This window comes from Sorangium sp. So ce381, from assembly GCF_051473845.1.
GTDB classification, from domain to species: Bacteria; Myxococcota_A; Polyangia; order Polyangiales; family Polyangiaceae; genus Sorangium; species Sorangium atrum.
The window spans coordinates 6,735,418-6,850,760 of the sequence record NZ_CP150336.1; the positions used below are offsets into that span (position 1 = coordinate 6,735,418).

At 71.0% G+C, this 115,343-nt stretch carries 93 protein-coding genes and 1 pseudogene (2 of these 94 only partly in view); 55 read left to right on the forward strand and 39 right to left on the reverse strand.

The genetic code is table 11. The features are described 5' to 3' along the window. A protein-coding gene (locus tag WMF29_RS24985; protein ID WP_437322654.1) for a PAS domain-containing protein crosses the window boundary here: on the forward strand, positions 1–574 show its end. It extends 896 nt beyond the left edge of the window; 574 of the gene's 1,470 nt are visible here — the last part of the coding sequence; its start codon lies off the left edge, out of view; it ends in the stop codon at positions 572–574. 549 nt (positions 575–1,123) lie between these two features. Here the strand turns inward: WMF29_RS24985 and WMF29_RS24990 are convergent. The 4 genes from WMF29_RS24990 to WMF29_RS25005 all read right to left on the reverse strand — a co-directional run bounded on the left by WMF29_RS24990 (position 1,124) and on the right by WMF29_RS25005 (position 9,046). Beyond that, positions 1,124–2,467 (reverse strand): DUF1552 domain-containing protein, encoded by a 1,344-nt coding sequence (locus tag WMF29_RS24990; protein ID WP_437331165.1) that lies wholly within the window; start codon positions 2,465–2,467, stop codon positions 1,124–1,126. Between the two features lie 35 nt (positions 2,468–2,502). After that, a complete protein-coding gene (locus WMF29_RS24995; RefSeq protein ID WP_437331166.1) occupies positions 2,503–4,170 on the reverse strand; it encodes a DUF1592 domain-containing protein in 1,668 nt (555 codons plus the stop codon). Positions 4,171–5,132: 962 nt separating this feature from the next. Continuing rightward, positions 5,133–6,257 (reverse strand): serine/threonine-protein kinase, encoded by a 1,125-nt coding sequence (locus tag WMF29_RS25000; protein ID WP_437322655.1) that lies wholly within the window; start codon positions 6,255–6,257, stop codon positions 5,133–5,135. A 44-nt stretch (positions 6,258–6,301) separates the two neighbouring features. Continuing rightward, on the reverse strand, positions 6,302–9,046 hold the full coding sequence (locus tag WMF29_RS25005) for a protein kinase domain-containing protein (RefSeq protein ID WP_437322656.1): 2,745 nt from the start codon (positions 9,044–9,046) through the stop codon (positions 6,302–6,304). Between the two features lie 199 nt (positions 9,047–9,245). On the opposite strand from WMF29_RS25005, the gene WMF29_RS25010 reads away from it, so the two are divergent. Then, positions 9,246–10,745, forward strand: coding sequence for a serine/threonine-protein kinase (locus WMF29_RS25010; protein WP_437322657.1), 1,500 nt, complete (start codon positions 9,246–9,248; stop codon positions 10,743–10,745). A 333-nt stretch (positions 10,746–11,078) separates the two neighbouring features. Further along, positions 11,079–11,561, forward strand: coding sequence for a hypothetical protein (locus tag WMF29_RS25015; protein ID WP_437322658.1), 483 nt, complete (start codon positions 11,079–11,081; stop codon positions 11,559–11,561). Positions 11,562–11,591: 30 nt separating this feature from the next. Here the strand turns inward: WMF29_RS25015 and WMF29_RS25020 are convergent, their stop codons facing one another. After that, entirely contained in the window at positions 11,592–12,755 is a 1,164-nt protein-coding gene (locus WMF29_RS25020; protein ID WP_437322659.1) for a hypothetical protein, read from the reverse strand. A gap of 235 nt (positions 12,756–12,990) precedes the next feature. Between WMF29_RS25020 and WMF29_RS25025 the strand changes: the two genes are divergently transcribed. Both WMF29_RS25025 and WMF29_RS25030 read left to right on the forward strand, forming a co-directional pair. Continuing rightward, complete coding sequence (locus WMF29_RS25025; protein ID WP_437322660.1) at positions 12,991–13,473, forward strand: peroxiredoxin; 483 nt, start codon at positions 12,991–12,993, stop codon at positions 13,471–13,473. Positions 13,474–13,588: 115 nt separating this feature from the next. Continuing rightward, complete coding sequence (locus tag WMF29_RS25030; RefSeq protein ID WP_437322661.1) at positions 13,589–15,595, forward strand: DUF4139 domain-containing protein; 2,007 nt, start codon at positions 13,589–13,591, stop codon at positions 15,593–15,595. 87 nt (positions 15,596–15,682) lie between these two features. Here the strand turns inward: WMF29_RS25030 and WMF29_RS25035 are convergent, their stop codons facing one another. The 3 genes from WMF29_RS25035 to WMF29_RS25045 form a co-directional block, all read right to left on the reverse strand. Next, entirely contained in the window at positions 15,683–16,924 is a 1,242-nt protein-coding gene (locus WMF29_RS25035) for an alpha/beta hydrolase family protein (RefSeq protein ID WP_437322662.1), read from the reverse strand. 314 nt (positions 16,925–17,238) lie between these two features. Then, positions 17,239–18,009 carry a type 1 glutamine amidotransferase domain-containing protein gene (locus WMF29_RS25040; RefSeq protein ID WP_437322663.1) on the reverse strand — a complete coding sequence of 257 codons (771 nt, stop codon included), beginning with the start codon at positions 18,007–18,009 and terminating at the stop codon, positions 17,239–17,241. 246 nt (positions 18,010–18,255) lie between these two features. After that, positions 18,256–18,867, reverse strand: a complete 612-nt coding sequence (locus WMF29_RS25045) for a Crp/Fnr family transcriptional regulator (RefSeq protein WP_437322664.1) — start codon at positions 18,865–18,867, stop codon at positions 18,256–18,258. Positions 18,868–19,099: 232 nt separating this feature from the next. On the opposite strand from WMF29_RS25045, the gene WMF29_RS25050 reads away from it, so the two are divergent. Further along, entirely contained in the window at positions 19,100–19,558 is a 459-nt protein-coding gene (locus WMF29_RS25050) for a hypothetical protein (protein ID WP_437322665.1), read from the forward strand. A 410-nt stretch (positions 19,559–19,968) separates the two neighbouring features. Then, the gene (locus tag WMF29_RS25055; protein ID WP_437322666.1) at positions 19,969–20,832 is read left to right on the forward strand and encodes a mechanosensitive ion channel family protein; all 864 of its coding nucleotides are present in this window, start codon (positions 19,969–19,971) and stop codon (positions 20,830–20,832) included. 179 nt (positions 20,833–21,011) lie between these two features. Here WMF29_RS25055 and prdB read toward each other — a convergent pair whose 3' ends face one another. The 4 genes from prdB to gcvPA all read right to left on the reverse strand — a co-directional run bounded on the left by prdB (position 21,012) and on the right by gcvPA (position 26,326). Beyond that, entirely contained in the window at positions 21,012–21,737 is a 726-nt protein-coding gene (prdB, locus tag WMF29_RS25060) for a D-proline reductase (dithiol) protein PrdB (RefSeq protein ID WP_437322667.1), read from the reverse strand. Beyond that, entirely contained in the window at positions 21,734–23,329 is a 1,596-nt protein-coding gene (locus tag WMF29_RS25065) for a glycine/sarcosine/betaine reductase component B subunit (protein ID WP_437322668.1), read from the reverse strand. The genes prdB and WMF29_RS25065 overlap by 4 nt, the downstream gene beginning before the upstream one ends. Positions 23,330–23,474: 145 nt before the next feature. After that, positions 23,475–24,962, reverse strand: a complete 1,488-nt coding sequence (gcvPB, locus tag WMF29_RS25070; protein ID WP_437322669.1) for an aminomethyl-transferring glycine dehydrogenase subunit GcvPB — start codon at positions 24,960–24,962, stop codon at positions 23,475–23,477. After that, positions 24,959–26,326, reverse strand: coding sequence for an aminomethyl-transferring glycine dehydrogenase subunit GcvPA (gene gcvPA, locus WMF29_RS25075; protein WP_437322670.1), 1,368 nt, complete (start codon positions 26,324–26,326; stop codon positions 24,959–24,961). The genes gcvPB and gcvPA overlap by 4 nt, the downstream gene beginning before the upstream one ends. Before the next feature lie 497 nt (positions 26,327–26,823). On the opposite strand from gcvPA, the gene WMF29_RS25080 reads away from it, so the two are divergent. Beyond that, a complete protein-coding gene (locus tag WMF29_RS25080) occupies positions 26,824–28,083 on the forward strand; it encodes a saccharopine dehydrogenase C-terminal domain-containing protein (RefSeq protein ID WP_437322671.1) in 1,260 nt (419 codons plus the stop codon). Here WMF29_RS25080 and WMF29_RS25085 read toward each other — a convergent pair. After that, positions 27,984–28,409: pseudogene (locus WMF29_RS25085) on the reverse strand (ATP-binding cassette domain-containing protein); the annotation flags it as partial. The gene WMF29_RS25080 and the pseudogene WMF29_RS25085 overlap by 100 nt on opposite strands. A gap of 100 nt (positions 28,410–28,509) precedes the next feature. Here WMF29_RS25085 and WMF29_RS25090 point away from each other — a divergent pair. Continuing rightward, positions 28,510–28,941: a nuclear transport factor 2 family protein gene (locus tag WMF29_RS25090; protein ID WP_437322672.1), complete on the forward strand. Its 432-nt coding sequence runs from the start codon at positions 28,510–28,512 to the stop codon at positions 28,939–28,941. Between the two features lie 75 nt (positions 28,942–29,016). Here the strand turns inward: WMF29_RS25090 and WMF29_RS25095 are convergent, their stop codons facing one another. Together WMF29_RS25095 and WMF29_RS25100 are read right to left on the reverse strand one after the other, a co-directional pair. Further along, positions 29,017–30,372, reverse strand: coding sequence for a phosphatase PAP2 family protein (locus tag WMF29_RS25095; protein WP_437322673.1), 1,356 nt, complete (start codon positions 30,370–30,372; stop codon positions 29,017–29,019). Positions 30,373–30,871: 499 nt separating this feature from the next. Beyond that, positions 30,872–31,609, reverse strand: a complete 738-nt coding sequence (locus WMF29_RS25100) for a helix-turn-helix transcriptional regulator (protein WP_437322674.1) — start codon at positions 31,607–31,609, stop codon at positions 30,872–30,874. Positions 31,610–31,712: 103 nt separating this feature from the next. Here WMF29_RS25100 and WMF29_RS25105 point away from each other — a divergent pair, with 103 nt between their 5' ends. Further along, positions 31,713–32,825, forward strand: a complete 1,113-nt coding sequence (locus WMF29_RS25105) for a DNA alkylation repair protein (protein ID WP_437322675.1) — start codon at positions 31,713–31,715, stop codon at positions 32,823–32,825. A 57-nt stretch (positions 32,826–32,882) separates the two neighbouring features. Next, a complete protein-coding gene (locus WMF29_RS25110; protein ID WP_437322676.1) occupies positions 32,883–33,536 on the forward strand; it encodes an HD domain-containing protein in 654 nt (217 codons plus the stop codon). Between the two features lie 12 nt (positions 33,537–33,548). Here WMF29_RS25110 and WMF29_RS25115 read toward each other — a convergent pair whose 3' ends face one another. Continuing rightward, a complete protein-coding gene (locus WMF29_RS25115) occupies positions 33,549–34,508 on the reverse strand; it encodes a diacylglycerol/polyprenol kinase family protein (protein WP_437322677.1) in 960 nt (319 codons plus the stop codon). 599 nt (positions 34,509–35,107) lie between these two features. On the opposite strand from WMF29_RS25115, the gene WMF29_RS25120 reads away from it, so the two are divergent. Both WMF29_RS25120 and WMF29_RS25125 read left to right on the forward strand, forming a co-directional pair. Further along, the gene (locus WMF29_RS25120) at positions 35,108–39,058 is read left to right on the forward strand and encodes a M36 family metallopeptidase (protein WP_437322678.1); all 3,951 of its coding nucleotides are present in this window, start codon (positions 35,108–35,110) and stop codon (positions 39,056–39,058) included. Between the two features lie 89 nt (positions 39,059–39,147). Continuing rightward, complete coding sequence (locus WMF29_RS25125) at positions 39,148–39,807, forward strand: carbonic anhydrase (protein ID WP_437322679.1); 660 nt, start codon at positions 39,148–39,150, stop codon at positions 39,805–39,807. Between the two features lie 346 nt (positions 39,808–40,153). On the opposite strand, the gene WMF29_RS25130 is transcribed toward WMF29_RS25125, so the two are convergent. Then, positions 40,154–41,371, reverse strand: a complete 1,218-nt coding sequence (locus WMF29_RS25130) for a cytochrome P450 (protein WP_437322680.1) — start codon at positions 41,369–41,371, stop codon at positions 40,154–40,156. 725 nt (positions 41,372–42,096) lie between these two features. Here WMF29_RS25130 and WMF29_RS25135 point away from each other — a divergent pair. The 6 genes from WMF29_RS25135 to WMF29_RS25160 all read left to right on the forward strand — a co-directional run bounded on the left by WMF29_RS25135 (position 42,097) and on the right by WMF29_RS25160 (position 49,025). Continuing rightward, complete coding sequence (locus WMF29_RS25135) at positions 42,097–43,272, forward strand: PAS domain S-box protein (protein WP_437322681.1); 1,176 nt, start codon at positions 42,097–42,099, stop codon at positions 43,270–43,272. 169 nt (positions 43,273–43,441) lie between these two features. After that, positions 43,442–44,770 carry a cytochrome P450 gene (locus WMF29_RS25140; RefSeq protein WP_437322682.1) on the forward strand — a complete coding sequence of 443 codons (1,329 nt, stop codon included), beginning with the start codon at positions 43,442–43,444 and terminating at the stop codon, positions 44,768–44,770. A gap of 223 nt (positions 44,771–44,993) precedes the next feature. Beyond that, complete coding sequence (locus WMF29_RS25145) at positions 44,994–46,427, forward strand: hypothetical protein (protein ID WP_437322683.1); 1,434 nt, start codon at positions 44,994–44,996, stop codon at positions 46,425–46,427. Further along, positions 46,415–47,596 carry a hypothetical protein gene (locus WMF29_RS25150; RefSeq protein ID WP_437322684.1) on the forward strand — a complete coding sequence of 394 codons (1,182 nt, stop codon included), beginning with the start codon at positions 46,415–46,417 and terminating at the stop codon, positions 47,594–47,596. Before WMF29_RS25145 ends, WMF29_RS25150 begins: the two co-directional genes overlap by 13 nt. A gap of 140 nt (positions 47,597–47,736) precedes the next feature. Next, entirely contained in the window at positions 47,737–47,892 is a 156-nt protein-coding gene (locus WMF29_RS25155; RefSeq protein ID WP_437322685.1) for a hypothetical protein, read from the forward strand. 101 nt (positions 47,893–47,993) lie between these two features. After that, complete coding sequence (locus WMF29_RS25160) at positions 47,994–49,025, forward strand: tetratricopeptide repeat protein (protein WP_437322686.1); 1,032 nt, start codon at positions 47,994–47,996, stop codon at positions 49,023–49,025. 81 nt (positions 49,026–49,106) lie between these two features. On the opposite strand, the gene WMF29_RS25165 is transcribed toward WMF29_RS25160, so the two are convergent. The 5 genes from WMF29_RS25165 to cysK all read right to left on the reverse strand — a co-directional run bounded on the left by WMF29_RS25165 (position 49,107) and on the right by cysK (position 53,460). Next, entirely contained in the window at positions 49,107–49,643 is a 537-nt protein-coding gene (locus WMF29_RS25165; protein ID WP_437322687.1) for a hypothetical protein, read from the reverse strand. Positions 49,644–50,103: 460 nt separating this feature from the next. Continuing rightward, positions 50,104–50,808 (reverse strand): HPP family protein, encoded by a 705-nt coding sequence (locus WMF29_RS25170; RefSeq protein ID WP_437322688.1) that lies wholly within the window; start codon positions 50,806–50,808, stop codon positions 50,104–50,106. 146 nt (positions 50,809–50,954) lie between these two features. Continuing rightward, positions 50,955–51,392 (reverse strand): hypothetical protein, encoded by a 438-nt coding sequence (locus tag WMF29_RS25175; protein ID WP_437322689.1) that lies wholly within the window; start codon positions 51,390–51,392, stop codon positions 50,955–50,957. Between the two features lie 107 nt (positions 51,393–51,499). Further along, positions 51,500–52,474, reverse strand: coding sequence for a serine O-acetyltransferase EpsC (gene epsC / locus WMF29_RS25180; RefSeq protein ID WP_437322690.1), 975 nt, complete (start codon positions 52,472–52,474; stop codon positions 51,500–51,502). After that, the gene (gene cysK, locus WMF29_RS25185; RefSeq protein WP_437322691.1) at positions 52,471–53,460 is read right to left on the reverse strand and encodes a cysteine synthase A; all 990 of its coding nucleotides are present in this window, start codon (positions 53,458–53,460) and stop codon (positions 52,471–52,473) included. The genes epsC and cysK overlap by 4 nt, the downstream gene beginning before the upstream one ends. 509 nt (positions 53,461–53,969) lie before the next feature. Here cysK and WMF29_RS25190 point away from each other — a divergent pair. From WMF29_RS25190 to WMF29_RS25210, 5 genes are all read left to right on the forward strand, one after another. Beyond that, positions 53,970–54,878, forward strand: coding sequence for a family 2A encapsulin nanocompartment shell protein (locus WMF29_RS25190; RefSeq protein ID WP_437322692.1), 909 nt, complete (start codon positions 53,970–53,972; stop codon positions 54,876–54,878). Next, positions 54,865–56,835 (forward strand): family 2A encapsulin nanocompartment cargo protein cysteine desulfurase, encoded by a 1,971-nt coding sequence (locus WMF29_RS25195; protein WP_437322693.1) that lies wholly within the window; start codon positions 54,865–54,867, stop codon positions 56,833–56,835. The genes WMF29_RS25190 and WMF29_RS25195 overlap by 14 nt, the downstream gene beginning before the upstream one ends. A gap of 188 nt (positions 56,836–57,023) precedes the next feature. Further along, positions 57,024–57,338, forward strand: a complete 315-nt coding sequence (locus WMF29_RS25200) for a rhodanese-like domain-containing protein (RefSeq protein ID WP_272093559.1) — start codon at positions 57,024–57,026, stop codon at positions 57,336–57,338. A 126-nt stretch (positions 57,339–57,464) separates the two neighbouring features. Next, positions 57,465–59,336, forward strand: coding sequence for a DUF885 domain-containing protein (locus WMF29_RS25205; protein WP_437322694.1), 1,872 nt, complete (start codon positions 57,465–57,467; stop codon positions 59,334–59,336). Between the two features lie 111 nt (positions 59,337–59,447). Further along, positions 59,448–59,681 (forward strand): hypothetical protein, encoded by a 234-nt coding sequence (locus WMF29_RS25210; RefSeq protein ID WP_437322695.1) that lies wholly within the window; start codon positions 59,448–59,450, stop codon positions 59,679–59,681. A gap of 122 nt (positions 59,682–59,803) precedes the next feature. Here WMF29_RS25210 and WMF29_RS25215 read toward each other — a convergent pair whose 3' ends face one another. Then, complete coding sequence (locus WMF29_RS25215) at positions 59,804–60,391, reverse strand: hypothetical protein (protein ID WP_437322696.1); 588 nt, start codon at positions 60,389–60,391, stop codon at positions 59,804–59,806. 124 nt (positions 60,392–60,515) lie between these two features. Beyond that, on the reverse strand, positions 60,516–62,156 hold the full coding sequence (locus WMF29_RS25220) for a di-heme-cytochrome C peroxidase (RefSeq protein ID WP_437322697.1): 1,641 nt from the start codon (positions 62,154–62,156) through the stop codon (positions 60,516–60,518). 432 nt (positions 62,157–62,588) lie between these two features. On the opposite strand from WMF29_RS25220, the gene WMF29_RS25225 reads away from it, so the two are divergent. The 3 genes from WMF29_RS25225 to WMF29_RS25235 all read left to right on the forward strand — a co-directional run bounded on the left by WMF29_RS25225 (position 62,589) and on the right by WMF29_RS25235 (position 65,053). Then, complete coding sequence (locus WMF29_RS25225; RefSeq protein ID WP_437322698.1) at positions 62,589–63,509, forward strand: alpha/beta hydrolase; 921 nt, start codon at positions 62,589–62,591, stop codon at positions 63,507–63,509. Positions 63,510–63,633: 124 nt separating this feature from the next. After that, positions 63,634–64,119, forward strand: a complete 486-nt coding sequence (ybaK, locus tag WMF29_RS25230; RefSeq protein ID WP_437322699.1) for a Cys-tRNA(Pro) deacylase — start codon at positions 63,634–63,636, stop codon at positions 64,117–64,119. A gap of 103 nt (positions 64,120–64,222) precedes the next feature. Continuing rightward, positions 64,223–65,053: a hypothetical protein gene (locus tag WMF29_RS25235; protein WP_437322700.1), complete on the forward strand. Its 831-nt coding sequence runs from the start codon at positions 64,223–64,225 to the stop codon at positions 65,051–65,053. On the opposite strand, the gene WMF29_RS25240 is transcribed toward WMF29_RS25235, so the two are convergent. Next, entirely contained in the window at positions 65,027–65,545 is a 519-nt protein-coding gene (locus WMF29_RS25240; protein WP_437322701.1) for a DUF2243 domain-containing protein, read from the reverse strand. The two genes, WMF29_RS25235 and WMF29_RS25240, sit on opposite strands and share 27 nt — an antisense overlap. A gap of 249 nt (positions 65,546–65,794) precedes the next feature. Here WMF29_RS25240 and WMF29_RS25245 point away from each other — a divergent pair, with 249 nt between their 5' ends. Next, positions 65,795–66,577 (forward strand): hypothetical protein, encoded by a 783-nt coding sequence (locus WMF29_RS25245; protein WP_437322702.1) that lies wholly within the window; start codon positions 65,795–65,797, stop codon positions 66,575–66,577. 81 nt (positions 66,578–66,658) lie between these two features. Here WMF29_RS25245 and WMF29_RS25250 read toward each other — a convergent pair whose 3' ends face one another. The 3 genes from WMF29_RS25250 to WMF29_RS25260 all read right to left on the reverse strand — a co-directional run bounded on the left by WMF29_RS25250 (position 66,659) and on the right by WMF29_RS25260 (position 69,393). Continuing rightward, on the reverse strand, positions 66,659–67,012 hold the full coding sequence (locus tag WMF29_RS25250) for a hypothetical protein (RefSeq protein ID WP_437322703.1): 354 nt from the start codon (positions 67,010–67,012) through the stop codon (positions 66,659–66,661). A 101-nt stretch (positions 67,013–67,113) separates the two neighbouring features. Continuing rightward, positions 67,114–68,496, reverse strand: a complete 1,383-nt coding sequence (locus WMF29_RS25255; RefSeq protein WP_437322704.1) for an MFS transporter — start codon at positions 68,494–68,496, stop codon at positions 67,114–67,116. A gap of 108 nt (positions 68,497–68,604) precedes the next feature. Then, positions 68,605–69,393: an SDR family NAD(P)-dependent oxidoreductase gene (locus WMF29_RS25260; protein WP_437322705.1), complete on the reverse strand. Its 789-nt coding sequence runs from the start codon at positions 69,391–69,393 to the stop codon at positions 68,605–68,607. 359 nt (positions 69,394–69,752) lie between these two features. Here WMF29_RS25260 and WMF29_RS25265 point away from each other — a divergent pair, with 359 nt between their 5' ends. Then, entirely contained in the window at positions 69,753–70,694 is a 942-nt protein-coding gene (locus WMF29_RS25265; protein WP_437322706.1) for a hypothetical protein, read from the forward strand. Between the two features lie 192 nt (positions 70,695–70,886). Here the strand turns inward: WMF29_RS25265 and WMF29_RS25270 are convergent, their stop codons facing one another. Continuing rightward, positions 70,887–74,777, reverse strand: coding sequence for a protein kinase domain-containing protein (locus WMF29_RS25270; RefSeq protein ID WP_437322707.1), 3,891 nt, complete (start codon positions 74,775–74,777; stop codon positions 70,887–70,889). Positions 74,778–75,241: 464 nt separating this feature from the next. Between WMF29_RS25270 and WMF29_RS25275 the strand changes: the two genes are divergently transcribed. The 7 genes from WMF29_RS25275 to WMF29_RS25305 all read left to right on the forward strand — a co-directional run bounded on the left by WMF29_RS25275 (position 75,242) and on the right by WMF29_RS25305 (position 80,192). Next, positions 75,242–75,508 carry a hypothetical protein gene (locus WMF29_RS25275; RefSeq protein ID WP_272093574.1) on the forward strand — a complete coding sequence of 89 codons (267 nt, stop codon included), beginning with the start codon at positions 75,242–75,244 and terminating at the stop codon, positions 75,506–75,508. Then, complete coding sequence (locus WMF29_RS25280) at positions 75,505–75,657, forward strand: hypothetical protein (RefSeq protein ID WP_437322708.1); 153 nt, start codon at positions 75,505–75,507, stop codon at positions 75,655–75,657. The genes WMF29_RS25275 and WMF29_RS25280 overlap by 4 nt, the downstream gene beginning before the upstream one ends. A gap of 68 nt (positions 75,658–75,725) precedes the next feature. Continuing rightward, on the forward strand, positions 75,726–76,550 hold the full coding sequence (locus tag WMF29_RS25285) for an SDR family oxidoreductase (protein WP_272093576.1): 825 nt from the start codon (positions 75,726–75,728) through the stop codon (positions 76,548–76,550). A gap of 215 nt (positions 76,551–76,765) precedes the next feature. Continuing rightward, positions 76,766–77,782, forward strand: coding sequence for a hypothetical protein (locus WMF29_RS25290; protein ID WP_437322709.1), 1,017 nt, complete (start codon positions 76,766–76,768; stop codon positions 77,780–77,782). A gap of 192 nt (positions 77,783–77,974) precedes the next feature. Further along, positions 77,975–79,045 (forward strand): hypothetical protein, encoded by a 1,071-nt coding sequence (locus WMF29_RS25295; protein WP_437322710.1) that lies wholly within the window; start codon positions 77,975–77,977, stop codon positions 79,043–79,045. A gap of 54 nt (positions 79,046–79,099) precedes the next feature. Beyond that, complete coding sequence (locus tag WMF29_RS25300; RefSeq protein WP_437322711.1) at positions 79,100–79,279, forward strand: hypothetical protein; 180 nt, start codon at positions 79,100–79,102, stop codon at positions 79,277–79,279. 694 nt (positions 79,280–79,973) lie between these two features. Further along, positions 79,974–80,192 (forward strand): hypothetical protein, encoded by a 219-nt coding sequence (locus WMF29_RS25305; RefSeq protein ID WP_437322712.1) that lies wholly within the window; start codon positions 79,974–79,976, stop codon positions 80,190–80,192. Positions 80,193–80,203: 11 nt separating this feature from the next. On the opposite strand, the gene WMF29_RS25310 is transcribed toward WMF29_RS25305, so the two are convergent. Then, on the reverse strand, positions 80,204–82,633 hold the full coding sequence (locus tag WMF29_RS25310; RefSeq protein ID WP_437322713.1) for a substrate-binding domain-containing protein: 2,430 nt from the start codon (positions 82,631–82,633) through the stop codon (positions 80,204–80,206). Between the two features lie 116 nt (positions 82,634–82,749). Next, positions 82,750–84,555: an FG-GAP-like repeat-containing protein gene (locus tag WMF29_RS25315; RefSeq protein WP_437322714.1), complete on the reverse strand. Its 1,806-nt coding sequence runs from the start codon at positions 84,553–84,555 to the stop codon at positions 82,750–82,752. A gap of 459 nt (positions 84,556–85,014) precedes the next feature. Between WMF29_RS25315 and WMF29_RS25320 the strand changes: the two genes are divergently transcribed. The 6 genes from WMF29_RS25320 to WMF29_RS25345 all read left to right on the forward strand — a co-directional run bounded on the left by WMF29_RS25320 (position 85,015) and on the right by WMF29_RS25345 (position 91,586). Next, positions 85,015–85,869: a polyphosphate polymerase domain-containing protein gene (locus tag WMF29_RS25320; RefSeq protein ID WP_272093583.1), complete on the forward strand. Its 855-nt coding sequence runs from the start codon at positions 85,015–85,017 to the stop codon at positions 85,867–85,869. Next, positions 85,866–86,558, forward strand: a complete 693-nt coding sequence (locus tag WMF29_RS25325; RefSeq protein WP_437322715.1) for a DUF4956 domain-containing protein — start codon at positions 85,866–85,868, stop codon at positions 86,556–86,558. Before WMF29_RS25320 ends, WMF29_RS25325 begins: the two co-directional genes overlap by 4 nt. Positions 86,559–86,659: 101 nt before the next feature. Beyond that, positions 86,660–87,046, forward strand: coding sequence for a VOC family protein (locus WMF29_RS25330; protein WP_437322716.1), 387 nt, complete (start codon positions 86,660–86,662; stop codon positions 87,044–87,046). A 908-nt stretch (positions 87,047–87,954) separates the two neighbouring features. Next, positions 87,955–88,971 carry an SUMF1/EgtB/PvdO family nonheme iron enzyme gene (locus WMF29_RS25335; protein WP_437322717.1) on the forward strand — a complete coding sequence of 339 codons (1,017 nt, stop codon included), beginning with the start codon at positions 87,955–87,957 and terminating at the stop codon, positions 88,969–88,971. Positions 88,972–89,501: 530 nt separating this feature from the next. Beyond that, the gene (locus WMF29_RS25340) at positions 89,502–90,905 is read left to right on the forward strand and encodes an endo-1,4-beta-xylanase (protein ID WP_437322718.1); all 1,404 of its coding nucleotides are present in this window, start codon (positions 89,502–89,504) and stop codon (positions 90,903–90,905) included. A gap of 48 nt (positions 90,906–90,953) precedes the next feature. Beyond that, on the forward strand, positions 90,954–91,586 hold the full coding sequence (locus WMF29_RS25345; RefSeq protein ID WP_437322719.1) for a DUF6151 family protein: 633 nt from the start codon (positions 90,954–90,956) through the stop codon (positions 91,584–91,586). A 46-nt stretch (positions 91,587–91,632) separates the two neighbouring features. Here the strand turns inward: WMF29_RS25345 and WMF29_RS25350 are convergent, their stop codons facing one another. After that, entirely contained in the window at positions 91,633–92,766 is a 1,134-nt protein-coding gene (locus tag WMF29_RS25350; protein WP_437322720.1) for an endonuclease/exonuclease/phosphatase family protein, read from the reverse strand. Between the two features lie 120 nt (positions 92,767–92,886). Beyond that, positions 92,887–93,582 carry an MmcQ/YjbR family DNA-binding protein gene (locus tag WMF29_RS25355; RefSeq protein ID WP_437322721.1) on the reverse strand — a complete coding sequence of 232 codons (696 nt, stop codon included), beginning with the start codon at positions 93,580–93,582 and terminating at the stop codon, positions 92,887–92,889. A gap of 105 nt (positions 93,583–93,687) precedes the next feature. On the opposite strand from WMF29_RS25355, the gene manA reads away from it, so the two are divergent. Further along, entirely contained in the window at positions 93,688–94,908 is a 1,221-nt protein-coding gene (gene manA / locus WMF29_RS25360) for a mannose-6-phosphate isomerase, class I (RefSeq protein WP_437322722.1), read from the forward strand. Between the two features lie 49 nt (positions 94,909–94,957). Here the strand turns inward: manA and WMF29_RS25365 are convergent, their stop codons facing one another. From WMF29_RS25365 to WMF29_RS25380, 4 genes are read right to left on the reverse strand one after another with little or no spacing between them, the layout of a single operon-like run. Then, complete coding sequence (locus WMF29_RS25365) at positions 94,958–95,314, reverse strand: hypothetical protein (RefSeq protein WP_437322723.1); 357 nt, start codon at positions 95,312–95,314, stop codon at positions 94,958–94,960. Further along, complete coding sequence (locus WMF29_RS25370) at positions 95,311–96,084, reverse strand: nitrate reductase cytochrome c-type subunit (RefSeq protein ID WP_437322724.1); 774 nt, start codon at positions 96,082–96,084, stop codon at positions 95,311–95,313. Before WMF29_RS25370 ends, WMF29_RS25365 begins: the two co-directional genes overlap by 4 nt. Beyond that, on the reverse strand, positions 96,081–98,504 hold the full coding sequence (locus WMF29_RS25375; RefSeq protein ID WP_437322725.1) for a molybdopterin-dependent oxidoreductase: 2,424 nt from the start codon (positions 98,502–98,504) through the stop codon (positions 96,081–96,083). Before WMF29_RS25375 ends, WMF29_RS25370 begins: the two co-directional genes overlap by 4 nt. Next, positions 98,501–98,743 carry a hypothetical protein gene (locus tag WMF29_RS25380; protein WP_437322726.1) on the reverse strand — a complete coding sequence of 81 codons (243 nt, stop codon included), beginning with the start codon at positions 98,741–98,743 and terminating at the stop codon, positions 98,501–98,503. The genes WMF29_RS25375 and WMF29_RS25380 overlap by 4 nt, the downstream gene beginning before the upstream one ends. 299 nt (positions 98,744–99,042) lie before the next feature. Here WMF29_RS25380 and WMF29_RS25385 point away from each other — a divergent pair, with 299 nt between their 5' ends. From WMF29_RS25385 to dsrP, 3 genes are read left to right on the forward strand one after another with little or no spacing between them, the layout of a single operon-like run. Next, positions 99,043–99,630, forward strand: coding sequence for a hypothetical protein (locus WMF29_RS25385; RefSeq protein ID WP_437322727.1), 588 nt, complete (start codon positions 99,043–99,045; stop codon positions 99,628–99,630). Next, on the forward strand, positions 99,627–100,529 hold the full coding sequence (locus WMF29_RS25390; protein WP_437322728.1) for a 4Fe-4S dicluster domain-containing protein: 903 nt from the start codon (positions 99,627–99,629) through the stop codon (positions 100,527–100,529). Before WMF29_RS25385 ends, WMF29_RS25390 begins: the two co-directional genes overlap by 4 nt. 15 nt (positions 100,530–100,544) lie before the next feature. Then, complete coding sequence (gene dsrP, locus WMF29_RS25395; RefSeq protein ID WP_437322729.1) at positions 100,545–101,819, forward strand: sulfate reduction electron transfer complex DsrMKJOP subunit DsrP; 1,275 nt, start codon at positions 100,545–100,547, stop codon at positions 101,817–101,819. A 126-nt stretch (positions 101,820–101,945) separates the two neighbouring features. Here the strand turns inward: dsrP and WMF29_RS25400 are convergent, their stop codons facing one another. After that, positions 101,946–103,679 carry a hypothetical protein gene (locus tag WMF29_RS25400; protein ID WP_437322730.1) on the reverse strand — a complete coding sequence of 578 codons (1,734 nt, stop codon included), beginning with the start codon at positions 103,677–103,679 and terminating at the stop codon, positions 101,946–101,948. A gap of 199 nt (positions 103,680–103,878) precedes the next feature. Between WMF29_RS25400 and WMF29_RS25405 the strand changes: the two genes are divergently transcribed. The 3 genes from WMF29_RS25405 to WMF29_RS25415 all read left to right on the forward strand — a co-directional run bounded on the left by WMF29_RS25405 (position 103,879) and on the right by WMF29_RS25415 (position 106,595). Next, positions 103,879–104,121: a hypothetical protein gene (locus WMF29_RS25405; RefSeq protein ID WP_437322731.1), complete on the forward strand. Its 243-nt coding sequence runs from the start codon at positions 103,879–103,881 to the stop codon at positions 104,119–104,121. An 11-nt stretch (positions 104,122–104,132) separates the two neighbouring features. Continuing rightward, positions 104,133–105,809, forward strand: coding sequence for a carboxylesterase/lipase family protein (locus WMF29_RS25410; RefSeq protein WP_437322732.1), 1,677 nt, complete (start codon positions 104,133–104,135; stop codon positions 105,807–105,809). Between the two features lie 153 nt (positions 105,810–105,962). Then, entirely contained in the window at positions 105,963–106,595 is a 633-nt protein-coding gene (locus WMF29_RS25415; protein WP_272093605.1) for an NUDIX hydrolase, read from the forward strand. Between the two features lie 82 nt (positions 106,596–106,677). On the opposite strand, the gene WMF29_RS25420 is transcribed toward WMF29_RS25415, so the two are convergent. Continuing rightward, entirely contained in the window at positions 106,678–108,750 is a 2,073-nt protein-coding gene (locus WMF29_RS25420) for a TonB-dependent receptor plug domain-containing protein (protein WP_437322733.1), read from the reverse strand. Positions 108,751–109,252: 502 nt separating this feature from the next. Here WMF29_RS25420 and WMF29_RS25425 point away from each other — a divergent pair. The 6 genes from WMF29_RS25425 to WMF29_RS25450 all read left to right on the forward strand — a co-directional run. After that, the gene (locus tag WMF29_RS25425) at positions 109,253–109,735 is read left to right on the forward strand and encodes a MarR family winged helix-turn-helix transcriptional regulator (protein ID WP_437322734.1); all 483 of its coding nucleotides are present in this window, start codon (positions 109,253–109,255) and stop codon (positions 109,733–109,735) included. 16 nt (positions 109,736–109,751) lie between these two features. Next, a complete protein-coding gene (locus tag WMF29_RS25430; protein WP_437322735.1) occupies positions 109,752–110,450 on the forward strand; it encodes a hypothetical protein in 699 nt (232 codons plus the stop codon). Positions 110,451–110,934: 484 nt separating this feature from the next. Beyond that, complete coding sequence (locus tag WMF29_RS25435) at positions 110,935–111,984, forward strand: hypothetical protein (protein ID WP_437322736.1); 1,050 nt, start codon at positions 110,935–110,937, stop codon at positions 111,982–111,984. A gap of 129 nt (positions 111,985–112,113) precedes the next feature. Continuing rightward, entirely contained in the window at positions 112,114–113,103 is a 990-nt protein-coding gene (locus tag WMF29_RS25440) for a hypothetical protein (RefSeq protein ID WP_437322737.1), read from the forward strand. Positions 113,104–113,314: 211 nt separating this feature from the next. Further along, the gene (locus WMF29_RS25445; protein ID WP_437322738.1) at positions 113,315–114,028 is read left to right on the forward strand and encodes a hypothetical protein; all 714 of its coding nucleotides are present in this window, start codon (positions 113,315–113,317) and stop codon (positions 114,026–114,028) included. Positions 114,029–114,221: 193 nt separating this feature from the next. After that, a protein-coding gene (locus tag WMF29_RS25450; protein WP_437322739.1) for an AAA family ATPase crosses the window boundary here: on the forward strand, positions 114,222–115,343 show its 5' portion. Its footprint extends 237 nt past the window's final position; the window shows 1,122 of its 1,359 coding nt (coding positions 1–1,122); it begins with the start codon at positions 114,222–114,224; the stop codon falls past the right edge of the window.

Sequence of the window (115,343 nt, forward strand, 5' to 3'; positions counted from 1 at the left end):
GCGGTACCAGGAGGTCCTGGACTACGGCAGCCAGAATTTCTATTTCTTCACGGTCAAGTTCCCGGTGCGCAACGAGCGCGGTGAGCTGGTAGGCGTCGGCGGCGTCGTGAGAGAGGACACCGACCTGAGGCGCGCGGAGGCGGAGCGGGCCGCGCTGCAGGAGCAGATCATCGCCGCGCAGCAGGAGGCGCTCCGGGAGCTGTCGACACCGCTCATCCCGCTCGCCGACGGCGTCCTGGTCATGCCGCTCGTCGGGACGGTGGACAGCGCGCGCGCGGGGCAGATCATGGAAACGCTGCTCACCGGGATCAGCAGCCAGCGCGCCCACACCGCGATCCTCGACATCACCGGCGTGCGCGCTGTCGACACGCTCGTCGCTGATGCGCTGACGCGGACCGCGCGCGCCGCCCAGATGCTCGGCGCACGCGTGGTGCTCACGGGCATCCGCCCCGAGGTGGCGCGCGCCCTGATCGAGCTCGGCGCGGACCTCACCGGCATCGTCACGATGGGCACCTTGCAGAGCGGCATCGCGTACGCGCTCCGGCCCACGGAGCGCCCACGCGCTGCCCGGTGAAGCGCGCCGCCCGCGCGCTGCCCGGTGAAGCGCGCCCTGGCCTGCACGGCAAAGAGACCGAGGCCACTCCCCTGCGCGCCGACTGGAGCGCGCGATCCGGGGACGAGCTCGCCCATGAGAGGCCGCGCGCGGGTCCATCTTCGTTGACACCCACAATGTGAGCGCTCACAGTCCGTCTCGGGGTCTCCTTTCGCTTTCCCCTGACCAGGCCGTCATGCGCTGGCTCTTCGTCCCTTGGATCGGGCTCGCTCTCTGCGCCGATTCCATTCGCCTGATCGTCGCAGACGCGAGCGACGGCGAGGTCGCAGGGGCGCCGCTCGCGCCGTAGCGCGCTGGGCGCGAGGTCTCGTGTCTCTTCGGAGGCTCTCGATCGATCACTTCGACGGCGCCAGCGGAGCTCGCATCCCCGCGGCCCTCCACTTCGGTGTGCGTGGTACGGAGGCGTGACGGCGCCAGCCTGTACGTCGAGGACCGCCGGCCGGCGTCGTTGAACTTGCGCCGACCGGCGTCGTTGAACTTGCGCCGGCCGGCGCTCTGTCCTTGCGACGGCTACGTCAGGTTCGTGAGCGGCCCGGTGCAGAATTTCGGGTCGCCGAACGTGTTCCGGTTGTCACCGAACAGGTTCAAGATCGAGACGAGCAGGTTGTTGTGCGGGAGGTTGGGGTACCGGACCCAGCGTCCAGTGCGCAGACCGCCGCCGCCGCCGGCCAGCAAGAACGGCATGTTCGACTTGTTGTGGCTCGGCGGATCCGAGAGCTCGGACCCGAAGAAGACGACGCTCTCGTCGAGCAGCGAGTGTCCACCCATGTCGATCTTCGCCATCTCCTGCAGGAGATAGAGGTGCTGCTTCGAATACCAGTTGCAGATGAGCTCGCACTCGGCCGCCCTGAAGCCGCCGTCGTGCTGGTAGAAATGGTGGTGCTCGCTCAGGTTGAGCCAGGGGAAGGTGTGCTTCGCCTCGGTGTCGCTCCACTGCAGCGTGCCGACCGCGGTGATGTCGCAGGCGAGCGACATCACCAGCATGTCCATCATCAGCTTGCCGACCTTCGGGATCGCCGCGTCGGTCGAGGTGTCCTTGACCTTGCCGTCGTTGTCCGCGCTGAGCCCCGTGCGCGGGTTGTAGTCGGACGTGTCGACCTTCGTCGGCGCCTTGCACGCGCTCGTCTCGACCGGCGCCGCGGTGTCGAGGCTCTTCTCGATCTCGCGGATCTTCGTCAGGTGCTGGTCGATCTTCTGCGCGTCGGCGGCGCCGAGCCGCGAGGACAGGGCGGAGTAGCGCCCGTCGAGGAAGTCGAGGATCGACTTCTTTCGCGCGAGCCGGCGGGCGGCGTCGTTGCCGGCGCTGGGATCCAGCGTGCCGAAGAGGTCGGTGAAGATCTCCGTCGGATCGAGGCGCGGCGCGATCGGCCTGAACGGCGCGGTGCTCTCGAAATTCGCGGCGTTCATGGGTGACAGCAGGCCGTGGGACTTCCCCGTCGCCCAGCGCACCGCGATCTCGATGCTCGCCTTCGCCTTTTGACCGGCGGAGATCCGGGAGGCGATCACCTGATCGATGGACGGTCCGCCCCCGTAGCCGCCGTTCGGCGCCTGGGTCGTGCCCGAGAGCCAGGCGATGATCCCGGCCTGGTGCTGCTCACCGACCGCGCTCTTCATGTCGAGGCCGTCGACGACGAGCAGCTTGTCCTGCACCGGCGCGAGCGGCGACAGGATGGGCCCCAGGGTGAAGTTCGTCTCGGTGCCGGTCGGCCGCCAGCGGTTCATCACCGTCCCGCCCGGCGTGTAGACGGAGAGGAAACGCTTGGCGGGGGCGGGTGCCGCGCTCGCCGTGCGTTCGGTGCCCATGATCTCCAGCCAGGGGAGCGCGATGGCGATGGCGCCAGCGCCGCGCAGCACGGCACGTCGGCTCATACGAAAGTTCGACATAACCCTCACTCCTCCTGAGCAGCCATGTAGTGGAAAGCGTCCGTCTGCGTCAGCTCGATCAGGAGCTGCTTCACATTGTATCCGGACGCCTTGAAGGCGTCCGTGACAGCCTTCTTGGTGCAAGCGTCCCCGGCGCGGAGCGTGAGACCATAGCCGTACTCGGCCCAGTGCGTCGCGAAGCAGTTCTGCACGGCCTCGGTCTGGGCGAGCCCCTGCACCAGCTCGATCGGCCCGTTCACCTTGATGTCCGTGCCCGGGACCCCGCCGCTCGCGTCGATCGGGACGTCGTTCTCCGTCGTGCGGTACAGCCCGACCGCGTCGTAGTTCTCGAGCGCGAACCCGACCGGATCCAGGTACTGGTGGCAGGTAGCGCAGACCGGGTCCTTGCTGTGCTGGCTGAAGCGCTCCCGCGCCGTCTTGCCGGTGTACGGCTCCGGCGGCTTCACCCTCGCCAGGATGTCGCCGGTGGGGAGCGGGATCTTCTGGCACATCAGCTTGTCGAGCACGAAGCCGCCGCGGACCACGGGGTTCGTGTTGTTCGAGTGCGTCGTCCCGGCCATCATACCGGCCTGGGTGAGGAGCCCGAGGCGCTGGGTCGTGTCGAGCTGCACCTGCTGGAACTCGTCGCCCGTCACGCCGGAGACGCCGTAGAACGCCGCGAGAGGTCCATTCATGAACGTGTACGGGGCCGTCAAGATGGACGCCCAGGTGCCGTTCTCCTCGAAGATCTCGTGCGCGAGGAATCGCTGCGTCTCTTCGTGCAGGAGCGAGCCGATCGTCCGCGAGAAGGTCGGGAACGTCTCCGCGTTTCGCTCGAGATCCGCGAGGCTGCTGATGGGGAGCAGGTTGTCGAAGAAGTACCGGACGGTGGCCCGGGACCGAGGATCCTCGAGCATGCGCTCGGCATGACGGCGCACGCCTTCCTTGGTCGAGAGCTCACCCGCTTGTGCCGCCATGCGCAGATCGTCGTCGGGCATCGTGCCCCAGAGCAGGTACGATAGGCGCGTCGCCATCTCGTCGCCCGTGGGCCGGCGGAGCTCGGGGCGCTGCGGGTCGGGCGTGCCGAACTCGATGCGGTAGAGAAAATCCGGCGATTGAAGCAGCCCCTCGATCACCGTCGCGACGCCGGCGTCGAACGTGGCGTCCGTCCGGCCGGCGGTGTACAGCCCGAGGAGCTCGTCCGCCTCGCCGGCGGCGAGCGGCCTCCGGTAAGCGAGCGGCGCGAGTCGCTCGATGATCGAGCGCGCGCACGCCTCCTCGCCCTCCGCCCTCACGTTGCTCGCGCAAGGGTGGAGCTTCGCGAGCGCCTCCGGGGTGGCGGTCGCGCGCTTGGCGATGCCCTCCGCGACGGTGCCCAGCTGCTCGGCGAGCAGGCTCGAGACCGACAGCACGTCCGCGTCATTTCCAAAGCCGTTCCCGACCTCCTCGCTCGGCAGTGAATAGGCCGGGTCGGTCGTGTCGCCCAGGAGGTCGCGGACGGTCTTGTTGTACTCGAAGCGCGTCAAGCGCCGCAGCGGTGCTCGCCCGGGGTACACCTCGCCGTCCTCGCAAGCGGCCGGGTCCGTCGGGCCCGTGCCCGTGCCCGTGCCCGTCGAGGCAGACGGCGGGTCGTCGTTCGGCGTGGAATCGTCGGAGCGAAATCCGCCCAGGTCTCCGGTGCAGCCGCTGGCCACGATCAACGCGATCGAGACAGCTGACCGAGAGCCTAGGCGAGGACGCGCCTTCTCATGATCTGAGGGCCTAACCATGGTTCTCTCTCCTCGCCCGCTGTGGGCACGCTAAAGTGGAGCGCAGGCGGGATCTGGTGTCTACCCTCGCCCGTATCGCGACAGCTCGTGGCCAGTTCGGCCTGAATATATTTCTGCTACCTGCCGAGAAAATCCATCAACCACTCCATGGCGGGGCGCGGCTGGCCATCCCTGATGAGGCCGAGTCCCTCACCCACGTCGTGCCATGGACGTAGCCCGAGAGCGCGATGCGTTACGTTCTCGTGGCTCCGGAACATCGTGAACTGCTCCTCCATCACCCGCCACCGCCTCTCGTCATCAACGCCATTGGGCCTCCTGTCGGGACGGTAAGGAAACGACTCACAATGCAGGCATCAGCGACGACGATGACAGGATAGTTGTGGCCTGCGGTGACACGACCATGGAGGTAGCTACGCTCGCGCGGACCACCCCCTGCGCACCGATGCTACTACCGGTGAACAGCATCCATGATTTTTCACGACAATCGTGGAACAACCGAGGTCTGTCGCGCTCTCCGGTGGCTCGCTCCTGGCGAAACGCCGATCGCCATCGTTCGGCAATCCTCTGCGCAACGACCGAACGCGACCGGTACCAGGCTCGACCCGATACCCGACCACGAAGCTCGCAATGCGCATGGCGACCCACCCAGAGCAAAGCGAAAGGATACCTCTGCAATGTGAACGCTCACATGCCGGATGTCAACGCCTATCGACCGTCCCGCGCGCGTCCGCCGACGCGAGGGAGACAAGGCCGGCGGAGCTCCTCGGGAGCGACGCGTCAACACGAGCAGGCGCGGAACCACGGTCGTGCAGCTGAACGAGATTATGGTGTTGAGCGCATACCGACGCTCCGGGCTCCCCGCGGACGCCGGAACCGCAGCAGCGGGCTCAGCCGCGCGAGGGCCGCCGCTGTTCCAGGAGCCCGCCCGATTCCCCCTCGCCCACCGACGCCGCGGCGCGCATCGATTGCAAGGCGGCGATGATCTCCTTCGTGACCCGCGGTCCGCCCGGGGCGTAGGACGGCGCGAGCGGCTTCAGCGGCGCCGGGAGCACCTCGGCGACCCGCGCGCCGATGGCGTCGCGCGACGCCGCGTGCCCCTCCTCCTCGGCCGCGGCGCGGAGCGCCTGCGCGAAGTCGGCCGCCGTCGGCCAGCGCGCGTCCCGATCGCGCTCGATCGCCCGCGCGACGGCGGCCGTGACGGCCTGGCTCACGCCCTCGCGCTCGCTCGAGAGCGGCGGCACCTCGCGCTCCAGGACGGCGTGGAGGGTCGAGACCATGTTGCTGCCGGCGAACAGCCGCCTGCCCGCCAGCACCTCCCAGGCCACGACCCCGAGCGAGAACACGTCCGAGCGCCGATCCAGCGGCCGCGCGTTCGCCTGCTCCGGCGAGAAATAGCTCAGCTTCCCCTTCACCATCCCGGTCTTCGTCCGCGTCGTGCGGCGCAGGGCATACGCGAGCCCGAGATCGCAGATGGACGCCCGGCCATCGACCCCGACAAGGACGTTGGATGGCGAGATGTCCCGGTGGATCACCTGGAGCAGCTCCCCCGAGCTGTCGCGCGCCTCGTGCGCCGCGTGGAGCCCCTCGGCGGCCTGCGCGATGAGCTCGATCGCGTCGCCGACCCCGAGCGCCTCGGGAGCCCGGGTGAGGTGCTTGAGGGTGACCCCCACGACGAGCTCCATGACGATGTACGGCGCCCCGTCGTCGAGACCGTAATCGAGGACGGGCACGAAATGGGGGCTCGCGACGCGCGACGCGATGCCCGCCTCGTCGAAGAGCATGGACGAATAGCTCGACTCGTACCGCAGATCGGCCCGGATCCGCTTCACCGCCACGAGCGACTCGCGCTCCAGACCCGCGCAGCCCGCACCCGCCGCGCCGCCCGCGCCGCCCGCGTCCCCTCGGCCTGCAGCGCAGGCGCGACGCGCGATGAAGACCTCGGCCATGCCGCCCTTGGCCAGCTGCAACAGCAGCTCGTAGGGACCGACGGTGCCCAGATCAGACGAATCCATGCTCACTGCTCTGGGCGGCGGGTTATCACGTCAATGTAACTTCATCAACCTTGGCCCCCTTGCGCTTCGTTCCGTTCACGCTCTGATTTGCGCTCCGGGGGGCGCCCTTGTCCGGCTCCGCCTCCGCTGCCTTCCCGCGCGCGGTCCTGCGCAGGGCCGCGGGCGACGAGGCCCTCGCCGTCCGTGGGGGCGTCACCGCCCCGCTCGGCGTGCTCGGCCAGCACCCGCTCGTCGGTCTCGCCCACCGAGCGCAGCCAGCGCGCCGCAGCCCGGTGGCCGGCGGCGCGATCGCCGTCCGTGAGCATCCCGTAGGCGGCGTCGCGCACCAGGGCGTGACGGAACGTGAGCTCGTCGTGCCCCGGGTAGCGCGACACGCCGCGCCGGGCGACGAGCTCCTCCGAGAGCAGGCTCTTGAGCCAGCGGTCGAGCGACTCGGCCGAGGTGCCGGCGCCGAGCAGCTGCCGCACGCCCTCGGGCCAGAAGCTGCCGCCGAACAGGCTCGCCGCCCGCAGCGTGCGCCGCGCCTCGGCCGGCAGCGCCTCGATGCGCGCGTGCATCAGGGCCACGACCGTGGGCGGCATGTCGCTCCGGCCCTCGGCGCGCGCGCGCATGAGCTCCTCGAGGAAGAAGGGGTGGCCGTCCGCGTGCTCGACGAGCCGCGCCACCTCGGGCAGCGCGAGCTCCTCGCCGAACACGCTGCGGACGAGCCGCTCGGCCGCCCGCTGGCTGAGCGCGCCGAGCTTGATGTGCTGCACCCCGCGCGAGCCCCAGAGGCCGGGGAACGTCTCCATCACGCTGTGGCGCGCGAAGCCGAGCACGAGGAGCGGGCGATCCGAGAGCACCTGGAGCGCCTCGTCCAGCAGCGAGACCGAGGCGTGATCGCTCCAGTGCATGTCCTCGAGCACCACCACGACCGGCCCCTCGCCGCAGCGCGCCGCGAGCCACTCGAGCACGGCGCGGCGGGCCTGCTCGCTCACGGCGACAGCGTCCCCGCGGGCGGCGCGCAGCTCCACGTCGGGGTCGTCGAACGGCGTGCCCGCGATCTCGCCGAGGTACCAGGCGACGCGCGGGGCGTCGTCGGCTGGCGCGGGCAGGGCCCGCGCGACGTGCTCGCGGATCTTGACGCGGCGCGCCTCGAGCGCCTCGCCGGGCAGGCAGCCGGCGGCCGCGAGGACGATCTCGCCCAGCATGCCGAACGGCGCGCCCGCGCCGAGGGGGTCGCCCCGCGCCACGTAGACCGACGCGCGCGCGTCGCGCTCGCGCACGGCGCGGACGAGCTCGCAGCGCAGGCGCGTCTTGCCGATGCCCGCCTCGCCGAGGACCAGCGCGGCGCGCGCCACGGGCTCGTCGGCGCTCTGCTCGAAGAGGCCGCGCAGCGTCGCGAGCTCGCGGTCGCGCCCGACGAACGAGGTGACGCGGCCGAAGAGCGTGCGCTCGGGCTCGGTGCCGTCGCGCTCGCCCTTCAGCAGGAACGAGGGGCCGTCGCCGGTCACCTCGAAGCGCGGCGCCGCGAGCCCGGCCGTGACCTCGTCGATGCGCACGTCGCCCTCGGCCTCGCGGAGGCGGGCGACCGCGCGGTCGATCACGTCGCCCGCGGGCAGGCGCTCGCCCACCTGCGCGCGGCCCGTGGCGAGCGCGACAGGGCGCCCGGGCAGGCGCGCCTTCAGCGCGAGCGCGCACTGCGCGGCGCGCGCCGCGAGGTCGAAGGCGGCCATCGTGCCGGCGCCGCCGCGGCCGGAGAACACCTCGTCGGTCTGCGAGGACAGGAGCACCATGCGCGTGCCGCCCGGGAGCCGCACGCGCTCGCCGCCGAACGCCTCGGCGAGGTCCGCGACGATCCGCTCGACGCCGCGATCGCTCGCCGGCTCGGGGTCCGCGGCGCCCAGATCGACGAGGACGACGCTGACGAGCCGCCGCTCGTCGTCGGTGACCGACGCCGGCGCGCCGTCCGCGCCCGCGCTGGACGCGCGCGCGAGCAGGGCGCGCGCCTCCGCGAGGGCGGCGGCCGCCGCGCGGCCGTCCACGGGGCGCGCCGCCGGGTCCTTCGCCAGGAGGCGCGCGACGAGCTCGTCGAGGAAGGGCGGCACGTCCGGGCGCCGCTCGACGAGGCGCGGCGCCTCCTCGAGGAGGATGCGGCACACCTCGGCGAGCGGGTCGTCGGCCGCGAAGGGGCGCTGGCCGGCGAGGCACTCGAAGAGCACGACGCCGAGCCCGAAGACGTCGGCGCGCGCGTCGACCTCGGCGTCGCCGCGCGCCTGCTCGGGCGCCACGTAGCCGAGCGACCCGACGAGCGAGCTGGCCTCCGTGACGAGCGAGGTCGACGCCGCCGCCCGGGCGACGCCGAAGTCGAGCAGGACGACGCCGTCGACCCTGCCTTCGCGCAGGAGCACGTTGCTCGGCTTGAGATCGCGGTGCGTGATCCCGATGGCGTGGATCGCGGCGAGCGCCTCCGCGATCTGGTGCGCGACGAGCAGCGCGTCGGCCACGGGGAGCGCCCCCTCCTGGAGGCGCGCGTCGAGCGTGACGCCCTCGAGCCACTCCATCGCGAGCCACAGGGCGCCGTCGTCGCCCGTGCCGTGCGCGATGTGCTGCACGATGAGCGGGTGCTGCACGGCCTCGAGCATGCGCGCCTCGCGCCGGAAGCGGGCGGCGAGCTCCGGGGGCGCGACCTTGAGCGCGACGGGGCGCCCGGTCAGCTGGTCGATCGCCCGGTAGACCGTGCCCATCCCGCCGGCGCCGGCAAGGCGGTGCACCTCGAACCGGCCTGCGACCAGCGTGCCCTCGCGCATGGTGCCAGCTTATCCGAGACCTCCCGTCAGGTGCGCGGCGCGAGCGCTCGGTGGTGACGGTCCGGGGTGTTTGTTGTACGCTGTGCGCGCCGACACGCTCCGACACGCGCCAACACGCGCCAACACCCAGAGCGCCGCGCCGCCCGCACAGGACGCCTCCCCAGGGCCGTCGGCTCGGCCGATCGAAGAGGGACCCCCGATGAACCCCGGACAGCAGGTGACGAGCACGCTCAGGCTGGCGCGCGAGCTCGGGAAGGGGGCGATGGGGAGCGTGTGGGTGGCCGATCACCTCGCGCTCGGGACGCAGGTGGCGGTGAAGTTCATGGCGCCGGCCTACGCGGACCAGACCGGCTTCGTGGAGCGCTTCCGGCGGGAGGCGATGGCGGCCGCGCAGATCAAGAGCCCGCACGTCGCGCAGGTCTTCGACCACGGCGTCACGCCGGACGGGGTGCCGTTCATCGTGATGGAGCTGCTCGAGGGTGAGGACCTCAAGAGCCGCATGCAGCGGCTGGGCGCGCTGCCGCCCGTCGAGGTCACGACGATCGTGTCGCAGGCGGCCAAGGCGCTCGGCCGGGCGCACCAGGTCGGGATCGTCCACCGCGACATCAAGCCGGACAACATCTTCCTGCTCGACGTCGAGGGCGAGCTGTTCGTGAAGGTGCTCGACTTCGGGGTGGCCAAGCGGGTCCACGGCGAGCTCGGCATGACGTCGACCGGGAGCGTGCTGGGCACGCCGCTCTACATGAGCCCCGAGCAGCTGCTCAGCGCGAAGCACGTCGACTTCCGCGCGGATCTCTGGGGGCTCGCGGTGGTCGCCTACCACGCGCTCACCGAGCAGGTCCCGTTCCGGGGCGAGACGCTGGGCGCGCTGTCGGTGGTGCTGCACACCGGGATCTTCACGCCGCCGAGCGAGGTGAGGCCGGAGCTCTCTCCGGCGATCGACGCCTGGATGAAGAAGGCGCTGGCGCACGATCCCGCGGCGCGCTTCGCGTCGGCGCGGCAGATGGCGGAGGCGCTGGAGCGCGCGGTCCTCGGGATCGGGCGCACGGCGTTCACGACCGAGCCCTCGTCCGCGGGGGAGCGCTCCCACCGCGGGAGCGCGTCGCAGCCGGTGCTGTTCGGGGAGCCGACGCCGCTGCCGCCGGCGCCGGGCGCGCGGCTCTCGACGACCGGCACGCCGCCGTCGTCGGCGCCGGGCGCCCGGCTCTCGACGGACGGCGCGCCGGGGCGGACGCTCGCCGGCATGGCGACCTCGGGGACGGACGGGGCCCGGAGGTGGGCGCCGGCCATCCTGGCGGCCGCGCTCGCGTTCGGAGCGCTCGTGGCGGCGGTCGTCTTCCTGGCAACGAGACGGTCGCCCACGGCCGAGGTGACCCCCTCGTCGGAGGCTCCGGCCCGGCAGGCCGCGCCCGTCCCGGCGCAGCCGGTGGTGCCGGCGCCAGCGAGCGCCGCCGCGCCGGTGCCGGCAGAGCCCGCGAGCGCGACGCCCGCGGCCGAGACGGCGCAGCCGGCGGCCACGGCGGCGACCGCGCAGCCGGCGGGCGCTGTCCGGACCGGCGCAGCGGGGAGGCCGGGCGCGACGGCGGCGCCGCGCGCCACCTCGGAGGGGCGCGGCCGCGCCACGCCGCGGGAGGCGTCGACGGGCCGCACGACGGGGACGAAGCCGCCCGCGCAGGTCGAGGACACGATCGGCTTCTGACGCGGCCTCCGGCCCTGTCCTGCTCCGGCCGCCCCAGGCGCCCGTGGACACGGCCTTCGGACGACCTGGTCAGACGGAGCCCCCGAAATGGGGCGCTCGCGCCGATCGACTGCAAAATATGGAATCAACCGCGCTGGCACGGGCGAGGTCGACATCGGAAGGTGAGGCCCGGGGGGCGCACTGCGACATCCCGCCTCACTCCTCCAGCGGAAGGGGCACAGAAATCGGCGCAAACGCACCGAGGCGCGAGAATTTCGGATTGGCACAGAGCGTGCGGTATCCGTCGCCGGGGCCCTGAGCGAGGACGCGCTCGACGCGAAGGAGGTCTCTTTCATGGAGAAGCTGGTAATTGGCCTGGTGCAGACGCACGACGAGGCGGAAGCCGCGGCGGAACGCATCATCGACTGCGGCTACACCCGACAGGAGGTCAGCCTGCTGATGACCGACGCGACACGCCACAGGTGCTTCCGGAGCCCGGACGGAGCGCCGTCGTCACAGACGTTCGGCGCGGCGGTCGCGATGAGCGTCGTGGTCCCCGACCTCGGGTTCGTTGTCGCCGGCCCGCTGGCCGCGGTCGTGGCCAGCGCGGTCGGCGCCGGGATCACGGGCGGCCTGCGCGAGATCCTCATGACCGCGGGCGTCCCGAGGCACTGGGCGGAACGCTACGAGGCCGGCGTCCGGCAGGGCGGGATCCTCGTGAGCGTATTCGCGCGCAGCGAGCGAGACGTCGGCCTGCTCCATCTGGTCCTGGACGACACCGGCCTCTACGCGGTCCGGCACGCCGCCGAGCGGGAGGCGTACGACATCTTTCTCTGATCGAGCCAGCAGGGCGAGCAGCGCTCGGGCTCAGCCTCCCAGCGACCTGAGCCGCGCGCGCAGCATCAGGGCCCCGATGAGGTCCTCCTCCGCGTCGCTCCGGCGCGACCAGCCAAGCGACAGGTAGCGCAGGAGCTCGCCGAACGTCGGTCCGGCCGGCGCCGCGCTCGTGCCGCCGCGGACGACCCAGAGCTGCTCGCCGTCGGCCCCCAGCGCGACGATCGCGCGTTGCGGCGCCGCCGCGCCGCCGCCGAGCGCGGAGCCCGAGAGCCGCGCGATCGGGTAGAGCTGCCGCGCCGCCGCCGCCTCCCAGCCCGGCTCGCGCTCGTGGCCGAGGAGCTCGTCCTCGCGCAGGAAGCGCAGCGTGCCCTCGATGGCGCCGATCGCGAGCTCCCGGTAGAGGTCCTCCGGATCCGCCGGATCGGCCCAGTCGTACGCGCGCGCGAACGCCGTGTACGTCGCCGGCGGGGCGACGCCGCGGACGGGCGGCGACGACGCGGGCGCGCCGCGGCCGCTGTCGCGCCGGAGCACCCGGTTGAGCCGCGCCACCTCGTCGGCGATCGACCCCGGCCCCGGCTCGACGAGGCGCACGGCGACGCGGCGCTCGGGCGCGAACAGGGCCCCCATGAGCGCGCCCAGCACCGGGGCGCCCAGCTCGGCCGCAAGGAACGTCGAGCCGCGGTGCGGCCGGATCGCCCGGTCCATGGCATCGCGCTCTTCGGCCGCCGTCGCGCCCTCAGGCAGGTCGACGTCGAGCTCGACGACATCGCTCCGGTCGGGCGCCTCCACGCCCGCCTCGAGGCCCTCCTCCCCTTCCCTCACGAAATGGCGGACGAACCCGCTCGCCTCGAAGCGCCAGCCGTCGTCGTGGACGACGTCCTCCGAGAACACGAGCGCGAAGAGCGTCGCGCCGGGGTGGCCGAGCTCGGCGGCCGCGTCGAGCACGGCGACGGGCGGAGAGAGCTCGTCCTCGAAGAGCTCGGAGAGGTGGTCGAGCTCGTCGTCCCCGCCGCCGGCCGCCTCGCCGCTCGAGTAAAACGCCGCCGAGTACCCGGGCACGCCGGGGAGCGGCGCGATGAACAGGCGCGGCGAGGCGACGCCCCAGCCACCGAGCGCCACGGCAAAGCCCTGGGACAGCGCGCGGTCCGGGATCTCGGCGGGTCGAAAGATCAACGCAGCGAACGTGGTGGCCATGGGGCGCTCATCGTAACCCGATCGCCGGCCCGCGGCCGGCGTCCGACGCGCGCGGCGCGCCTTCATAACCGCTTACTCAAGTTCTCCCTGATCCGGCGCGCGGGCGCCGCCACGGCAGGAAATCGCGAAGGAACCCATCGAGAGCCCGGCTCGCCGCGCCCCCGCCCGACGGAGAGCCGCCGCGCTCCGCCGGGCGCCTTGGACGCGGCGCGGCGCATCGGGTAGAGGACACACCATGCTCGGTAAATCCACCCTGTCCGTCGGTGAGACCGCCCCTGATTTCAGCCTGCAATCGCAGAAGCAGGAGACGGTGAAGCTCTCCGACTTCCGTGGCAAGAAGACCGTTGTCCTCTTCTTCTATCCCAAGGACGACACCCCGGGGTGCACCGCGGAGTCGTGCGCGTTCCGCGACCATTACGATGCGTTCGCGGAGGCCGGCGCCGAGGTCATCGGCGTGAGCGCGGACTCGGCGGGGTCTCACCAGCAATTCGCCGACAAATACCGCCTGCCCATGACGCTGCTCAGCGACCCTGGCGGGGAGACCGCCGCGCGGTACGGCGTCAAGTCGCTCTTTGGCCTCCTCCCGGGCCGCGTGACGTTCGTCATCGATCGCGACGGCATCGTTCGACATGCCTTCTCCTCCCAGCTCCGCGCGACCCGCCACGTCGACGAGGCGCTCGCGGTCGTGAAGCAGCTCGAGGCCTCGGGGCGCGGCTGACGCGCGGCGCCGCGCCCTATCTCCCGGCCGGCCACCGTCGTTGACGCCCTTCGGAGGGGCGTTATGGACATCCCCGGGGCGGGGCCACAGCACGCCTCCGCCGGGGGAGGCGACGATGAACCATGGATTGAGGACCGCGGCGACGCTGAGGGCCGCCGCGATGGATCCGGCCCGATCGGGGGCCGCGTCGGACACGCTGCTGCTCCGCCGGGTGGTGCTCTCGACGGGCGGAGTCGGATATTTCGAGTACGAGGCGCGGGTGCGCGGCGACGCCGAGCTCCGGCTCGAGGTGCGGCTCGATCAGGTCGACGACGTATTGAAGAGCATCGTCGTCTACGACCTTCACGGGGCGACGGGGAATATCACGCTTCCCGGGAGAGAGCCGCTGCGCGACCTGTTCCGCGAGCTCCCGTTCGACGAGGGCGCGCTCGAGTCCGCGCCCGCCCTGCTGAACGCTCTGCGCGGCGCCGAGGTGCGGACGCGGGGCCTGCAAGGCGCCGTCGCCGGGCGGATCCTCGCGGTCACCACGGCGCAGGCGGCGCTGCCGCACGGCGGATCGGAGGAGCGGCACCGGCTCGCGCTGATGTCGGAGGGCGCGCTGAAGCAGGTCGTCCTGGAGGAGCTCGAGAGCGTGGAGCTCGTCGAGGAGCGGCTGCGCCAGCAGGTCGGCGCGGCGCTGGTCGGGCTCTCGAGCGGGCGGGAGCGCAACCGCCGCGAGCTCGTCGTGCGGACGTCCGGCGAGGGCGAGCGGGTGGTCCGGGTGGCCTACGTCATCGAGGTGCCGCTCTGGAAGACCACGTATCGGCTCACGGTGCCCGAGGACGCGCAGACGAAGACAGCGGCGCTGACCGGGTGGGCCGTCGTCGAGAACCAGAGCGGCGGCGACTGGCAGAACGTGGACTTCACCCTGGTGTCGGGCGACCCGGTGACGTTCCGCCAGGCGCTCTACGAGATCTACTACGTGTCTCGCCCGGAGGTGCCGGTCGACGTCGCCGAGCGGGTGCTGCCGCGGCTCGACAAGGGCGCCGCCGAGCTCGCGTCCAGGGCGGCGCCGCGCATGGGTTACCGCGCCGGCGGCGCCGATGGGGCCCCCGCGCCCGCCGTGGGGACCGCCGCGCCCATCGCGAAGGTGGAGCCGGAGGCCGAGGAGGCGGCGACGCAGGTCGTGTTCCGCTTCCCGGCGCCGCTCACGATCGCGAGCGGGCAGACGGCGCTCCTCCCGATCGTCCAGCGCGATATCCCCGCAGAGCGGCTGTGGCTCTATCAGCCGGAGGCGAGCGCGCGCAGCCCGCTCGCCTCGGTCCGCCTGAGGAACGACGAAGACACGACGCTCCCGGCCGGAGCGATGACGGTCTACGAGCGCTCGAGCCGGGGGGTCGTCACCTATGTCGGCGACGCGCGCCTCGCGCCGCTGCCGCCGGGCGAATCGCGGCTCGTGAGCTTCGCCGTGGACCGGAAGGTGCGGATCGACCGCGAGGAGCGCGGCGAGGAGGTGTTCTCGCGCGCCAAGATCCAGGGCGGCGTGCTCGAGATCGTCAGGACCGCCCGCAAGGTGACGGTCTACACGATCGTGGGCGCGGCGCGCGAGCCGCGCGTCGTGCTCATCGAGCACCCGCGCATCGCCGGCTGGGACCTCGCCGAGCCCAGGGAAGGCGTCGAGACGACCAGCGACCGCTACCGGATCCGGCGCGAGGTCGCCGCGGGCGAGACGGCGCGCGTGACCGTGTCGCTGGAGCAGCCCATCTCGCACGCGGTCGCGCTCACGAGCCTCTCGAGCGAGCAGATCGAGGTCTACCTGTCGTCGCGCGAGATCCCCGAGGCGCTGCGCGCGGCGCTCGCGCGGCTCGCGGAGCTCAGGGCCGCGGTCGCCGAGAGGCAGCGGGCGCTCTCGGTCCTCGAGTCCGAGCTCGCGGCGCTGCGTGTGGAGCAGGAGCGCGTGCGGAACAACCTCAAGGCCGTGCCCGCGGGGAACGCGCTCCACGAGCGCTACCTCAAGACGCTGGGCGAGCAGGAAGACCGGATCGCGGCCGTGTCGGCGAAGCTCCCGGGCGCGCGGGACGCGGTGGCCAGCGCCGAGCGGGCGCTCGCCGAGTATGTGCGCGGCCTGTCGCTCACGACGTAGCGAAAAGCGGAGGCCGCGCGCGCCCGGCGCAGTCCTGCGCGGCCTCCGCCCCCTCCTGACGACCCTGAGCCGGGCGAGCGCGCCCGATCAAGGCGGCGGGCCGAGGAGCTCCTCGAATTCGCTCATCATCGTGCGAAAGTAGCTCTCCGCCGGCGAGTAATGGTCCCCTGCGTACGTGCGCAGCACGACGTCGGCGTCGGCCGCCAGCAGCGCGGTGTAGGTATCCACGCTGTTGTAGTACGGCACGATATCGTCCTGCTCTCCGGAGTGCAGGAACACCTTGCCGCGGGGCGTCCAGCCTTCATGAAGATCCTGGCGCTCCGCGACCATTGCGAGGAAATCGCCCTCCACCCCCTCGGCGAACCCGTCGAGGAACCCCCGTTGATACACCTCCGTGGGCCGCTGCGACGGGACGGAGAGCGCGTCGAGCGCGCCTGCGACCGGATAGCGCCAGATCTCCTCCGCGGGGATGTTCAGCCCGGAGAGCGTGTTGGCGCTATAAACGGCCCAGTTGTAGATGGCGAGAGAGTCGAGCTCGCCCTCGGCGGTCATGATCTCGCGGTAGAACCGGCTCATGTGGTACGGGCCCGCGAAGGGAGCGCTGGCCGTCACCTCCAGGCGGTCGCTGTGCTCCTCCGTGATGAGCTTATGGGTCGCGAGCGTAGCGCCGCCGCCCTCGGACCAGCCGGCGAGGAACAGCCGGTCATTCAGCGTCACGTCGAGCTGTTCGGCGAGCGTCTGAGCCGCCAGGATCATGTCCACCGAGACGGCAGCCAGCTCCGGATGATACGCATAGGTGTGCTCCAGATCGCTCGTGATATTGTAGCCTACATAGTCGGGAGCCGAGACGAAGTAACCATGAGACGCCGGAACCGCGACGAGGAAGCGGGTCTCCAGCTGATTGGCGTCGTCCTTCGGTCCTGAGCCATCGTAGAGCGACGGAGCGTCGAGGCTGCCCTCGCCGTCCGACGACGGAAACGGCAGCATCGTGCCGTGGTGGTACTGGTAGTGCGAGAGGGGCCCCGCCGCTCTGGGCACCATCACGAGGCCGGAGAGCACCTCCGGGGTGCCCTTGTAGACCGACGAGTAATAGACACGATAGACGTCCACGTCGTATCGCACGAGCTCGGCGAGGTCGTACTCCGGCACGTTGGCCGCGATCTGCTCCCCGGTGAGGGTGGCTGCCTTCTCATGGCGCAACAGGTCGCCGCGCTCCGAGGGCTCGAGCTTCGGCACACCGCCGCCCACGACATCATCAGGAGCCGTGGGAGCGCAGGCAGCGAGCAGAGACACGGAGAGGACCGCTGCGAGGCGTTCAGCGCAGGTCACGTTGCTCCTCCTGAATATCGGCGTGTGCCCGAGCGGCGCGCCTCGCTTGCCGTCTGAACCAGCTTGGCGCCCAAACGACCGCAGCGAGCTTATCACGGACCGTTGAGCAGCACCAGCGAGATGGAGGTCCCCGGGCGCCATCCTGAGCGCGTTCGTTGAGGGGCGAGAAACGAAGCCCCTCGGATAACCTGGTCGGTTAGCTTCTCTGCTGCCGCTCGTGAGCGTGGCGTGCCGGTCTCGGCCGCGAGCCGCCGCATCACTCGGGGGCCGAACAGGCCAGGGAGACGCCATGGCCGGAGCTACGCCGAGCAGGTCTATCGACGGCCATCGCGGGCATCCTCGGCGCAGCGGGCGCCGCGTCGATAGTCGGCCAGGGCCTCCAGGTAAAGCGTGCTGAACCGATCGGTGGAGAAGGGATTCTGGCTGGTCACGAGGTTGCAATCCCGCTGCGCATAGGCGCTCCCCGGGAATGCGGCCTCGTGCTCGTAGCCGTGGTCCTCGAGCTGCTCGCCGATGCCCCGGACCTGGGCGTCGGCCCCCATCACGAAGGTCTCGATATAAACCTCCTCGAATGACGAGACCGACGTCACCGTCCGACCGCTGAGCGGGTTCGGCTGCCGCATGCGGGTGAGCACCGCCGGCGCATGGCAGATGAGCCCCACGGGCTGGTGTTTCGCGCCAAAGTGAGCGAGCAGCGCGTGCAGATCCGCGTTGTCGAGCAGGTCGACCATCACGCCCTGACCGCCGGGAACGACGATGCCGTCGAACGAGTCGGCCGCGGCGCGCGCCGCCTTCAGGCTGAGCGGCGCGCGGACCTCCGGGGCGCGCTCGACGAAGCGCTGCGCTTGCGCGCGCCGCGCTCCGTCTCCCCAGTACCGCGCATCGAGGCTCTCCGGGTCGATCGCCGGGGCGGCGCCTCCGTCGGTCGCGAACACGACCTCGTGCCCCGCGCCGGTGAGCGCCAGGTACGGCTCGTAGAGCTCGCCGAGGAAGGTGCCGGTCGCGCGCTTCGAGCTGTCCGCGAGCGTCTGCTCTCGCGCGGCGCTGAGGACGAAGAGGATCTTCCCTCTGGGTTTTTCTGCCACCGAGCGCTCGGGGAACACGGGGTGGAGCCTGGGCGCCGCCGCGCCGCACGCGACAAGCGCCGAGCCGGCAAGCAGGACCGCGAGGCCCGCTATCAGCGCCGTCCTTCGGGCCGCGCGCTGCGGCGCTCCGCGGCGCCCCGGGCCGCGCGTGGGTTCCGTTGCTGGGCGCTCGCCCTCTCGCTTCGTTCGTTCCGTCGTCATGCGGGAGAACGTGACCAGCGGGCCGGAGACGCGCCTTGACCTAGGTCAAGAAGCAGCGGACCTGGTCGCCGCGCGCTTCAGGCGGCTCAGTGCTTCGGGTGTGATGCCGAGGTATGCGGCGATGTGGTAGTCGGGCACGCGGCGCGCCACGGCCCCGTGCTCTGCGAGGAACGCGCGATAGCGCTCGGCCGCCGGTTCCATCAGCAGCGACGCCTCGCGGCGCACCTTCTTCAGGTACACCCGCTCGACGATCCGCCGGCTCACCCGCTCCCAGTAGATGTCGCGCTCACAGAACTCGCTCAGCCGCGAGTAAGGCGCGACGAAGAGCTGCATCGGCGTCAGCGCCTGGATCGTCAGCCGGGCGGGTTCTCCGGTGATCAGCGCCTCCAGCACCGACATGAAGTCCGGCGCGGAGATGAACCCCTTGTTGAACTCCTTCCCATCGCTCCGCGTGTAAAACATCCTCGCGATGCCGGAGCTGACGAGCGCCACCGAGTCGCTCGCCTCGCCCGCCCGCACGAACGCCTCGCCCTTCCGCAGGCTCTTCCCGTGAAACAGGGCCGCGAAGGCGTCGAAGTGCGGCGCCGGCCGCGCGTCGAGCGCGGCGATCATGCGCGCGAGCGCCGCCACCTGATCCGCGCGCGAGAGCTGCACCATGGCCGCGGAGCCTAGCACGGCGCTCCCGGAGCGCGCCTTCCATTCCCATACGCCTTCGTCGTGACTGGCTGAGTTGAACGGGCTAGATCACAGAGGCATGAACCATCCGGCAGTCACAGCGATTCTTGTCGGCGCTTGCCTTCTCCTTGGCTCTGCATCGGCGCAGGCGGACGGCTTGCCGGCCGCGGGGAGCCCTCCCCCGGTGGTATATCCCGGAGAAGGCTGGCCCAACGTGGGGCGCCCTGGCGACCCGGTCGTGAGCGTGGGGGGCCTCTTCAGCTATACCGGCCGCGAGAACGCCGATGACGCCGTGGGCGCCGGCCTCGAGGGCAGCTTCGCGTGGTACGGAAAAAGCTCGTTCGTCTGGATAGGCGCCGTTGCGCAGGCGCAGCTCGTCGCCGACCGGCCGGTCCACGAGAGGTTGGCGCTCGGTTTCCAGGGTGGGTTCGGCCCGTTCGGCGCCGAGCTCTCGATGTACACCGAGGGCGCGGGCACGTCGAACGCCCGGACATATGGGGCGCAGATCGTCCCCTTCATCGGGCTCCCCATCGCCTACGCGGGCTTTCGGCTCGCCCTTCCGTTCAACGAGGGGAATGGCGCGACGATGCCGTCCTATGGCACGGAGTACGGCTTGGTCATCGGCTTGAAGTTCCCGATCAACCCGAGAGCCTTTGGACATAGTCTTCACTGAGCCGGTTCACAGCCCCGTAAGCCGCCCACGCCACTCTCCACCTGTGCAGCTGGCGCGCGTCCGCTTTCCCCTCCTCGACCATCACCTCGGCGGCGACTCGCCAGGCGATGGGCTTGCTCCTGGGCCCCTCCACGCCGGCCGCTCGTTCGACGTCGCACGCCGCACGTCGCACGCCGCACGCGCCTCCGCCGCCGGTTGCTCCTTCGCTACAACGAGGTATCCGCTCCGCGGCCGCCTGATGTCCGCAGGCCGCAGCGCTGAGGCTCGAAAATCTCGGTCACGCCCCTCGCGGAGCGACCCGCCGGTGTGATAAAGCTGGCCGCCAGGGGGCGAATCCAGCAAGGCGCGACGCGCATGCGCCTTGCACGGGGCCCCCCGCGAGCGACGCACACGTCGCCAGGAGGCTTGAGATGGACGAGAGGGTTCAGCGGTACGTGGACATGGGGGTAGCGCTCGGGGTGAGCGTCGGCGGGAAGATCGTGGGCGCGATCCTCGTCTGGGTCATCGGCCGCATGATCGTCCGGGGGCTCCTGTCGATGCTGCAGCGCAGCTCCGCGCTGAAGAAGCTCGACACGACGCTGGCTCATTACCTGGAGTCGGCGGCGTCCGTGCTGCTGAACATCCTGCTCGTCATCGCCGTGCTCAGCGTCTTCGGCGTCGAGACGACCACCTTCGCCAGCCTGCTCGCCGCGATCGGCATCGCCGTCGGCATGGCATGGTCCGGCCTCCTGTCGAACCTCGCGGCCGGCATCTTCATGATCCTCCTGCGCCCCTTCAAGACCGGGGACTATGTGACGGCCGGCGGCGTGACGGGCACCGTCCACTCGATCGGCCTGTTCGCGACCACCCTCGACACGCCCGACAACGTCCGCACCATCGTGGGCAACAACAAGATCTTCAGCGACACGATCCAGAACTTCAGCACGAACCCGGTCCGCCGCGTCGACTGCACCGCGCAGCTCGCCCACGGCGCGGATCACGAGGCGGCGATCGCCCGGCTCAAGACGCACCTCGCGCTCATCCCCAACGTCGCGAAGACCCCTGCGCCCAGCGTCGAGATCCTGGATTTCACCCTCGCCGGGCCCGTGCTGGCCGTCCGGCCCTTCTGCCACACCGATCACTACTGGGACGTCTACTTCGCCACGACCAAGATCATCCGCGAGGAGCTCGGCAAGATGGGGCTCCCCGTCCCGAGCCAGCACCTGCACCTGAGCCAGCTGGCGGCGCCGCCTCCCCAGCGCCTTGCGAGCACAGAGTCGCATCCGACGGCATGACGCGCTGCCGATCGACCCCGCGCGACCGGCCCGCGCGGGGTCCACGCGGTGATCGACAGGCCGTGGGGCTGGCGATACGTGGGGCGGCTTGATCCGGAGGGCGAGGAGGCCCACCGTGGTGAGCATGCTCGCGGGAATTCCGACGCCCCGCTCGTCCGGTGTCCAGCAGACGCCTGGGGTCACCGGTAGGGCCGGTATTCGTAGGGCAGCGCCCGCATCTGCCCGAACTGGGTCATCTCCTCGACGGCACGCAGCGTATCCTTGAGGATCGCCGTCTGCATCTCGACGTTACGGGGCTCGCCGGCGTTCGAACCGATGGGGACATGGGGCGCGGCGATGCGGGGCGCGCCCTGCTGCCTGGCGATCGGAGGCAGCGCCGCGACGATGATCGTGGACATGCCCGCGGCCTCCACGGCCCGCTGGACGATGACCGCCGAGCGGTGGCAGGTGCCGCAGCCGCCGGTGAATACCGCGATGTCCACGCCTTCTTCCTTCAGGATCTTTGCGATGGCCGGTCCGCCCTCGGCGCGGAATCTGTCCACATCGCCACCGCCCCCCATGAACCCGATCAGCGTTGGCGCGACGCTGCCGATGAACCCCTCGGCCTCGAGCTCGCGCAAGCGATCGATCGGGAACATCGCGTTGATGTCCCTGTTGACGTCGCTGTTGTCGAAGCCGCCGTGGCTGACCATCAGCTCGGACGACGAAGTCGTCGAAGGGATCTCGCGAAACGTGGGATCACCGGAGAGAACGAACGGCTTCTGGGATCTCAGATGGACACCGCCCGCGGTACAGAGGGTCACGACGCAATCGGAGAGCGGCTTCGCGAGGGGGGTCCACACCGCATGCGGCGTCCGGGGCACGTACACTTCGCTTTTCAGCCCTCTAGCGGTCGTCAGCCTCATGACGGTTCTCCTCGGTCGACGAGCCTCTGGTTTGCGTCGATGACCGACTGGCTCCACCTGGGGTCGGCAGGCTCGATCGGGATACCCGCCATTTTCGTCTTGAGCATGAGCAGGGCGCGGCGCGCGTCCTCGGGGCACAAGGTGCTCTCACCGAGGATCTCGCTCTCGCGGCCCTCCGGGTTCTTGTTGAGCTCGATCATCGCATCCATGTACCGGTTGCCGACGACGAGCTGGCCCTGATGGGCAGAGAACGACGCGCCGACCACGCTGGCTCCGCGCGCGCCGATCTGCTGGATGCTCTCGGCGAAATCGATATGGTTGTTGCCGAAGCCCTCGGTCGTGATGATCGCGCCCTCCACGTCGAGCGCCTCCACGAGCGCGCCGAGCCGCGCCGAGACGAACGCCTTGTCATCATCGACCTGCGGGCTACCGATGAAGACGACTCCCACGAGGCCGATCTCCCCGTCCTCCGCCATCAGGCGCAGCAGCGGCTCGCGGAAATAGTGGCGGGTGCTCTCCTTTGTCGCGGGGCCGACGCAGGTCAGCGCGCGGACGCCGCCGTCGCGCACCTCGTTGGGGGAGAGCACGACGGGCACGTTGCCGAGGTCGACGTTCCGGCGGCCGCCCCGGACGCCGGCGGGCTCGGTGGGCAGCAGGACTTTCTCGTGCATCGCACCCTGGCCCATGATCTCCTTGACGAGCACGACGCGCGGCCTACCGGGACTCGTCACGATATCCTCATGGGTCCTCACCGCCATGCAGCCGCTCGCGGGGGCCCTCTTCAGCGATTCTCGTATTTCTTGCACGATGACATCACAGGCCTTGTGCGCCGCGTGAGGGCCGCCGCGCTCCATGCCAGAGCCAGCCTGGAGGACGACATTGACGCGCACCATGAGGTCGCCGAGGTCCGGGCAGCCTGGACGGCCAAAGCTGATCTTTTCGTCCAGATACCCTTCGCAGGAGCCGAACTCGTGCAACTGAACGCCATTTTCGTCCACGCCCGTGAGGATGAACACCAGCCCGCTCATCACGTGCGTCACCCCCTCGCCGAGCTTGCCTTCGACCTTCGTGGCGACCGGGATGACATCCATGATGGTATTGGTGAAGATGTGCCTCCTGTCGAGCGTGATGACATCCATCTCCACCTTCTTGACGAGGGGATCGGCTATCAGCGACTCTTCGCGCAGCGATCCACGGATTGTCAGCTTGCCGTCCTCGAAGGAGGTCTCGCCCGTGATCTCTGCCTGGCGGACGTCGTATAGCCTGTGCCAGAGCGTGCGCACGACCCGCTCCGGCGGCGCGGCGGGCTCGAGCGGCTCCGCGTAGCACGCGGCGGACGCGGGGAGGTCGTCGACGAGGGCCGGGGTCAGCGGAGTGAGGGCGTCGGCGGTCTCCCTGAGGGTCGCGCCGAGCACCTCATCGATGGTCAGCGCGCCCGGGGGAATCGAAAGGAGGCCCGAGCCCTCGAGCTCGGGGAACAGGGTTGGATCCTCCAGGTGTACAGCGCCGATGACAGCTCCCTTTGGGGTCCGGCAGCAGAGGACGGCGGGGGCGCCTCTGTGGAGGTTCGCGGTTTTCATCGTAATGGACATGCGTCTCTCTCCTCTTTCGGGGCGACCCGGAGCCTCGAATGTTCGACCCGAGGCGAGCTGCGCGGTTCTCCCTTGACCTCCGCAGATCGGCTTGTTCTTCCTTCTCCCCCTGTAGCGCTCGTGGACAACGGCGTCCGGAGCGCGATCAGGGCAAGTCGGCTCCGCGCCGCTCCGGTGGTCGGCGCTCCTGCTCGTGCGTCCGCTGCCTTCCGCGGGAGCCGGACGGAAGGATCTTCCCGACCTCGCGGGTATGGGGCGCCGTCCGGACGAGCTCCGGATCGTGGAGGGCCTCGCGCGCGACACGGAGAAACGCCTCGATCATCCGATCCAGAGACTCCCGCGTCTCGGTCTCCGTCGGCTCGATCAGCATCGCGTCGCGCAGGTGGCCAGGAAAGTACACGCAGCCGGCTCCCACCAGCGTCGGGGGATGCACCCCGTGGTCGATGAGCCGCTTGGCGAAGTCCATGGCGCTCACCTCGAGCGCCGCCGTGCTCAGCAGGCACTCGTGCATGCACCGTCCGCCGAAGACCGGGGGCAGGTAGGGTGACAGCCGGGCCTGGACGTAGTTCGCATTGAGCACGGCGTTCTCGGACGCCGTGCGCAAGCCCTGGGGCCCCGAGGTCAGTATGTAACAATAGGCCCGGATCAGGACACCGACGTGGCCGTAGAACGACTTCATCCGGCCGATGGATCGCGGCCGGTCTACTTCCGGAGAGTACCCGCGCGCGCCCCGGCGGATCACGGGAATCGGAAGGAAGGGCTCCAGAAACGCCTTGACGCCGCACGGCCCCGCGCCCGCTCCACCGGACAGGTGCGGGGTCGAGAACGTCTTGTGGGTGTTGAGCTGGAGGACGTCGAATCCCATGTCGCCGGGCCGGACGATCCCCATCAGAGAGTTCATGTTGGCGCCGTCACCGATGAGGAGCGAGCCATTGTCGTGCACGCGCTCCGCGATCTCCTGGATGTTCTCCTCGAAGAGCCCGAAGGTCGATGGGTTGGTCAGCATCACCGCCGCGACCGAGTCGTCGAGCGCGGCCTCGAGCGCGTCGAGGTCGGTCAATCCCTCCGGGGTGGTCCTGATCATCTCGCAGCGATAACCCGCCATGGACGCGGACGCGGGATTGGTGCCATGGGCCGAGTCCTGAACGAGGACCACGTCCCGCTCGATGCCCCGGGACTCGAACCACGCGCGGGTCATCAGGAGCCCCGTGAGCTCGCCGTGGGCTCCGGCCGCGGGCTGCAGGGTGAAGTGGTCCATCCCAGAGATCTCGGCCAGGTGTTCGGCGAGGTGGAAGAGGAGCTCCCAGAGGCCGGGCAGCGTGCTTTCGGGTTGCCTCGGGTGCGCATGGGCGAACCCCGAGAGGCTCGCCAGGGGCTCGTGGCGCTTGGGGTTGTACTTCATCGTGCAGCTCCCGAGCGGATAGCTGCCATCGTCCACGCCGTAGGCGCGGCGGCCGAGCGCGGTGTAATGGCGGACGAGCTCGATCTCGCTGACCTCGGGCAGCCCGATGGGCTCGGTCCGGAGCGGCTCCGCGTCGAACCAATGGGAAGGATCGAGCGCCCCGAATTCGGGATCCTGGAGGCCCGCTCCGCTCACGCCCGGGCGGGAGAGGTCGAAGATCGTCTCCTTCATGGTCTCAGCGCTCCGATCGTCTCCGCAAACAGGGCCGCGGCCTCGTCCAGCTCGGCGCGCGTCCTCACCTCGGTGACCGCGACGAGGAGGTTTCCCTCCACCTCGAATCCGGCGAACACGCGCCGCTCCAGCATCCGCTCCAGGAACACCGGCACGCGGCAGGGGAGCCGGAGCGCGAATTCATTGAAGAAGGGGCCGGTCGCCGCGGGCTCGACGCCGGGGATGGCGAGCAGCTTCTCGTGAAGGTAACGGGCCTTGGCGGCGCACTGCGCGGCGATCTCCCGAAAGCCCCGCTCGCCGAGGGCTGCCAGGTAGACGGCGGCGCGCATCGCCTGGTGCGCCTGGTTCGTGCAGATGTTGCTCGTGGCCTTCTCGCGGCTCACCTGCTGCTCGCGCCGCTCCAGGACGAGCGCGAGGGCTGGCTTCCCATGGATGTCCCTCACCTCTCCGACGAGGCGCCCCGGCATGAACTCGCGCAGCCGCTTCTCGCAGGCGAGCACCCCGAGATAGGGACCTCCGGCCGAGAGCGGCAGGCCGAGGGGCTGCCCCTCGCACGTCACGATGTTCGCCCCGAGCTCGCCGGGGGGCTTCAGGAGCGCCAGCGTCGTCGGGTAGCAGGAGACATTGAGGAGGGCCTCGTGCTGCCGGCAGCGAGCCGCCGCGGCCGGGATGTCCTCCAGGATGCCGAGGGAATTCGGCGTCTGCAGGATGAAGGTGGCCGCGGGGCGCGCGAAGGATGCCAGGAGCGAGCGCGGATCGAGCCGGCCCGAGGTGGAATCCGCGGCGACATAGGCCACCTCGACCCCGCGCCCGCGCATGTAGAGCTCGAGGACCGACTTCCATTCGGGCCAGATGCGCGAGGAGGCGAGGACGCGCCGGCGGCCCGTGGCGGCGCAGGCCATCCAGGCCGCCTCGGCCATGGCCGTCGCCCCGTCGTACAGCGAGGAATTGACGACGCGCAGGCCCAGGAGCAGCGAGAGCATGCGCTGGTACTCGAAGAGGATCTGCAGCAAGCCCTGGCTCAGCTCCGGCTGGTAGGGAGTGTAGGCCGTCAGCAGCGCCTCGCTGGAGGTAAGGCTGTCGACGACCGCGGGGATGTGGTGCTCGTAGACCCCGCCGCCAAGGAAGCTCAGGTGGCTCCGGGTCGATGCGTTCTTTCCCGCGAGCTCCCGCAGGTGCTTGCCGAGCGCCCATTCGCTGAGGGGAGCAGGCAGGCGGAGCTCCCTGCCGAGGCGCACTTCCTGGGGAATGGGGGAGAAGAGGTCGGCGATGCTCGTGAGCCCGAGGGCCTCGAGCAATGCCTTCCGGTCGGCCTCCCGGTGGACGTTGTAGCCACAGATGAGCGGCTCGGGATGACTCTCCATCGTATCGTGACGGGCTCCGGAGGGTGACGCGCTCGAGCGCGAAGCTGGGGTCGGCCTCCGTGGACCGCAAGACCACGAAGAAAATCGACGACGACACCGGGCGATCGGCTTCGGCTCGGCCTTCCAGGCGCATCGGAGGGGTTGACCAGGCGACGTCGACTGGCCCCAGCGGCGGGAGCAAACGATCCGGCGCGACGGCGAGCCGGCGAGCGCCGCCCGAGCCACGGGCGGGGTTGCCGTTCGCCGGCGGAGCAACTACGAAGAAATGCATTGATGACGACGCGGGGTCTTCAATGTCATCTCCACCGTCCCGCCGCAGCGTCCTTGGCCCCGCCGAAATCACCTTCGCCCGCGTGGGCATCATCCCGGGGGAGGGCATTCATACGCTGCTCGGATCCCGCCGCGCGTCCTGCTGCTCGGGCTCCCTCACCGCGATCGGAGCGCTCTCGAGCCTTGAGATGATTTGACACGCTCGCCGCTGGTCCTATGAGGCAGCGATGAAGATCCTCGTGTTTGGAGCCTCCGGAAAGATGGGTTCGGCCGTGGCTTGGGATCTCGCGAGGGCCCCGGAGGTGAAGCAGATCGGCCTGCTCGGTCGGCGCCGCGAGGCCCTGGAGCAGACTCGCCGCTTCATCGGGGCCGGCAACCTCATCTGTCATGCGGTGGACGCCGCCGACCTCCGGGAGGCGCGCGAGGCCATGAAGGGATACGACGCCGGCGCGCTGGCCCTCCCTGATCGCAGGATGAGCTATCGTATCGTCCAGACCGCGATCGAGGCTGGGCTCCCCATCGTGGACATGCTGGAGGAGTATCATCGCACCCCCGACGCCCACGAGACCGAGCGGATCGAGGTGCCCGCCGGCATGAGCCTCGCACGCTATGGCGAGTGGCTCCACGAAGAGGCCGTGGCCCGCGGGGTCCCGTTCATCGATGGAATGGGCTTCTCGCCCGGCCTGGCCAATATCACGGTCGGCGACGGGATCAAGAAGCTCGACCGGGCCGTGAGCGCCGTGGCGCGGGTCGGCGGGATCCCGGAGAGATCGGCGGCAGAGAGGCGGCCGCTCAGGTACATGATCACGTGGGCCTTCCACCATGTCCTCCGCGAGTACATGGTCAAGGTCCTGGTGCGGAGAGGCGGGGAGGTGGTCGAAGTGGAGGCCGGGACCAGCCTCGAGCAGCTCCGCTTCGAGCGGTTCGGCAAGCACGAAGTGCTGGAGTGCGCCGTGACCCCCGGCATGGCTAGCTTCATCACATCGAGGCCCGAGCTCCAGGACTTCGCCGTGAAGACGGTCCGCTGGCCAGGGCACTGGGCCGGTGTGCAGACGCTGAAGGAGTGCGGGCTCCTCGACCTGACCCCGGTCGCGTTTCAGGGCCGCGATATCGTCCCACGGGAGTTCCTGCACTCGCTCCTCGTCCCTCGCCTCCGGGTGGGCGAAGAGGACCAGGACGTGTGCGTCATGGCCAACACCGTGCACGGTACGAAGGACGGCGAGGCCGCGACGGTGGAACATTTCATGTGGGTCGAGCCCGGAGACGGGCTCTCGGCCATGGCGCGAGCGACCGGGTTCCCCGTCGCGATCGCGGCCAGGCTCCTCGCGAGCGGCAGGATCCGGCGAGCCGGCATCCTCCCGCCGGAAGACTGCATCCACGGGGAGCTCTATCGCTGGTTCTTGGGCGAGCTCGAGGAGCGCGGCATCCGGATAGAAGAGGTCGTCTCCTGGGGAGCGGCCTCCCAGCCCGCCTCGCGCGCCGCGTGAGGGCCGGAGCGACCTTCAGCCCCAGGACAGGAGAGGAACCTCCTTGTCCGCGGGTCCTTCGGATCTCCGAACACCGCCTCCGGCGAGCCCTGCTCGACGATCATGCCATCGTCCATGAACACGACGCGCGTCGCCACGTCACGCGCGAAGCCCATCTCGTGGGTGACCACGACCATGGTCATCCCGTCCCGCGCGAGCCGACGCATCACCTCCAGCACGCCGCCCACCAACCTGGGGTCGAGCGCCGAGGTGACCTCATCGAAGAGCATCACGTCCGGCCGCATGGAGAGGGCGCGGGCGATGGCCACCCGCTGCTGCTCGCCTCCCAAATGGGCGTACCGGTTCGCCGCCACGGCCCTGACCAAGACGCACCTGGACGCCGTCGAGGCTCTTGCGCCCGCGCTGGCCGGGGAGCATGGTCGCTGCATGAGCGTCGAGGAGCGCGTCGCGGCGGAACGGCTTGTCCTGGCCGCAAACGAGGCCTTTTACGAGGCGTTCCGCGCCGGGGACTACCAGGCGATGTGCCGGGTGTGGGCCGAGCGGGCGCCCGTGGCCTGCGCCCATCCCGGCATGGAGGCGCTCTCGGGGCGCGCCAGCGTGCTCGAGAGCTGGAGCCAGCTCCTGCGCCAGACCTCGCCCCTGCGCATGCGCTGCCAGGGCGCCTCGGCGCACCTCTTCGGGGAGTTCGCCTTCGTCACGTGCTACGAGGCGAACGGCGACGAGCCCGCACACCTGTGCGCAACCAACGTGTTCGTCCTCGAAGACGGGCAATGGAAGATGGTCCACCACCACGCCGGTCCGCTCTCCGCGCCGCGGCCCGAGCGGTGGGCGCCCGCTCGCTCCCGGCTCATGAACTGAGAGGCTGGCCGGGGCGACCCGCCATGAGGCCACGAGTCTCCGCTCGATGGATCGAGCGGCTCGCTGGCCAGCTCGTCAAGGAAGCGGCTGGAGGACCCTGTCGAAGACGGCGTCTCCGACGCGCTTGCCCTGACGGATCCCGCGCACTCCATCGAACCTCCAGTGGACGCCCAGGTAGATGCGGCTGATCGCGTTCTCCCATGTCGCCTCCTCGAAGCTGGAATAGCAGCGCGTGATCTCGGGTCGAACGTTGCCCCGCTCGTCCGTCGTTACCCCGTTGTACTCGTCGGACATGAAGCAGAAGGGGACGCGATCCGTCCCGTAATACCGGGTCAACACCTGGAACATGGCAGCCCCGAAGCTCGCGTGCCCGGAGGTGTACGCCGGGAACGCCGGGGTCATGCGCGGCGGGCCGCCGTTGCTGCCGGGGGATCCGAGGGGCGTCCACCTCCTGTCAGCTATCGTGAGCGAGTTGCTGTCCCTGTCGGCCCGACGAATCGCGACGATCGGCCGCCAGAATTCGTAGTGGTATTTCGTCTCCCACGTGGCGATGGCGGCGTCGGCCAGCGCGATGTTGACCAGCGCAAAGTAACGAGCGTTCTCGATCTCCGAGTTGCACTCCTCGACCGCGAGGACCCGCGCGATCTGGTTGTAGAGCCGGGGCGGCTCCCCGAGGCGCGGGGCGGAGTCATACGACCAGAAGATCCCGATGACGCTCTGTTCCCGGGTGCGCGCGGTCGGGGTGATCTCGCCGTCGCCCCCTAGCAGAAAGAGCTCATAGAAACTCAACGCATACTCCAGGCTCCACAGCGCCGGCGGCGGCGGCGACCGGAACTCGGCGCCGCTCTCGATGGCGAACGGCCGTACCCTCCCCCACCTCGGGGTCAAGTACCCCTGATCGGGATAGAGCGGATCGGCACGATGCCGGCCGGGGGCGATGTCTGGGGTGTAACGCATCGGGGCGTCCGACCCGTCGTTCTCCCGCTCCGCGAGGATCTCGTCGGCGACAGCGCCGCCCAGCGCACGACCGTCCTCCTTGGCGTCGCCGTCGGGGATCTCCGCCAGGTACTCGTCGAGCCTCCCGTCGAGCAGCGCCCTCTGCCTCGGGAACAACGCCGTCAGCGTGCGGTGAGCTGCCGTGGCCACCGCCGCATCGATGGATGCATCCGGCATGTCGAGGAGGACGGAGTACGGCTCGTACCTCGGGACGATCGAGTTCACGGCGTCGAAGATCGCCGCATGAACGATCGCGAGAGCCCGTGAGACGCGCGTCGGCCCGCGCTGGTCCCGCGTGCGCGCGCTGGAGGTGTCCCCTGCGACCGCGTCCAGAGCGACGGCGTTCCAGTCGAGGACCGCGTCCCTGTCCGGCGGATCTCCCGGCGCTTCCGGCACGTGCGCGGACGCTGGGCCTCCGAGCAGAGCGGCAGTCATGGCAGCGAAGGAGATGGACGCCCATCTCGCGGCTGAACAGTTCATTCGCGCTCCTTTGTTCGAGTCCTCAAGAATGGCCACCACACACAATGGCCCCTTGATCGTCGAATGGATGGATGGATGGCCACCCAGGGACGAGAGGCATGCATCGACACCCTCGGCGAGCTCGGAGCCCGTATCTACCCGCGCGACACCGGCCACCGCACGCAGGCGAGCACGGCTTCAGGGGGCAGGTCGGCCGTGCGCCATCGATCGCTGGTCACTCCTCGGCGGGAGCTCTCTCTGCAATCACCCGGAATCGAGCAGTCACCCCGTGCACCGGACGTCGCTCTTCGTTCTGGTCACTCGCCAAGATGTCGTGTGTTGTATCAAACCTAAGCTATCAGGCAGAGCCGATACGCGCAACCATACGACACCGTGCGTCCCAGGCTCCGCTGGGTCGAACCGTGGTGGGCACAGGATCGGAGCGTGAACGGTGTCCGTCCGCCTTGGCCGACATTCACGGTCGGTCGCCGAGGAGCGGTCGCCACGCGCATTCGTTCGGCAAGAGCGCCCAGATGACGTCGGCGTTCGGACGAAACGCGATCTCCCGCAGGACGCGGGGCGTCGAGATGCGATCCATCCTGAACATCCGCGGCTCGTTCTTTCCCGTGTCCAGGGCGAGCACGTACCAGACAGGGCTCTGGATCAGGAGGCCGTGCGGCTCCACGCGCCGCCTCGACGTCCTCCCCTCGCGGTCGCTGTAGTCGAACCCGAGGCCGACGCCGGAAGAGAACGACTCCTCGAAGAGCCTCACCAGCTCAGCTGGAGGCGTCCCGGCTCCGGCGCGCACTGGCCCGCTCGCCGGATCGCCGACGATGACCCTGCGGCAGAGGGCGCGCAGCTCTCGCGCTCGTTCAGGAGGAAGGCTGCTGAGCAGCTTGGCCAGCGCGGAGCTCGCGGCGTTGCTCCACGGGAGGTCGCTCGCGGCCTGAGAGAGGCGGGCGGAGAGCCAGAGCGTCACGATCTCGGCGACCGAGAGGTGCACGGCGGTGACGCCCCGGCCTGCGTCGAGCCGGATCCCCCCGCCGGGGCCGGCCTCGGCCTCGATGTTGACGCCGCGCTCCCTCAGCGTCGCGAGGTCCCTGCGCACGGTGCGGGCGCTGACCCCGAGCGTGGCAGCGAGCTCGCCGACGGTCGTCGCTCCCCGCGCGCGAAGCAGGTCGGAGAGCTCCATGACGCGGAGGGTGCGCGACATATGGTGACAGAATCTGTCAGGGTCTCGCGCTAGTCAACGCCCATGTCCAACCCAGAGAAGACCTGGCCAATCGGCCTCGGCGTCTTCACACCGACAGATGCCCATGGCTGACAGGCTGAAGGACCTCTTCGACGAGCGGTGCGTCCGCTCGATCGCCCGCGACCTCCGCTCGGCGCATCCTGGCATCGACGAGCGCGGCTTCGCCCGTGACTGCCTGGCGGGCCTCTCCGATCTGGAGCTGACGGGCCGCGCCTCCCACATCGCGGACGTCATGCACAACCACCTGCCGCAGCCCTTTCCGGAGGCAGCTCGGGTGATCGTGGCCTCCCTCGGGCCCGAGCTCGGTCGGAGCGACGCGTTCGGCCTCGAGCCGCTGCAGTACATGCCGCACGTGTTCTATGTGGCAAAGCGCGGCCTCGATCACTTCGAGGACGCGATGACCGCGCAATACGAGCTGACGAAGCGGTTCTCCGCCGAGTTCAGCATCCGCGCGTTCCTGACGAGGTACCCCGACGCGACGCTCCGCCGGCTCCGCGCGTGGGCCGCCGACCCGAACGTCCATGTCCGCCGGCTCGTCTCCGAGGGGACGCGTCCGCGGCTGCCGTGGGCCCCGCGGCTCCGCGCTTTCCAGCAGGATCCAGGCCCGGTCATCGATCTGCTCGAGATCCTGAAGGACGATCCGGAGCGCTACGTGCAGCGCTCCGTCGCGAACAACATCAATGACATCGGCAAGGACCACCCGAGCGTCGCGGCGAGCCTCTGCCGGCGCTGGCTCGACGGCGCGCCGCCCGGGCGGCAATGGATCGTGCGCCACGCGCTGCGGTCGCTCGTCAAGAAGGGGGATCGCGGCGCGCTCGACGCGCTCGGCTTCGGCGCGGCGCCGAGCGTCGCGATCGCCTCGGCGTCGCTGTCCCCGCGATCGGTGAAGCTCGGCGGAGAGCTCCGGTTCTCGTTCGAGCTCACGTCGACGGCCCCGCGCGACCAGGAGCTGATCGTCGACTGCGCCGTGCACTTCGTGAAGGCGAACGGCTCGACGCGGCCAAAGGTCTTCAAGCTGCGGAAGCTCGTCTTGCCGCCGTCGGGTCGCGCCGAGATAGCCGGCAAGGTCTCCTTCGAGGAGATGACGACCCGCCGTCACTATCCCGGTCGCCACAGCATCGACGTGATGGTCAACGGCGTGGCGCACCCCCTCGGGCAATTCGAGGTGTGCCGGTGACCGAGCGAAGAAGACCGAGCCGTTGCGCGGGTCGGCCTCCGCGTCTATGAGGCGGCCATGAAGGACTGGGAAGCGCTCTTCGCAAAGAAGCTCGAGGAGACCGACCTCGGCAATGATCCGGCCCATGATCTGGCGCATTTCACGAGGGTGGTCGCCACGGCCAAGGCGCTCGCGGCGGACGAAGGAGCGAGGCTCGAGATCGTCGTCCCCGCGGCGTGGCTGCACGATCTCGTCAACGTCCCCAAGAACGACCCCAGGCGCTCCCAGGCGTCCCGGCTCTCCGCGGAGGAGGCGCTGCGCTTCCTGCGGAGCGTGGAGTACCCCGAGGCGTTCCTCCCCGATATCGCCCACGCCATCGAGTGCCACAGCTACAGCGCGGGGATCGAGCCGACGACCCTCGAGGCCAGGGTGGTCCAGGACGCCGACCGCCTCGACGGCCTGGGGGCGATCGGGATCGCCCGCTGCTTCGCCGTGGGCGGCCTGCTCGGCGTGCGGTTCTACGATCCCGGGGATCCGTTCGCCGAGCGGAGGCCCTGGGACGACCGGGTGAACGCGATCGACCACTTCCACGTGAAGCTGTTCAAGACCGCCGAGAGCCTCAAGACGGCAGCAGGGCGCCGCGAGGGCGCGCGGCGGGCGGAGTTCATGAGACAGTACCTCGCTCGCCTCGCGCTGGAGATCGGCGGCGAGATGGCCTCTGACGTCAGCTGACGTCAGATAGCGTCAGCCCGCGCCGGCGACCGTCACCGCGGCCGCCACGGCGACCGGGATGGTGAAGTTGTCGTCCATCCGCGTGGAGAACAGCTCGGTCGCCGCCCCGGCCAGGCCGGCGACGGCGGCCAGGAGGAGCCGCGAGGAGAGCGACGCCGGGCCGAGCGCCCACATCACGGCGAGGGCGCTCAGCGCGCCCGCCGCGAAGAAGGCGAGCGTGCCCTCCAGCGAGCGGCCGTCGCGCAGCCGCGTGCGGCCGAAGCGGCGGCCGATGAGCGCCGCCGCCGGGTCGGCCACCGCCAGCACCACCACCGCGAGCGACTGGCTCAGCCGCGTCCCGAACAGCGCCAGCAGGAAGAGCGCTGTCACATACCAGGTCGACGAGTTCACCCTGTAGCGCTCGTGCGGGTGCGCCACGAGCCGGAAGACCCCCATCAGCCGCTCATTGACCCGCTCGCTGACCCGACGGGCGATCTCCATCGACCACACCGCCACCACGAACGCGCCGCTCGCGGCCACGAGCCAGCCGCGCTCCGGCAAGAGCTGGATCAGCCCGAGCACCGAGAGCCCCGAGCCCACGTGCCACAGGCTGCGCACATGGTTCGTCGGCCTGACGCTCGGCGGCGCGGCGACCACGCCGCGCAGCGTCAGCAGCAGCGACTCGTAGGCAGGCTGCACCTCCCGCTGGAACGCGATCCACGCCGCCTTGGGCGAGGGCGTACCGGTCGGGGTCGCCCGCTCGACCGCCGCGAGCAACACGCGGAGCCGCTCGCGGAGCCGCTCGAGCCTGCCCCCGGCGTCGTCACGCTCGGCCGCCACGACGAGCTCGCGGAGCCGCGACGCCACCCGCTCGACCCGGGCGCGGACCTCGGGCTCGTCGTGGAAGACGAACACGGCGGGATCGACCTGACGCAACAGTACGCAGAGCTCTTCGGAGACGAGCTTGGTCTCGACGTGCAAGGCGTGGATCACGTTGGGTTTTGCGAAGATAATCGCCGGGGGTCGGGCGCCATGTCAGCGCTTCGTCATACCAGCACCCCGCGCGTGAGCTGGCTCGCGGGGCCAACCCTGCATGAGCCCGCACCCACGAGCCGGCGCTGCACGACGCACCGCGCGAGTCCCCGCCACGGGCCGGCGCTGGACGACGCGCCGCGCGAGCCGACCCAAACGCCCGACCAGGGCCCGGAGGAGATCGCGGGCGCGACAACCACCCTCCTGCCCCACCCCGCGGCGACCGCGGCATACGCTCGGCTCGCCTCGCGAGGACGCATGACACGGCAATTCATGGATTCGTGCAATCTGCCAACAAGGATTGCTTCTCTATTCCATTCCCGCCTCGGCTCCGCGTGACTCGCGCTCTGCAGAGCGTCCTGACGAGATCGCATGAGAGGCGCCTTACGACGCCGGACAGAGCGATGGCCGTCGCGCTTTCCCTGCGCGCGCGCTGCGGCTAGGTTGCGTCGCGCCGCGGATTCGACGGGTGGGCGCGAGGCGCCCGGGGAGGCAGCGCGCGACCTGCCCGCGCGCGGCCGGTCATGCGTCGTCCCCTCGGAGTCGGAGAATCGAGGAACATGAAGGTCTCAGTTCGGTACACCGCGCTATCGCTCGCTCTGCTCGCAGGCCCCGCCGCCCACGCGCGGGAGCGCCCGAACTACGACGCATACTTCAAGGCCCCACCCGCGCTGCCCGCCCGCGCGGGGCGCGTCGTCGACGTCGACGAGCGCGCGCCGGGCGCCGTCGTCGCGTCGACCGATCCGCAGCGCGGGGTGCCCACCTTCGCGTGGGCGACGTCCCCCGGCCACCGCCCGCCGGCCGCGACCCACGGGACGCCCGAGGCCGCGGCCCGATGGTACGCGCAGCGGTACGCGCGCCTCTACGGTCTTCCGCAGGCCGCGCTCGATGCGGCCGTGGTGCGCCACGTCCACGACACCGGGCGCGGCGGCATCGTCGTGACGCTCGGCCAGGACGTCGACGGGATCCCGGTCTTCCGGAGCGGGCTCAAGGTGCTCATGAAGCGCGACCTCGAGCTCGTCGCCCTCGCGGGCAACCTCCACGCGTCGGCCGTCCCGCTGCCGCCCGGCGCCGCCTCGCCGATGGCCGGCTCGCTGCGCGGCCGGGCGTTCTCCGGCTCGCCGGCGCAGGCGGTCGTCCGCGCCCTGCGCGACGCGCACCGCATCGACCTCAAGACGGCCGACCTCCGCGAGCTCGGCGGGGCGAAGGGCGGGTATCGGCTCTTCGACATCGCGGACACCGATCATGCGCGCCAGCGCGCCGGGGGCCTGCGCTTCACGCAGCCGGCGCGGGTCAGGAAGGTGCTCTTTCCGCTGCCCGATCGGCTCGTCGCCGGCTACTTCGTCGAGCTCGTCTCGGGCGACGCCGGCGGCACGAGCTCCGAGGCGTACGCCTGGGTGTTCGGGGCCGGCGACGGGCAGATGCTCTACCGGGAGAACCTCTCCCACGCCGCGTTCGATTACCGGGTCTGGGCAGAGGAAGGGGGCGATCACAGGCCGCTCGACGGCCCCCTCGCGGATCTCTCGCCGCACCCGACCGGGCGGCCCGACGGCCAGGTCGCTCGGTTCATCGCGCCGAGCCTCATCTCCATCGACGGCTTCAACACGAACCTCGACGGCGGGGCCGATCCTTGGCTGCCGGCCGACGCGACCTCGACCCGCGGCAACAACGTCGACGCCTACGCGGACCACAACGCGCCCGACGGGTTCTCCAGCGGCGATACGCGCGCGGAGCTCTCGGGGCCGGGCTCGTTCGACCACATCTATGACCCGCTCGCCGAGCCGCTCGCCACGCCCGAGCAGACCATGGCGGCCGTCACCCAGATCTTCTACGTCACGAACTGGCTCCATGACTGGTACTACGACTCCGGCTTCACCGAGGCCGCGGGCAACGCCCAGCGCGACAACCTCGGTCGGGGCGGCCTCGACGGCGATCCGCTCCTCGCGGAGGCGCAGGACGACGCGATCGGCGGCAGCCGCGACAACGCGAACATGGACGCGACGTACGACGGCGCGTCGCCCCGGATGCAGATGTACCTGTGGTCCGGGCCGGACCAGCGCTCGCTGAGCGCCACGCCGCAGAACGCCAGCTACGCGTCGAACACCGCCCTGTTCGGGCCCCAGCGCTACGAGGTGAGCGGCGAGCTGGCCCTCGCCCTGGACGGCGCCGAGCCCCGCGGCGACGCGTGCGGGCCGATCACGAGCGACGTGGCCGGCAAGATCGCCCTCATCGACCGGGGCGGGTGCACCTTCGCCGAGAAGGCGCAGAGCGCGCAGGCGGCGGGCGCCGTCGGCGTGCTCATCGCCAACAACCGCGAGAGCGACGGCGCCCCGCGGCTGTTCGGCGAGGCCCCCGAGGTGACGACCCCCGCCCAGAGCATCTCGCAGGCGGACGGCAGCGCGCTGAAGGCGGCGCTCGCCGCCTCGGACGCGCCGATCACGGTCACCATGACCCGCGAGCCCAGCGTCGAGCGCGACGGCACGATCGACAACACCATCGTGGCGCACGAGTGGGGCCATTACATCCACCTGCGTCAGGTCGCGTGCGGCACCAAGATGTGCGGCGCGCAGAGCGAGGGGTGGGGCGACTTCATCGCCCTGCACATGGCGCTGCGCGACGGCGACGACCTCGACGGCGCCTTCCCGCTCTCGAGCTACGGGAGCGCGGCGCTCGGCGACAGCTACTTCGGCATCCGCCGCGCCCCCTACTCCGTCGACTTCACCAAGAACGGGCTGACGTTCAAGCACATCTCCGAGGGCGCCCACCTCCCCGACCACCCGCTCAACTCCTCGACCTCCGACAACTCCGAGGAGCACAACGCGGGAGAGGTCTGGGCGAGCATGCTGTTCGAGGCCTACGTCGGGCTGATCCGGCATGGCAGCGGCCTGACCCCGCCGCGCGCGTTCGAGCAGACCCGGCGGCGGATGAGCGATTACGTGGTGGCCGGCATGCAGCTCGCGCCGGTGAGCCCGACGTACACCGAGCAGCGCGACGCGCTCCTCGCCGCCGCGCTCGCCAGCGATCAGGGCGACTTCCTCGCGCTGGCAGGGGCGTTCGCCCGGCGCGGCGCCGGCACGTGCGCCGTGTCCCCGCGCGCCGACTCCCACGATTTCTCCGGCGTCGTGGAGAGCTTCAGCGTCCAGCCCGAGATCTCGCTGGTCCGGGCGGAGCTCGACGACAGCGCCGGCTCCTGCGACCGCGATGGGCTGCTCGACGCGGAGGAGTCGGGCACGATCGCGATCGAGATCGTCAATCGCGGCGCGGCGCCCCTGACCGGGGCGGTGGCGTCCATCGAGGTGCCTTCCGCCGGGGTGACGTTCCCGGACGGCGCGCGCGCGTCGTTCGGCGACATCGCGCCGTTCGCGACCGGGACCGCGAAGGTGGCGGTGAAGCTCGACCGGACCGTGGCGCCCGCCGAGGACCTCGAGCTCAGCCTGACGCTGAAGAGCGCCGCGGCGTGCACGCCGGCGCGGGTGGAGGCCCTGGTGCGCCGAGTGAACTACGACGAGGTGCCGGGGTCCTCGGCGGTCGACGACGTCGAGGCGCAGAGCACGACCTGGAGCGTCGAGGGGCTCTCCAGCGAGGCCGTCTGGTCGCGCGCCGAGGGGACCGCGCCGAACCGCGTGTGGCGCGGCGTCAACCTCGGGAGCGTGTCCGACACGGCGCTGGTGTCGCCGGCCCTGGAGGTCAGCGAGACCGAGCGCTTCGTGCTGACGTTCGCGCACCGGCACCAGTTCGAGACGAGCGACGAGACGTTCTGGGACGGCGCGGTGGTCGAGCTCAGCGCCGACGGCGGCGAGACATGGCAGGACATCGGGAGGCGCGCGCAGCCCGGCTACAACGGGAGGGTCACCGCCGAGTCCGGCAATCCGCTGGGCAGGCGGAGGGCGTTCGTCGGCCAGAGCCCCTCGTGGCCCGACGTCGACAACGTCGCGATCGACCTGGGGACCGCGTTCGCCGGGAAGACGGTGCAGGTGCGGTTCCGCGTCGGCACGGACGCGGCCGCGGGCGACACCGGCTGGGAGCTCGACGACATCGGGTTCGCGGGCCTGAAGAACAAGCCGTTCGCGACGGTGGTCGAGGACACGGCCTCCTGCCAGGGAGGGCCCGAGGCCGACGCGGGGGCGGACCAGGTGGTCGCGATCGGCGAGCTCGTGACGCTCGACGCCTCGGGGAGCTCGGACCCCGAGGAGGACGAGCTGACGTTCTCCTGGGTGCAGACGGCGGGGCCCGCGGTCGAGCTGAGCGGCGAGGGCGCGCGGGCGATCTTCGTGGCGCCTGAGGTGACCGAGGCGACGACCCTGGCGTTCGAGGTGACGGTCAGCGACGGGATCCTGGAGGCGACCGACCAGGTCAGCGTGGTGGTCGATCTGGCGAAGGAGCCGGAGGCTGAAGGGTGCGGGTGCGCGATCCCGGGGGGCGCGCCGCGCGGGCCGCTGGGCGCGCTCGGGGCCGCCGCGGTGCTCGCGACGTTCGCTGTGCGGCGGCGGCGGGGCGGCGGAGCGAGCTGAGCCGTGAGCTTCGTGAGCCCGTGAACATCTGAGGCGGAATATTCACCCATTGACGCCCGCGGCCCGGTCCCCCACGGTGGCCGATCAGCATGGGACTCAGCAACGCACCGCCCGCCTTTCCCGTCGTGCCCGCCGACCAAGCGCTGGAGCGCCTGATCGAGGGCAACCGGCGCTTCGTCGACAACATCCGCAGCGAGCACATCGAGATGGGCCCGCGGGCGCGGGCCGCCCTTGTGGACGGGCAGCAGCCCTTCGCCATCGTCCTCAGCTGCTCGGACTCGCGGGCGCCGTCGGAGCTCATCTTCGACCAGGGGCTCGGCGACCTGTTCGTCATCCGGGTCGCGGGCAACGTGGTGGCGCCCTCGCTCGTCGGCAGCGTGGAGTTCGCCGCCGCCGCCTTCGGGACCCGCCTTGCCGTGGTGATGGGCCACTCGCGTTGCGGCGCCATCGACGCCACGCTGAGCGAGCTGCTCCACGAGGACCGCCGCGGCCCCCTCACCGACAACATCCGCGATATCGTCGAGCGCTGCCGGGCTCCGGTCGAGACGGTGGTGAGCGCCGCGGGCCGCCACGCCGAAAGAGACTTTCTCCTGCGCGAGGCGGTGCGCGCCAACGTGCGCAACTCGTGCGATCACCTCCGGCACGGCAGCCGGCTGCTCGAGCGCCTGTGCGCCGAGGAAGGCATGCTGATCGTGGGCGCCGAGTACGCCCTGGAGACCGGCAAGGTGACATTCCTCCCGCGCCCGTGACGAGCCGGCGCGCCTCGTCACGAGATCAAAGACTCCTGACTCGCTCTCCAAGCAAGTTCACCTGATAACGCCACTGCAGAGCAAGCAATCGCTCTTCTTCTACGTGGCCCTCGACCGCGCGCGGCCCAACCTGGCGATGGCAAATCACGCCGGCGGAGATCGAGAAAGGGCTCACGCTCTACAGCGGTCTCCGCCCGCCCCCGCCTCTGCCCCATGCCGAGCAGAGCGGCGGTCACCCGCACAGGAGACGGGCCCAGATCGGCGTTTTCGGCGCGCAAGCGCACTCCGGTGCGCTGAGCACCGAAAACGTCGAGGTGGGCCCGTATCCGAAGCGGGTGACCGCCGCTCAGCGCCTCCGGCGCAGCACGAGGGGGAGCGACTCGAACCCGAGCGGCATCATCGCCCGCGTCTGCCGCAGCGGAGGCGCCTCGCCGGGCGTGATGGACTCATAGCAGTCGAGGAGCGCGTTCAGGGCGATCCGCGCCTCCATCCGCGCCAGCGCCGCGCCGATGCAGAAATGGGTCCCCTGCCCGAACGCCAGGTGCTCCGCCGGAGGCCGGTCGAGCCGGAACGCGTCCGGCTCCTCGAAGACGGCCGGATCCCGGTTCGCCGCGCCGAACACGACGTCGACCAGGTGCCCGGCCGGTACCATCACGCCGCTCACGTCCACCGGCCGCGTGGCGACGCGCAAGAGGCGCTGCACCGGGCTCGAATGGCGCAGCGTCTCCTCGATGATGGGCTCCACGAGGCTCCGGTCCTGCTGCGCGCGCCGGTAGAGCTCGGGCCGCTCGGACAGGAGGTGCGCCATGTTGCCGATGAGGTTCGTCGTGGTGTCGTTGCCGGCGACGAGCAGGCCGACGCAGAAGCCGACCGCCTCGGGCGTGTCGAGGCGCGCGCCGTCGATCTCGGCCTCCACGAGCGCCGAGATGAGATCGCCTGACGGCGCGCGCCGTCGCGCCTCGAGCTCCGCCGCGAAGAAGTCGACCATCGCCTTACCGCGGCTCGCGCGCTCCTCCGCCGGTATACCGCTGTAGGACATCACGGACTCGGACCAGCTCCGAAATTGCGCATAGCGCTCCGCCGGGATGCCGAGCAGGGTGGCGATCACCATCATCGGCAGGGGCATCGCGTAGGCGTCCATGAGGTCTGACGGCCCGTCGCCCGTCGCTTCGAGCAGCGAGGCGGCGAGGCGGCCAATCCACGGCTCGAGCTCTGCGATGCGCCGCGGCGTGAACGATCGGCTGACGAGCCTGCGGAGGTGGGTGTGCCGGGGCGGATCGTCGTGCAGCAGCGTGATCCGCGGCAGGACACGGATCTTGTCCGTGACGTTCGACGAGAACGTCTGCGGATCCCGCAGCGCGGCGAGCACCTCCGCGTGGCGCAGGAGCGCGTAGGCACGGATTGGCTCGCCGAGGCCCGCGGCGCCGCCCGCGGGCACGCGCGCATAGAGCACCGGAGATCGCCCTCGGAGCGCGTGGTACGCGGGGTAAGGATCGGCTATGACCGAAGGCGCGGAGAGGTCGATGTGCTCGGGCGAGGGGCTCGCGGCGGTCTCGGTTTCCATGTCAAGGTCACAGCGGCGCAGCCGCTCTACCGGACAGGAGATCCAAGCGGTTCGTGGAAGTCAAGTCCTTTCCCCTGGTGGGACGACAGCATAGGTGACCGCGTGGATCTCCGGGCGGTGTCCGCTCGATCACCGCGATGAGGCACCGCCATGAGGCACCGCCATGAGGCACCGCCATGAGGCACCGCCATGAGGCACCGCCATGAGGCACCGCCATGAGGCACCGTCACGCGACGGTCACCGGGCGGCATCGCCGAGGGAGCGATGATCGCGAACCCCTGGGGAATACGCGGAGCTCCTCCGATGTCGCCGGCGCCCTCACGGCGCGGCGGCGGACGTGAGGAGCTCGGTCTTCCCATCTCGTCTGACCCCCTGCATCGCGGCGCTTCCGGGCCGAACGGATTGAACAGCATCCTGGACGCCGACCCCGATCACATATCGGGAATGGCCTTAGCACGAGTTCCGGATCTACCCGGCCTCAGCCGGAGATGTGCGGCTTGTAATCTCGCAATGCAAGCTGGAACCCTCGCTGGTATCGAAGCGTATTTGCACATCTCCGAGCGCTCGTCATCGCTCTCGCGGGTCCTGAGAGGGGGTGAGTCTGCCGATGCCGATTCTTGGTCAATGACACGCGCGATCCACGGCCCCTACGAACGAGGTGCGCACGGGTAGGAGGCCTGAATCGGGCTTGGGGGAGGGCAACATTCGTCATGACACAGCATTATATGAGTTCACGCGACCCGTGGGAGGCGGCCTATCTCTACTCCCCCGAGGCGCTGTTCGTAGCGGACATCGACGGCACGCTGTCGCACTGGAGCGAGTCATTCGGCCACACGGTCGGGCACGCGGCCACGCCGGGGACGGCGTTCTTCCAGCTCTTCCACGACGACGATCGCGAGGCGGCCCGGGCGAAGTGGTCTGTGCTTCTGGAGACGCCCGGGGCCGTCGAGCTACGCGGGCGGGTGATGACGGCCGGGAACGTGTATGCGTCCTTCTCCTGCGTGCTGCGCAGAGCGCCGCACGGCCAGGCGGTCTACGGCTCGCTGCACCCGACGTCCGGCGCCGTCGATCTCCCCGCCGCCGGGCCCGGGAAGGGAGAGGACGCGGACATGCTCCGCGCCCTCTCCGACAACCTCCCCGTCATCGTCTGGTCATGCGACGCGGCGGGGGTCATCACCCGCCACGACGGGAGGGGCCTGGCGGGGCTCGGCCTCAAGCGGGGGCAGCTCGTCGGGACGAACCTCTTCGACGTCTTTGCCAGCGCTCCCGAAGGCACGGAGAACGTGAGGAGGGCGCTCCGCGGGTCTCCCTCCCATTCGATGAGCCACATCCCGGCCAACAATTCGTTCTGGGAGAACTGGATGGTGCCGATCCAGAGCCCGCTCGGAAACGTCGAGTCCGTGATCGGGCTCTCGCTCGATGTCTCGGAGGCGAAGAGAGCGGAAGAGGAGCTCCGACTACGGCTGTTGCAGATCCAGAAGCAGCAGGAGGTCATCGGCAAGCTCTCGACGCCCATCATCCAGGTCTGGGACGGGGTGGTCGCGCTGCCCATGGTCGGCGTCGTCGACAGCGCGAGGACCGCCGACGTCATGCAGAACCTGCTCGACGAGATCGTCCGCACCAGCGCGCGGTATGCCATCCTGGATCTCACGGGCGTCGAGATGGTGGACACGCAGGTCGCGAACCACATGATCAAGCTCGTGAACGCCATCCGGCTCCTCGGCGCGGGCGGGATCATCTGCGGCATCAGGCCGTCGGTCGCGCAGACGATCGTCGAGCTGGGCCTCGATCTGAACAGCATGGTCACGCGGTCGAACCTGCGGGCTGGAATCATGTTCTGCATCAACCAGATGCGCCAGCCCGCGACGACGCCGGCGACGAACGGCTCTTCGGGCCGCTGACCCGCGGCGCCTGCCCTTCTGCTTGCGCTGCTCGCGCGGCGCTGGCGTTCGGCATCGTCGATCCGGGAAGCACCCCCAGCACCTCCGGCGGCGCCCGCTCGAGCTCGTGACGACGATGAGACAGGCTCCGCAGGTGCGGTCGGAGCGAGAAGCGAAAACGAGGTTCGTCATGCTCTCCCCGGGTCGAACCGACCAAGACAGCATCCCCACCGCGGCCGGAGAGCTGCCGGTGCTCGGTCACCTGCCCGTCCTTTACCGGGATGCAGTCGGCCTTCTGCGCCGCAGCAGGAGCGCGCTGGGGCCGCTCTTCTGGGTCAACCTCGGGTTCGCGCAACGCCGGCTCTTCTATGTGGGAGCCGACGCGCTCGACCTCCTGCGCGCGCCCGAGGTGGTCATGGACCATCCGGAGCACCTCAAGGGGATCGTGGGCCGCTCGATGGCTGGGCAGGACGGGCCGCTGCACCGGCGCATGCGCTCGGCCATCAACCCCTCGTTCTCACCGCAGGGGTTCGCCAAAGAGGCCTCCGCCACCATCGCCTCCACGTTCGCTGCGCACATCGATGGCTGGCTCCAGCAGGAGAGCTTCGCGGTCCATCCCGCCATGCGGGATCTGACCCTCGAGATCATTTTTCGAATCTGCGGGGTCCCGACAGAGGATGTGCGCGCCTGGAGCCGGGGCTATCGCGAGCTGTTCTTGGGTGTTTACCCGATCCCGGGTCGTCTGCCAGGCATGCCCGCGTACCGCTCGGATCGCGCGCGCGCCTGGATAGACGACCGCCTGCGGAGGCTCCTCGCGGTCGCTCGCGGGGGCGGCGCCGCGGGCTCTCTCGTCGAAATGCTCTCGAAGGCTCGCGACGACGAGGGCGAGCCCCTGTCGGACCAAGACATCGTCGACAACCTTCGCGCGATATTGCTCGCCGGGCACGAGACCAGCGCCTCCATCCTGGCCTGGATCGTCATCGTCCTGTCGCGCCAGAGCGAGGTGTGGAGCGCGCTCTGCGACGAGCACACGGCCGCGCCGGACGCGTCCGTGCCCATGGCCGCGAGAGAGGCGGACCGGTTCCCTGTCGCCAACGCCATCTTCCGGGAGGTCCTGCGGATGTACACGCCGGTCTGGTTCATCTTCCGGACGGTCACCGAGACGATCACGCTGAACGGCAGACGCATCCCTCGAAATACGCCGCTGGCCCTCAGCCCCGCGCAATTCGGTTATGATCCATCGCTGTTCCCGGACCCCGACCGCTTCGATCTGAGCCGCTGGAGAGATCGCTCGAGCCCACCGGGTCCGCTGGAGCTGGCCGCGTTCGGCGGGGGGCCGCACTTCTGTCTTGGATACAACGTCGCTTGCATCGAGGCGCTCCAGCTTCAGTTCATCCTCGTCCGGGCGTTGCGCCGCGCCGGGCTCGTTCCACACTTGGAGGGCGCTTCGCCGAAGCACGTGTACTTCCCGACCGGGCATCCGGCGGCCGCGACACGGGTCGCCTTTCGCCCGTGCTGAACGGGCAGAGCTCGAGCGCCCCAGCGCATCGAGCCGTCGACCACGATCTCCGACGGGACGACTCTGTTCACCATCAACACGGTCGCCGGCGGCAGCCGGCCCTCACCGGGTGGAGCAGCGCATGAACACCTCGCCGCATTCAAGTCCTTCCGATCGCGCTCTGGCCGGCCTTCGCGAGCTGGTGGCGGAGCTCGGGCGAGGCGGAGGTTCCGTCAGTCCCTCGGTGTACGACACCGCCACCGTGCTGATGTTCGATATCTTTCCCGAAGCCAGGGCGAGCATCATCCGATGGCTTCTCGATCAGCAGCGGCCGGACGCGGGCTGGGGGCTCTCGTCGGTGCCGCGCGCGCGCGATCTCCCGACGCTGGCGTCGATCGTGGCCCTCCATCCCTACCGCGAGCTCATGCCGCAGGTACGCAGCGCCTGCGAGGGGGGCCTGGAGTTCCTGCGCGACCAGGCAGCGCATTGGGGCACGTCCTTGCCGGACGACATCCCTGTCGGGCTGGAGCTGCTCATGCCCAGGCTCCTCGACCGGGCCTCCTCGCTCGGCCTCGGCGTCGATTGGGACCCGTACAGGGCGCTCATCGCGCTCGGCGAGCGGCGCCGGGCCTTGATCGGCAAGGCCCGGCCGGCGGCCGGCAGCGCGGCGTCGCACTCGTGGGAGGGCTGGGGGGGCGGCCCCTCGTCTGACCTCATCGACGTGAGCGGCGGCGTCGGGCACAGCCCCGCGGCCACAGCGGCCTGGCTTCACGCATCTCGGGACAAGGTCGGCCTCGATGGCGCACGGGCGGCGGCGCGCGAGTACCTGCTTCGAGCGAGCGGCGCTACCGAGGTCGGAATTCCCGGCATCGTCCCCACGGTGTGGCCCATCCACCGGTTCGAGCAGGCCTGGGTCCTGTACGCGCTGCGGGTCCTCGATCTGCTCGACCATCCCCGGCTGGGCGACGTGGCGCGGCCGCAGCTGCTCGACCTCGGCGCCGCGCTTCGCCCCGAGGGCATCGGCATGAGCGACGCGTTCACTCAGGATGGCGACATCACGTCGACGGTCATCGCCACGCTGGGAGAGCTCGTGGCGCCTCGCGCCGTCGAGACGCTGCGGCGCTTCGAGCGAGGCGGGATGTTCATCACGTACGCGAACGAGCTGCAGCCCTCGCTCACGACGAATGCACACGCGATCCACGCCCTCGCGTCCTGCGGGGAGGAGGCGTCGACGCCAGCGCGGTACCTCCTCGAGCGCCAGCAGCCGGACGGGCGGTGGGTTGGCGACAAATGGCACAGCTCCTGGCTCTACACGACCAGCCAGGTCATCTTGGCCCTCTCGCACGAGGGGCACGTGCCCGCGGTGAAGCGCGGCATGGAGGCGCTGCTGCGCGCCCAGCGCGGCGATGGCGGCTGGGGAGCCGGCGGCGCGCCCACCGCGGCAGAGACGGCCTACGCCGTGCTCGCGCTCCGCGCCGCACGAAGGAACCGCGAGCTCGAATCCGTGGCGCGGAGCGCCTGGCGACGGGGGTGCGACTGGCTGATGTCGAACCATGACATCGGCGCCGGCCAGGAAGATCTCCGCTGGATCGGCAAGGAGCTGTATTGCCCGGCCCGGGTGGACCGCGCGTGGGTCCTCGGCGCGCTCCTCGTGTCGCAACCGCCATGGGAAAGCTAGACTATCTGATCGAAAAGACGTGGCAGAGCCATGTCTTCGGCGATTCCTACCCGACCGCCGTCGGTCGTCGCGCGCTCTCCGAGAGGATGCGGGCCGTTTACTCGTGTTTTCTCGAGAGGTTCCGCCCGATCGTCCAGGATGCCTTACCCGACCTGGATCCGGAGCACGTCGAGCGCATCGTGCGCCAGATCGGCCCCAAGGCGACCGCGTTCTGCGCCGCGATCGCGATCGAAATCGAGGATGTCGAGCGCCTGGCCGCGGTCTCCATCGTATTTGGACTCCTGTTCCTGTTCGATAGCCTGATGGATGACGGGGACCTGGCGATGGTCGTCGCAACGCACCGGTTCATCGAGGTTCACGCGCCGCGCCTGCACATCGCTGCATCGAACGACACGAGGCAGCTGGCGTCCGCCGTCCTCCGGAGCGAGCTCGAGGCGGCCAGGGCGCCGCGCCCCGATCCTGCCCTCGTCGCTGCGCGCGCTCGACCCCTGGAGGAGGTGGCGCGCCTGCTGCGTCGCCTGAGCTCTCCGGACGACGCAGGCGCGCTCGTCGAGTCGCCCGTCGCCGGCTTTCTGAGCCATGGCTCCGCCATGCGGCAGCTCAGCCAGCGATACATCGAGCGCGAAGAGGGCGCGTTCTGGGACGACCACGCCGACGATTTCGTCGCGCATGCGATCGGGAGCATCCAGACGGCCGGGACGGTCGCCGTCGTCTACAGCCTCTACCGGAGCGCGAGCCCCGAGCTCCCCACGATCGGACAGGTGCTGGCCGCCCCGGCGGTCAGGCGCGTGTGCGAGCGATTCGCCGACGCGGCTTCGCGCATCTTCGACGACGTGGGAGATCAGGACGTCGATCGACGCTCGGGCTCCCGGGGCCGGTTCGATCTCAACCTCTTCAACCATCCGAACAGGAGGCTCGTCGAGGCGATGATGCGGTTCGTCGGCGTCGATGACGAGCACGTCGTCGCGGCGACGCTGCGCGACCTCGCCGCCGACGACAGCGCCGGGGATGGCCGCGTCGTCGAGCGATTCGTCGGCGTCGTGCGCGGCGGCGTGGCGAGCTTACCGGCGCAGTGCCGGCGCGACGCGGGCGTGTTCCTGATGCTCCTCAAGAGGATCATCGAGTCGGGATACGTCAACACGCTGGGGGACGCCGCGCTCGCGGAGTGACGCCGGGGCGGCGGGCGCGCTGGGCGCCCAGGCGCTCTGCTCTTTGCCGGTGTGCTCGATTCGCTCGTCGCTCACGCGCTCGCCGCCCCCTGGCGTGCGCGCTCCGGATCGCCGATCCTCGCTGCCCGATGCCAGCCCCCATGATCGTCCTCCTGACCGGCGGCGCCGACAGCGCCACGTTGCTCCACGTCGTGAACGCGCGGGCGCCCGTCGTCCCGGCGTTCGTCGCTGGCGGCGTGCCGGAGAGCCCCGGGTTCTACCTTCACGACGCCCAGGGGTCCGCCGAGGGCTCGTGAGCGCCTCCCCCGCGTCCGCCCCTCGCGCGGCGCGGCCGGCCCGGGGACAGGCCGCTGCGAGCGCCCGCGCCCTCCGCGAGCGCGCCCTCCGTCATCTCTCCATGGGCATGCTCGGCGAGGCCCGCTCGGATGCGGGCGAGGCGCTCGCGCTCGTCGAGCGGGAGCTCGGGCCCGCCGACCCGGAGGCAGCGGGCGCGCTGCTCGTGCTCTGGCGGATCGCGGCGGCGTCCGGCGACCCTCCCGCCGCCGAGGCGCACGCGCGCCGCGCCGTCCTCGTGCTCGCGCGGGCGCGGCGGGGCGGCGAGGTCAAGCGGCTCCGCGTCCACGCATGGCTCGCCCTGGCCGCGACCGCGCGGCTCCAGGGCCGCTACGCAGACGCGGCGGCGCGCGCCCGCCGCGCGCTCCGGCTGGCCGAGGCCGCCTTCGGCCCCCGCCACGTCGAGGTCGCCGCCTGCCTCAACGAGCTGGCGATGAGCTGCAAGTACCGCGCGCGCTTCGCCGAGGGGGCGCGGCTCTACCGCCGGGCGATCCGCGTCCTCGAGCGGGTCCACGGACCGGATCACCCCGATCTCGCGCCCCTGCTCCACAACCTCGGCGGGATCGAGCACGCTCGCGGCCGGGCGGCCCGCGGAGAGCCGTTCGCGCGCCGCTCGGTGGCGCTGCGGGAGGCGGCGCTCGGGCCCGAGCACCCGCTCGTCGCCGAGGACGCGGCCGCGCTCGCGGCCATCCTCGACGCGCAGGGCAAGCGCGAAGAGGCGGCGGCGCTCTACCGGCGCGCGCTCGCCATCTTCGAGCGCGCGTACGGCCCCGCGCACCACGAGGTCGCCTTCACCACGAGCAACCTCGCCGCCCTGCTCTACGCCGAGGGCGAGCTCGACGCCGCAGCGCGCCTGTTCCGCAAGGCGATCGGGGCGATGGAGGGGCTCCTCGGCCCGACCCACCCCGACCTGGCGATGGCGCTCAACAACCTCGGTGTGCTGCGCCTCCGGCAGGGCAAGCGGGCGTCGGCGCGCCGGCTGCTGGAGCGGGCGCTCTCCATCTACATGGCGACGCTCGGCCCGGGCCACCCGACGATCGCGGCCTGCCGGGAGAACCTGGCGGAGGCGGGTCATGCCGGCTCGATCGTGGCCTGACGAGCCACAACGCCGCGCGGTCGCCGCGGATCGAAGCGCGGCGCGTCGCTGGCTCCGGCCCGCGGCGCCGCGCGCCGTGGGTCACCGCGGGCGCCGCGTCGAGCGCGCGGTGCCCGTGGTCCGCGCCTGCCGCGTCGCCTTGCGCCCGGCCCTCGGCTTCGCGCCGCCGGCCCGGAGGAGCGTGCCGTTGTGGTTGGCGCCGATGGGGACGACGGCGCTCAGATCGCTGGTGGCCGACGGTGAGGACGACCCGCCGCACGTGATGCCGAACGTCGCGGTATACGTCCCCGGCGACCCTGGCGCGGTGAAGGACACGCTGACGTTCCGCTGGCCTTTGAAGGAGGCCGGGCAGCTCGAGACGCCGAAGTGCTGGCTCGAGACGCTGCACTGGCAACCCGTCAGCGTCACCCCTTGGCTGTCCACGGTGACCGTACGCCAGGCCGTCGTCTGCGCCTGAACCTGACCGAAGTCCCGGAGCGCCGGGCTCGACGTCAGCGCCTGCTCTGCCTCGCCGACGGCGTCTTCTCCTCCCTCGTTCTCGACGCTCTCCACCACGCAGCCCGCGGTTCCCAGGCTTGCGAGCAGCAGCGTCCCGACCATCACACATGATTGTTTCATAAAACCTCCGTCGCTGGACTCCACACAGGACGAGCGGCACCGCGAAGCGACGACCAAGGCGACGATCGCCGCCGGGCCTGGCCTCAGGGCCTCTCGCGGAGCCGCCTCAGCAACCGGTACGCCAGCGCCCGGAAAACCACGGCCCCGCCCCTGCGGCGGCTCGATGTGGATCTCCGTGGCCCGAGCGGGCGGCGGATCCTGCCGAATCGGGCCCATTCGTCCGACGCAGTGGAGCGCGGAGCCCAACCCCATCTCCGATGGGCGACCATGACATGTCACGCCGCGACCGTGACATGTCACGCCGCGATCGTGACATGTCACGCCGCGATCGTGACATGTCACGCCGCGACCGTGACATCGTGGACAGGCGCGGCGCGACGCGCGACGAGGCGCCCTGATGGCATGGAGCGACGATGCGGGTCACCCGTCCTCGGCCGCCCGGCGACGGGAGGTCCTTGGATCAAGGAGGAGGCGGCGGATCCTGCTCCGGGCGCGCCTGCCGCGGGGCCCACAGCGGGTAGTCGACGCCGGCGAGGCGATTGATGACGATGGCCTGGAGCGTGAGCAGGACGACCCCGCCGAGGAGCACGAGGAGCATCGGAGGCCGGGACAGGATGCCCAGCGAGACGATGAGGGTCGTCGCGCCCGCGGGAGGGTGCGGCGCGCGGGCGAGCACCATGAGGCCGGCCGTGAGCCCCAGCGAGAGCGCCGCGGCGATGGCGCGCGCGAGGGTCACGCCGGTCGCGGTCGCCGGACCTGCGTGCGTGAGCCCGGTGATGAGGAGGCTCATGTACGCGACCGCGATGCCGATGCTGTGCCCGAGGATGGTGGTGCGCGGCGCGGCCGACGCCGCCGTTGGAGTGTAAAAGAACAAGAAGGCCGTTGGCCCGAGCGACGGAAAGACGAAGGGCGACTTCGTCACCACGGCGAGGGCTGCCATCAGGCCGATGCTCACGAACCCGTTCACGCAGCTGAAGACCGCGAGCACCGGTATCTTGGAGTAGCGCTGGAGGAGCCACGGGAGCCGGAGGCGCGTGAAGATGCCGCGCACGACGTCCGTCATCTCGCCGCCGAGCGGGTGCCGCGGCGAGATCGGACCGTAACCGCGCCCGTTTCCCCACGGCTCTGGCGCCGCGGGGGTCGATTGCCTGTCTCTCTCTGCCATCCTTCGTTCCTTGCGCGCTGGCTGCGCCTGGGCGCGCCCGCTTCCGCGGACGCTCGCTCGCCGACGGGCGCCACGACCAGCTCACCACGATTCTACCCCGGGCTCCGCGAGATGGATCCGGGATCTCGCCCGGCTCGCTCCGCAGGTCAGCCCTCCGAAGAGCCACGGGGCCCCGGCGCATCCCTCCACTGCCGCACGAAGAACGGCCACGCGTCGTGGAGGTACAGGCCGAAGGGGATCCACCAGACGAGATCGTTCGTCAAGCAGAGCACGGCGGACCGAGGCGGCCACTGCCCGGTGGCGAGCAGCGCCGCGAGGCCGATCGGCCCGAGCACCTTGCCGAGCAGACCGACGCCCGCAAGGAGGAAGCCGCGCTCGGGCGCGCGAGCGACCTCCGCGTAGAGGAGGGCGTACACCCCGACGACCATCCCCAGACAGGCGAAGATCGGCGGGTGATTGAGGGGTTCCATGCCCGCGAAGCGGAAGAGCCATTGCGGGTCCACGGCGGCGTAGAGCCCCCAGCAAGCGTTGTAGAGGGCAGCCAGCGCGAAGACGGCGCGGTGCAGGCGGCGGCGGGGGATCATCGCGGGGCGGCCTCGGCGGACGCCCGGCGCTCATACACCGCGCGGGCGCCGGGGACGAGCCGGATCTCGCCCGCCCCGAGCGCGCCGGGACGACGCGCTCGGACCTCTCAGATGCCGCCGCCGTCCTCGAAGACGTCGCTGCGCACCTGGGCCTGGCTGATACGGCTGTTCGCCGGGACGCTGCGCGTGAGCCACACGTTGCCGCCGATGCTCGATCCGCGGCCGATGGTGATGCGCCCGAGGATCGTCGCGCCGGCGTACACCACCACGTGGTCCTCGACGATGGGGTGGCGGTCGATCCCCTTGATGGGGTTCCCGCTCGCGTCGCGCGGGAAGCTCTTCGCGCCGAGGGTGACGCCCTGGTACAGGCGCACGCGCTCGCCGATACGGCACGTCTCCCCGATGACGACGCCCGTCCCGTGATCGATGAAGAAGCTCGCCCCGATCTCGGCGCCGGGGTGGATGTCGATGCCGGTGTCGGCGTGCGCGATCTCCGCGAGGATCCGCGGGATGAGCGGCACGCCGAGCGTGTAGAGCAGGTGCGCGATCCGGTGGTGCATGATCGCGGTGATGCCCGGATAGCAGAACACCGCCTCGTCGATGCTCGTCGCCGCCGGATCCCCCTCGAACGCCGCGCGCACGTCGGTCTCGAGCAGCTCCTGCACCGCGGGGAGGCCCGCGGCGAAGTCGCGCACGATCTCGGCCGCGCGGCCCTCGCGGCGGGCGGCCTCGCGGGCGTCGAGCTCCCTCGGGAAGCCAAGGCCCCTCCGGACCTGCTCGTGGAGCGCGAGCAGCGCCGCGTCGAGCGTGTGCCCGACGAAGTAGTCGGTCCCCTCCTCGGTGAGATCGGCGGGCCCGAAGTGCGCCGGGAAGAACACCGCGCGCAGATCGCGCGCGATGCCGACGAGCACCTCGCGCGACGGCAGCGCCTGCCGCCCGAGCTTCTGGCGCGCGCCGTCGATCCCCCGGCCGGCGGCGCGCAGCTCCGCGACCACCGAGCCGAGCGCCCAGGACGCGCCGGACACGGCGGGCGCGGCGGGCGCGGCGGGCGCGCGGAAAACCCCGTGATCGGCCTCGCTCATGTCGCGAGCCCCTTCTCGTCGAAGAGCCCCTCGAAGAGGGCCGTGCTCAGGTAGCGCTCGCCCGAGTCGGGGAGGATGACCACGATCGTCTTGCCCTCGTTCTCCTTGCGCTTCGCGATCCGCGCCGCGACCGCCACCGCCGCGCCGGACGAGATCCCCGAGAGGATCCCCTCCTCGCGCGTCAGCCGCCGCGCGTAGGCGATCGCCTCCTCGTTGGTCACCTGCTCGATCTGATCGACGATCGACAGATCGAGCACGTCGGGCACGAAGCCCGCGCCGATCCCCTGGATCTTGTGCGGCCCCGGCCTGAGCGGCTCCCCGGCGCGCGTCTGCGTGAGCACCGGGCTGTGCGTGGGCTCGACCGCGACGGACGTGATCGCCTTGCCCTTCTGGTGCTTGATGAAGCGCGAGACGCCCGTGATCGTGCCGCCGGTCCCCACGCCGGACACGAGGATGTCGACCTTCCCGGCCGTGTCGTCCCAGATCTCCGGGCCCGTCGTCCGCTCGTGGATCGCGGCGTTCGCCGGGTTCTTGAACTGCTGCAGGAGCACGTACCGGCTCGGGTTCGACGCGACGATCTCCTCCGCCTTCGCGATGGCGCCGCTCATCCCCCGGGGCCCCTCGGTGAGCACCAGCTTCGCGCCATAACCCACGAGGAGCTTGCGGCGCTCGATGCTCATCGTCTCGGGCATGGTCAGCGTGAGCGGATAGCCGCGCGCCGCCGCGACGAAGGCCAGCGCGATGCCCGTGTTGCCGCTCGTCGGCTCGACGATCTCCTTCCCCGGACCGAGGAGCCCCCGCTTCTCGGCGTCCCACACGAGCGCCGCGCCGAGGCGGCACTTCACGGAATACGCCGGGTTGCGTCCCTCGATCTTCGCGAGCACGAGCGCGCCCGCGCCCTCGACGACGCGACGGAGGCGCACGAGCGGCGTGCGGCCGATGGATTCTGCGTTGTCTTCGAACCAGCCGCGTGTGACGTTCGACATGGGCCCTCTGGGTGCGACGGCATGCCTCCGCGTCCTCGAGGTCGGAGGACGTCGAGCGGGCAGCGAACGCCGCGCTTGATTACCAGCGGATGTTCATCTAACATAACGGACAGAATCCGCCAAGCACTTTGTGTCCCGCCGATACAGTCTCCGGGGTCGTGGCGCGCCGGTGGCTCGAGGCTGTCACTCCATCGCCTGGCTTCTGTCCTCAACACCGCAACGCCGCCGCCACGATGCGGCAACGCCGCCGCAACCCCCTTGAGCCCTGAGCTCAGCTGAGGTCCGCCCGCGTCACCATTCACCACGGCGCGCGGCTTTACTCCACGATCATGGAAAACCATCCGTTTTAAAGGAGTCCAGCATGGTGGAAAACACATCTGCTTTACAGGAGGAAAGCGTCCTGGGCATCATGAGCGCCATTGCGCCAATCCGAGTAGAAATTGTAGTAATGGTCCAGCTTTGGCGGCGATAATCCCCCCACACGCCAGAGATCGAGGAAGAGCCCTGCCATGACGAACCACGAAAGCCATTTGCTTGGCGAGCGCGCCGCAAGGCAACACGCCAACACGAGCAAGACTCCGCCCCAGTGGGCCGGTGCCACCCCGCGTTGGCTCGTGCAGCTGCTCCCCTGGACGCCTGTCGAAGCAGGCGTGTACCGCCTCAACCGGGTCACCGATACCGATTTCGCGGTCGATTGCAGCCCGGAGGACGCTGCCGAGCTGCCCACGGCGCGCATCCACTATGAAGAGCAGCCGCGTGAGTTCGTGCTCAACACGGTGACCACGACGATCCAGGTGCACACCCGGATCTCCGACCTGTTCCGCAGCCCGATGGATCAGGTGAAAGAGCAGCTCACCGTCCTCGTCGAGAAGCTCAAGGAGAAGCAAGAGGACGAGCTGATCAACAACGGCAACTACGGCCTGCTGAACAGCGTGCATGAGAGCATGCGGATCAAGCCGCGCGGCGCTGGCCCCACGCCGGACGATCTCGACGAGCTGATCGCGCGCGTGTGGAAGGAGCCCGCCTTTTTCCTGGCGCACCCGCGCGCCATCGCGGCGTTCGGTCGCGAATGCACGAAGCGCGGCGTTCCGCCGCCCACGGTGACCCTGTTCGGCTCGCAGTTCCTCACGTGGCGCGGCCTCCCGCTCATCCCCACCGACAAGCTGCACCTCGCGGGCAACAAGACCGATATCCTCCTGGTTCGCACCGGCGAGAAGAAGCGCGGTGTCGTGGGCCTGTTCCAGCCGGGGGTCCCCGGCGAGGTGAGCCCGAGCCTGTCGATCCGCTTCATGGGCATCAACCAGCTCGGGGCTGCCTCGTACCTCGCGTCCCTCTACTGCTCGGCGGCGGTTCTGACCGAAGATGCGCTCGGCGTGCTCGAGGGCGTCCAGGTGGACAGCTACTATGAGTACAAGTGAGATCCAGACAGCGGATCTCCAGGGTGCTCTGCTGCAGGTGACTCGCGCCGTAGGGAGCTCTGGGATCGCGCCCTTGAACGTGCCTCTCACGGCGCCGGGCGGCGTCGCGCCCGCATCCGCGCCCGACCTGCCCGGCTTCGACCCCGCCTCCCTGGCCGGGGTGATCGCGCAGCTCGCGAACGAGATGCTCGGCGCGCCGTTGAAGCAGGGGGCGGCGGCGCAGGCGGCGCCGCTGCCTGGCGCCGCGCCGTCGCAGTCACCCGTCCCGCACCTGGCGGCGGCTGGCGCGGCGCCGTCACCTGTCCCGGGGCCCTCCGCGGCGGCGGCCCCGGTATACCCAGGGTCGGCCCCCGCCTCTTCCGGCGCGGCGCCGCCCGCTCCCGGCTCGGTCCCCGCCTCTTCCGGCGCGGCGCCGCCGGCTCCCGGCTCGGTCCCCGCTCATTCCGGCGCGACGCCCGCCTTCCCCGGCGAGGCGTCGCTGCCGGACTTGGCGGTGCGCGCCGGGTTCGTCCGCGTCCCGCTCGTGGGCTCCGATCCGCTGAGCCTCGGAGCGGTCGATGATGTGCTCCGCATCCCGGTGCTGGGCGATCTCGCGGACCGCGACGCCGACGCCTACTTCGTGCCCGGCGTGCCCGCGCTGGGCATCGAGTCGCCCGTCGGCCCTCCCCAGGTCGAAGCCCACGAGATCCGCGCGGTGGATCCGGCGCTGGTCCGCGACCTCAGCCGCTCCGCCGGCATCCTGGACCCTCACGCGATCCGCCGGGACTTCCCCATCCTCGAGGAGCGGGTCCACAACAAGCGCCTCGTCTGGCTCGACAACGCGGCGACGACCCAGAAGCCCCGAGCCGTCATCGATCGTCTCTCGTATTTCTACGAGCACGAGAACTCGAACATCCACCGCGCGGCGCACGCGCTCGCGGCCCGCGCGACGGACGCGTACGAGGCGGCGCGCGAGGCGACGCGCCGCTTCATCAACGCCCCGTCCACGCGCGAGATCGTGTTCGTGCGCGGCACCACCGAGGGGATCAACCTGATCGCCCAGAGCTGGGGCCGGAGGAACGTGGGCCCGGGCGACGAGATCGTCATCACGTGGCTCGAGCACCACGCCAACATCGTGCCGTGGCAGCAGCTCTGCTCCGAGAAGGGCGCCAGGCTCCGTGTCGCTCCCGTGGACGACAGGGGCCAGGTGATCCTCGAGGAGTACGAGAAGCTGCTCGGCCCGCGGACGCGCATCGTCTCGATCACGCAGGTGTCGAACGCGCTCGGCACCATCACGCCCGCCCGCGAGATGGTGGCGATGGCGCACCGGCACGGCGCGCGCGTGGTCGTGGACGGCGCGCAAGCGGTGTCCCACATGCGCGCGGACGTGCAGCTCCTCGACTGCGACTTCTACGTGTTCTCGGGCCACAAGGTGTTCGGTCCCACGGGCATCGGCGCCGTCTTCGGCAAGAGCGAGGTGCTCGACGCGATGCCTCCCTGGCAGGGCGGCGGCAACATGATCGCGGACGTCACCTTCGAGCGGACGATCTACCATCCGCCGCCCGCGCGCTTCGAGGCCGGCACCGGCAACATCGCGGACGCGGTCGGCCTCGGCGCCGCGCTCGACTACGTGACGCGGATCGGGATCGAGAACATCGGCCGCTACGAGCACGAGCTGCTCCACTACGCCACGCACGCCCTCGCGACCGTCCCCGGGCTGCGGCTCATCGGCACAGCGGCCGACAAGGCGGGCGTGCTCTCCTTCGTCCTCGATGGGCAGCGCACCGAGGACGTGGGCGGGGCGCTCGACCGGGAGGGCATCGCGGTGCGCTCGGGCCACCACTGCGCCCAGCCCATCCTGCGCCGCTTCGGCCTGGAGAGCACCGTGCGCGCGTCGCTCGCCCCCTACAACACCTGCGAGGACATCGACGCGCTGGTTGACGCGCTGCATCGGATCCAGATCGGCAGGTCTCGCTGACCTGACGCCCGGCGGCTGTCCGCTGAGACGGACACCGCCGGGCTCCCTTCCGACCGATTTCGCCGCCCAACCCCCGGGTTGGATCTCCAAATTAGGCTGAACACACGGGATTTCGAAGGATTTCGTCTCGACGGCGAACTTGTGTCCCTCGGGTTGCCACTGTCGCATGCGTCCGTTATAATGGACGAATGATCCAGACGATATCGCCCAGGGACGCGGACGAGCTGATCAAGAGCGGGGAGGTGGACGTTGTGGATGTACGCGAGCCACGCGAGTGGTCGGTCGGACACGTGCCGCACGCGCGGCTGGTGCCCCTCGATCAACTGAGAGCGGATCCGCAGCGGGCCCTGCCGCGCGATCGGGTGGTGTTCGTGTGCGCGAAGGGCGCCCGCAGCCTGACGGCGGCGAAGCTCGCCGAGCGGCTCGGGTTCAACCAGCTCTACAACCTGGATGGCGGCACGAGCGGTTGGGTCAAGGCGGGGCTTCCGCTCGAGCACAGCTGAGCTGCTCGATAGAGAACATCCAGGCGTCGCGCGAGGCGCTGGTGGGGTGCCGCCGAGCGCGGCGCGCGACTCGGTTTGCACCGCGCTGCGGTTGGCGCGCGGCGCCGCCGTCACAAGGTGTGCGGCATGGACCTGCGCGCGCTCCGCACCTTCCTCCTCGTTCCCCTGCTCGCCGCCTCATGCGCCCGCAGCGCCCCGCCTCCCGCGGCCGCGCCGGCTCCCCTGCCCTCGCCGGCGCCCTCGGCGGCCGCGAGCACGGCGCCCGCCGTGCGCTCGGCACCTGCAACGGCCCAGCGGCTCCCGGCGTGGGTCGAGCGCAGCAACGAGCACGCGAAGGTCCTCCTCGACGTGCTCGTCCGGTTCTCGCCGGAGCGCGCCGGCTACCTTGGGCTCGAGCGCGCGGACCGGGAGATCTCGGACCTCTCGCCCGGGGTCGAGGCGCAGAAGCGCGCGGCCTACCGCGCGGCCATCGTGGAGCTCCAGAGACGACGAGAGACCGAGAAGGACCCGGCGGTCGCCGAGGATCTGCAGATCATGCTGGACGCCGCGGACCGGGCCGTTCGCAGCTCGGAGCTCGAGGAGAAGCACAGCGTCACCTACGTGAACGTCACGGGGCTCGTGTTCGAGGGCATCTCGAACCTGCTGGACGACCGGGTGCCGCCGGCGCGGCGGGCCGCGGCCCGCACGCGCCTCCGGCGCTATGCCGGCATGGAGGCGGGCTACGTGCCGATCGCCGAGCAGGCCATGTCCAGGCTCCTCCAGGACCTCGAGAAGCCCGGATTGCTCGCCCCGCCCAGGATGGAGATCGAGCGGCACCTCGCCACGAACGCCCGCGTTCGCGAGGGCATCGGCGAGCTCTTCAGGAAATACGGCATCAGCGGCCATGACGAGCCGCTCGCGGCGCTGGATCGCCAGCTCGAGGCGTACGACGCGGCGCTGCGCAACGACGTGCTCCCCCGGGCGCGGACCGACTTCGCGCTGCCGCGGCCGCTCTATGTGTTCGCGCTCGAGTCGCAAGGCGTCGATCTGCCGCCCGCCGAGCTCGCGTCCCTGGCCCACGCCGCCTTCGAGGATCTGACGGCGCATATGCAGGAGCTCTCGGTATCGGTCGCCAGGGAACGCAAGCTGCCAGGCGCGGACTACCGCGACGTGCTCCGCGCCCTGAAGAAAGAGCAGCTGGTGGGCGAGGCCATCTTGCCGCACTACGAGGCGCGGCTCGCCCAGATAGAGGACATCATCAGGAAAGAGCGCCTCGTCACGCTGCCCGAGCGGCCTGCGCGCATCCGGCTCGGCACCGCCGCCGAGAGCGCCGAGTCGCCGGCGCCCCACATGCGGCCGCCGCGGCTGATCGGCAACCAGGGGGAAGAAGGGGAGTTCGTGTTGCCGCTCAGCCTCCCGGGCCCCCCCGGCGCCGCGGACGAGCTGCAGAAGGTCGACGACTTCACCCATGCAGCGGCGTCGTGGACGCTCACCGCCCACGAGGTGCGCCCCGGACACGAGCTCCAGTTCGCCTCGCTCGTCGAGCGCGGCGTCTCGATCGCCCGGGCGGTGTTCGCGATGAACAGCGCCAACGTCGAGGGCTGGGGGCTGTACTCCGAGGCCCTCGTGTTCCCGTTCATGCCGCCCGACGGTCAGCTCGTCTCGCTGCAGTACCGCCTGCTGCGGGCCGCGCGCGCCTTCCTGGACCCGGAGCTCCAGGCCGGCAAGATCACGCCTGCGGCCGCGCGCGCCTTCCTGGAGCAGGAAGTGGTGCTGTCGGCGCCGTTCGCTCAGTCCGAGGTGGAGCGCTACACGTTCCGCGCGCCGGGACAGGCGACGTCGTATTTCTACGGGTTCACCCGGCTGATGGATCTCCGGGCAGAGGTCGAGTCCATGATGGGTCCTCGCTTCGATGCGCAGCGATTTCACGATTTCGTGCTCGCCCAGGGGATCCTGCCGCCGAAGCTGCTGCGCAAGGCCGTGTTCGAGCGGTTCGTCGAGGCTCAGCCGGAGCGCTGAGCGAGAAAGAGCGAGCGAAGGCGGTCTCGATCCGGCGCGGGGTCCCCTTGCGGCACGCCTCGCCGGCTCCACCTGTCGTGTCGGGCACGGGAGCGCCGGAGGATGTGACGCATGGGAACGAGCGAGGAGAAGGCAACGGAGCGACAGCCGGAAGCACCTGAAGGCGCCGCGGCCGGACCCGAGGCGACGAGGGCGAAGATGCGCAACGAGCGGAGCCCGCAGACGCCGCCCGATCGCGGCGGGGCGCGCTCGCAGCGCGAGGCGTGGGAGCCGGTGGACGAGGCGTCGGACGAGTCGTTCCCGGCGAGCGACCCGCCGGCCTGGACGCCGATCCACCCGGGCTGAGCCTGGACCCCGCTGCGCTGCAGCTCATTGCGGCGGAGCCAGCGCCCGCCCCTGAGCTGGCACGGGCGGAGCTCGGCCTGGCTCATCGCCAGATTACCGGCCCCACGGCCGGCTGCGGTCCGTCACGGCTCGGGAACGCCCTCTTCGAGCCACGTCCGCGCGCTCTCGGCGGTGAGCTTGAAGTCCGGGGGCACCCTCGACCGCCTCACGGTCTCTCCTGCCGCGTCTCGCCCCGTGAGGATGGCGTGCGGATCGTCCTCGTCGGGCACGATGTCGAGGTCCACCCGCATCCGGGCGCCGCCCTCGACCACCGTCGTCACGCTCCGGTGCAGCTGCGCCCGGCGTTGCTGGGCGTGCCGCGAAAGGACCTCGTTCGCCGTCTTCACCAGGGTGGCGAAGGCGCTCGCGTCGAGCGGCTTCGGGTTCTTCTTGTCACGCCCCATCGTCCACGGCCCCACCAGCGCGGGCTCGCTCTGGCCGTCGCACGTCATCTCGACCGCCCACCCGTCGTCGTCCTCGTTCTTGATGACCCGCGCCGTCCACCCGTTCCCCTTCCACAGCTTCGGGTCCTGATCTTCAGGGCGGATCGGGCGCGTCTGCCCGACCTCGTCGTCCGTCGCGTCCGTCGCGTCGTGCGTCGTGTCCATGGGCGCCTCGGTGTACTCGCTGCGCGCCCGGCGCGTCCACCCCGCCGCGCACGCCTCGGGCATTTCCTGTCAGCACCTGGCAGCCCTGGACCTCCTCCGCGGCGACCGTCGAGCCCCCTCCGGCAGGCCAGCAGGCGGCGCTCCCCCCGCGCCGCCATCGCTCGGCGCGCCTCGCCAGGCGCGCCCGTCACAGCGTCTTCAGGTACTCGACCAGATCCCAGCGCTCCTGCTCGGTCAGCGCGGGGCCGATGACGCCGTTTCCGCGCGGCCCGTCGCGGTATTCGTGCCCGGCATTCGAGTTGCCGGGGATGTCCGTCACGAGCTCGAACCCTCCCTGGAAGGGCTTCACCTGGAGGCCGACGTGCTTCGGGTCGAACTCCGTACTGCCGAGATAGAACCTCTTCGAACGCTGGTCCGCCGGCAGGAGCAGCTCGTACAGGCTCGCGACGGACCCATTGTGCAGGTACGGCGCCGTCGCCCAGATCCCGTTGAGCTCGCGCGCCTTGTACGCGCGCGGCGCGCGCCACCGGTTCGGGCGATACCCGTCCCACGCGAGCCGTTGCTCCGACGACAGGCCGTACTCGTCGTACTTCAACTCGCGGATCGCCGACGTTCCGAGCTCCAGCGCCTGCGCCATCCCCATCTTCCCGAGCCCGAGCGCCCCAAGATCCGCCGTGCGCTCGTTGAAATTCACGGCGTGGGTCGGATCGGTGCCGATCAGCTCGAGCGGGGACATCGTCGCTACCCGGAAGCGCTTGCCGTGCTCATCCGGGGGAGTCAGCCCCGGGTCGTGGCAGCTCGCGCAGTGCGCGCGGTAAAGACGCTCGCCGCGCGCCGCCCGCTCGCGGTCGATGCTGCCGAGCAGGTGCTCCGGCCAGCGCGGCGCGCGGAGCTTCTCGACCTGCTGCTCGATCAGGTGCAGGTTGTCCACCCGGATGCTCGACTGGAGGTGCATCCCCGCCCCTTGTGGCGCGGGGTCGAGCCGCGTGTGCGTGCCCACCCCCAGGGCCTCCCCGATGTTGCGCCCCATCGGCTGCATGATGGATCCGTTCCATTGGACCCAGTCGTAGCTCGGCGCATCCCAGAGGTGGGGATAGTCGACGGGCGCGTCGAGCGCGCGGAGGTTCTCCGGATTGAGCTGACCGAACAGCAGGTTGCCGGCGCGCCCGAGCGCGTCCAGCCTGCCAAACCCTGCAACGGCGGCGTGCGGCCCCGCCGCGCCCCCGGCGAACGCTTGCAGCCGGGCCGCCTCCAGCATCTTCTCCATCTGCGCTCGCAAGGCGCGCGTGGAGTCCTCACCGTAACGGTCCTTGAGGACCTCCCTGGCGAAGCGATCCAGCTTCTCCGGCGTCTTCAGCGTACGGTCGAGCGCGCCGAAGAGCGCATCGGTGAAGGCGACCACGTCGATCGCCGCAGGGCCGCCGTCAATCCGGATCCTCGCGCCACGATAGGAGATCTGGCGGGTGTGGCAGGTCCCGCACGTGAACCCGACGTACACCTCGCCCGTCGCGGGCTCGACGTCCCTGGCGAACCCCACCGGGAGGCGCTCCGGGTTGTTCTTCGCGTCCGGATCTTCGATGAAGCGATAGCGCGCCACATAGTCGCTCGCGGCGAACCGATCGGCGCTGTCTTCCCGCTCGAGCGCAAGGAACCACCCGAGCGGGACCAGCCTGGCGCCCTGGGAGGCACGGTAGAAGATCCGGCGCTCCGCTTCGCCCCATCCCTGGTCGAGGTACACGACATCGCCCGCGCCCCGGCCGCCCTTCGCGTGCGCGCAGCCGACCGCCGCGACCGCCGCGAGCGCGATCGCCCCCATCTGGATCCACATGACCGTCCCCCCTTCGACAAGCCCCGGCGACGCCCGCGGTCGCCAACACCGCATGTCAGAATCTGTCGATAGCTCGTTTTCCCTGATCGGCTCTGTCGAGCACGATACGGATCCATCCGCGCGCCGCCGCGATCCACCCGGAACAGCGCGCAGCGGCGCGACACCGTCGCAGGGAGCCTACGACCGCACAAAGCCGAGTCAAGCCGCGGGCAGCGAAGGGGGCGACTCCGGTGCTTCGGTGTTTTGGACGTGCGTTGGAAGAGCGTCTTCCCAGGAACTCTGGGGCTCGATGACCTGACGTCAGATCCCGAAAGGCCACCGCCCGCGCAGCGCCGCTCCCGGACGCCGCTCGTAGACGCCGCGCGCCGCGGGCCGCGACGCGGAGCGCGAGCGCGGGCTGGCTGACGGCCGCCGAGCTGCGACACTCCGCGCATGGTCCTCCACCGGCGCCCGTTCCTGGCCCTCTGCGCCGCAGCGCTCGCCCCGCGCGGCGCCCTCGCCGACCGCGCCGGCGCCGCGCCGCCCTCGCCGACCCCCGCCGCTTCCCCGCCCGCCTTCGACGTCCGCGACCTCCAGGTCCCCGGCGAGCGCGCCCTCGGCCGGCGGTTCACGCTGCTCGTCCCGAAGCACCTCGCCCCGGGCGAGCGCGTGCCGCTGCTCGTGCTCCTCCACGGCCTCGGCGAGACCGGCGACGAGCGCCTCGGCGCCTTCGCGTGGCTCTCGCGGTACGGCCTCGGGTCGGCCTACGAGCGGCTGCGCCGCCCGCCGCTCGAGCGCACCTCGCGCCGCATGGACTGGACCGACGCGCGGCTCGCCGAGGTCAACGCCGCGCTCGCGGCGCGGCCGTTCCGCGGCCTGGCCATCGCGTGCCCCTTCACGCCCAACGTCCACAAGGCCCCGAACCCCTCCGCGGCGCTCGACGGCTACGCGCGCTGGCTCGCCGAGGTGGTCCTCCCCCGCGCCCGCGCCGAGGCGCCCGCGTTCGACGACGCGGCCCGCACCTCGCTCGACGGCTGCTCCCTCGGCGGCTACGTCGGCGTCGAGGTGTTCCTCCGCAGGCCCGAGCTCTTCGGCGCCCTCGGCGGCGTGCAGTCCGCCATCAGCGCCCACCGCGCCGCGTCCTACGCCGACCGGCTCGCCCGGGCCGTCGCCGCGGCCGGGCCGCGCGATCTCCACCTGCTCACCAGCGAGGGAGATCCGTTCCGCGACGCGAACACCGCCCTCGCCTCGCAGCTCGCGAAGCGGTCCATCCCCCACACCCTCCGCGTCCTGCCGGGCCCGCACGACCAGCCCTGGCTCCGCGAGGCCGGCACCATCGAGATGCTCCTCTTCCACGACCGGCGCCCGCGCTGAGCCGGCGCCGCGCGCCCTCGCAACGCCCGCGAGGCGGACGAAGCGGTTCGGCCGGCCTCGGGGCGCTTCTTCACGGTCGTCATCGGCGCAGCCGGCGCGTATAGGTTGGGCCCGGCCCATCCCCATGAAGACCAACGCCGCGCGCATCCTCGACAGCCTCGGCATCCCGTACGAGCTGCGCACCTACGAGGTCGACCCGAGCGACCTGACCGCGGGCACCGTGGCCAGGAAGATCGGCCTGCCGCCGGAGCAGGTGTGGAAGACGCTGGTGGCGCGCGGCGATCGCCACGGCGTCTGCTTCGCGGTGGTGCCCGGCAACGCCCAGCTCGATCTCAAGGCGATGGCCAGGCTCACCGGCGACCGGAAGGTCGACACGGTGCCGCTGAAGGAGGTCCAGCCGCTCACCGGTTACGTGCGCGGCGGGGTCACGGCGCTCGGCGCGAAGAAGGCCTATCCCGTCTATGCGGACGAGACGATCGAGCTCTTCGAGGTCGTCTCCATCTCGGCCGGCGTGCGCGGCACGCAGATCCTCGTCGCTCCCGGCGATTATCTGCGCGCGACCAGGGCGAAGGTCGGCGCCATCGCGTCGCCGGGCGGCGACGCGGACTGATCGCGTCGCCGGGCGGCGACGAGGATTGGACGCTCGCGCCGCCGGATCCGCGGTATGCTGGCAGAGCTCGCCTCCGGTCCGGCGCTGGGCGGCGACGAGGGATATGACCAGAGCGGCCTGCGACGTGCGCGACCCGAGCGAGCTGAGCACCTCCGAGCTGCGGCAGCGGTGCCGGGGCTGCAAGCCGTGGGAGCTCGGGCTCGGCGCGGTCCAGCTGGCCGCCTCGGCGGCGGCCGGAGGCGCCGTGCTCGCGGCGGCCGGCGCGTGCATTCCGGGGCTGGTCCAGTGCATCAGCGTGGGCCCGGCGCTCGCGGCGGGGCTCGCGGTCTGGGAGTCGATCGGGGTGGCCAGGGGGTGGCTGCCGGGCGCGGCGTACCGCGATGAGCTCGCGTTCCGCGCCTGGCACGCCGGGCTCTCGCCGTGGGTCGGGCCGGCAGCGCAGCGTCGCTGGGCCAGGCGCGCGCTGGCGCGCCGGCCCGCGGCCCCCGACTGGCTGCTCGTCCTCGAGGGCATCGCGCCGGCCGGCGGAGGGCGCCGCTGGGTCAAGGTCGAGCTCTCGCTGTCCCCCTCCTCGGACGGCCCGTTCCGCTCGCAGGCCAGCGGGCACGCGCTGCTGCGCGCGGACGGCGACGGCGCAGAAGCGCCGCACGGGAGGCGCCTCACGCCCGAGGAGCTCGACGACCTGAGGCGGGCCGTCGCAGAGCTCCCGGAGGGGCTCTCGCTGGACACCCCCGCTTCGCCCCAGAACCCCGCGGCGTTCAGCGGCCGCTGCGAGCTGCTCATCGCCAGGAGAACGCCGTTCGCCGTGGCCCAGCTGACAAGCGCGTTTCCGTCGCTCGAGGCGGGCCCTCACGCGCCCTCGCTGTCGCTGCTGCACCGCCTGGTCCAGCTGGCCTGGCGCGACGAGTCAGGTCCGAGCCGGCGCGGCCACTGACGGGCGCGCCTCGCGCGTCAGGCGCCGGCCGCCCAGCACGAGCAGGACGCCGGACGTGAGGAAGGCCAGGTCCCAGCCGAGCTGCCCCGGACCTGGACGGACATGGTGGATCTGCAGGAGGTGATGGTCGATCACCCCCTCGACCAGGTTGAACAGCCCCCAGCCCATGGCGGCGGCGCCCGGGAGCATCCGTCCGGGGAGCGCGGTTCCGCCCGCGCGCAGGGCGCTCCAGAGCTTGATGACGCCTGCCACGGTGAGGCTCAATGCGACAACGCCGAACAGGCCGTCGGCGAAGATGTTCCGCCTCACATCGTCGATGGTCGCGCCTGGATGGCAGCTGAAGCAGATCAGATGATGCCACTGCAGGATCTGATGGAACAGGATGCCGTCGATCAGGCCTCCTGCGCCCATACCGAAGATCACCCCCGCCGTCTTCACGGCGCGTGAGGTCCTCGTGGCGGTCGTGATCTCGAACGGGCGGACTGTGCTCATGAAATCCTCCTGAGCGCGCCCCCATGCGAGCGGCAAACCACAGCCGTCGGGCGGCGCAGGACGGATCGCTCGGGCCGGCGGAGCGCCCGGTTCGCCACGCCGGACCGCAGCGCCTTGGCCGGCCACGAACCGACGGCGCCCGACTCCATGGACTGGCCAGCTCGGACCTGGCACGGAGTTGGCACATGCTTGAGGAGAGGAGCCCACGTATCCGCAGAAATCGCTGAAAGGTGCCAGATGGACAATCGAATGAACCCGGAACGCGCCGCCGGAACGGCCGAGCCGGAACACCAGGGTCCCAGGCCGGTCCCCTACACGTACCATGACGGCCGCGAGGATTACCTCCACGTCGGCCGCCGGGAGGGCGCGGAGCCGGATCAGCCCGAGGCGCTGGTCCCGCCTGCCGAGGGGGTCACTTCACCTGTCCAGGCGACGTCTCCGCCGCCCGAATCCGCGTCGGTGGCCGCCGCGCCGATCGCCTCGCCGCCCGAGCCGACGGCGCTGCCGCCCGAGGCGACGGGGCTGCCGCCCGCGGCGATGCCCCAGTCTCCCTGGGCGACGCCTCGCGCAGCGGCCCAGCGCCCTCAGCGGGCGAGCCGGACGAGCGAGATCGTCACGCGCGGGCTGCGGACCGGCGCCGTGCTGACGGCAGCGACGATGTGCACGATGATGGCAGCGTCCACCCTCAAGCGCGGATCGCCCTGGGCCGCCATGAACGCCATGGCGGCGATGGTCGGCCTCGGGGGTCGCCGCCCGAAGCGCCGGTTCGACCCGGTCGCCACGCCCGCAGGGATCGCGGCGCTCGCCGGGGGCCTGCTCGTGTGGGGCATCGGCTACGAGAAGGCGCTCGACGCGGCGGGGCAGCGCGGCGGCGCGCTCACGGGCGCGCTGTCGGCGCTCGGCGGCTTCCTGCTCGACGACCTGGTCTTGCCCGGCCGGCTGATGAAGGGCCTCCGAGACACGATGGGCGTGGCCGGCACCGTCGGCCAATACGTCGCTCTCGGCGTGGCGAGCGCCGTCGCCCCGCGGTGAGCGCGCAGGGCGCGCGCTATCGCCGCCGGCGCGGCGAGACACCTCGCGCCGGCGCGAGCGCCGCCGTGGCACAGCGCCCCGCTATCCCTGCCCGGCGGCCTTGAGGTCCTTCGCGCCCGGCTCCTCGTGCTGGGGCAACGCGCCTTTCGGCTGCGCCTGTTCGGTCGCGCCGCTCTCTGGCGGCGGCTCCTCCTCGGACGGGGACGCCGCGCCCGTGGCCTCGGCGCCGGTCTCCCGAAGCTCGAGCGAGCCCGCGGGACCGCCGCGACCCGATTCATCGTACGGCCCGCCGCCGAGCGAGCCCGGCGCGCGGAGCTCGGCGTCCTTGGGGTGCGGCCCGTCGAGCCGGAAGATCCCCTTCGATTGATCGACCTCGTCGATACGCCCGTTCTCCTGCGCCTGCGCCTCGGACCGCTGCTTGGCCTTTTGCCCCATGATCCCCTCCCTCGCCCGGCGCGCAGTGCGTCCACCGCACACATGCCCGCCTCGACCCGCCGCGTGCATGCGAGGTGCCGGAGCGCGCCGGCCCCGCCCGCTCACGCCGGCCGCGCCGCGCGCTGCTCCTCCGGGGCTGCCTCCACCGCGACCGGCTGGGTGAGCTGCTCCGGCGGCGTCCCGGCGGCCATCTGCTGGGCGATGATCAGCTCCCGCGCCTGCCGCCGCAGCTTGGGGAGCCTCGCGGCGAACACCGCCGCCGCGACGACGCAGCACGCGCCGCCCGAGGCGACGGTCGCTGGCGCGCCGATCTTGCCCGCGAGCCAGCCGGCGAGCAGCGCGCCGAGCGGGGCCATCCCCATGAACATCATCGCGTAGACCGCCATGACGCGCCCGCGGAGCGCGTCCGGCACCATCGCCTGCACGAGCGTGTTCGACCCCGCCATCTGCACCATCATCGAGAAGCCGACGGGCACGAGCAGGAGCGCCGAGAGCCAGAACGACCGCGACAGCGCGAACAGCCCGAGCGCCACCCCGAACCCCGCGCAGGCCGCGGCGACCCAGCGGCCGAGGCCCCGGAGCCGCCTCCGGCCGGCGAGGACGAGCGCGCCGAGCAGCGCCCCGATGCCCGACGCGCCCATCAGGATGCCGAGCCCCTGCGCCCCACCGCGCAGGATCCGATCGGCGAAGATCGGCATCAGCACCGCGTACGGCATCGCGGTGACGCTCACGACCCCGAGCAGGAGCAGGAGCGCGCGGATGGCCCTCGTGCGCGCGACGAACTGGAAGCCCTCGACCGTGTGGGAGAACGCGGAGCCGCGCCGGGCGGCGGCCGGGCGGGGCGGGACGCGCATCGCCAGGAGGCTCGCGAGCACGGCGAGGAAGCTCACCCCGTTCGCGACGAAGCACCACCCCTCGCCGATCGCGCCGACCAGGATGCCCGCCACCGCCGGCCCGATGATCCGCGCGCCGTTGAACATCGAGGAGTTGAGCGCGATGGCGTTAGCGAGGTCCTCCCGGCCCACCATCTCGACGACGAACGCCTGCCGCGTCGGGATGTCGAACGCGTTCACGACGCCGAGGAGCACGCTGAACCCGAGGATGTGCGGGACCTGGATGTGCCCGCTCAGCGTGAGCGCGCCGAGCCCGAAGGCGAGCGCCATCGCGGCCGACTGCGTGGCGAGCAGGATGCGGTGGCGGCTCCGCCGGTCGGCCACGGTGCCGCCGATCGGGGCGAGCAGGAAGACGGGGATCTGCGTCGCGAACCCGACGGTGCCGAGCAGCAGCGACGAGCCCGTCAGCCGGTACACGAGCCACGACTGGGCGACCGACTGCATCCAGGTGCCGACCAGCGAGACGAGCTGGCCGGCGAAGAAGAGCTGGTAGTTCCGGTGGCGGAGCGCGCGCAAGAGCGACGCGCCGGAGCCCGCCGGGCGCTCGGCACGACCCGCCGCGGGGAGCGGCTCCGCTTCAGGCTGACCCATGGTCGCAGTATGGGGACGCCGGAGGCTCGGGAACCTGGGATCCGGAGGATCCGGGCGCAGCGGGGTCAGGCGCGCGGCCTCCGGCCGGGCTCCGCCGCGGCGCGCGGCTCAGCCTCCGCCTGCGTAGTTGGCGGGCCACGCCGCCGAGAGGAGGCCGCCGTCGACGGCGACCTCCTGGCCGGTGATGAACGAGGCCTTGTCGCTGAAGAGGAAGGCGACGAGCGCGGCTACCTCGTGGGGCCCGCCGACGCGGTTCATGGCGTGGAGCGACGCGGCGAAGGCGCGGCCCTGGGGATCGTCGAGGCGCCAGCCGGCCGTCGCCATCTCCGACTCGACGACGCCGGGGCTCACCGCGTTGATGCGGATACCCTTCTGCGCGTACTCGACCGCGGCGGTGCGCGTGAGCGCGACGAGGCCGGCCTTGGAGGCAGCGTAGATCGAGAGCCCGGGGAAGAAGCGCGACGTGGCCACCGACGCGCAGTTGACGATCGAGCCCCCGCCGCTCGCGAGCATGGCTTTGATCTGGTACTTCATGCACCAGAAGACGCCGCGGAGGTTCGTGTCCATGACCAGGTCGTAGTCGGCGTTGGACATGTCGGCGAACGGCACCAAGGAGCCGGCTCCGGCGTTGTTGAAGCTGCAGTCGAGGCGCCCATAGGTGGACACCGCGGCCTTCACGAGCGCCTCGACGTCGCCCTCGACCCGCATGTCGGCGGTGACCCACGTGATCTCCCCGCCGCGATCCTTGACGGCCGCGACGAGCTCGCGCCCCTGCGCCTCGCGCCGCGCGCTCGCGACGACCTTGGCGCCCTCGGCGGCCAGCGCGACCGCCGTCGCCCTGCCGATGCCCGAGCTCGCGCCCGTGACGATGACGACCTTGTCTTTCAGAGCTCCCATGCTTCACATCCCTCCCGAAGGTGGCCGGCGCCTCCGTGACAGGCGCCGGTGCTCGTGAAACGCCGAGTAAGGAACAACCGTCTTCGGCCGTCTGGAACGCAAACCGAGCGCGCAGAGCGGGCCCGAGACGATGCCAAGGGCGAGTACGAAAGGGAAGTGATTCCGGCGCTCTCCGCGCCGTAACGCGACGCGCGCGCGACGCGCGACAGGGCTCCTTGTGCCGAGGTGTCGCGCGTGCGTCGCGCGCGTCGCACTGGTTGCGCCGGGCTGCGCGGATGTGGGTCGCGTCACCCTGACCGAGGTGGCGTCGGCGCGGAGCGCGCGCGGCCGGGGCGGAGTTGGGCTATAGGCCGGCGTCCATGAACCGACCGTACCTCATCGCCGGGGCGCTCTTCCTGGCCGGCCAGCTCTTCGCGCTCGGCTGCAGCGCCCCCAAGCCGGAGCCCGAGATCGCGTCCTCGGCCTCGCAGAGCGGCTATGCGGGGCGCTACCCGGCCGAGCTCCAGGCGACGGCCACGTCGTTCGGCGAGCGCGAGGACCTCTCGAAGCGCGCCACAGAGCAGTTCGCGGGCTATCCCGACCAGCTCAAGAAGCCGGACTGGAAGCAGGTCCTCGACGTCATCGAGCAGGCGGACGCGGCGGGCCGGAGCTACGACTACGTGGAGCGCGTGCGCGCCGTCGACGGCGCTGTGGCGTTCTTCAACGACAACAAGGAGGACCTCACCCGCAAGGTGAGCGGCGCCGCGCAGTACGTCGTCAAGCAGAAGGGGTGTGACGTCGACGTCACCGGCGCCACGGCGCACGCTCTCGAGGAGGGCGTCGAGCGCCAGCTCGAGAAGTACGTCCGCGAGCGCAGCGAGGCGCACCGCCGCATCGAGCGCTACCGCGCCTCGCTCGGCAAGGAGAACGCCGCGACGCTCGAGAAGCAGGCCGACGCGGTGAGCTTCGTGAGCTACGTCGTCCACATCGACATGGTCGAGCACAAGCTCCGGCTCCGCCGGATGCTCGAGGAGATCGAGACCATCAAGAAGTCGATCGACGAGGCGGTCGAGGCGGAGCGAGCATTCCAGTCCTCGGGCAAACGCACCGACGAGGAGAAGAAGGCGTCGGAGGAGCGCATCGAGGAGCTCGGGCGCAGCAAGGCGATGCTCGACTCGGCCGCGACCCAGGCGAAGCAGATCGACGAGACGATGGAGGAGCGCATCGCCGCGGCCCAGAAGACCTACCGCGAGGCGATGGACCGCCTGATCGCCACCCTCCGCAAGAACGCCGGCCTGCCGGCCGAGCCGCGCGACGGCTGATCCTCCCGTCCCCGTAGGCGTTAACCAAGCTTGCGCCGCGTTCTCCTACATCCCAACGTTTACGTTGGTGACCGATGGTGGGTCAACGGTAGGCCGTGAACGACCACGACCACGACCACGATGACGACAACGTAAACGTTTACGTTGGTGACCGGTGGTGGGGAGGAGGCCTCGTGACCGAACGAGCTTGCTTCACGCCGAGGGCCCTCCCCACCTCGCCGCCATCTCCAGCGTCCGCTGGTTCTCCGGTATCGTGAGGAACCGCTCCCTCCACACCGGATCGCTGATCTTCCCCGCCCTCTCCATCAACCTCTCCCTCGCCGCCGCGATCGCCGCCGCGCAGTCCGCCTCCATCCCGTTCGCCGCCAGCGCCTCCGCGTAGACGTTCCTCACCGCGGACTCCCCCTCCTCGATCGCCCCGATCGCGTTCAGCATCGAGAACGCCTCCCCCGCCGCCGACAGCGCCTCGTCGAACCTCCCCAGCCCGAGCAGCGCCCTCGCCCTCGCCGCAAGCGCCGCCGCGCGCAGCGGCGGCGCGCTCTGCAGGATCTCCGCCGCCGCCCTCGCCTCCTGCTCCGCCCCCTCGAAGTCCCGCGCGAGCAGCGCGATCCGCGCGAGGTACGTCCGCGCGCTCCCCTCCGTGCGCGGATCCCCGAGCCGCTGCGACAGCGCGATCGCCTCGCGCTCGGTCCGCTCCGCCTCCTCGATCCGCCCCCGGTAGCCGAGGACGTGCCCCAGGTTGCTGAGCGTCGCCACCGCGAGATCGTGCAGCCCCATCCGCTCCGCGCCCGAGAGCGCGCTGCGCAGCACCTCCTCCGCGCCCGCGAAATCCCCGAGCTCCGCGTGCATGTACCCGACGTTCATGCGGAACGCGCAGGCGTTGCCGCGGTCGCCCGCGCGCTCGAACGCCGCGAGCGCCGCGGACAGCCCCGCGAGGCACGCGCTGGGATCGCCGTTCCCGAGCGCCCGGGCCGACCGCGCCGCGTGCAGCCGCGCCACCACCTCGACCTCCCGCTCCGCGAGGTCCGTCCCGTCGCCCTCGATCGCCTCGATCAGCGCGTCCGCGAACGCGTAGCGCCCCCCGAACACGAGCAGCAGCGCGCCCTCGCCGAGGCACATGTGCTTCGCCACGAGCGCGCCCTCCGCGTCCGCCGCGGCGGCCTGCGCCGCGCTCATCCAGCGCTCCACCCGCTCGAAGCCGCCCAGCTTGCCCGCTGCCATGGCGACCTGCTTGATCGCCGAGAACCACGCCGCGGAGCCGGAGGGCAGCCGGTCCACGGCCTCGGTCCCGCGCTGCTCCGCGAGCGCGAGCTCCCCGCGCCAGACGTGCGCCTCGGCCTCCACGAGGCGAAGCGCGCCGAGCGCCTGCGCGTTCGGGCCGCACGCGACGCCGCGCTCGGCGCGCTCGATCGCGGCGGCGAGGTCCTGCGCCCGCAGCGCCTGCTCCGCCGCGCGGCAGTACGCGGCGGCGGCGCGCGAGAGCTCGCCGCCGCGCTCGAAGTGCTCGCCGAGCGCCATCGCGTCCACCGCGCCCGCGCCCGCGCGCGACAGCCACTCGCCGGCGAGCCGGTGCCCGAGCCGCCGATCGCCCTCCGTCAGCATCCCGTAGGCCGCCTCCCGCACGATCGCGTGCTGGAAGCTGTACTCCACCTCGCCGGGGAGGCTGCCCTCGCCGCGCCGGGAGATCACCTCGCGCTGCTCCAGCTCGACAAGCTTCGGCGCGACCTGCGCCCCGCCCACGAGCGCCGACACCCCGCCCTGCCAGAACGTCTGCCCGAAGACGCTCGCCGCCCGCAGCGCGCGCCGCGCCTCGATGTCGAGCGCCTCGATGCGCGCCTGCACCATCGCCACCACCGTCTCGGGCAGGTCGGCGCCCTTGCCGTCGGCCACCGCGCGGAGCTGCTCCTCCAGGTAGAACGCGTTGCCGTCGGCGCGGTCGACGATCATCGCGAGGAGCTCCGGCGCGACGTCCTCGCCGAGCACCTGGCGCACCAGCCGCTCGCTCGCGCGGCGCGGCAGCCCCGACAGCTGCACCTCGTGGACGCCGCGCCCCGCCCAGAGCTTCGGGAAGAGCTCCCGCACCTCCGGCCGGCCCAGCGCGAGCACCATCAGCCGCTGATCGCCGAGGTTGCGGAGCGCCGAGTCGACGAGCAGCACGCTCGGCAGATCGCCCCAGTGCAGGTCCTCCAGCACGAGGAGCACGGGCCTCGCCGAGCACTCGGCCCTGAGGAGCTCCTCCCAGGCGACGCGGATCTGGTCGCTCATCAGCACGGGGCTGCGCCGCGCCGCCATCAGCTGCACGCTGTCGCCGTCGGGGAAGGGCACGCCGATGAGCTCCCCGAGGAACGCCGCGGTGCGCGCCGGTTCGGCGTGGCCGTACCGCGCGACGCGCGCGCGCAGCTTGCGCTGCCGCGCCTCGATGGGCTCGCCCTCGAAGAGGCCGATCGCGCGCCGCAGCGCCGGGGCGAGCAGCGCGAAGGCCGAGCCTGCGCTCATCGGGTCGCCGCGCCCGATCCACACCTCCAGGTCCTCGCCGCGGTCGCGGAGCCGCCGGATCAGCTCGGAGCGCAGGCGGGATTTGCCTGCGCCCGCGGGCGCCGTCACGAGCACGGCGCTCGGCGTCGACTCCTCGACGCAGTGCGAGAACGCCGCCTCCAGCAGCGCGAGCTCGCGGTCGCGCCCGACGCACGGCGTCGGCTTGCCGAGCAGGGGCGGCGTGGAGGCGAGCTCCTCGCGCTCGCCGTACAGACGGAGGGCGCCCGCCTCGCGGGTCACGTCGAACCGGGCGCCGAGCAGCCCCGCGGTCACCTCGTCCATCCGGACGGCGTCCGCGCCGGCCGGCGCGTGCACGGGCGGCAGCAGGTGGACCGCGCGGTCGATGAGCTCGCCGACCGGCAGCCGCGCGGACATCTCGGCGCGGCCCGTGACGAGCGCGACCGGCACGCTGCCGAGCAGCGCGTTCAGCGCGAGCGCGCAGCGGGCGGACTGCGCCGCGAGGTCGGTCGGGGCGCCGCCGGCGGTGAGCACGATGAGCGGCGAGCGGGACTCCAGGATCTCGAGCTCGCCCTGGTAGCGCTCGGCGACGGCGATGAGCGCCTTGCTGCGCTCCAGGTCCTCCTCCTGGGAGCGCGTCGCCTCGGCGTCGCCGCTCGCGTCGCGCGCGAGCACGAGGCACATCATCTTGCGCTCGTTCGTGGTGATCTCGCCCCCGCGCAGCGTGTTCGACGGGCGGCTGCTCGCGGCGCCGACGCCCGCGTCGTCGAGCGCGAGCAGCTCCGCCGCCACCGCGTCGCCGTCGCGGGGCCGGTCCTTCGGCGGCTTCGCGAGCATGCGCGCGACGAGGTCGTCGAGCGCCTCGGGCACGTCCCCGCGCAGCTCGCGGAGCCGCGGCGGATCCTCGAGGATGACCTTGATGAGCACCGAGAGCCCGTCCGCGCCCTGGAACGCCGAGCGCCCGGTGAGGCACTTGAAGAGCACGCAGCCGAGCGAGAAGACGTCGGCGCGGGGGTCGATGTTCGGCTCGCTGCGGGCCTGCTCCGGCGCCATGTAGCCCGGGGTGCCGAGCATCGTGCCGGGCATGGTGAGGTGCCGGTCCATCGCGCCGAGGCGCACCACGCCGAAGTCGATGAGCGTGACCCCCTCGATCGCGCCGCCCACGAGGAGCAGGTTGCTCGGCTTGAGGTCGCGGTGGACGATGCCGGCGCGGTGCACGACGCCGAGCGTCGACGCGATGCGCGACGCGAGCGCGACGCTCTCGGCGATCGTGAGCGACCTGCGGGTGAGCCGCTCGGTCAGCGTCTCGCCGGCGAGCCACTCCATCGCGAGGTAGGGCTGCCCGGCGTCGGTCGCGCCGTGCGCGATGTACCGCACGATGCCCGGGTGCCGCAGCGCGGTGAGCGCCTCGAGCGCCTCGACCTCGCGCGCGAACCGGATCGCCTCCTGGAGCCCTCGCCGCTGCAGGACCTTCAGCGCCACCGGCTCGTTCGTGACCAGATCGCAGGCGCGGTAGACGTCCCCCATCCCGCCCGAGCTGGCGAGGCGCTCGATCAGGAAGCGACGGTCGATGACGTCTCCCACGCGCATCTCGTCCCCGCCTTACCTGAGACCTCGCATGAGCCTGCTTACAACGGAGTAAACGAACTCGGTCCCGATCGCCAGCGACTCCGCCCGCAGCGGCCGGGCGCGGCGGTTCGCCCGCGGCTGCGAACCCGCCAAGGCTGTGAGCTACCCAACATCATTCATCGTGGCGCGGGCGGCGTGCCCCCGTGTGCCCCGCGCGGCTGGCAGCCGTGATGCCACGCCAGCGCAGCGGAAGCACCGGTCGGCGTCGGGTAGCGTGGGAAACAGAGAGACCTGATCTCCCTGGATGGGGGCTCGCGCCCCGAGCGCGCTTGCGCGCCTGAGCGCGGGTGTGGGAGGCGCATTTCACCCCACCGAGGCAAAACGTCCTGTCCTGTCTCCGGGGCGCGAGTCACGGGGCGCATTGCGCTCGTCACCGTGTCTCGGCTCGGACGCCATGGCACGACCCCTGCTGGGCTGATGGGATCATGAAGATGAAGCTCTCCAAGAAGCAAAAGAGGAAGCTCAGCAAGCTCGGCCGGAGGGCCCTCCGGCCGGTGGCCGCGGCGACGAGCGTCGCAGCGGTGTTCGCGGCCGGCCTGTACAGCGGTGAGGCGAGAAACTATCTGAGCAGCGCGAGGACCGCCGTGAGCCGGAAGGTGAGGGCGTGGGCGAGCGCGCTGGGCGGCTTGAAGCTGGCCAATGGCGTATCGGGGAGAGCTCACCCCGACGTGGAGCTGGCGCAGCCGTCATGAAGCCGATGAAGAAGAAGACCCGCCGTGCCCTCCGGAAGGCGGTCGAGGCGGTGTCGGCGGCGGCCGCGATGATCGCGGTCGAGACGCTCGGCTCCGCCGCGGGCAGCCTGCTGAAGGACGCGCTGAAGAAGCGGCGGCGCGACCGCTGAGGGGCGGCGCCGCGGGCCTGCACGAGCGCCTCGCGCCTCGGGCGGTCCTGGGGTAGGTTCGGCCGCCGATGGACACCCGAACTTATTTCCAGGGCAAGAGCGTTCTCATCACCGGCGGTTCGAGCGGCATCGGGCTGTCGTTCGCGAGGCTCGTCGCGGGGTACGGCGCCGCGGTGACGCTGGTGGCGCGCCGCCGGGCCCTCCTCGACGAGGCCGCCGTGGGCATCCGGCGCGAGCACCCGTCCGCGCGGGTCGACGTCCTGGAGCTGGACGTCAGCCGGCCGGACGATGTCGCGCGGGCGATGGAGTCGCGGCTCGCCGAGCGGCCGATCGATCACCTCGTGAACAACGCGGGCGTGGTGATGCCGGGGCGCTTCCTCGAGCTGCCGGTGGATCAGTTCCGGAGCATGATGGACGTGAACTTCTTTGGCGCCGTGCACCTGTGCAAGGCGGTGCTCCCGGCGATGGCGGCGCGCGGCAGCGGCCATGTGCTCAACGTCTCTTCGCTCGCGGGCGTGATCGGCATCTACGGTTACACGCCGTACGCGGCGAGCAAGTTCGCGCTGATCGGCTTCTCGCAGGCGCTGCGCGCGGAGATGTGGCCGCACGGCGTGCGGGTGAGCGTGTGCATGCCGCCCGACACCGACACACCGCAGCTTGCGTTCGAGAACCAGTACAAGCCGGCCGAGACGAAGGCCATCGCGGGCAACGTGAAGACGCTCGAGCCGGACGCCGTGGCGCGCAGCATGGCCGACGGCATGGCGCGCGGGCGGTTCGAGATCTACCCCGACGTGGGCTCGCGGGTGAGCGCGATCGCGCAGGGGGTCATTCCTGGGGTGGTCCGGTGGGTCTGCGACAGCGCGCAGCGGAAGGCCGGGCCTGCGGTGGGGTGAACGCGGGAGCGATGAAAGGGCCGTAGTCAGGGATACCCGGCGTCTGCCAGATCCGCATAACGTTTCCAGCGCCCGGCCGGCGCTCGACGCGATCGGGACGGCGTGGCCGCCTCGGCTCCAGGAGGGCTGCGATGGCGCCGGTTCAGAGATGCATTCTCGGGATGTTGATTCCGCTCTTGACAGCCTCCATGACGAATCCGAGGAGATCCGCACCCGTGCCAAGGAACACACGCCGCGTCGCCGCGCTCCCGCTGTGCATCGCCTTGCTGGCCGGCGCGGCGGAGGGTCGCGCCGAGGCCCCGCCGGAGGCGGTCGCCCGGCTCATGGCGCAGGCGAACGCGGCCGCTCGCGAGGATCGGCTCGCCGACTCGCGCGACCTGTGGATGGCGGTCTGGCGGCTGGAGCGCGTCCAGGTCGCCGCGTGCAACATCGGGGCGCTGTCGCTCCGGCTCGGCGACGCGCCGGCCGCCGTGCGCTGGCTGTCGCTCTGCCAGGAGATCATGCGCGCGCCAAGGACGCCCGCGGAGCGCGCGCTCGTCGCGTCGCGGCTCAGCGACCTGGCCCGCGCGCGGCAGCTCGCCGGCGAGCTCCACGTGGTCGCCCCCGCGGGCTCGAAGATCACGATCGACGGCGCGCCCGCCGAGATCGACGACGGCAAGCCCGTCCCCGTCGCCCCCGGCCACCACGTGGTGCGCGCCTTGCTGGACGGCGACGTCGCGACGGCCGAGATCGACGTGCCGCGCGGCGAGGCGCGGGAAGTCGTGCTCACCTTCGCTGCCCGGCCCGCCGGCGTCCCTGCGCCGCTCCCGGGCCTGCCGGCCGCGCCCGCGGACGCGACAGCGCCGCCTCCCGGCCCCCGCGCCTACCCGCTCGCCCCCCCGCCCCCCCGGCCCGGGCCGCGGCCGGAGCTCGTCGCCGGCGGCTTCGGGCTCTCCGCCACGCTGGCGGCGATCGGCGGCGTGATGCTCGTCGGCGCGGGGAAGAAGGACGACGCGGGCGACACCGCTGCGCTCTCCGCAGGGCCGAACCGCTGCTTCCGGCTGACCCAGCCGATCTGCCAGCAGTCGGCTTCGGCCTACGACGACGCGATCACCTACCGGGGCGTGGGCATCGCCGGCCTCATCGCGGGAGGGGCCGTCCTGGCCGCCACGCTCGGCTACACGTTCTATCCGCGCGAACAGGCAGAGATCACGGTGTCGGCCAAGGGGCTTACGTTGACGAGCACGTTTTGATGTGCGCTTCGACCTTGCGCCTGCTCTGATCGAAGGCCGCTTCGCACGCTGCGCGCTCTTGCGAAAACTTGCGTGACGGCGGCCGCCTGACCGCGGCATACTGCGCCCCGAGACGACCTGGCAAACGACACCCCGGCGGATTGGGGCCGCCTGGGTGCCGGCGCCACAGCCTCGTGCCGGAGGACTGGACGCATGGGTAGACCCATCGCGCGTTGTGCTGCTGCTCTCCTCTTTCTGATCATCTCGGCGACCTTCTTTGCGTGCGGCGATGGGCCCTACGTGGGTGGAAGGTGCGCGACAACGGACCACTGCCAGTCGGACCAGCAGAATGTGCCGGGCACGATCTGCATCGATGAGCACTGCGAGTGTGGCGAGCCGGGGAAGGTCATCTGCTGCGCGCGCGGCGACGACACGCCGAACTGCTTCGAGGAGTGCCGGACCTGCGACGAGTGCGCCGAGGGCACAGAGGCGTGCTCGGGGGTGCCGGTTCCGCCCGGGGGCTGCGAGGGCGACGCGGAGTGCCCCGGCCCGCCGGACCCGCGGTGCGGCGTGGGGAGGTGCGTGGACGGCGCCTGCGTCGTGGAGATCGAACGAGGGCCGATCGCCTCGCAGCTCCGCGGCGACTGCAAGGTCGAGGAGTGCACGGCCGACGGCCGCGTGGTGAGCGTGGCGGCCGTCGACGCCTACGACGACGGCAACCAGTGCACCCTCGACGTCTGCGAGCTCGACGGGCCGCGACATCTCATCTTGGATGGCGTCGTATGTCCCGCCTCGGGCTCCGGCCGATGCCATGAAGGCGTCTGCGTCCAGTGTGTCTCCGAAGACCCAACGCTGCAGTGCCCTGCGGGGCTCGTGTGCTACGGCGTGTGGTGCGTACCATCGCACTGCGAAAATGGCGTGAGCGACCCTGGGCTCGGAGAGACCGGATTCGATTGCGGCGGCCCGTGCCGCCCCTGCCCCTCGAGCGAGCGCTGCAAGGCCGCCACGGACTGCGAGAGCGGCGTGTGCACGAACGGGAGCTGCATGATCCCGACGTGCAGCGATGGGATAAAGAACGGCCTCGAGGCCGGCGTCGACTGCGGCAAGCTATGGTGCCCGCGCTGCCCGGTGGGCGGGGGCTGCGAGACCGGCGCGGACTGCCTCAGCAGCGTGTGCTGGAGCGGCACCTGCCAGGCGCCCACCTGCGCCGACGGCGTGAAGAACGGCGACGAGGCCGGCGTCGACTGCGGCGGCGAGGGGTGCGCCGCGGCGTGCCCCGAGTGATCGCACGGCGGGCAGGACGCCGCTGACAGCCATGAGCTTCGAGGAGAGCACGACATGAGCAAGCGGCGTTTCGAGATCTCGATATCGCTCGACGGCTTTGTCGCCGGCCCCGACCAGAGCGCCCAGGACCCGCTCCGGATCGGCGGCGGACGCCTCCACGAGTGGGCCTTCGAGCTCGCGGTGTTCCGCGAGATGCATGGCAAGGCGACGCGCCTCGGGTCCGCGAGGCGATAAGAGCCATCGTCGGCGGTGGCGCGGTCACCATCGCCCGCAGTCCACGACATCCGCCGCGCGTCTCCCACCGGGACCTGCCAGGGCCCGACGCCGGTCAACCCCCACCAACGCGCTGCCGTCGATCAGGGCGCTCCCGCTTGCCTCGCGCGGCCACGGCGCCGCATGGACACGGCCAGCGCCGGCGCAAGCACCTCGCGCAGGTGATGACGGCGTTCGTGTGGAAACACGGAATCAGCGAAGCATCAGGGGAGGACAGGGCCCAAACATGACGAGCAAGATCATCTTCAAGAATGCCGCGCTGTGGACATGCGTCGCTCTTGGCGCGCGATGGTTCGCCGGTTGTGTCGTCGACAGCTCACCTTATCACGAGACATCGCAAGACGGCGATCCGTCAGAGACTACGCCGGCCCAGAGCGCCCTCAGCCACGCGCCCCTGGAGGGCCTCGCCAGGCCAGTGTCCTGGTCTGACGCGCCTCACGTCTGCGACTTCGGCTTCCTGGGGGGTGCGGCGTGCGACCAGTACTGCAAGAGTCAAAGGCACGCGTCGTGCGGCTATTGCGAATGGAATGACACCGAGCGTAGAAATCAGTGCCAATGCAAATCGGATCCCCAGCTCTGCTCGCAATAGCCGTTGCTCCGCAACGAGATCGTGAAGATCCTGTGAAACGGCGGGAAGCTGCCCGTCTTCGTCGGCATGTTCGCGGTCGACAACGCGACACAGGGCCTTGAGGGCATCCAGGACGTGGTCACCGCCCACGACATCCAGATCGTGGACAAGCGCGAGGACAACGCCGATCACGCCGAGGCGCGCGCGAACGTCGAGGACATCGTCCACGCCCACCCGGACCTCAACGTCGCGACCGGCCTCTGGTCGTGCAACGCCATCGAGGCGCCGCCCGCCGGGGCGGAGTAGCCGCCGCGCGGTCAGCGGCGCTTCGCCGCGCGGCGGCGCACCCTCGAGAGCGCATAGCGGAAGCCGCTCGCCAGGTTGGCGTGCGTCGCCGTCGCGCCGACGTCCAGGCCTTGCCGGACCATCATCTGCGCGGCCTCCGGCCGGATGCCGACGAGCACCGCCTCGGCGCCGAGCAGCGCGGCCGCCTGCGCCGCCTCGACGAGCCGGGACGCCGCCGTCGCGTCGACGAACGCCATGCCGGTGACGTCGATCAGCACGACGCGCGCGCGCTTCGCGTCGATCTCGCGGAGCATCGACGCGATGAAGTCGCCTGAGCGCTGGGCATCCATGACGCCCACGACGGGCATCACGAGGATGCCGTCCGCGATGGGCACCACGGGGCTCGAGAGCTCGCGGATGGTCTGGAGCATCGCCGCTTGCTGCAGGTTGGCGCGCTCGAGCTCCTCGCTCCGCGCGGAGATGCGGCGGAGCAGCCGGGCGTTCTCGACGCCGATCGCCACCGTGCCGGCGACGCGGACGAGGAACGCCACGTCGCCCGCGCCGCACGCCTCCCTGCGAGCGCTGCTCAGGACGAGGGCGCCGAGGACGTTGCCGCGGCCTTGCAGCGGCACGGCGATCGCCGTGCGCGCGCCGTCGTGCGCGGCGGGCAGGGCGGCGTCCGCTCCCCCCTCGGCGGGGTCGATCACGACCGAGCGGCCCGACTCGATCGCGCGGCGCACGAGCGAGCGCGTCGGGATCGAGACCTGGTCCTCGACGACGGAGCTCGACGGGGACGAGAGCCCGATCATCATGACCTCGATCGCAGGGGCGACGGGCGCGATCCGCCCGCCGCTCCCGGCCGCGGCCCGGCGGGCGGCCTCGAGAGAGAGGTAATCGCTCAGCGCCGTGGACCAAGGCGTCGGCTCGAGGGTGACGCAATCGACGCGGGTGTGAAGGACCCGGGAAGGCGGCAGCTCGGCGAGGGTCGGCCCGACGCCGCGCGTGATCATCCGGTGGATCGTCTCGACGGCGCGGAAGCCCATGTCGTCCTCGCGCTGGACGATCGTCGCGTGGATCGCCCCCTGCCGGAGCAGGGCGACCGTGCGGGCGACGAGATCGAAGCCGACGATCTTGAGATCTCCGGCCCGGCCGAGGGCTTGCGCCGCTCGGCCCCAGGACGGCCCGTTGTCCGCGGCGGCGCCGAAGGCGCCCGCGATGTCGGACCGCCCCTCGAGCGCCACCGTGGCGAGCCTCGTCCCGGCCTCCTGATCCCAGTCGCACGGGATCGTCGGCAGCACCGTGAGGTTCGACCCGAGCGCCGCCTCCCAGAAGCCATCGACGCGCTCGCGGACGTTCAGCGCGAGCCCCACGGCGCCGAGGGACGCGACGACACCGCCGCCCGGGAGCAGCCGCTTCATCACCTCGGCCGCCAACCTGCCCGACGCCAGGTTGTCCGTCCCGATGTAGAACGGCGCCCGGCTGCCCGGCATCGGAGGCGTGTCGATCACGACGACCGGGATGTCCATCTCGGCCGCCTGCCGGAACGCCTCCTCCGCGCTCTCGGGGTTGCTGGGCGCGATGATGATGCCGGACATGCGCCGGCCGATCGCCTCGTCGAGCAGGGCGCGCTGAGAGCCCTCGCCGTCGCCGCCGTGACCGGTCCGCCAGTCGATGGAGACGCCGAGGGGCCGCGCGGCGCTGTCCGCGCCGGCGCGGACGTTCTGGAAGTAGGTCGTCGGCTCCGACGCCGGAGCCCGGTAGACACGGGCGCAGAGGTCGCCTCGCGCGAGCCCAGGGCCGTCCCCGACGCGGTCCTCCTCGAGCAGCCAGATCTCCACCGTGTTCCAGCTCGGGTCGAGCTGCACGCTCTTGATGCCGTGAGCGATGGTCTCGATCAGGTCGTGCAGCGCGGGCGTCGTGCCCACCGCGTGGAGAAGCCGCTCGAACAGGCGGATCTCCTGCGCAGCGCTCGCCTTGTCGTCATAGAGCCTGTGCCGCTCCAGCGCGTCTCCGGCCGTGCCCGCCAGGACGTCGATCGTGGCGCAGCGCTCCTCGCCCGGAGACTCCATGGTGGCCTGCTCGACGGCGAGATAGCCGGCCGGCTCGCCGCAGAGCTGGATGGGCGCGACCACGAGCCCGGCGCCTTCGGGGACGCCGCTGCCCGCCTCGATCGCGAAAGGCAGGTACGTCCGGTACCAGGCCCGCGCATCGACGATGCGGCTCGCGTGCGCGGCGTCGAGAGGCGCCGCAGCGCCGAGCGCGGCCCCCCCGTCGGCGAGCTCCGCGCCGACCGGGACGCGCGAGGAAAACCCAGGTGGCGTTTCGAACCCGACCAGCGCTCTGGCCACGAAGCGGTCGCCCTCGCGGATCAGCAGGCTGCCGCGCGGCGCGTGCGGAAGAACGGCCATGGCCCGCCGCACGATCTGCTGGAGGACGGCGAGGAGGTCGGGTACCGGACGCATGCGGGTCGCTCGACGATCTCGCCTGGATCCAGGCGGCCTTCAACAAATTCACGCGCAATGGGTCGATCGGCGGTCGGAAAGAACCGCGCTGCCGGGCGCAGGCGCGGCGCGCGCCGCTACGGCGATACCGCGGACCCGAACCGCTCGTTGCTCATGCCTCCCGCTCCTGCGAGAGATGCCTGCGAGCGGTCGCCGAGGTCGCCGCCGAGGTACACGAGGACTTCCTTGCCGCCCCCGAACGCGATAACGAGATCCCCGAGCCCGTCGCGGTTGAAGTCGCCGGCGCGCGAGATCTTCGTCTCGCGTGTGCCGCTGCGCTGTCCGCTCATCGAGGCGTCGGGCTCCCCGTCGAGGTCCGCGCCGCCGCGGTATACGTACGCCTTGCCGTTGAGGCCTGCCTCCGGCGCGCCCACCACCATCTCCACGAAGCCATCCCCGTCGAGGTCACCGCTCGATGACACGGTCTGACCGAAGCGATCGGCCGGCGCCTCGCCCTGGAGCTCCAGATCGGCGGTCGTGTCGAACTCCCCTCCTGGCCCGCCGAGGTACAGGATGGCCATGTTCTTCCCCGGATCTCCCACGAGCAAGTCCGCGAACCCGTCTCCGTTGACGTCGCCCGCGCCCACCGCTCGTCCGAGCTCACCCTCGCCCTCGCCGACCAGCAGGCCGTCAGGCGTGGTGTCGAGCGCGCCGGCCGAGCCGAAATAGATGTAGACGCGCTGGCTGCCGGGCGCCCCGACGGCGATGTCCGAGAAGCCATCGCCGTTGAAGTCCGCCGATGCGACCGAGGTGCCGAACTTGCTGCCGCTCTGCACCCCCGAGAACATCGTGTCGGCGACCGTATCGAACGCCTCTGGCCCGCCCCGATAGACGTAGGCGTTGCCCGGCTCGTCGAAGTTGGGGCCGCCTCCCGGCGCGCCGACCACGAGGTCGGCGTAGCCGTCTGCGTCGATGTCCCCGGAGGCCAGCGCGCTGCCGAACCTGCGCTCATCGCCAGCGAGGTTCCCCGAGAAATCCGCGCTCGCGGCCCACGTCCCGGGCTCCTTCGAGCTCCCCTGGAGCACGCGGACCATGCCCTTGAGGTCCGCGAAGGTCGTGCCCGCGACCACCGCCTCGGCGAAGCCGTCGCCGTTCAGGTCCGCGGTCGCCACGTTGCCCCCGTAGCCGGCCCCTTCGATGGCGCCGCCGGTGCGGTTGTTGATCCCGACGAGGGTCCCATCCGGCGCCGGGTCGAAGCCGTCGCCCGCGCCGCCCAGGAAGACGTAGGCGGCTCCGCAAGGGATGTACTCCGGGATCTGATACTCGAGCGCCCCCACGAGGACGTCGTCGAAGGCGTCGCCGTTGAGATCGTGGTGCCCCCGTCCGACGTTGATCCACCGGACCGCAGAGGGAGCGGAGCAGGCGCCCCCCGAGCACGCGCGGACCCGCCAGTAGACGCGGGCCCCCACGGGAGGAGCCGCGGAGCCCTCGAGATCCGCGGCCGGCTGCCAGCGCGTCGCCGTCGTCGTCTCGGAGGTGATCACAGCGGCAAACGTCGGGTCCTGACCGAGCTCGACCGTGTATTCGATCGGGTCGCCTGCAGGCGACACCGACGGCTCCCAGGCGAAGGTGGGCCGCCGGGTGTCGGGCACGAGCATCGAGCCGACCGGGCTGTCCTGGATCGGCAGCCTCGGGACCGGCGTCGTGGGAGCATGCGGCTCTCCGCCGCCGCCACTGCTGGCGCTCCCGCCGCCGCCGCCGCTGCCGACGCTCCCGCCGCCGCCGCCGCTGCCGACGCTCCCGCCGCCGCCGCCGCCGCCGGCGCTCCCGCCACCTTCACCGCCCGATCCCGGATCGCGGGTCACGTCCCTGATCCCGAGGAGATCGGCGCACCCGAGGAAGAGGGTTGCGAGCGCAATACCCCAGGGAAAAGAGCTCCGCATCGCGCGGAGGGTACTGGAGGCGCGATACGCCCACAAGGCGAGCAGCCACGCGCCGACACCGCGCGTCGAGGAGCGCGAGCGTGGCGCCTCGCGACGGCTTCGCCGCCCGCGAGGAACGGCTCACGAGATCGACTCATGACGACGCGATCATGAGCCGGGCGCTCGTGGCACAGACAGGCAGCGACAACACGTCCGCGGGCCCCCTACCAGCGACCACGCCGGAGCACGCGCCGACGCCGAGGAGCGCGCCGGCCCGCGTCACCCCGGCAGCCGAAGGTCCGCCCCGCCGGCACCGCCCCCGAGCCCCTGGCAGCCCAGGGCGAGAACAGCGCCAGGCCCCGCGCCGCGCCGCGCCGGGCGCTCCCCCAGCAGCGCTGCCGCAGGCGCGCACGTTGCAGGGAAAGCACAAAGATCTCGTGGACCAGAGATGAATTCCGCTTGCGGACGCGGGTGAAATTTGTGTCATTATTGCGTGGCTACCGTAACAATTTCGCGACGCGCGGCAGCGCGGCGCTCTTGCCCTTGACGACCGAGGAGGCGAGAGTCCTGGACGTCATCGAACGATACGAGTTCAAGTACCTGGTGCCGGAGCGCCTCGTCCCGGATATCCGGGCCACGGCCTGCTCGGTCGGCCGGATTGACCGGTACGCCGGCCCGGACGGCGTGTACCGCATCCGGTCGCTCTACCTCGACACACGCGGGTTCGACCTCTACTGGGCCAACGCCCGCGAGCAGCGCGACCGCTTCAAGCTGCGGGTGCGCAACTATCCTGGGAAGACCAGCCCGGCCTTCCTGGAGGTGAAGCGGCGCGTCCAGGATGTGATCATCAAGTCGCGCGCGGCGGTGCCGGCGAGCGATTGGCGCGATCTGCTCGCGCCCGGCCGCCCCCCCTCGCTCGATCGGCTCTCGCCGGGCGCGCGGAAGGCCGCGGAGAAGTTCATCGGCGCGTTCCACCGCCACGACCTCAGGCCGGCGCTCCTCGTCGACTACGAGCGCGAGGCCTACGAGAGCACCATCGACACCTACGCGCGCCTGACGTTCGACCGGAAGATCGTCTGTCAGCGCAGGGAGACGATGGATCTCGACGCCTCCGAAGGGGGGTGGCGCCCGGTCGACCACCCCGTCCAGACGCAGACGCCCGAGCCCGTCTGCGTGCTCGAGCTCAAATTCGAGCGCAGGCCGCCGCCGTGGATGGTGGCGCTCGTGCGACGCCTCGACCTCGTCCGGCACTCGTTCTCCAAGTACTGCTACGGCGTCACCGCGCAGCTGACGCTGCCGGAGGCGCGGTCGGCCCGGGTCGCAGGGTGGCAATGATGGACTGGCTCGCGGCGCTCTCGCACGGCGGGACCGTCGAGTGGCGCGAGGCGCTCATCTCCCTGCTCGTCGCCTTCGGGCTCACGCAGGGCATCGCCGGCGTCTACATGCTCACGTTCCGCGGCCTCTCCTACTCCCGGACGGTCGTCCAGAGCATGGCGCTCGGCAGCATCATCACGTGCACGCTCATGCTCGCCGTCGGCAACAACATCGCGGCCGGCATCGGGATCGCGGGGGGCGTCTCCGCGATCCGGTTCCGCACCACGATGCGCGATCCGCGCGACGTCGTGTTCGTCTTCGCGTCGCTCACCATCGGCATGGCGAGCGGCGCGCGGGCCTACGGCGCGGCGATCGCGGGGGCGGCGATGTTCGGCGTCGCGACGCTCTTGCTCCACGTCACCGGCTACGGGTCGCGCCGGCAGCCGGACGGGCTGCTCCGGTTCGTGGCGCCGGCCGGCCAGGCCGGCACGGAGATCGCCGGCGCGATCGCGGGCATCCTCCGCGAGCACTGCGGCACCTTCTCGCTCGTCACCCTGCGCGAGGCGGCGCAGGGCACCGTCATGGAGCACGCCTACCAGATCCGCGTTCGCCACCCCGACCTGCGGGCCGGCCTCGTGACGAGCCTGCAGGCGTTGCCCGGCGTGGCGGACGTGAGCCTGATGCTCCAGGAGCCGACGCTGGACCTCTGACCACGGCGACGCACCCTGTCCGCTGATGCGCAGGCAGCAATCTCACTCACCTGGGCGCATCACGTCGCGGCCACACCGTGGTAGCCGTGGTAACAGAGCGCATGCACAAGAGTCGCCTGGCCGGGTTCATCATCGACTGCCGAACCGACGATCTCGATAGCGCCGCGCGTTTCTGGAGCGCGGCGCTCGGGATGCGATCGCGCGGCCGGGACGGCGAGGCCTACGTCCGCCTGGACGCGTCTGCGCGCGATCTTTCGGTCGAGGTGCAGAGCGTGAAGCACGGGAGCCGCGTTCACCTCGACATCGAGACCGACGACGTCGAAGCCGAGGTGCGCCGCCTCGAGCGGCTCGGCGCCAAGCGGGTCACGCAGGCCTCGACGTGGTGGGTGCTCGAGGCGCCGACCGGCCAGCGCTTCTGCGTGGTGAGGACCGCTCACCCGGACGCGCCCGGCTTCTCCACGTGGGACGACGAGGGGAACCCCGCGTAGAAGCGGCGGCCCTGGCCCCGACGCCCGCCGATGGGCAATTCGACGGTGAGCGTCGCGCATCCGCCCGCCGCGCTCCGCATGCCGCCATGCGCTGCGACGAAGCGTCGTGCGATGAACAGGCCAAGACCCCACCTCGGGAGCTCCACACGGACGTCGCGCATTCGAGGCGATCGGAGAGGCGATCCCGACGAGCTCTCCGAGCCGCTCCAGCGGGTGATTCGAGAACTCCATGAGCTCGAAACACGATGTCCTTGATCTCGCGGAGCCCCCTCGCCCCGCGCCCCTCAAGCTCGCTGGCCACCAGGAGGCCTGCGCCAGCGCTCGCGGTGCACACCGCGGCTTCCAGACCTGCAAGTAGCCATGCAGTTCCGCGGATACTGGACGCGCGCTGACCTCCTGACGTGGCCCGCCTGTGGCCTCGGCGTGCCGGCGCGACAGAGGGGAGAGGCCCGGATCCCCGCCTGAGCCCTCCGGTCGCGACGTGACGGCGCGCGACGCCCTCGCCCGACGGCGCGGCCGCCGGCCAGGACAGCTCGGCCGGCACGCGCGCAAAGGCCGGCGGCCAGCCAGCCACCCGCGCAAGAAGCAGAGGCAGGGCGCGCATATCGCGCGCGGGCCGGTGTGCCGGGGTGGCCGCGCTGGCCGGCCATCCCTGGACCACCGGGCGGCCACGCCACGGGACAAAGCAACGGCCAACAGCCCTGTAACCCGGCTTTTCCGGGGTAAGGCCGCAGGCCGAGATTTTGCAGTGCCTCCCGATGGCTCCCGACGCTCGCGGAGAAATCGAGGCGAGCCCGGGTCAGCATCAATTTTGGCCCACGCCTGTAGGCTGATGTAGCCAAACGTGGGAAGAGGTTAACGTGCGTATCCTGGGCTTCACGGTACTGACACTGCTTGGCGTTGCGACCTTGAGCTGCACCGGTCCCTCGTACAGCGACGGGAGCGGGGGCGGAGGTGGAGGCGACGCCCGGCACGCCGAGATTCCCGAGAAGTCGGCGGAGATGACCGACCCGCTGCCGGTCGAGACGACCGCGACGAAGGCGGAGATGACCGACCCGCTGCCGGTCGAGATGCCGGCGGCAGAGGTGGAGAACTCGGACCCCCTGCCGGTCGAGCCTCCAGCCGCAGAGAGCGACGAGCCGCCGGGCCAGCCGACGATGATCGAGGTGCCGATCGCGCTGCCCGGCTCGACCCAGGGCTGCCCCGACGGGATGGTGCGGGTGGAGGGCGAGTATTGCAGCGCCGTGGTGCAGGAATGCCTCGAGTACCATCCCGAATGGACAAAGCGCCACGGCGAGCCGGGGGTCGCCGCCCGATGCTTGCGATTCCGCGAGCCGTCGCGGTGCGTCGCCGGGAAGACCGAGCATCTCTCGTTCTGCATGGACCGGTACGAGTACCCGAACGTCCCGGGCGCGCTGCCGCGCACGCTGACCTCGTGGGAGCAAGCCGCCGGGCTCTGCGCGGAGCAGGGCAAGCGGCTCTGCACCGAGGCCGAGTTCAATTTCGCCTGCGAAGGTCCCGAGTCGCTGCCTTACGTCTACGGCTACGAGCGGAATGCCGAGACGTGCAATCAGGACCGAGACTACCGCTTTCCCGACCACTCCCAGCGGCTGCTCCACTACGAAGCGTGCAAGCAGAACGCGCGATGCGCCGCCGAGCTCGCGCGCCTGGACGGCCGCGAGCCCGCCGGCGGGCGCGCGGAGTGCGCCTCGTGGGCGGGCGTCTTCGACCTGAACGGCAACGTCAACGAGTGGGTGGTGCGCACCGATCAGAAGGCCCCTTACCGCAGCGGACTCAAGGGCGGATGGTGGGGTCCGATCCGGAGCGCATGCCGCCCGATGACGACCTTTCACAAGGAAGACGATTACGGCTACGAGGTCGGCTTCCGCTGCTGCGCGGACGCCGAGACACACCCCGCGGGGTGAGCGCGGCCCGCGGGCCACGCATCCACCCGGGCTTCTGACCTCGCGCCCGCACGCCGCGGGAGCAACGGTATCCCCCCGAGCGCACGGCTCGGCCATCGAACCACCGTTGCAGTTGCAGTTCCCGAGCGGCGGACGGAGCGCACGTCGTTCCGTCGCGGGCCAGTGAATGCAACGGGACTGTATCAGAGAGCCGATCGCGCGAAGCGCTTGACATCGCATCCCATGTGCATGCTTAAGTCAGGTGTCATGCTCGGCCTCGTCTCGCGCCGGGTATGGCGTCTGTAAATCTTTCTTCGACAGTCACGGTGTGATCGTGCAACGGCCATTGTCGATCGCATATCGCTCTGGCCACAATCTTACAAATTCGACCCGATGGGCGGCAGGGCTCGCAGACGCAACTCTGTTTTACTTATTCGCCTTGAACGCACTCTTGCGGCTCCGCCGGCCGGATCATGGAGGACCTTATGCGGTTCGCTCGCTTATTTGGCCCTATCTCCTTTTCGTTCGCGTGCTGCCTGGTCGCCTGCGCCATGGAACCTGCTGACCTGGAGGACAGCGACGCCCTCGAGTCGGGGTTGAGCAGCCCGGACAACACGATGAAGGCCGAGCTCACGTTCCAGTCGCAATGGACCGGCGGGTACTGCGCGAACGTGACGGTGACGAACACGAGCAACAGCGCGGCCACGTCGTGGGGCCTGGTCGTCGGGCTCAACGGCGCCACGCTGGCCAACCTGTGGAACGCGCGCTCCACGACGTCGGGCGGGCAGCTGAACGTCACCAACGAGAGCTACAATGGCTCGCTGGCCGCGGGCCGTTCGACGTCATGGGGGTTCTGCGCGAACGGCACCGGGAGCCCCACGATCGTCTCGGTCAAGGGCAATGGAGGCTCGAGCACCAGCACGAGCACTTCCTCATCGAGCAGCAGCAGCTCGAGCTCCTCGTCGAGCAGCAGTTCAAGCTCCTCATCGAGCTCCTCGACGAGCAGCGGCGCGGGCGGCTCCGGCGGCGCGGGTGGCTCCGGCGGCTCGGGCGGCTCCGGCGGCTCCGGCGGCTCGGGTGGCGGTACCCCGACCGGCGCGAAGTTCGTGGGCAACATCACGACGAACGGCGCCGTGCGCACCGGCTTCGCGAACTACTGGAACCAGATCACGCCCGAGAACGAGGGCAAGTGGGGCTCCGTCGAGAGGAGCCGCGGCCAGAAGGACTGGAGCAAGCTCGACGCGATCTACAAGTACGCGAAGGACAACGGCATCGTGTTCAAACAGCACACGTTCGTCTGGGGCGCCCAGCAGCCCGACTGGCTCGCGGGGCTCTCCGGGTCGGAGCAGCAGGCGGCCGTGAGGGACTGGATGCGGTCGTTCTGCACGCGCTACCCGGATACGAAGTACATCGACGTCGTCAACGAGCCGCCGCCCCATACGACGCCCTCTTACAAGAACGGCATCGGCGGCGACGGGGCCAGCGGCTATGACTGGATCGTCAACTCCTTCAAGTGGGCTCGCGAGTTCTGCCCGAACGCGAAGCTGATACTCAACGACTACAACAACATCGAGTACGAGAGCGAGCACCAGAACTTCATGCGGATCGCGAGGGCGGTGATCAACGCAGGCGCCCCGGTCGACGCGCTCGGCGCGCAGGCCCACGACGCATTCAAGCTCAACACCAACACGGTGAAGGGGTACATCGACAAGCTCGCGTCGCTGGGCAAGCCCGTGTACATCACCGAGTACGATATCGGCATCGCGAGCGACGAGGAGCAGCGCCGGGTGATGCAGGAACAGTTCACGATGTTCTGGAACCACCCTTCCGTCCCCGGCATCACGCTGTGGGGTTACATCGTCGGCTCCACCTGGAGGGCCAACACAGGCCTCCAGCAGCCGAACGGCACCATGCGGCCGGCCATGACCTGGCTGATGGACTTCCTCGACCGCTGACGACCGGAAGCGCGCACGGCGCGCGTCGAGCCGTGCTATGCGAGCCGGATGTCCAGAGACGTCGAGCTCCAGTGTCGCTGCGGAAAGATCCACGGATGGCTGCGCGGTGCATCGCCGGACGCGGTGAACCGCGCAGTCTGCTACTGCGACGATTGTCAGGCGTTCGCGCACCATCTCGGCCGCGCCGACCTGCTCGATGAGCACGGCGGCACGGACATCGTGCAGGTGGCTCCTTCGGCGGTCTCGTTCGACCGCGGCAGCGAGCTCGTCGTCGCGGCGCGCCTGACGCCCAAGGGCCTCTATCGCTGGTACGCGAGCTGCTGCAAGACGCCGCTGGGCAACACGTTGACGCCGCGGCTGCCGTTCGTCGGCATCGTCACCGAGCTGTTCCAGCAAGCCCCGAGCGCGCTCCCGTGCGACGAGGTCTTCGGCGCGCCGCGCGGCGCCATCATGGGCAAGTTTGCGATCGGCGAGCCGCCGCCCGGGTCGGTGAAGCCGAGCGTGCGCTTTCTCGCGCACGCCGCCCGGAAGCTGCTTGGCTGGACGCTCCGAGGCAAGGCGTGGCCGCATCCGTTCTTCGATCGCGCGACCAGGAATCCGAAGTACCCCATCACGGTGCTGTCCGCGGCCGAGCGCGAGGCGCTGCGTCCGCTGTGCGGCCCGCGTCCGGCGCGCGCATGACGGGCCGGCTCGAGCTTCCCCGGCTCGTCCTCGCGGCGACGCCGCGCTAGCGCTCCCCGCGCCCTTCGCGCGGAGTGCCGCTCCAGCGCAGGTCGGCGACGATGGGGAGGTGATCCGAGCCGAGATCCGGGCCGACCCACGCGCGCTCGGTCGTCCAGCCAGGCCCGGCGAGCACGTGGTCGATACGGACGCCAAACCAGCGCGTGCGCTTCGTCGCGCCGAACCCCAGGCCGGCGCGCGAGAACGCGTTCTCGAAGCCCGCCCAGAAGCGCCGGTAGATGGCGCTGTCGACCGGCATGTTGAAGTCGCCGGCGACGACGACCGGATAGGGCGCCTCGTCGACCCACTGCCGCGCGAGCTCGGACTCCCAGACACGCAATGCGATGACGCGGTCGTGCTCCTCCGCCTGCTTCCACAGGCCGTGCATCAGCGCCTCGATCGCCTCGCGGGGCGTCTCCAGGTGCAGGTTGAGCAGGCTGAAGGTGCGCGTACCGGGCGGGTCATGGGCGCCCGACCGTGGCGCGTCCGGCAGCGCGATGGCGTAGCGGAGGATCGCACCGTGGCCGCCTCTATTCCAGACGTCGCGGCGATCCCTGGACTCGACCTCGAGGAGAGGGTGCCGGCTCACAAGGCACATCCCCTGCTCGACGTGGACGGACCACCCCGGGAATGCAGCGCTCAGCTCCGGCTCCGGCGCCGAGCACTCCTGCAGCGCGAGCACGTCGGGCCGGGTCTCGGCCACGAAGCCCTTGAGTCGATCGATGTTCATGGCGCGGCTCCCCGTGTTGAAGGAGGCGACGCGCAGATCGGCGACGTCGGCGTGTCCGGAGAGGGCCCGGAGCGAGAACGTGAAACCGAGGATCGGCCCGGCCACGATCGCCGATGCCAGCGCCGCCGGGAGGAGAGCGCGGCGCTGCACGAGGAGCGCGGCGGGCACGATCACGAGGAGAGGGAGGGCGACGATCTGGCGCGGGCCGAAGAGAAAGAGCGTCCCTGGCCACCACCGGTCGCCCACGATGGGCAGGGCGAGCCAGATCGACGCGACCGCGAGGAGGTAGAGCACGGCGACGGCGAGCACGAAGAACCGCAGCCGGCGCCAGCGCCGCGGCGGCGAGGGACGCCTGGCGGTGTGCGGTTGCGGCTCGGACGGCGCATCCCTGGATGGCTCGCGGTGGCGCATCGATGTTCCTCCGTCGGCGTGAAGAGTCCGTCTCGACGCGCGGGGGCGGCCAGGAACGCACTCAACCTGACCGGCCGGGCGCGCTGGCCGCCTCCGCTGGCGCCGCCTCGTTCACAAGCGTTACGGGCTTCGCCGGCTCTCCTTCTCCGCCGCCTTCTTGACGAGGGCCGCTCTGTCCGCCGTCTTCTGAGCGGGAGCCCCCTTCTTCGCCGTTACCTTCTTGGCGGGAGATCCCTTCGTCGCCGTCACCTTCTTCTCCGGAGTCCCCTTCCCCGATACCACCTTCTTGGTGGGAGACCCCTTCTTATCCGCGGCCTTCTTCCCCGGAGTCCCCCTCTCCGCCGCAGCCTTCCCCGCTGCAACAGCCGTCGTCCGCACCTCTCGCTGGCTCACCGCCGCACGCTCTCCAGGAGCCCTCTTCGTCCCGGACTCCCTCGGCACCGCCCCCTCCAGCCCCCGCAAAGTCCGCTTCGGCGCCACCGCGCGATAGCTCTCCTCGATCCACTCGAGCAGCATCGCCTCGGGCACGCGATCCTTCGGCCCGAAGCGCGCCGTCACCCAGCCGCTCTTGCCGAGGTTGTACCCCGTCGGCTCCGCGAACGGCAGCATGAGCGCGGCCTCGCCGGACTGCGGGAGCTTGGCCGTGACACGCAGGTTCCCTTCGTGGGTGTTGAGGAAGACGAAGATCTTCCCGCGCACCTTGGCGACACGGTCGCCCCAGGGGAACTCCTCCACGGCCTCGGGATAGGCCAGCGCGGCGTCGCGCAGCCTCGCGAGGATCGGCGTGAACCTCGCGTCGTCCTGGCGCATCGTCATCCGGCGAGCGTAGAGCGCTCGCACGACCTCGTAAAGCCGGAACGGAGCCTGCTCACGGCCCCCTCGAGAGCTGATTTCTGGGGTGCCATGAGGTAGGGTGGCGCCTTGCAGGAGCACGTTATCCCCATGTTTTCGCTCGAGAACCGTGTTCAGGAGTACGCCTGGGGCTCCCGGGACGCCATCGCGACGCTGCTCGGACAGCGCCCCTCCGACAAACCGCAGGCCGAGCTCTGGATGGGAGCGCACCCGGCGGCCTCCTCGTGCATCGAGCTCGACGGGGGCCGCGAGCGCCTGATCGACGCCATCTCCAGGCACGCGGACGCATTCCTCGGCGGACCCGCGCGCGATCGCTTCGGCGCTCGGCTCCCCTTTCTCCTCAAGGTGCTCGCGGCCGACCAGCCGCTGTCGCTCCAGGCACACCCGGACGAGGCGCAGGCGCGGCGCGGGTTCGACGCGGAGAACGCCGCCGGCGTCCCGATCGACGCCCCCGAGCGGACCTACCGCGACCCGCACCACAAGCCCGAGCTCATCTGCGCGCTCACCCCGTTCGACGCCCTCTGCGGGTTCCGGCCGGCCACGGCCCTGCCGGAGGTCTTCGAGCTCCTTGCCGGAGGCCCAGGGGACGCGCTCGTCCCGCGCAGCGCCGATGCGATCGACGCGGCCGCGGTCGCGCGGCTCGTGCAGGGCCTGCTCGCGCTCGAACCGGCCGCCCGGCGCGAGCTCGTGTCCTCGGTGGTCGAGGCGTGCCGGGCGCGCGCCCAGGCGGGCGGATGGCTCGCGCGGGCCGCTGGCTGGGCGCTCCGCCTGCACGAGCTCTACCCGGGCGACGTCGGCGTCGTGATCGCGCTCCTGCTCAACGACGTGCACCTCGAGCCGGGCGAGGCGCTGTACCTGCCGCCGCGCCGTCTGCACGCCTATGTGCAGGGCGTCGGGATCGAGATCATGGCGAGCTCCGACAACGTGCTGCGCGGCGGGCTCACGCCGAAGCGCGTCAACGTCGACGAGCTCATTCGCGTCCTCGATTTCGCGCCGTGGCGTGTCGAGCCCATCGCGCCGCGCCAGGTGGGCGTGGAGTCCTTCTATGACACCCCAGCGCCGGAGTTCCGGCTCTCCCGCATCGAGCTCGACGCCGCGGCCCCCTGGAGGACCGATGACCGCCGAGGCCCCGAGATCGTCCTCTGCACCCGGGGACAGGCCTCGCTGGTCGACGCGCGCGGCGCTGCCCGCGAGCTCGGCCAGGGTGGCTCGATCTTCGTCCCGTTCTCGTCGGGGAGCTACGCCATCGAGGGACACGGCCAGTTCTTCCGGGCCACCGTCGGGCTCTGACGCCGCTTTCTCTGCTCATCGAACGACGGCGCCACGCGGGCGCGACGCGCTATCCGAGGGCATCCTCGATCCGGACGCGCACGAGGCGCACGCCGGAGGGAATCCGGAGCAGCGTATCCCACCACTCCGAGCCCGCGAAGCGATAACGGATCTGCACCCCGAGCGCGGTCCCGTCGACGAGCGCGCGACGGGCGAGGGCGAGCTCGCCGCCCGCGCTGCCGGCCCGCTGGAGATCCCCTGCGCGGGCAGTCGCACCGGCCTTGAGCGACACCGAGACGAGCTCCGCGGCCTCGGCGAGGTCGAAGAAGAGCTGATCGAGGGTCGCCTCGTCGAGCACCGCTTCCTGCAATGGCGGCAGCCGGATCTCGGGGGCGCTCTCCGTCTCATCCACGGTGTGGAGCTTCATGGCCTGTCCGCTCCCATGCTCGGCGGTGGCCACGCGGACAGAGGCCTGGGCGCGCGCTGATCCAGCTCGGCCGAAGGCGCGTGGCACTGGGTGCAGCTCTGCCGATAAGGATGGGTCGAGCGCATCCCGAGGGCGCCATGGACACCATGGCAGCTCGCGCACTCCGAGCGCATCAGCGTCGGGTGCGGGATCGTCGGCGGCGCGCCCTCGTAGGCGCGGGCGCCTCGCCGCGGCGACGCCATGCCCGCAAAGGTGTTGTCGGGCGGAGGCGGCGTCTCCGCGAGCGGCCTCGGGTCGGCGCCGACGACATGGCACTGCGTGCAGCTCTCGTAGCGACGGTGGCTCATCCTGGGCGCGGTGAGGTTCGCGACGCGCAGCCCGCGCTCGTGGCATGAAAGGCAATCCGGGGCGCCGAGCTGCTCGATGCGATGCGGGATCGTGGGCGGCGCGCCGTCGTAGGCGCGGCGGGAGGCGCGCCGCTCGAGCGCCGCCTCTCGATCGGCCTCCGACTGCTCGACAGGCGCGTAGAGATCGGCGTCCGCCGCCTCGAGCCGGGCGAATGCGCCCTCGTACATGCCGGCGTTCGGGCCGTGCGCGCGCTCGCGCATGTCGGCGTAGCTGCGCGCCTCGACGCTCGCCGACGGCGGAGCGGGATCGCCGCGCAGCTCAGCGACCCCCTGCTCCGTGCCGCGGACCCCCGAGAAGTAGCCCGCCGCCGCGACAGCGACGATCGCGGCGAGGCCGACGTGCAGGCCGCGGGCGTCCTTCATCGCGCCTCTCCCCGCTTCGCCTGCGGCTTGCGGCGGATCCTGACCGCGCACTTCTTGTAGTCCGGCTGCTTCGAGAGCGGATCGTACGCCTCGAACGTCGCGCGGTTCACCATCACGGTCTCATCGAAGAACGGCACGAACACCGTGCCAGCCGGCGGCGCGCCCCGGCCCTCGATCCAGACAGGCAGCTCGAGCGCGCCGCGCCGGCTCTCCAGGATCACGACCTCGCCGTCGCCGACACCGAGGCTCCGCGCGTCCTCGCGGTTCATCTCCAGGTACGACTGCGGCATCGCCCGCTGTAGCTGGGGTATCCTCATGGTGAGCGACCCCGTGTGCCAGTGCTCGAGGACGCGGCCCGTGCACAGCCAGAAGGGATACTCCGCGTCGGGCGACTCGGGCGGCGGCTCGTAGGGGTGAAACCAGATGAGCGCCCGGTCGTCCTTGGTCACCGAGTGGTAAAACTGGATCTCGTCCTTCGTGGCATAAGGGTCGTCGAACCGCGCGAAGCGGAACCGCGTCTCACGCCACGAGCCGTCGGGCTGCTCGACGACGGGCCAGCGCAGGCCGCGCGCCTTGACGTACTCGCGGTACGGCGCCAGGTCCTTGTGCTTGAACCGGCTGAACTCGCGGTACTCCTCGAAGAGGTGCTCGTCGACGTTGACGTCGTGGTAGTGCTTGTAGTCCCAGACCGGCACTCCCTTGCCGTCCTTCCGGATGTCGAACAGGAAACGGCCGTCCTTGTCCTTCATCCCGGCGAAGCCCATGTCGTGGAGCTTGCGCGCCACGGCGATGATCTGCCATGCATCGTCCCGCGCCTCGCCGGGCGGCTCGACCATCTTGAACCACTGCTGCGTGCGGCGCTCGGAGTTGCCGAACATCCCGTTCTTCTCGACCCACATGGCCGAGGGCAGGACGAGATCCGCGGCGCGCACCGTGGCCGTCGGGTAGACGTCGGACACGATAAGGAATTTGCCCGGGATCTTGCGGCTCGCGTCGAAGAGCTCGTTGGTGTTCGGCAACGACTGGCCTGGATTGGTCACCATCACCCAGATGGTGTCGATGTCGCCGCCCTGCTCCTTCGGGGTCGAGAAGCGCTTCCAGAGGTCGACCGTGTGGTAGCCGGGCTTCGGGTTGATCCGCCCCTCGGGCAGGTTCCAGAGGTGCTCGGCCTCCTTCCGGTGCTCGGCGTTCGTGACGACGAGGCCGCCGGGGAGCCCGTGGGCGAGCGTGCCGACCTCGCGCACCGTGCCGCAGGCCGACGGCTGGCCCGTCAGGCTGGTCGGGGCGTCGCCGGGCTTGCCGAAATGGCCGCTGAGCAGGTGCACGCCGTGCACCAGATCGTTGATCGCGGTGCCGCGGGTGTGCTGGTTCATCCCCATGCACCAGAGGCTCGTGATCCGCAGATCGCGGCGCCCGAAGAGATCCGCCAGCATCCGGATGTCCTTCGCGGCGACGCCCGAGATCGCCTCCACCCGCTCCGGCGTGTACTCGGCGAGCGCCGCCTTGTACTCCTCGAAGCTCATCGGCTGCCCCTCGAGGGTCGGGGGCTCGGTCCGCTTCCGGAAGTTGCAGAACCTGTCGATGAACGCCCGGTCGAACGTCCCGCGCTCGACGAGCAGGTGCGCGATGCCGTTCGCGATCGCAAGATCGGTGTTCGGCTTGAAATAGAGCGTGTGCTGGCAGAAGGCCGAGGTGCGCGTGCGCCGCGTCGTGAGATCGATGAGGAGCACCTGCTCGCCCCTCGATCGCCGGTCGACGACGCGCGAGAAGAGCACGGGGTGCATCTCGGCCGGGTTGTTCCCCCACATGAGGAGGACATCGCACCTGTCGAGATCCTCGTAGCAGCCGGCCGGCTCGTCCACGCCGTAGGTGGAGAGGAAGCCTGTCACCGCCGACGCCATGCAGAGGCGCGCGTTCGGGTCGATCTGGTTGTTGCCGAGCCCCGCCTTCACGAGCTTGTTCGCCGCGTACCCCTCGGGGATCGTCCACTGGCCGCTGCCGTAGAGCGCGAACCCCGCCGGGTTCTGCGTCGCGCGCCGCGCGATGATCGCGATGGCCTCGTCCCAGCCGATGGGCTCGAGCTTGCCGTTCCTGCGGAGCAGCGGCTTCGTGAGCCGGTCTCTGCCGTAGAGGGCGAGGCCGACGTGATACCCCTTCACGCAGAGCAGGCCCTTGTTGACGTCCGCGCTCTGGTCGCCCGCGACCGCGACCACGCGGCCCCCTCTCACGCCCACCTGCACGTGGCAGCCGGTGCCGCAGAACCTGCACGGCGCCTTGTTCCAGACCACATCGGAGGTGATCCCCGCAGCGGGCGCCGCCTGGGCGGCGGCGACGCCGTCCTTGCCCAGCGCGAGCCGACTGGCGGCCACGGTCGCCGCGCCCATCGCGGAGCACCTCAGGAATTCGCGACGATCCATCATGGCTCCAGATCCGAGAAGTCGACCGAGACCACGTCGACGAAGTCCACGCCGTCGGTGCAGAGCATCCGCTCCACGAGCTCTTCCCCGGCGACCAGGGTCGCTGTCTCGGCGATCGCGGGTAGCCTCGAACCACACGGAGGACCGAGCGAGAGCGCCGCCTCTGCGGCGAGCGAGCGACACGCGCGCGCTCGCGCGCTGGGCTCATCGGAGAGCGTGATGACAAGAGCACTGATGGGCATCGGCACGCCTGGTTGGGGTTGTTCGGGTGGATGCGGTCGAGCGTCGCATGGCAACATCGCAACGTCCGGGCCACACGAGCTCCTCGCCGGAACGCCCGCGCATCGCGGCCTGTCCCTTCGCCTTACCGGAGATCCGCGGCGCACGAGGATCGCCGGGATGCGCAAACGGTGCGTCGGAACGCGCGCCCTGCACCGTGTCGAGCCGCGGGCCTCGGCGCCGCCCCGGACGCGCGCGATGGCACGTGGCGTGCGATGTGGTTCGAGCCGTGCACGCCTCTCTTCATCTTCCCGGAGCCGCCGTGATCCTGGGACTCCTGTGCGTGGCGCACGCGGCAGGCTGCCAGGGTCGCGATCAGCCGCCCGGGCTGCGCCCCGCGCTCGACGCGACGCCGATCGCCTCCGCGAGCGTCCACCGCCCTGACAAGCTCTCGGGTGTCTCGACGGACAAGCGGGACTCCCTGGGCCGGCCGATCCGCGCGGCGTGCGTGACGTGCCATTCGCTCCGCAGGCCCGATGCGCTGCCGACCTCGACGGCGGAGCTCGACGAGTTCCACGTGGGGCTGAGGTTCGAGCACGGCGGGCTGAGCTGCGCCTCGTGCCATGTGATCGGTGAGCAGGACACGCTGCGCAAGGCCGATGGCACGCTCCTGCCGATGCGCGACGCCATGCAGCTCTGCGCCCAGTGCCACGGCCCCCAGCTCCGCGACTACGCGAACGGGGCGCACGGCGGGATGAACGGCAGTTACGCGGGCGGAGCGCGCGTGCGCAACCACTGCGTCGACTGCCACGATCCGCACGTGCCGGCATTCCAGCCGTCGATGCCCGTCCTGCCCCCGCGCGACCGCTTCGTGGCGGCGCCCGGCGCAGGAGAAGGAACCCACCGATGACCCAGACATCCAGGCGCGTCGCGCTCAAGGTGCTCGGAGCCACGCTCGGCGCCTCCGCGTTCGCCCACGCGATGGAGCCGCTCCGCGCGTGGAGCAAGGACCTCTCGCTCGATCAGTTCCTGCAGCGCCACTACAAGGAGCTCACGAGCGAAGAGCTCGCCGAGGTCATCCGCCGCCTCGAGCGGGAGACGCGCGAGGAGTACGGCCGCGAGGTCACGATCCGCGACGTCCGCCCGCAGGAAGGGGTGCAGTTCGGCTACGCGCTCAGCCTGAGCGTGTGCATCGGCTGCCGCAAGTGCGCCGAGGCGTGCCACGTGGAGAACAACCACGATCGGCGCACGAACAACTCCTACATCCGCGTGCTCGAGATGGATCAGGGCAGCTTCGACATGGAGAAGGGCGACGCGACGTACGACCACGCCGTGCCCGCGAAGGGCAAGTACTACATGCCGGTGCAGTGCCAGCAGTGCGACAACGCGCCTTGCGTGAAGGTCTGCCCCGTCCAGGCCACCTGGAAGGAGCCCGACGGCATCGTCGCCGTCGATTACAACTGGTGCATCGGCTGCCGCTACTGCGAGGCCGCCTGCCCCTACCACGCGCGGCGCTTCAACTGGACGAAGCCCGAGGTGCCCGCGGACGAGATCAACCCGGACCAGGGCTACCTGTCGAACCGCATCCGGCCCCAGGGCGTCGTGGAGAAGTGCACCTTCTGCCTGCATCGGACGCGCGAGGGCCGGATGCCGGCCTGCCTCGAGGCCTGCCCCACGGGCGCGCGCGTCTTCGGCAACCTCCTGGATCCGAAGAGCGAGATCCGCTGGGTGCTCGAGAACAAGCGGATCTTCGTCCTCAAGGAGGAGCTCGGCACGCGGCCGCGCTTCTTCTACTTCTTCGACGTCTGAGCGAGCGGAGCCACGATGGGCAAGGACACGCACGCCATCACCTACCCGCGCTTCCTCCTCCGGGTGATCGGCCAGAGCTTCGAGGGCTCGTGGCGCTTCTATCTCTGGATGACCGTGCTCACGGCGATCGCCCTCGTCGGGGCGAACGCCTGGGCCCACCAGCTCGTCGAGGGCATGCGGGTCACCGGCATGAGCGACCACGTCTCGTGGGGCCTTTACATCGCGAACTTCACCTTCGGCGTGGGGCTCGCGGCGGGCGCCGTGATGATGGTGATCCCGGCGTATCTCTACGACGACCACGAGATGCACGACGTCGTGATCCTCGGCGAGCTGCTCGCGATCGCCGCCATCGTCGTGTGCCTCCTGTTCATCGTGGCCGACATGGGGCGCCCGGACAGGTTCTGGCACATCTTGCCCGGGCTCGGGCGGTTCAACTGGCCAATCTCGATGCTGACCTGGGACGTCATCGTCCTGAACGGCTACCTGTTCATCAACCTGCACATCTCGGGCTACCTCATCTACACGAGGTACCTGGGCAGGAAGCCGGACAGGAAGTGGTATCTGCCGTTCGTGTTCCTGTCCATCGGCTGGGCGGTGTCGATCCACACGGTGACGGCGTTCCTCTACTCGGGCCTCGGCGGCCGCCCGTTCTGGAACTCGGCGCTGCTCGCCCCCCGCTTCATCGCCTCTGCCTTCATCACGGGCCCGGCCTTCGTGATCCTGATGCTCCAGCTCGTCGCCCGGCTGACCCGGCTGCGCGTGGGCGACGGGCCGATCCGCACCCTCACCTCCGTGCTCCGCGTGACCGTGCTGCTCAACCTGTTCATGCTGGGCTCGGAGCTCTTCACGTCGCTCTACACCGGCGGCACGCACAGCACCGCGGTGACCTACCTGTTCTTCGGCCTGCACGGCAAGAGCGCGCTCGTGCCTTGGATCTGGTCGGCCGTCGCGCTGAACGTGGCCTCCGCGGCGCTCCTGCACCTCCCGGCGAGCCGCGGGAGCCGGGCCTTCCTCAACGCCGCCTGCGTCGCCGCCTTCGCCGGCGTCTGGATCGAGAAGGGCATGGGCCTCATCATCCCGGGCTTCGTGCCGAGCACCCTGCACGAGCTCGTCGAGTACGTGCCCTCGATGGCCGAGTGGAAGATCACGGCGGGCATCTGGGCCTTGGGGTTCATGGTGCTCACGATCGCCATCAAGGTCGCGCTGACGGTGCTCACCGGCGAGATGTCGGTCGAGCCGCGCTCCGGTGACACCCGCACCGGCGAGCACGCGCCGCCGCTTACGCACTAGGGCTGCTGTGTGGCATGGCGCGCCGCCGGACACATCTCGGGCTCGTCGCGCTCGGCTGCGGGCCTGCTTCGGAGAAGGTCGGCGATGCGCCCCGGGTGGACAGCTTGACCCGCGGCGCTGCCGCGCTCACTCGGCGACGATCGCGACGGAGGCCGGGAGCGCCCCGATCTCCGCCGTGACCACGCCGTCCTCGTACGAGAAGGGCACCGCGCGATCTTCCTCGAAATCGATCGACGCGGCGGTGACCTGCGTCGGGCTTGCGTCCGCGGGGAAGCTCACCGTCACCCCCTCTTGCTCCACCACCCCTGCGCTGTACTCGTGGTTGATCACGTGGAGCACCGTGCGGCCGTCCGCGAGCCGCACGAGGTTATGGCTCATCTTCTTCCCGCCAGCGCACGCATCGGGCTGCTCGGCGGACGCGCACTCCTCGAAGGAGAGTGTCACGGGCCCTGCGAGGTCCGTCGCTCCGTGGTACAGGCCCTCGTGGGACTTGTAGAAGTCGCGGAAGCGCGCGAAGAACTCCATCATCTCGAGCGCGGTCGCCGTGTTCTCGTCCGTGGTCGTGTGCAGCGGCAGGGCGAAGTACAGGCCGTTCGCGTAGGCCTCCGCGGCGAAGACGCGGAAATAGTCCTTCCGCTCCTCCAGCGGGAGCCCGTAGTAGCGGTTCATCATGTCATTGGGCCAGTCCAGGAACAGCATCAGGGGGACTTCCTTGCCACCGACGAGGTCTTGAACGCGCTTCGAGCGCGCCTTGAGCCCCCGCAGGGCGGTCTGGAACGACACGGTCCCGTCGAGGTGCCCCTCCACCACAGGCACCCAGTTCATGCCGCGCGGGCCGTCGCCGTCGATGTTCCAGTCGTACAGGCCCACGCTCTGCATGTCGACGAACGGCACGATGCCGTTCGACGAGATGAAGATCTCGCGGCCGTGCTGCTCGCGCGCGTAGCGGCGGAGCTCGAGCACCACCTCCTGCCAGTAGACGAGCGCCGGATAGACCTCGACGAAGGTCCCGAGCTGCGGGTCTGGGCGGTTCCCCACGGTCCGGCCCCACTCCTCGACGAGCAGCTCGTTCCCGCTGTCGAAGGGCTTCGCCGTTGCGTTCACGCGCTGGAGGTAGCCGCGGAAATCGAAGCCTCTCCCGGCGGTCTCCGGCGCTCCTCCGCAGTCGAGCCCGTCCTCGGGGAGGAGATCGAACCCCTGCTGCCAGCCGTCCGGACGGCCGCCGTGCTTGCGACAGAGGTAGTTGCCGAAGTCCGCGACATGGTGGTCGTCGAACCCCTCGTTGCCGTCGTACTCCGCGCCCCCGTAGCCGCCGTTGATCTCGTCGAAGTTCAGCCCGTCGACGCCGAGGTCGATCTGGAGCTTGCCGATCTCGACGAGCCGCGCCCGGTAGCTCGGGGACGCCATGCTCGACCGGTGGGCGCCTGGCACGATCTGGTCGTGGGCGACGAGCTCGCCCGCGGCGTTGCGCGTTGTCTGCTCCCGAAACTGCTCGTCGCTGTCGACCTCGTCGTCGAAGATGATGGATGCGGTGCTGCCCGCGACGAAGCGGACGCCGCGCTCGCGGCAGCTCGCCAGGTACTCGGCGTCATAATCGTCGGCCTCGATCCCTGTATCGCGCCAGCGCTGCCACGCTCTCGGCACCATGTCCGGGGCGAGCTCGAGCACCTGGGGATCCGCCTCGTTCACCTCCACCTGGCTGAACGCGAACACCGTCAGCTCCGACGTGTCGAACGTGCCGAACACCTCGGGGTGGATATCGGGCATGACCGGCGTGATCTCGCCTCCGCCCCCCTCTCCCCCCGCGCCGGTCGCCGTGGTTGCGCCCTCGCCGCCCGCGCCCCCGCTGGACGCCGCCATGCCGCCGGCTCCGCCAGGTCCTCCAGGGCGAGGATCCGAGCTGCACGCGCTCTCGGTCAGGGCGCCGGCCATGACCATGCATGACAGCAGCCAGGACCAGCCTGATCTCCCGATCCGGGCCGCGCGACCCTGGTACCTATGCGCCGGAGCCTCTCGACGCCCGGCGCCGCCCGCGATCCCGTCTTTGCGATGAGTTGCCATGCGCACAGAAGGCGTTCGCGCCATCCGCCATGTCAAGGCGGCCTGCGCCGCAGCACGAAGCTGTCACAGTGAGAGCTTCTCAGACAACCACGTCAAATTCCAGCACCACCGCTCGCGCTTCATGGTTGAATTCCGCGTGCGCAGAACGTCGCTCCGCCGACTGGCGGCCTTCATCGCCACCTGCGTCCTCGGCGCCGCGCTCGCCTCTTCCCACGGTCCTGCATTCACGATTTGCTCTTGACGGAGACGATCATGCCTATTCGACCTTCATTGTCGCACACCATTCTTCTTGGCCTGCTCGCTGCCGCCTGCAGCTCGAGCGAGCCGGCTCTGGAGGGCTCCGGCGGCTCGGGCGGCGCCGGCGGCTCGGGCGGCGCCGGCGGCTCGGGCGGCGCCGGTGGGTCCGGCGGCAGCGACGCGGCTGCGCCGCTCGTCGAGACGGAGGCGGGTCCGGTGGAGGGCGCGCGCGTCGGCGCGACGCGCAGCTTCCTGGGCATCCCGTACGCCGCGCCGCCTGTCGGGGACCTGCGCTGGAGATCGCCCGCGCGGCACGAGCCGTGGACCGAGCCGCGGGCTGCCGTCGAGGTGGGCGTCCCTTGCCCGCAGATGGAGCTGCTCACCCCGGGCTTCAACGAGAGCTCGGGAGAGGACTGCCTCACCCTGAACGTCTGGACGCCCGAGCGCCCGGCGTCCTCTCCCCTGCCCGTCCTCGTCTGGATTCACGGCGGCGGCTTCGAGCTCGGCAGCGGCGGGGAGGCCGATTACGACGGCCGGGCGCTCTCCGAGGCGACCGGGGCGGTGGTGGTCACCCTCAACTACCGCCTTGGCCCGCTCGGGTTCCTCGCCCTCTCGGAGCTCAAGTCGGAAGATCCCGATCACCCCTCGACGGGCGCGTACGGCCTCGAGGACCAGCGCGCAGCGCTCGAATGGGTCAAGGCCAACATCGCCGCGTTCGGCGGGGATCCGGGCAAGGTCACCCTGTTCGGCGAGTCGGCGGGCGGCATCAGCGTCTGCATGCACCTGGTGTCGCCCAGGAGCAAAGGCCTGTTCCAGCGCGCCATCATCGAGAGCGGACCGTGCGACTCCGCCGCGGACGAGGCGGCGGCCAGCGCGCAAGGGCAAGAGCTCGTCGAGGCGCTGGGCTGCACCGACGCGCCGTCGGTCCTCGAGTGCCTGCGCGGCAAGTCGGCCGAGGAGGTCATGAGCGCGCTGCCGCGGGGCGCGGCCTTCCTCGAGGGCGCCGGCCCGACGTGGTTCCCGGTCGTCGACGGATGGAACCTCCCCGACAGGCCGGGCAAGCTCCTCGAGGCCGGGAGCTTCGAGAAGGTGCCGACGATCCTCGGCAGCAACGCGGACGAGGGCACGCTCTTCGCCACGCTCTGGGGCGAGTCCGCGGCGGTCGCCGACGACGCCGCGCTCGAGACGTTCGCCGAGACGCTCGCCCCAGGCCACGGCGAGGAGGTGGTGGCGCTCTACCCGAGCCAGACCTACGGCTCGGCGCAGGCGGCGGCGATCGCGGCGCTGGGTGACTCGATGTTCGTATGCCCGACGCGGCGGGCGGCGCGCGCGCTCGCGGGCGGCGGCGCGGCGACGTATCTCTATCATTTCACCTATGCGCCCGAGAGCTCGCTGCTCGGCGATCTCGGCGCCTTCCATTCTTCCGAGATCAAGTTCGTGTTCGGCAACCCGACATTGGTGTTGCCGGAGCCGCTGACCGCGGGCGAGCTCGGGATGTCGCAGGAAATCATGGGCTACTGGTCGCGCCTCGCGGCGAGCGGGGACCCCAACGGCGAGGGCGCCGTCGCGTGGCCGAGGTATGAAGCGGAGGGGGACGAGAGCCTCGCCCTCGATCTCGAGATCGCTCCGCAGACCGGCCTGAAGAGCGAGCTCTGCGACGCGTGGGACACCTTCGCCACGGCGGCTCCCTGACGGCGCTCGCACGGAGGGCCGCGGCGCGTCGCGCCATGGCCGGGGCACGGCGTGCGGCCTGCGCGCCTTGCATCGGGGCCCGCCGCGCGACGGATCCCCGAGCGCAGCCGCCGCGCTCTAAATAGCGATAGATATTATGCTATCCTGACCACGGTGCTCTCCTCCTACGACCTCGCCGCCATCATGGCCCGCCTCGACGGGCGCGAGGCCGCGCTCGACCTGCTCACGCAGGAGCGCCAGGCCGCGGTCGCCGCGATCTTGCGGGCGCCGGCGGGGCCTCTGGGCACGGCGCTCGATCCTGCGGGGGGCAGGGAGCCCGGGGAGGCCGAGCTCCTCCTGATCCGCCGGGCCGAGCACCCGGCCGATCCCTGGTCGGGGCACATGGCGCTCCCGGGCGGGCGGCGCGAACCGGCGGACGAGAGCCTGCTCGCCACGGCGATCCGCGAGACCCGGGAGGAGGTGGGGATCGACCTCGCGGCGCACGGGACCCTGCTCGCGCGCCTGCCCGAGGTCCCGGCGGTCGCGCGCGGGCGGCGCGCCGGGATGATCGTCGCCCCGTTCGTCTTCGCGCTGCGCTCCACGCCGGAGCTCACCCTGAGCGACGAGGTGGCCGAGGCGCTCTGGACGCCGCTCGGGCCGCTCGCGCGCGGCGAGCGCACCTCGCGTTACGCGTACACGCACGAGGGAAACGTCCTCCAGCTCCCGTGCTTGCTCGTGGACGAGCGGGTCGTCTGGGGGCTGACGTACCTCATGCTGAAGCAGCTCTTCGAGGTGCTCCACCGGTAGCTCGCGCGGCCGTCGGATCAGCCGGCCTGCCGCGGCGTCGTCGGCGTCGTCGGCGTCGTCGGCGTCTTTTTCCCCTATCCCCTCAGAAACCGCCCTCGATCGCGAGCCCAGGCATCGTGATGGGCCCGAGCTTCCGCGGCGTGCACCCGCTGTCATCGCAGCTCACGTCGAACACCTCCTTCGCCAGCGTCGCGTTCTGCACGTCGATCACGAGCCCGAGGTAGCTCCGCGCGCCCAGCGCCCAGCGCTTCGACAGGCGCATGTCGAGCCGGTAGAACGGCGCGATGCGATCCGGGTGCTCGCGCGGGGGGCGGCCCGGGGCGGCCTCGTCGGCGGGAAAGCCGGTGTAGAAGACATGGCGGATCCCGGCGCGCCAGCCCGCGCCGAGGTCGTAGAGCAGCGCGACGTGCGCCACGTGCGTCCGGTCGTAGGCGGAGGGGATCGTCGACTTGCCCCGCGTGCGCGTGGAGCGCGACAGCGTGTACGACGCCAGGAAGAACATGTCGCGGCGGAGCGCCCCACGCGCCCCGAGCTCCAGACCGTACGTGTCGCCGAGGCTCCGCGTGAGGAAGCGCTCCGTGCTGAGGTTCGTGCCGCGGCCCGTCCCGATCGGATCGCTCAGGCCGAGGGTCACCTGTCGAAACACCGTGGCGCTGAAGTTGACCGGACCCGCGTCGGTCTCGACGCCGAAGCTCGACTGCAGGCTGCGCTGCAGCCCCCCCGGGATGCCGCCGATCTGGAGCGCCGGCAGCGGGGCGAGGCCGGGCAGCTGCGAGGCGAGGCCGAACGCCGGGATGAGCCGCACGTGGTCGCCGACGCCGAAGCGGCCGACGATCCTCGGGTCGACGGCGAGCGCGCTCTTGCCGAGCGAGGTGTAGTGGTCCACGCGCACGCCGGGCGTGAGGGTCGACCGCTCGTCGAGCACGATCAGCGCGTCCGCCCACGCGCCCAGCGCCAGGTCGAGCCGGCTGCGGAAGAGCTCGGGGAAGCTCTCGTCGAGCTGGGCCGTCCCCTCGGCGGGCGAGTCCTCCTCGGTGGACTCGCCGCCGGCGGCCTCGCCGTCCGACGTGCTGGGGCGTGGCGTCACCACGTAGCGGTCGACCGCCGCGTCGACGCCCACCCGCAGGAGCGCGCGCCCCGCGAGGATGGGCCGGGCCAGGCTCATCCTCGCGTTGAGCTTCCAGGCCTCGGCGCTCTGCACGCCCACCCCGCGCGACCGATCGAGCCCGAGGGTGAGCGCCGACCTGACGCGCGCGCCCGAGGCGGCGTCGTCGCGGTCGTAGCGCAGGTCCAGGCGGTGAAAGTCGCTGTCGAGGAGGACGTCGGTCACCTCGGCGCCGTGCTCCTTGCCGATGCTGGCGAGGTAGTCGTACGCGCCGAAGGCGAAGACGGTGAAGCGCTCCTCCGGCCCGAGCCGGTACGTCATCCGCCCCTGGTAGTCGGCGTAGCCCACGTCGACGCTCGGGACGAGCGCCGACGTGAGCGCCGCGCCGGCGGCGTAATGCCCTCCCACGAGGACATGGGTGTCCCTGTCCATCGGCCCTTCCACGACGCCGCCGAGGTCGACGAACCGGAGGCTCCCCTCCCCGCGCCAGACGTCGGACGGCGGCGCGCTCTCGGCCTCGATCGCCGCGCCCGCGAGCCGCCCGATGTCCGCGGGATAGGGGCCGAGGTGCATCTCGACGCGCTGGACCATCGCGGCAGGGATGACGCTGGGGCCGGCGCCCACGTGAAAGAGGAGCGGGACCTGGATGCCGTTGAAGAAGTAGCCGATGTTCCCCGGCGGCGCGCCGCGGATGTAGTAGTACGGCATGCCGCTCGCGATCGAGGTCACGCCGGGCTGGATCTCGATGGCGCGGTAGGGGTCGCCGAGGGCGCCGGGCAGCTCGCGGACGTCGCGCCGCGTGAGCGAGACGGAGCCCGGCGGAGCCCGGTTGCCCTCGACGGTGACCTCGATCCCCGCGGGCGCCGCGGCCGACCCGACGGGAACCTCGGACGCCGGCGGCTCGGCCGGGGCTGCGCCGGGCGCCGGCGTCCCTCCGGTTCCTGCCGATTCACCGGCCGGGCGGCCTGCAGGCTGAGGGCGCGCCTCGCCCGCATGAAAGGTGGCGGCGGCCGCGAGCGCGAGGGAGAAGAGTGCGCCTGGGGATCTCACGCGGATGTCGTTAATGCGCCGCCGGGCAGCCGGGAGAACCTCCCCCCGTGGCGCCCCGGAAGTAGCAAATCCAGGGGCTCGGCGGAAGCCAGGGAGTCCATGCACGCCCAGCCATCCACGTGCCGGGACGCCCGTCCCGCGTGCAAGGCGCCGCTCAGCCGCATCGCCGGGCTGCGCGTCCCCTTGCCCCGATCCGGGGCACAAAAAACAGAGCGCCCATTCGACGGCGGGGGGGGGAAGCCGTCACGGGCGCTCTGGCCTCCGTGTTTAGCAGGAGTTGAGCCAAGGCTCTCCCCTTCTCTGTTCCTGGGGTTACCCTTAAGGATAGCCCCGACACCTTTCGATTCTGAGATCTCTGCTTTCAAACCTGGCATGAGATCCGCGCCTTGGAACATCCCGCCGGGCCTCCTGCCGCGCCGAGCTCCCCGCGACGCAAACCAGCTCCATGGAGAAGGCCGGCGCGGCGTTTCTTTTGACAAGTAGCTGTCAAAATGACAGCTTGATGTCGATGACGAAGCTCACCGCGGAGGCGACCGCGCTCAGCGAGCTGGTGATCGAGGTGTTCCGCTTGAATGGTCTGGCGCTCGAGGCCGGGGACGCCCTGGCGAGGCCGGCGGGGCTCACGAGCGCGCGCTGGCAGGTGCTCGGCGTCGTGGACCATGGCCCGGCGCCGGTCTCGAACGTCGCTCGGACGATGGGGCTGACCCGCCAGGGCGTGCAGCAGATAGCGGACGCCCTCGAGCGCGAGGGGTTCGTCGAGTATGTCGAGAACCCGCACCACCGCACGGCCAAGCTCATCGCGATGACAGCGGCAGGGCGCGAGGCCCTGCGGCAGATCGAGGCGCGCCACGCCGCGTGGGCAGACCGGATAGGCAAGCGGCTCGATCTTTCGAGCCTGCACGCGACCATCGATGCGCTGAGACAGGCCCGGCGTGTGCTCGAAGAGGACGCGGCGTCGCCAGCGCGACCCGCTCGAAAGGCGTGATCCCATGAGCGGAGCGATGACGATTCCCGTGCTCCCGTGCGTGTCGCTGCTCGAGACCCTGGCATTCTACGGCGCCCTGGGCTTCGAGGTCACCCACCAGCAGACAGCGCCGAACGTGTATGCGGCGACGCGCCGCGGGGAGGTCCACCTGCACTTCATGGGCCTCAAGGGGCTGGATCCCAGGCAGGCGTACAGCACGTGCCTGGTGATCGTCCCCGAGGTCGAGCGGCTCCACGAGACCTTCGCGGACGGGCTGCGGCGGGCATACGGCAAGCTGCCGATCTCCGGCCTGCCCCGGATCTCGCGCATGAAGAAGGGGCAGAGCCGCTTCACGGTGGTCGACGTCGCGGGCAACTCGGTGATCTTCATCCGGCGGGACGCGCCGGACGACGACGACGGGGCCGCCGGGTCGCGCTCGGACTCGAGGCTGGGCAAGGCCCTGCGCGCGGCGGCGCGGCTGCGCGACTTCAAGAACGACGACGCAGCGGCCGCCAAGGTCCTCGACGTGGCGCTCGCCCGGAAGGGGGCGGACGACCCGCTCGAGCGCGCCCGCGCCCTCGCCGCCCGGCTCGAGCTCGCTGTCGCCCTGGGCGAACAGGCGCGCGCCCGCGCCCTTCGCGACGAGATCGACGCGGCGCCGCTCTCCGGCGAGGAGCGCGCCCAGCTCCAGCCCCAGCTCGACGCCGTGGACGCGCTGGATCGGTCGCAGCGATAGGCGCGCGCGCCCGCGCCGCCAGGCCTCACGTCGCTCGCCGCCTCCGTGTCGCGCGGGGCGGACGCGCGACGCGCGACACGCGACGCGCGACGCGCTCGTCCTTGGCCAGGAGCGACGCCCGGCGCGGCATGATCCCGCCGGCAGCGCGGCAGCGCCACCGTGCCTTCCACCATCCAGGGTGAGATTCTCACGAAAAGCGCACGACCAACGATTGCTGATAATTTCTCGGGGCCTATCGAAATATACTCAATTCATCGTGCCTTGACGGCAAGATTCAGCTTCCTTGGCCCCGCCGACCCAAGTATGAAATAGGCATGCGAGCTCTCCTTGGCTCCGGAGTGACGAGGGCGCCGCGCGCCCCCGGTCGGGTCGCCTCGCCGGCGTGAAAGGAGCAGGAAGAGAGAGGCTTGGGGCTGCGCCGAGCGATCGTCGCGGTGCCCCCTGCCGAAGAGCCGAAACGCGACACGCGAGAAGGACCATCACGATGAGGAGAAGGAAGGACCTGTTCGGCATCGCGCTCGCCGGCGCCGGCAGCTTCGCGGGCTGCTGGGAAGGCGGCGCTGTCCAGATCTATTCGTGCAACGAGCCGTGCTTCAGCCTGGATGCTCACGAATGCAATGATCCGTGCCCCGTGTGCGACGGCGCGTGCGTGCCGCCGCCGGCCCCCGGGTTCGACGATCCCATCCTGCTCTGGAGGGGCGACGCGACAGGCGGGACGTCCCCACCGGAGTGCCCGGCGGAGGCGCCGGATCTCGTGTTCGACGGTTACAGCGGCTTCGACGGCGAGCACACGTGTCCGACGTGCCTTTGCACGAAGCCCTCCTGCGAGCTGCCGTCAGGCCTCCTGGGGAGCGCCTCGGCGACGTGCGACGGGACGGCGTCCACGTCGTTCGCCGCCCCCGAGGGGTGGAGCGGCGCGTGTACGGCGCCGGCCGCGGCGACCTCGAGCGAGATCGGCTCGTTCCTCATCCCGGCGCCGACCGTGAGCGCGTGCGCCCCGACGCACGATCCCGGAGGAGCGCCGCCCGGGCTGGCCGCCCCCGCGAGCACCCGGGTGCGCGCGTGCACGGGCACGGCCGACAAGGACAAGTGCAGAGATCCCTCGAGGATGTGTGTCGCGGCCCCCAGGCAGCGGTCAGGGGGCTTCACGATGTGCATCCGCTATCTCCACCAGCGCACGCCGGAGTGCCCTGAGCAGTATCCCGATCTGCTGGCCGTCGCCGAGCGCTTCGACGACACGCGCAGCTGCACGCCGTGCGCGTGCGAGGAGCTCGAGGACGCCACGTGCTCCGCGCTGGTCTCGGTCTACGAGGACGGCGGCTGTCGCGAGCTCCTCGGCGCAGAGATGGTGACGATGGCCGGGCCGAAGTGCGTCGCGGGGCCGGATCTGCGGCTCGAGAGCATGGCGGCCCGATGGATCAGGGAAGACCCGGGCAGGTGCGCCCCGACCGGCGGAGTCGCCATGGGCCAGGTGACACCGGAGAGCCCGGACTACTATTGCTGCCAGTCGGACGAGGTCATCCCTATCTACTGATGACCCCGCCCGCCAAGGGCTGTTCGAGCTGTTCGACCCGGACGCCCCTTTGAGCGAGGGTGCGAGTTCGTGTACCCGTGCGCGCGCTTCGCGGCTATAAGAGCGAATCACGCGAAAGGGAGAGCGGATATGCGAATCGCACGAGGGTGCTTCTGGATCGCGCTCGCGGCGGCCGGCTGCAGCGCGTCCAACAGCGGCACGTCCGCGACGGAGACCGACCCGTCTTCGGGTGCCGAAAATAGCGGCGTAGCGAGCGGCGCGGGCGGCCAGGACGATCCGTTTGGCTCCGGGGCCGGGATCGGCGGGAACAGCGGAGACATCGGGAGTGGGGACAACGGGAGTGGGGCCCCGAACAACGGGTGCATCGAGCGGGCCTCCCTCGTGTATGTGCTCTCACAGGACAACGAGCTCTACAGCTTCAGGCCCGATCGTAAGGAGTTCACGAAGATTGGTGTCCTGGGGTGCCGGACCGGCATGGATCCCAACTCGATGGCGGTCGATCGCAACGCGGTGGCGTGGGTCAACTATGTGGAGGCCGACGACAGCGAGGGGACGTTGTTCAAGGTCAGCACCGAGGACGCGAGCTGCGAGCCCTCCGGGGCCACGCTCTCCGACGGATGGGCCCGGCTCGGCATGGGCTTCTCGAGCGACCTCTCGCGCCCGGACACCGAGGAGCTCTTCGTGGCGGGCGCCACCGGCACGCCGGGCATCGGGCTGGGGAGGATCGAGGGCGCGTCGGTGACGCCGGTCGGCGAGTTCAGCGGCTCGATGCGCGACATCTCGGCGGAGCTCACGGGCACGGGGGATGGACGCCTCTTCGGCTTCTTCACGACCACCCCGGTGCAGCTCGCCGAGATCGACAAGGACACCGGCGAGATCATCGAGGCCACGGACCTGCCGGGCATCGAGACCCCCAGCTCCTGGGCGTTCTCGTTCTGGGGCGGCGACTTCTATTTCTACACCGCCCCGAGCGAGCTCGGGTCCCCGTCGCGGACCACCAACGTGAGCCGCTATCGCCCGTCGGACGGCTCGATCGACACGGACTACATGACGGACATCGGCTTCCGCATCGTCGGCGCCGGCGTCTCGACCTGCGCCCCCCTCGAGCTGCCCCGCTAAAGCGAGCGACGGTCACCCGCTTCGGATACGGGCCCACCTCGGCGTTTTCGGTGCTCAGCGCACCGGAGTGCGCTTGCGCGCCGAAAACGCCGATCTGGGCCCGTCTCCTGTGCGGGAGACCGCCGCTCTGCGGTGCATGGTGCAGAGGGGGCGGAGGAGCCATCGGGACGGAGGAGCCGGGGTTGTCCCTGATGTCATCGGGAACGGATCGGTGAAGCGCGCTCCCGGCGGGACAGGCATCTACCGGTTCGGCATCGCCGGCATCACGTTGCGCGTGGCCGATCGGGCACACCCGGTCGGGCGTCGAGGTGTTGCGATGCGGATGAACCTGCTCCCCGGGCGCGCTGTCTGGCTACTCGCGCTCGCGCTTTCGCTCACCGCGGCGTGCGGGACGGCGCCGGCCGCCGAATCCCCTGCGCGCGAGGACATCTTCCGCGCCGCAGGGCCGAACGAGTTCATCCTGCTGACCGCCCGGGGCGAGCTCGTGAGCGCCGACATCGAGCCGGGGCGCGTCGTCGGCCCGGACGTGAACCTCGGCGTGTACGCCGCCGACAGGGGGCGCGACGGGCAGACGGTCCGGGGTGTGGCGTTCGACCAGGCCGTGAACGTCACCGCGACGGGGCAGCGCGCGGCCGGCACCGTCGGCGCCATGCCGCTGGAGCTCTCGGTGACCCGGGCGGAGGCAGGGCTCCGCGCGCGGGGCCTCCTGGCCGGCGCCCTCTCCGACTACCGGCTGGACGAGCGGCAGCTCACGGGCACGATCGGGCGCTGCAGCTACGAGCTCACACGGACGGGGCGCACCTACGAGGGGTTGCGGAGCTGCGAAGGCCGGCCTCATCACGCGACCGTCCTCCTGCCCCGCGGGCTGTCCTCGTGGAGCGACGCCGCGCTCGCCGCCAGCCTCGGGCTGCTCCTTGGCGCCTGAGCGCGCCGCGGGCCGCCCCGTCGCGTGGGCGGTGGTGAATGACAGGCCGCGCAGCGGCTGCTAGAGCTCGGGGCGACCCGGCAAGAAAGACGAAGCGCGCCGGAAGCCCGTCGGGTACGGAAGGGCCGAACCTCCTGGGCCCCGGGCCTCGGCGGTCCTTTCTTCGCCCTCGCGCGGCACCCCCTCTTCATCCGTGACGAAGCCCAGATCCGATGGCAACGCGCCGGGCAGGCCGGCCCCGGCGACCTCACCGAACCTCCTCGAGGGACGCTCCGCGCCCATCCCGGTCGGGCCGCGCCTCGAGGCCGTGCTCGAGCTCGCCTACCGCGCGCGCCGCGCGGTGCTGCTCGAGGGGCCCACGGGGATCGGCAAGAGCGAGCTCGTCCGTCAGCTCGCCGAGCGGCTCGGCATCGCCACCGTCGTGCTCGATCTGAGCCTCCTCGAGCCACCCGACCTCGTGGGCCTGCCGGTCATCCGGGACGGCCGGACCACCTACGCGGCGCCGTCGGTGCTTCCCCAGGACGGCGCCGGCATCCTGATGCTGGAAGAGCTCAACCGCGCGGAGCGGTACATCCAGCAGCCGGCGCTCCAGCTGCTCAGCGCCCGGCGGCTGCACGAGTACGAGCTGCCCACCGGGTGGGTGTGCTTCGCAGCCGTCAACCCCGAGTCGGCCGATTACCAGGTGACCCCCCTCGATCGCGCGCTCCGCGCGCGGTTCCTTCACCTGAACGTCCGCGCGGACCGGGCGTCCTGGCTCGCCTGGGCGCAGGTGAACGGGCTCCACCCGGGCGTGATCGCCCTCGCGCAGGCGCACGAGCGCGTCCTGGACGACGTCCCCCCGCGCACCTGGACCTATGCGTCGCACGTGCTGAGCGCGCTCCGCCCCGAGGAGCTCGCGGACGGCGTGCTCCTGCGCGACACGCTGGGCGGGTACCTGCCCCCGAGCTGGGTCGAGCTCCTGCTCGCGTCGAAGGACACCTGGTCGACGCGGCTGCCTTTCGATCTGCGCGCGCTGCTCGCCGATTACGGGCCGAGCTCGCCGGCGGGCAAGGTGCTGCGCGGGGCGCGCGAGCGCGGGGAGACCGACCGGTTCGACGAGGTGACGACGCGGCTCGCGCCGCTGCTCGAGGGGCCCGAGGTCGGCGTGCTCGCGGCGCAGCGCAAGCTGTCGCTGGCGGCGTTCGAGGCGCTGCTCGCCGACCTGCCTGGCGACCACCGCGAGCGCCTCCAGGACGCGCTGGGCGGCAACGCGACGGCCACGCAGCTCATCGACGTCCGCCCGGAGGAGCTGCTCCAGAACTACGCGGGCAGCGCC

Coding starts and splice junctions, on each gene's coding strand:
- WMF29_RS25045 (WP_437322664.1), bottom strand. CDS start 18,867: ATGGTGCAGCTCTCGCGCGCGGATCAGGTGGCGGCGCTCGCGCGCATG.
- WMF29_RS25160 (WP_437322686.1), top strand. CDS start 47,994: ATGGGCATGCTCGGCGAGGCCCGCTCGGATGCGGGCGAGGCGCTCGCG.
- WMF29_RS25390 (WP_437322728.1), top strand. CDS start 99,627: ATGACCCAGACATCCAGGCGCGTCGCGCTCAAGGTGCTCGGAGCCACG.
- WMF29_RS25270 (WP_437322707.1), bottom strand. CDS start 74,777: ATGCGCGTGGGAGACGTCATCGACCGTCGCTTCCTGATCGAGCGCCTC.
- WMF29_RS25285 (WP_272093576.1), top strand. CDS start 75,726: ATGGACACCCGAACTTATTTCCAGGGCAAGAGCGTTCTCATCACCGGC.
- WMF29_RS25030 (WP_437322661.1), top strand. CDS start 13,589: ATGAACCATGGATTGAGGACCGCGGCGACGCTGAGGGCCGCCGCGATG.
- WMF29_RS25020 (WP_437322659.1), bottom strand. CDS start 12,755: ATGGCCACCACGTTCGCTGCGTTGATCTTTCGACCCGCCGAGATCCCG.
- WMF29_RS25220 (WP_437322697.1), bottom strand. CDS start 62,156: ATGTGGATCCAGATGGGGGCGATCGCGCTCGCGGCGGTCGCGGCGGTC.
- WMF29_RS25130 (WP_437322680.1), bottom strand. CDS start 41,371: ATGGAAACCGAGACCGCCGCGAGCCCCTCGCCCGAGCACATCGACCTC.
- WMF29_RS25345 (WP_437322719.1), top strand. CDS start 90,954: ATGTCCAGAGACGTCGAGCTCCAGTGTCGCTGCGGAAAGATCCACGGA.
- WMF29_RS25245 (WP_437322702.1), top strand. CDS start 65,795: ATGAACCCGGAACGCGCCGCCGGAACGGCCGAGCCGGAACACCAGGGT.
- WMF29_RS25400 (WP_437322730.1), bottom strand. CDS start 103,679: ATGGCGGCGTCCAGCGGGGGCGCGGGCGGCGAGGGCGCAACCACGGCG.
- WMF29_RS25330 (WP_437322716.1), top strand. CDS start 86,660: ATGCACAAGAGTCGCCTGGCCGGGTTCATCATCGACTGCCGAACCGAC.
- WMF29_RS25295 (WP_437322710.1), top strand. CDS start 77,975: ATGGGTAGACCCATCGCGCGTTGTGCTGCTGCTCTCCTCTTTCTGATC.
- WMF29_RS25405 (WP_437322731.1), top strand. CDS start 103,879: ATGCGCACAGAAGGCGTTCGCGCCATCCGCCATGTCAAGGCGGCCTGC.
- WMF29_RS25425 (WP_437322734.1), top strand. CDS start 109,253: ATGTCGATGACGAAGCTCACCGCGGAGGCGACCGCGCTCAGCGAGCTG.
- gcvPA (WP_437322670.1), bottom strand. CDS start 26,326: ATGGAGAGTCATCCCGAGCCGCTCATCTGTGGCTACAACGTCCACCGG.
- WMF29_RS25155 (WP_437322685.1), top strand. CDS start 47,737: ATGATCGTCCTCCTGACCGGCGGCGCCGACAGCGCCACGTTGCTCCAC.
- WMF29_RS25110 (WP_437322676.1), top strand. CDS start 32,883: ATGAAGGACTGGGAAGCGCTCTTCGCAAAGAAGCTCGAGGAGACCGAC.
- gcvPB (WP_437322669.1), bottom strand. CDS start 24,962: ATGAAGGAGACGATCTTCGACCTCTCCCGCCCGGGCGTGAGCGGAGCG.
- WMF29_RS25200 (WP_272093559.1), top strand. CDS start 57,024: ATGATCCAGACGATATCGCCCAGGGACGCGGACGAGCTGATCAAGAGC.
- WMF29_RS25275 (WP_272093574.1), top strand. CDS start 75,242: ATGAAGATGAAGCTCTCCAAGAAGCAAAAGAGGAAGCTCAGCAAGCTC.
- WMF29_RS25015 (WP_437322658.1), top strand. CDS start 11,079: ATGGAGAAGCTGGTAATTGGCCTGGTGCAGACGCACGACGAGGCGGAA.
- WMF29_RS25365 (WP_437322723.1), bottom strand. CDS start 95,314: ATGAAGCTCCACACCGTGGATGAGACGGAGAGCGCCCCCGAGATCCGG.
- WMF29_RS25310 (WP_437322713.1), bottom strand. CDS start 82,633: ATGCGTCCGGTACCCGACCTCCTCGCCGTCCTCCAGCAGATCGTGCGG.
- WMF29_RS25210 (WP_437322695.1), top strand. CDS start 59,448: ATGGGAACGAGCGAGGAGAAGGCAACGGAGCGACAGCCGGAAGCACCT.
- WMF29_RS25125 (WP_437322679.1), top strand. CDS start 39,148: ATGGGACTCAGCAACGCACCGCCCGCCTTTCCCGTCGTGCCCGCCGAC.
- WMF29_RS25105 (WP_437322675.1), top strand. CDS start 31,713: ATGGCTGACAGGCTGAAGGACCTCTTCGACGAGCGGTGCGTCCGCTCG.
- WMF29_RS25280 (WP_437322708.1), top strand. CDS start 75,505: ATGAAGCCGATGAAGAAGAAGACCCGCCGTGCCCTCCGGAAGGCGGTC.
- WMF29_RS25235 (WP_437322700.1), top strand. CDS start 64,223: ATGACCAGAGCGGCCTGCGACGTGCGCGACCCGAGCGAGCTGAGCACC.
- WMF29_RS25440 (WP_437322737.1), top strand. CDS start 112,114: ATGCGAATCGCACGAGGGTGCTTCTGGATCGCGCTCGCGGCGGCCGGC.
- WMF29_RS25250 (WP_437322703.1), bottom strand. CDS start 67,012: ATGGGGCAAAAGGCCAAGCAGCGGTCCGAGGCGCAGGCGCAGGAGAAC.
- dsrP (WP_437322729.1), top strand. CDS start 100,545: ATGGGCAAGGACACGCACGCCATCACCTACCCGCGCTTCCTCCTCCGG.
- WMF29_RS25025 (WP_437322660.1), top strand. CDS start 12,991: ATGCTCGGTAAATCCACCCTGTCCGTCGGTGAGACCGCCCCTGATTTC.
- WMF29_RS25190 (WP_437322692.1), top strand. CDS start 53,970: ATGACGAACCACGAAAGCCATTTGCTTGGCGAGCGCGCCGCAAGGCAA.
- epsC (WP_437322690.1), bottom strand. CDS start 52,474: ATGAGCGAGGCCGATCACGGGGTTTTCCGCGCGCCCGCCGCGCCCGCC.
- WMF29_RS25215 (WP_437322696.1), bottom strand. CDS start 60,391: ATGCCCGAGGCGTGCGCGGCGGGGTGGACGCGCCGGGCGCGCAGCGAG.
- WMF29_RS25260 (WP_437322705.1), bottom strand. CDS start 69,393: ATGGGAGCTCTGAAAGACAAGGTCGTCATCGTCACGGGCGCGAGCTCG.
- WMF29_RS25380 (WP_437322726.1), bottom strand. CDS start 98,743: ATGCCCATCAGTGCTCTTGTCATCACGCTCTCCGATGAGCCCAGCGCG.
- ybaK (WP_437322699.1), top strand. CDS start 63,634: ATGAAGACCAACGCCGCGCGCATCCTCGACAGCCTCGGCATCCCGTAC.
- WMF29_RS25080 (WP_437322671.1), top strand. CDS start 26,824: ATGAAGATCCTCGTGTTTGGAGCCTCCGGAAAGATGGGTTCGGCCGTG.
- WMF29_RS25140 (WP_437322682.1), top strand. CDS start 43,442: ATGCTCTCCCCGGGTCGAACCGACCAAGACAGCATCCCCACCGCGGCC.
- WMF29_RS25120 (WP_437322678.1), top strand. CDS start 35,108: ATGAAGGTCTCAGTTCGGTACACCGCGCTATCGCTCGCTCTGCTCGCA.
- cysK (WP_437322691.1), bottom strand. CDS start 53,460: ATGTCGAACGTCACACGCGGCTGGTTCGAAGACAACGCAGAATCCATC.
- WMF29_RS25240 (WP_437322701.1), bottom strand. CDS start 65,545: ATGAGCACAGTCCGCCCGTTCGAGATCACGACCGCCACGAGGACCTCA.
- WMF29_RS25265 (WP_437322706.1), top strand. CDS start 69,753: ATGAACCGACCGTACCTCATCGCCGGGGCGCTCTTCCTGGCCGGCCAG.
- WMF29_RS25205 (WP_437322694.1), top strand. CDS start 57,465: ATGGACCTGCGCGCGCTCCGCACCTTCCTCCTCGTTCCCCTGCTCGCC.
- WMF29_RS25355 (WP_437322721.1), bottom strand. CDS start 93,582: ATGACGATGCGCCAGGACGACGCGAGGTTCACGCCGATCCTCGCGAGG.
- WMF29_RS25340 (WP_437322718.1), top strand. CDS start 89,502: ATGGAACCTGCTGACCTGGAGGACAGCGACGCCCTCGAGTCGGGGTTG.
- WMF29_RS25435 (WP_437322736.1), top strand. CDS start 110,935: ATGAGGAGAAGGAAGGACCTGTTCGGCATCGCGCTCGCCGGCGCCGGC.
- WMF29_RS25410 (WP_437322732.1), top strand. CDS start 104,133: ATGCCTATTCGACCTTCATTGTCGCACACCATTCTTCTTGGCCTGCTC.
- WMF29_RS25325 (WP_437322715.1), top strand. CDS start 85,866: ATGATGGACTGGCTCGCGGCGCTCTCGCACGGCGGGACCGTCGAGTGG.
- WMF29_RS25195 (WP_437322693.1), top strand. CDS start 54,865: ATGAGTACAAGTGAGATCCAGACAGCGGATCTCCAGGGTGCTCTGCTG.
- WMF29_RS25300 (WP_437322711.1), top strand. CDS start 79,100: ATGAGCAAGCGGCGTTTCGAGATCTCGATATCGCTCGACGGCTTTGTC.
- WMF29_RS25065 (WP_437322668.1), bottom strand. CDS start 23,329: ATGTCCATTACGATGAAAACCGCGAACCTCCACAGAGGCGCCCCCGCC.
- WMF29_RS25170 (WP_437322688.1), bottom strand. CDS start 50,808: ATGGCAGAGAGAGACAGGCAATCGACCCCCGCGGCGCCAGAGCCGTGG.
- WMF29_RS25430 (WP_437322735.1), top strand. CDS start 109,752: ATGACGATTCCCGTGCTCCCGTGCGTGTCGCTGCTCGAGACCCTGGCA.
- WMF29_RS25090 (WP_437322672.1), top strand. CDS start 28,510: ATGAGCGTCGAGGAGCGCGTCGCGGCGGAACGGCTTGTCCTGGCCGCA.
- WMF29_RS25370 (WP_437322724.1), bottom strand. CDS start 96,084: ATGAAGGACGCCCGCGGCCTGCACGTCGGCCTCGCCGCGATCGTCGCT.
- WMF29_RS25175 (WP_437322689.1), bottom strand. CDS start 51,392: ATGATCCCCCGCCGCCGCCTGCACCGCGCCGTCTTCGCGCTGGCTGCC.
- WMF29_RS25095 (WP_437322673.1), bottom strand. CDS start 30,372: ATGACTGCCGCTCTGCTCGGAGGCCCAGCGTCCGCGCACGTGCCGGAA.
- WMF29_RS25100 (WP_437322674.1), bottom strand. CDS start 31,609: ATGTCGCGCACCCTCCGCGTCATGGAGCTCTCCGACCTGCTTCGCGCG.
- WMF29_RS25375 (WP_437322725.1), bottom strand. CDS start 98,504: ATGATGGATCGTCGCGAATTCCTGAGGTGCTCCGCGATGGGCGCGGCG.
- WMF29_RS25350 (WP_437322720.1), bottom strand. CDS start 92,766: ATGCGCCACCGCGAGCCATCCAGGGATGCGCCGTCCGAGCCGCAACCG.
- WMF29_RS25135 (WP_437322681.1), top strand. CDS start 42,097: ATGAGTTCACGCGACCCGTGGGAGGCGGCCTATCTCTACTCCCCCGAG.
- WMF29_RS25055 (WP_437322666.1), top strand. CDS start 19,969: ATGGACGAGAGGGTTCAGCGGTACGTGGACATGGGGGTAGCGCTCGGG.
- WMF29_RS25255 (WP_437322704.1), bottom strand. CDS start 68,496: ATGGGTCAGCCTGAAGCGGAGCCGCTCCCCGCGGCGGGTCGTGCCGAG.
- prdB (WP_437322667.1), bottom strand. CDS start 21,737: ATGAGGCTGACGACCGCTAGAGGGCTGAAAAGCGAAGTGTACGTGCCC.
- WMF29_RS25315 (WP_437322714.1), bottom strand. CDS start 84,555: ATGCGGAGCTCTTTTCCCTGGGGTATTGCGCTCGCAACCCTCTTCCTC.
- WMF29_RS25010 (WP_437322657.1), top strand. CDS start 9,246: ATGAACCCCGGACAGCAGGTGACGAGCACGCTCAGGCTGGCGCGCGAG.
- WMF29_RS25305 (WP_437322712.1), top strand. CDS start 79,974: ATGTTCGCGGTCGACAACGCGACACAGGGCCTTGAGGGCATCCAGGAC.
- WMF29_RS25225 (WP_437322698.1), top strand. CDS start 62,589: ATGGTCCTCCACCGGCGCCCGTTCCTGGCCCTCTGCGCCGCAGCGCTC.
- WMF29_RS25000 (WP_437322655.1), bottom strand. CDS start 6,257: ATGGATTCGTCTGATCTGGGCACCGTCGGTCCCTACGAGCTGCTGTTG.
- WMF29_RS25150 (WP_437322684.1), top strand. CDS start 46,415: ATGGGAAAGCTAGACTATCTGATCGAAAAGACGTGGCAGAGCCATGTC.
- WMF29_RS25165 (WP_437322687.1), bottom strand. CDS start 49,643: ATGAAACAATCATGTGTGATGGTCGGGACGCTGCTGCTCGCAAGCCTG.
- WMF29_RS25005 (WP_437322656.1), bottom strand. CDS start 9,046: ATGCGCGAGGGCACGCTGGTCGCAGGCCGGTTCGAGGTGCACCGCCTT.